Origin of the sequence: Streptomyces sp. NBC_00285, assembly GCF_036174265.1 — a bacterium.
Lineage (GTDB): Bacteria > Actinomycetota > Actinomycetes > Streptomycetales > Streptomycetaceae > Streptomyces.
In genome coordinates this window covers 9,233,695-9,343,014 of record NZ_CP108055.1, presented here as the reverse complement: position 1 = coordinate 9,343,014, position 109,320 = coordinate 9,233,695, and the positions used below count along the sequence as shown (strand labels likewise).

General features: G+C 71.3%; 112 protein-coding genes and 4 pseudogenes (1 of these 116 only partly in view). 52 read left to right on the top strand and 64 right to left on the bottom strand.

Features of this window, described 5'->3' with window-relative positions; translation table 11 throughout:
• Positions 1-1,268, bottom strand: the 5' portion of a protein-coding gene (locus OHT57_RS42815) for a glycoside hydrolase family 1 protein (RefSeq protein ID WP_328752354.1). It extends 133 nt beyond the left edge of the window; only the first 1,268 of its 1,401 coding nucleotides appear in the window; its start codon is at positions 1,266-1,268; its stop codon lies off the left edge, out of view.
• A gap of 159 nt (positions 1,269-1,427) precedes the next feature.
• A complete protein-coding gene (locus tag OHT57_RS42810) occupies positions 1,428-2,294 on the bottom strand; it encodes a crotonase/enoyl-CoA hydratase family protein (protein WP_328752353.1) in 867 nt (288 codons plus the stop codon).
• A 95-nt stretch (positions 2,295-2,389) separates the two neighbouring features.
• Between OHT57_RS42810 and OHT57_RS42805 the strand changes: the two genes are divergently transcribed.
• From OHT57_RS42805 to OHT57_RS42795, 3 genes are read left to right on the top strand one after another with little or no spacing between them, the layout of a single operon-like run.
• Complete coding sequence (locus tag OHT57_RS42805) at positions 2,390-3,157, top strand: enoyl-CoA hydratase/isomerase family protein (RefSeq protein ID WP_328752352.1); 768 nt, start codon at positions 2,390-2,392, stop codon at positions 3,155-3,157.
• Between the two features lie 58 nt (positions 3,158-3,215).
• Positions 3,216-4,352: an acyl-CoA dehydrogenase family protein gene (locus OHT57_RS42800; protein WP_328752351.1), complete on the top strand. Its 1,137-nt coding sequence runs from the start codon at positions 3,216-3,218 to the stop codon at positions 4,350-4,352.
• Positions 4,349-5,371 carry an LLM class F420-dependent oxidoreductase gene (locus tag OHT57_RS42795; protein ID WP_328752350.1) on the top strand — a complete coding sequence of 341 codons (1,023 nt, stop codon included), beginning with the start codon at positions 4,349-4,351 and terminating at the stop codon, positions 5,369-5,371. Before OHT57_RS42800 ends, OHT57_RS42795 begins: the two co-directional genes overlap by 4 nt.
• Before the next feature lie 4 nt (positions 5,372-5,375).
• On the opposite strand, the gene OHT57_RS42790 is transcribed toward OHT57_RS42795, so the two are convergent.
• The 10 genes from OHT57_RS42790 to OHT57_RS42745 all read right to left on the bottom strand — a co-directional run bounded on the left by OHT57_RS42790 (position 5,376) and on the right by OHT57_RS42745 (position 16,239).
• A complete protein-coding gene (locus tag OHT57_RS42790) occupies positions 5,376-6,158 on the bottom strand; it encodes a FadR/GntR family transcriptional regulator (RefSeq protein ID WP_328752349.1) in 783 nt (260 codons plus the stop codon).
• A gap of 85 nt (positions 6,159-6,243) precedes the next feature.
• Positions 6,244-6,837 (bottom strand): GTP-binding protein, encoded by a 594-nt coding sequence (locus OHT57_RS42785; protein ID WP_328752348.1) that lies wholly within the window; start codon positions 6,835-6,837, stop codon positions 6,244-6,246.
• Positions 6,818-7,186 (bottom strand): DUF742 domain-containing protein, encoded by a 369-nt coding sequence (locus OHT57_RS42780; protein ID WP_328753489.1) that lies wholly within the window; start codon positions 7,184-7,186, stop codon positions 6,818-6,820. The genes OHT57_RS42785 and OHT57_RS42780 overlap by 20 nt, the downstream gene beginning before the upstream one ends.
• Positions 7,187-7,203: 17 nt before the next feature.
• Entirely contained in the window at positions 7,204-7,638 is a 435-nt protein-coding gene (locus OHT57_RS42775; RefSeq protein WP_328752347.1) for a roadblock/LC7 domain-containing protein, read from the bottom strand.
• Between the two features lie 2 nt (positions 7,639-7,640).
• The gene (locus OHT57_RS42770) at positions 7,641-10,172 is read right to left on the bottom strand and encodes a sensor histidine kinase (protein ID WP_328752346.1); all 2,532 of its coding nucleotides are present in this window, start codon (positions 10,170-10,172) and stop codon (positions 7,641-7,643) included.
• A 150-nt stretch (positions 10,173-10,322) separates the two neighbouring features.
• The gene (locus OHT57_RS42765) at positions 10,323-10,718 is read right to left on the bottom strand and encodes a Zn-ribbon domain-containing OB-fold protein (protein WP_328752345.1); all 396 of its coding nucleotides are present in this window, start codon (positions 10,716-10,718) and stop codon (positions 10,323-10,325) included.
• The gene (locus tag OHT57_RS42760) at positions 10,715-11,875 is read right to left on the bottom strand and encodes a thiolase family protein (RefSeq protein WP_328752344.1); all 1,161 of its coding nucleotides are present in this window, start codon (positions 11,873-11,875) and stop codon (positions 10,715-10,717) included. Before OHT57_RS42760 ends, OHT57_RS42765 begins: the two co-directional genes overlap by 4 nt.
• Positions 11,872-13,461, bottom strand: coding sequence for an AMP-binding protein (locus tag OHT57_RS42755; protein WP_328752343.1), 1,590 nt, complete (start codon positions 13,459-13,461; stop codon positions 11,872-11,874). The genes OHT57_RS42760 and OHT57_RS42755 overlap by 4 nt, the downstream gene beginning before the upstream one ends.
• Before the next feature lie 51 nt (positions 13,462-13,512).
• Complete coding sequence (locus OHT57_RS42750) at positions 13,513-15,003, bottom strand: aldehyde dehydrogenase family protein (protein WP_328752342.1); 1,491 nt, start codon at positions 15,001-15,003, stop codon at positions 13,513-13,515.
• A gap of 93 nt (positions 15,004-15,096) precedes the next feature.
• Positions 15,097-16,239, bottom strand: coding sequence for an acyl-CoA dehydrogenase family protein (locus OHT57_RS42745; RefSeq protein ID WP_328752341.1), 1,143 nt, complete (start codon positions 16,237-16,239; stop codon positions 15,097-15,099).
• A gap of 101 nt (positions 16,240-16,340) precedes the next feature.
• Here OHT57_RS42745 and OHT57_RS42740 point away from each other — a divergent pair, with 101 nt between their 5' ends.
• Genes OHT57_RS42740 through OHT57_RS42715 form a run of 6 tightly spaced genes read left to right on the top strand, consistent with a single transcriptional unit; the run spans position 16,341 to position 21,729 of the window.
• Entirely contained in the window at positions 16,341-17,096 is a 756-nt protein-coding gene (locus OHT57_RS42740) for an SDR family NAD(P)-dependent oxidoreductase (protein WP_328752340.1), read from the top strand.
• Position 17,097: 1 nt separating this feature from the next.
• Complete coding sequence (locus OHT57_RS42735) at positions 17,098-17,877, top strand: enoyl-CoA hydratase/isomerase family protein (RefSeq protein ID WP_328752339.1); 780 nt, start codon at positions 17,098-17,100, stop codon at positions 17,875-17,877.
• Between the two features lie 32 nt (positions 17,878-17,909).
• Positions 17,910-19,064 (top strand): CaiB/BaiF CoA transferase family protein, encoded by a 1,155-nt coding sequence (locus OHT57_RS42730; RefSeq protein ID WP_328752338.1) that lies wholly within the window; start codon positions 17,910-17,912, stop codon positions 19,062-19,064.
• Between the two features lie 26 nt (positions 19,065-19,090).
• Positions 19,091-20,002, top strand: a complete 912-nt coding sequence (locus OHT57_RS42725) for an SDR family NAD(P)-dependent oxidoreductase (protein WP_328752337.1) — start codon at positions 19,091-19,093, stop codon at positions 20,000-20,002.
• The gene (locus OHT57_RS42720) at positions 19,999-20,553 is read left to right on the top strand and encodes a DoxX family protein (RefSeq protein WP_328752336.1); all 555 of its coding nucleotides are present in this window, start codon (positions 19,999-20,001) and stop codon (positions 20,551-20,553) included. The genes OHT57_RS42725 and OHT57_RS42720 overlap by 4 nt, the downstream gene beginning before the upstream one ends.
• A gap of 18 nt (positions 20,554-20,571) precedes the next feature.
• A complete protein-coding gene (locus tag OHT57_RS42715) occupies positions 20,572-21,729 on the top strand; it encodes an acyl-CoA dehydrogenase family protein (RefSeq protein ID WP_328752335.1) in 1,158 nt (385 codons plus the stop codon).
• 69 nt (positions 21,730-21,798) lie between these two features.
• Here OHT57_RS42715 and OHT57_RS42710 read toward each other — a convergent pair whose 3' ends face one another.
• The 7 genes from OHT57_RS42710 to OHT57_RS42680 are packed head-to-tail and all read right to left on the bottom strand — an operon-like array spanning position 21,799 to position 28,765.
• On the bottom strand, positions 21,799-22,914 hold the full coding sequence (locus OHT57_RS42710) for an acyl-CoA dehydrogenase family protein (protein ID WP_328752334.1): 1,116 nt from the start codon (positions 22,912-22,914) through the stop codon (positions 21,799-21,801).
• Positions 22,911-24,155 (bottom strand): acyl-CoA dehydrogenase family protein, encoded by a 1,245-nt coding sequence (locus OHT57_RS42705; RefSeq protein WP_328752333.1) that lies wholly within the window; start codon positions 24,153-24,155, stop codon positions 22,911-22,913. Before OHT57_RS42705 ends, OHT57_RS42710 begins: the two co-directional genes overlap by 4 nt.
• A gap of 19 nt (positions 24,156-24,174) precedes the next feature.
• The gene (locus OHT57_RS42700; protein WP_328752332.1) at positions 24,175-25,323 is read right to left on the bottom strand and encodes a thiolase family protein; all 1,149 of its coding nucleotides are present in this window, start codon (positions 25,321-25,323) and stop codon (positions 24,175-24,177) included.
• The gene (locus OHT57_RS42695; protein WP_328752331.1) at positions 25,320-25,796 is read right to left on the bottom strand and encodes a Zn-ribbon domain-containing OB-fold protein; all 477 of its coding nucleotides are present in this window, start codon (positions 25,794-25,796) and stop codon (positions 25,320-25,322) included. The genes OHT57_RS42700 and OHT57_RS42695 overlap by 4 nt, the downstream gene beginning before the upstream one ends.
• A gap of 1 nt (position 25,797) precedes the next feature.
• Positions 25,798-26,709 carry an SDR family oxidoreductase gene (locus tag OHT57_RS42690; protein ID WP_328752330.1) on the bottom strand — a complete coding sequence of 304 codons (912 nt, stop codon included), beginning with the start codon at positions 26,707-26,709 and terminating at the stop codon, positions 25,798-25,800.
• A gap of 14 nt (positions 26,710-26,723) precedes the next feature.
• Complete coding sequence (locus tag OHT57_RS42685; RefSeq protein ID WP_328752329.1) at positions 26,724-27,443, bottom strand: hypothetical protein; 720 nt, start codon at positions 27,441-27,443, stop codon at positions 26,724-26,726.
• Positions 27,443-28,765, bottom strand: coding sequence for a phenylacetate--CoA ligase family protein (locus OHT57_RS42680; RefSeq protein WP_328752328.1), 1,323 nt, complete (start codon positions 28,763-28,765; stop codon positions 27,443-27,445). The genes OHT57_RS42685 and OHT57_RS42680 overlap by 1 nt, the downstream gene beginning before the upstream one ends.
• Before the next feature lie 194 nt (positions 28,766-28,959).
• On the opposite strand from OHT57_RS42680, the gene OHT57_RS42675 reads away from it, so the two are divergent.
• From OHT57_RS42675 to OHT57_RS42660, 4 genes are read left to right on the top strand one after another with little or no spacing between them, the layout of a single operon-like run.
• Positions 28,960-30,039, top strand: a complete 1,080-nt coding sequence (locus tag OHT57_RS42675; protein ID WP_328752327.1) for an amidohydrolase family protein — start codon at positions 28,960-28,962, stop codon at positions 30,037-30,039.
• Between the two features lie 16 nt (positions 30,040-30,055).
• Positions 30,056-32,485: a bifunctional acetate--CoA ligase family protein/GNAT family N-acetyltransferase gene (locus OHT57_RS42670; protein ID WP_328752326.1), complete on the top strand. Its 2,430-nt coding sequence runs from the start codon at positions 30,056-30,058 to the stop codon at positions 32,483-32,485.
• Positions 32,482-33,456: an LLM class flavin-dependent oxidoreductase gene (locus tag OHT57_RS42665; RefSeq protein WP_328752325.1), complete on the top strand. Its 975-nt coding sequence runs from the start codon at positions 32,482-32,484 to the stop codon at positions 33,454-33,456. Before OHT57_RS42670 ends, OHT57_RS42665 begins: the two co-directional genes overlap by 4 nt.
• Before the next feature lie 16 nt (positions 33,457-33,472).
• Positions 33,473-33,997: a PaaI family thioesterase gene (locus OHT57_RS42660; protein WP_328752324.1), complete on the top strand. Its 525-nt coding sequence runs from the start codon at positions 33,473-33,475 to the stop codon at positions 33,995-33,997.
• On the opposite strand, the gene OHT57_RS42655 is transcribed toward OHT57_RS42660, so the two are convergent.
• Positions 33,991-35,142 (bottom strand): acyl-CoA dehydrogenase family protein, encoded by a 1,152-nt coding sequence (locus tag OHT57_RS42655; RefSeq protein ID WP_328752323.1) that lies wholly within the window; start codon positions 35,140-35,142, stop codon positions 33,991-33,993. The genes OHT57_RS42660 and OHT57_RS42655 overlap by 7 nt on opposite strands.
• Positions 35,143-35,272: 130 nt before the next feature.
• Positions 35,273-36,238: a pirin family protein gene (locus OHT57_RS42650; protein ID WP_328752322.1), complete on the bottom strand. Its 966-nt coding sequence runs from the start codon at positions 36,236-36,238 to the stop codon at positions 35,273-35,275.
• Between the two features lie 191 nt (positions 36,239-36,429).
• Here OHT57_RS42650 and OHT57_RS42645 point away from each other — a divergent pair, with 191 nt between their 5' ends.
• Genes OHT57_RS42645 through OHT57_RS42635 form a run of 3 tightly spaced genes read left to right on the top strand, consistent with a single transcriptional unit; the run spans position 36,430 to position 37,752 of the window.
• Complete coding sequence (locus OHT57_RS42645; RefSeq protein ID WP_328752321.1) at positions 36,430-36,912, top strand: MarR family winged helix-turn-helix transcriptional regulator; 483 nt, start codon at positions 36,430-36,432, stop codon at positions 36,910-36,912.
• The gene (locus OHT57_RS42640; protein WP_328752320.1) at positions 36,909-37,355 is read left to right on the top strand and encodes a MarR family transcriptional regulator; all 447 of its coding nucleotides are present in this window, start codon (positions 36,909-36,911) and stop codon (positions 37,353-37,355) included. The genes OHT57_RS42645 and OHT57_RS42640 overlap by 4 nt, the downstream gene beginning before the upstream one ends.
• 55 nt (positions 37,356-37,410) lie before the next feature.
• The gene (locus OHT57_RS42635) at positions 37,411-37,752 is read left to right on the top strand and encodes a tetratricopeptide repeat protein (RefSeq protein ID WP_328752319.1); all 342 of its coding nucleotides are present in this window, start codon (positions 37,411-37,413) and stop codon (positions 37,750-37,752) included.
• 54 nt (positions 37,753-37,806) lie between these two features.
• On the opposite strand, the gene OHT57_RS42630 is transcribed toward OHT57_RS42635, so the two are convergent.
• Positions 37,807-39,237, bottom strand: coding sequence for a PepSY-associated TM helix domain-containing protein (locus tag OHT57_RS42630; protein ID WP_328752318.1), 1,431 nt, complete (start codon positions 39,235-39,237; stop codon positions 37,807-37,809).
• Positions 39,238-39,356: 119 nt separating this feature from the next.
• Between OHT57_RS42630 and OHT57_RS42625 the strand changes: the two genes are divergently transcribed.
• On the top strand, positions 39,357-40,004 hold the full coding sequence (locus tag OHT57_RS42625; RefSeq protein ID WP_328752317.1) for a peptide deformylase: 648 nt from the start codon (positions 39,357-39,359) through the stop codon (positions 40,002-40,004).
• Positions 40,005-40,090: 86 nt separating this feature from the next.
• On the opposite strand, the gene OHT57_RS42620 is transcribed toward OHT57_RS42625, so the two are convergent.
• Entirely contained in the window at positions 40,091-41,530 is a 1,440-nt protein-coding gene (locus OHT57_RS42620) for a dihydrolipoyl dehydrogenase family protein (protein WP_328752316.1), read from the bottom strand.
• A 144-nt stretch (positions 41,531-41,674) separates the two neighbouring features.
• Here OHT57_RS42620 and trxA point away from each other — a divergent pair, with 144 nt between their 5' ends.
• Complete coding sequence (trxA, locus tag OHT57_RS42615) at positions 41,675-42,061, top strand: thioredoxin (protein WP_328752315.1); 387 nt, start codon at positions 41,675-41,677, stop codon at positions 42,059-42,061.
• 31 nt (positions 42,062-42,092) lie between these two features.
• Here trxA and OHT57_RS42610 read toward each other — a convergent pair whose 3' ends face one another.
• From OHT57_RS42610 to OHT57_RS42595, 4 genes are read right to left on the bottom strand one after another with little or no spacing between them, the layout of a single operon-like run.
• A complete protein-coding gene (locus OHT57_RS42610; protein ID WP_328752314.1) occupies positions 42,093-43,529 on the bottom strand; it encodes a benzaldehyde dehydrogenase in 1,437 nt (478 codons plus the stop codon).
• A 30-nt stretch (positions 43,530-43,559) separates the two neighbouring features.
• A complete protein-coding gene (locus tag OHT57_RS42605; protein ID WP_328752313.1) occupies positions 43,560-44,738 on the bottom strand; it encodes a 4-hydroxybenzoate 3-monooxygenase in 1,179 nt (392 codons plus the stop codon).
• A gap of 16 nt (positions 44,739-44,754) precedes the next feature.
• Positions 44,755-45,804 (bottom strand): LacI family DNA-binding transcriptional regulator, encoded by a 1,050-nt coding sequence (locus OHT57_RS42600; protein ID WP_328752312.1) that lies wholly within the window; start codon positions 45,802-45,804, stop codon positions 44,755-44,757.
• A 47-nt stretch (positions 45,805-45,851) separates the two neighbouring features.
• On the bottom strand, positions 45,852-46,523 hold the full coding sequence (locus OHT57_RS42595) for a TetR/AcrR family transcriptional regulator (RefSeq protein ID WP_328752311.1): 672 nt from the start codon (positions 46,521-46,523) through the stop codon (positions 45,852-45,854).
• Between the two features lie 118 nt (positions 46,524-46,641).
• Between OHT57_RS42595 and OHT57_RS42590 the strand changes: the two genes are divergently transcribed.
• Positions 46,642-47,205 (top strand): NADPH-dependent FMN reductase, encoded by a 564-nt coding sequence (locus OHT57_RS42590; RefSeq protein ID WP_328752310.1) that lies wholly within the window; start codon positions 46,642-46,644, stop codon positions 47,203-47,205.
• A gap of 206 nt (positions 47,206-47,411) precedes the next feature.
• Here OHT57_RS42590 and OHT57_RS42585 read toward each other — a convergent pair whose 3' ends face one another.
• Together OHT57_RS42585 and OHT57_RS42580 are read right to left on the bottom strand one after the other, a co-directional pair.
• Positions 47,412-48,302: an LLM class F420-dependent oxidoreductase gene (locus OHT57_RS42585; protein WP_328752309.1), complete on the bottom strand. Its 891-nt coding sequence runs from the start codon at positions 48,300-48,302 to the stop codon at positions 47,412-47,414.
• A gap of 96 nt (positions 48,303-48,398) precedes the next feature.
• A complete protein-coding gene (locus OHT57_RS42580; RefSeq protein ID WP_328752308.1) occupies positions 48,399-49,421 on the bottom strand; it encodes a TerC/Alx family metal homeostasis membrane protein in 1,023 nt (340 codons plus the stop codon).
• A gap of 246 nt (positions 49,422-49,667) precedes the next feature.
• Between OHT57_RS42580 and OHT57_RS42575 the strand changes: the two genes are divergently transcribed.
• From OHT57_RS42575 to OHT57_RS42565, 3 genes are all read left to right on the top strand, one after another.
• On the top strand, positions 49,668-50,645 hold the full coding sequence (locus tag OHT57_RS42575; RefSeq protein ID WP_328752307.1) for an alpha/beta hydrolase: 978 nt from the start codon (positions 49,668-49,670) through the stop codon (positions 50,643-50,645).
• Between the two features lie 181 nt (positions 50,646-50,826).
• The gene (locus OHT57_RS42570) at positions 50,827-51,816 is read left to right on the top strand and encodes a helix-turn-helix domain-containing protein (RefSeq protein ID WP_328752306.1); all 990 of its coding nucleotides are present in this window, start codon (positions 50,827-50,829) and stop codon (positions 51,814-51,816) included.
• A gap of 193 nt (positions 51,817-52,009) precedes the next feature.
• Entirely contained in the window at positions 52,010-52,468 is a 459-nt protein-coding gene (locus OHT57_RS42565; RefSeq protein WP_328752305.1) for a MarR family winged helix-turn-helix transcriptional regulator, read from the top strand.
• Between the two features lies 1 nt (position 52,469).
• Here OHT57_RS42565 and OHT57_RS42560 read toward each other — a convergent pair whose 3' ends face one another.
• From OHT57_RS42560 to OHT57_RS42550, 3 genes and pseudogenes are all read right to left on the bottom strand, one after another.
• A complete protein-coding gene (locus OHT57_RS42560) occupies positions 52,470-52,742 on the bottom strand; it encodes a hypothetical protein (RefSeq protein ID WP_328752304.1) in 273 nt (90 codons plus the stop codon).
• 34 nt (positions 52,743-52,776) lie between these two features.
• Positions 52,777-52,950 (bottom strand): annotated as a pseudogene (locus OHT57_RS42555) (cytochrome P450); the annotation flags it as partial.
• Between the two features lie 34 nt (positions 52,951-52,984).
• Positions 52,985-53,110, bottom strand: a complete 126-nt coding sequence (locus OHT57_RS42550) for a hypothetical protein (RefSeq protein ID WP_328752303.1) — start codon at positions 53,108-53,110, stop codon at positions 52,985-52,987.
• Between the two features lie 24 nt (positions 53,111-53,134).
• On the opposite strand from OHT57_RS42550, the gene OHT57_RS42545 reads away from it, so the two are divergent.
• The 6 genes and pseudogenes from OHT57_RS42545 to OHT57_RS42520 all read left to right on the top strand — a co-directional run bounded on the left by OHT57_RS42545 (position 53,135) and on the right by OHT57_RS42520 (position 57,564).
• A complete protein-coding gene (locus tag OHT57_RS42545) occupies positions 53,135-53,401 on the top strand; it encodes a hypothetical protein (protein ID WP_328752302.1) in 267 nt (88 codons plus the stop codon).
• A gap of 141 nt (positions 53,402-53,542) precedes the next feature.
• Positions 53,543-54,736, top strand: a complete 1,194-nt coding sequence (locus OHT57_RS42540) for a CaiB/BaiF CoA transferase family protein (protein WP_328752301.1) — start codon at positions 53,543-53,545, stop codon at positions 54,734-54,736.
• Positions 54,737-54,803: 67 nt separating this feature from the next.
• Positions 54,804-54,959: pseudogene (locus OHT57_RS42535) on the top strand (acyl-CoA dehydrogenase family protein); the annotation flags it as partial.
• Positions 54,952-55,698, top strand: coding sequence for a GntR family transcriptional regulator (locus tag OHT57_RS42530; protein ID WP_328752299.1), 747 nt, complete (start codon positions 54,952-54,954; stop codon positions 55,696-55,698). The pseudogene OHT57_RS42535 and the gene OHT57_RS42530, both read left to right, overlap by 8 nt.
• A gap of 39 nt (positions 55,699-55,737) precedes the next feature.
• Complete coding sequence (locus OHT57_RS42525; protein ID WP_328752298.1) at positions 55,738-56,526, top strand: electron transfer flavoprotein subunit beta/FixA family protein; 789 nt, start codon at positions 55,738-55,740, stop codon at positions 56,524-56,526.
• A 75-nt stretch (positions 56,527-56,601) separates the two neighbouring features.
• Positions 56,602-57,564 carry an electron transfer flavoprotein subunit alpha/FixB family protein gene (locus tag OHT57_RS42520; RefSeq protein ID WP_328752297.1) on the top strand — a complete coding sequence of 321 codons (963 nt, stop codon included), beginning with the start codon at positions 56,602-56,604 and terminating at the stop codon, positions 57,562-57,564.
• 91 nt (positions 57,565-57,655) lie between these two features.
• Here the strand turns inward: OHT57_RS42520 and OHT57_RS42515 are convergent, their stop codons facing one another.
• Positions 57,656-58,363, bottom strand: a complete 708-nt coding sequence (locus tag OHT57_RS42515) for an SDR family oxidoreductase (RefSeq protein WP_328752296.1) — start codon at positions 58,361-58,363, stop codon at positions 57,656-57,658.
• A gap of 103 nt (positions 58,364-58,466) precedes the next feature.
• Here OHT57_RS42515 and OHT57_RS42510 point away from each other — a divergent pair, with 103 nt between their 5' ends.
• Complete coding sequence (locus tag OHT57_RS42510) at positions 58,467-59,342, top strand: helix-turn-helix transcriptional regulator (RefSeq protein ID WP_328752295.1); 876 nt, start codon at positions 58,467-58,469, stop codon at positions 59,340-59,342.
• On the opposite strand, the gene OHT57_RS42505 is transcribed toward OHT57_RS42510, so the two are convergent.
• The 3 genes from OHT57_RS42505 to OHT57_RS42495 form a co-directional block, all read right to left on the bottom strand.
• On the bottom strand, positions 59,311-61,371 hold the full coding sequence (locus tag OHT57_RS42505) for a beta-galactosidase (RefSeq protein WP_328752294.1): 2,061 nt from the start codon (positions 61,369-61,371) through the stop codon (positions 59,311-59,313). The genes OHT57_RS42510 and OHT57_RS42505 overlap by 32 nt on opposite strands.
• Before the next feature lie 293 nt (positions 61,372-61,664).
• Positions 61,665-62,711, bottom strand: a complete 1,047-nt coding sequence (locus tag OHT57_RS42500) for a LacI family DNA-binding transcriptional regulator (protein WP_328752293.1) — start codon at positions 62,709-62,711, stop codon at positions 61,665-61,667.
• A 199-nt stretch (positions 62,712-62,910) separates the two neighbouring features.
• Positions 62,911-63,762: a hypothetical protein gene (locus OHT57_RS42495; protein WP_328752292.1), complete on the bottom strand. Its 852-nt coding sequence runs from the start codon at positions 63,760-63,762 to the stop codon at positions 62,911-62,913.
• A 276-nt stretch (positions 63,763-64,038) separates the two neighbouring features.
• On the opposite strand from OHT57_RS42495, the gene OHT57_RS42490 reads away from it, so the two are divergent.
• Both OHT57_RS42490 and OHT57_RS42485 read left to right on the top strand, forming a co-directional pair.
• Positions 64,039-64,716 (top strand): response regulator transcription factor, encoded by a 678-nt coding sequence (locus OHT57_RS42490; RefSeq protein WP_328752291.1) that lies wholly within the window; start codon positions 64,039-64,041, stop codon positions 64,714-64,716.
• 358 nt (positions 64,717-65,074) lie between these two features.
• Positions 65,075-65,239: a hypothetical protein gene (locus OHT57_RS42485; protein WP_328752290.1), complete on the top strand. Its 165-nt coding sequence runs from the start codon at positions 65,075-65,077 to the stop codon at positions 65,237-65,239.
• Here the strand turns inward: OHT57_RS42485 and OHT57_RS42480 are convergent.
• The 6 genes from OHT57_RS42480 to OHT57_RS42455 all read right to left on the bottom strand — a co-directional run bounded on the left by OHT57_RS42480 (position 65,224) and on the right by OHT57_RS42455 (position 69,236).
• Positions 65,224-66,330: an NAD(P)/FAD-dependent oxidoreductase gene (locus tag OHT57_RS42480; RefSeq protein WP_328752289.1), complete on the bottom strand. Its 1,107-nt coding sequence runs from the start codon at positions 66,328-66,330 to the stop codon at positions 65,224-65,226. The genes OHT57_RS42485 and OHT57_RS42480 overlap by 16 nt on opposite strands.
• Positions 66,331-66,482: 152 nt before the next feature.
• On the bottom strand, positions 66,483-66,890 hold the full coding sequence (locus OHT57_RS42475; RefSeq protein WP_328752288.1) for a DUF3224 domain-containing protein: 408 nt from the start codon (positions 66,888-66,890) through the stop codon (positions 66,483-66,485).
• Positions 66,887-67,054 (bottom strand): hypothetical protein, encoded by a 168-nt coding sequence (locus OHT57_RS42470; protein WP_328752287.1) that lies wholly within the window; start codon positions 67,052-67,054, stop codon positions 66,887-66,889. Before OHT57_RS42470 ends, OHT57_RS42475 begins: the two co-directional genes overlap by 4 nt.
• Complete coding sequence (locus tag OHT57_RS42465; protein WP_328752286.1) at positions 67,051-68,133, bottom strand: maleylacetate reductase; 1,083 nt, start codon at positions 68,131-68,133, stop codon at positions 67,051-67,053. The genes OHT57_RS42470 and OHT57_RS42465 overlap by 4 nt, the downstream gene beginning before the upstream one ends.
• On the bottom strand, positions 68,130-68,999 hold the full coding sequence (locus OHT57_RS42460) for a dioxygenase family protein (protein WP_328752285.1): 870 nt from the start codon (positions 68,997-68,999) through the stop codon (positions 68,130-68,132). The genes OHT57_RS42465 and OHT57_RS42460 overlap by 4 nt, the downstream gene beginning before the upstream one ends.
• A 69-nt stretch (positions 69,000-69,068) precedes the next feature.
• Positions 69,069-69,236, bottom strand: a complete 168-nt coding sequence (locus tag OHT57_RS42455; protein ID WP_443053549.1) for a hypothetical protein — start codon at positions 69,234-69,236, stop codon at positions 69,069-69,071.
• A 176-nt stretch (positions 69,237-69,412) separates the two neighbouring features.
• Between OHT57_RS42455 and OHT57_RS42450 the strand changes: the two genes are divergently transcribed.
• Both OHT57_RS42450 and OHT57_RS42445 read left to right on the top strand, forming a co-directional pair.
• A complete protein-coding gene (locus OHT57_RS42450; protein WP_328752284.1) occupies positions 69,413-70,534 on the top strand; it encodes a PP2C family protein-serine/threonine phosphatase in 1,122 nt (373 codons plus the stop codon).
• 436 nt (positions 70,535-70,970) lie between these two features.
• On the top strand, positions 70,971-73,022 hold the full coding sequence (locus tag OHT57_RS42445; protein WP_328752282.1) for a sensor histidine kinase: 2,052 nt from the start codon (positions 70,971-70,973) through the stop codon (positions 73,020-73,022).
• Between the two features lie 37 nt (positions 73,023-73,059).
• Here OHT57_RS42445 and OHT57_RS42440 read toward each other — a convergent pair whose 3' ends face one another.
• Positions 73,060-73,656, bottom strand: coding sequence for a thiamine pyrophosphate-dependent enzyme (locus OHT57_RS42440; protein ID WP_328752281.1), 597 nt, complete (start codon positions 73,654-73,656; stop codon positions 73,060-73,062).
• A gap of 200 nt (positions 73,657-73,856) precedes the next feature.
• Between OHT57_RS42440 and OHT57_RS42435 the strand changes: the two genes are divergently transcribed.
• Positions 73,857-74,564, top strand: coding sequence for a TetR/AcrR family transcriptional regulator (locus OHT57_RS42435; RefSeq protein ID WP_328752279.1), 708 nt, complete (start codon positions 73,857-73,859; stop codon positions 74,562-74,564).
• On the opposite strand, the gene OHT57_RS42430 is transcribed toward OHT57_RS42435, so the two are convergent.
• From OHT57_RS42430 to OHT57_RS42410, 5 genes are all read right to left on the bottom strand, one after another.
• Positions 74,494-74,838 carry an acyl-CoA dehydrogenase family protein gene (locus tag OHT57_RS42430; protein ID WP_328752278.1) on the bottom strand — a complete coding sequence of 115 codons (345 nt, stop codon included), beginning with the start codon at positions 74,836-74,838 and terminating at the stop codon, positions 74,494-74,496. The genes OHT57_RS42435 and OHT57_RS42430 overlap by 71 nt on opposite strands.
• A complete protein-coding gene (locus tag OHT57_RS42425) occupies positions 74,835-75,602 on the bottom strand; it encodes an SDR family NAD(P)-dependent oxidoreductase (RefSeq protein WP_328752277.1) in 768 nt (255 codons plus the stop codon). Before OHT57_RS42425 ends, OHT57_RS42430 begins: the two co-directional genes overlap by 4 nt.
• Before the next feature lie 191 nt (positions 75,603-75,793).
• Positions 75,794-77,260 (bottom strand): FadR/GntR family transcriptional regulator, encoded by a 1,467-nt coding sequence (locus OHT57_RS42420; RefSeq protein WP_328752276.1) that lies wholly within the window; start codon positions 77,258-77,260, stop codon positions 75,794-75,796.
• Between the two features lie 271 nt (positions 77,261-77,531).
• Complete coding sequence (locus OHT57_RS42415) at positions 77,532-77,720, bottom strand: hypothetical protein (protein WP_328752275.1); 189 nt, start codon at positions 77,718-77,720, stop codon at positions 77,532-77,534.
• A 30-nt stretch (positions 77,721-77,750) separates the two neighbouring features.
• Positions 77,751-78,146: a GNAT family N-acetyltransferase gene (locus tag OHT57_RS42410; protein ID WP_328752274.1), complete on the bottom strand. Its 396-nt coding sequence runs from the start codon at positions 78,144-78,146 to the stop codon at positions 77,751-77,753.
• A gap of 93 nt (positions 78,147-78,239) precedes the next feature.
• Between OHT57_RS42410 and OHT57_RS42405 the strand changes: the two genes are divergently transcribed.
• Positions 78,240-78,593 (top strand): VOC family protein, encoded by a 354-nt coding sequence (locus OHT57_RS42405; RefSeq protein WP_328752273.1) that lies wholly within the window; start codon positions 78,240-78,242, stop codon positions 78,591-78,593.
• Between the two features lie 250 nt (positions 78,594-78,843).
• On the opposite strand, the gene OHT57_RS42400 is transcribed toward OHT57_RS42405, so the two are convergent.
• Both OHT57_RS42400 and OHT57_RS42395 read right to left on the bottom strand, forming a co-directional pair.
• Positions 78,844-80,496 (bottom strand): amidohydrolase, encoded by a 1,653-nt coding sequence (locus OHT57_RS42400; RefSeq protein WP_328752272.1) that lies wholly within the window; start codon positions 80,494-80,496, stop codon positions 78,844-78,846.
• A gap of 21 nt (positions 80,497-80,517) precedes the next feature.
• Positions 80,518-82,023, bottom strand: a complete 1,506-nt coding sequence (locus tag OHT57_RS42395) for an APC family permease (RefSeq protein ID WP_328752271.1) — start codon at positions 82,021-82,023, stop codon at positions 80,518-80,520.
• A 142-nt stretch (positions 82,024-82,165) separates the two neighbouring features.
• Here OHT57_RS42395 and OHT57_RS42390 point away from each other — a divergent pair, with 142 nt between their 5' ends.
• Both OHT57_RS42390 and OHT57_RS42385 read left to right on the top strand, forming a co-directional pair.
• Positions 82,166-82,888, top strand: coding sequence for a TetR family transcriptional regulator (locus OHT57_RS42390; RefSeq protein ID WP_328752270.1), 723 nt, complete (start codon positions 82,166-82,168; stop codon positions 82,886-82,888).
• A 402-nt stretch (positions 82,889-83,290) separates the two neighbouring features.
• On the top strand, positions 83,291-84,142 hold the full coding sequence (locus OHT57_RS42385) for an SCO2400 family protein (protein WP_328752269.1): 852 nt from the start codon (positions 83,291-83,293) through the stop codon (positions 84,140-84,142).
• Positions 84,143-84,181: 39 nt separating this feature from the next.
• Here the strand turns inward: OHT57_RS42385 and OHT57_RS42380 are convergent, their stop codons facing one another.
• From OHT57_RS42380 to OHT57_RS42370, 3 genes are all read right to left on the bottom strand, one after another.
• A complete protein-coding gene (locus OHT57_RS42380; RefSeq protein WP_328752268.1) occupies positions 84,182-85,300 on the bottom strand; it encodes an SGNH/GDSL hydrolase family protein in 1,119 nt (372 codons plus the stop codon).
• 161 nt (positions 85,301-85,461) lie between these two features.
• Entirely contained in the window at positions 85,462-86,322 is an 861-nt protein-coding gene (locus OHT57_RS42375) for an acyl-CoA thioester hydrolase/BAAT C-terminal domain-containing protein (protein WP_328752267.1), read from the bottom strand.
• Positions 86,323-86,328: 6 nt separating this feature from the next.
• Positions 86,329-87,717 carry a glycoside hydrolase family 43 protein gene (locus tag OHT57_RS42370; protein WP_328752266.1) on the bottom strand — a complete coding sequence of 463 codons (1,389 nt, stop codon included), beginning with the start codon at positions 87,715-87,717 and terminating at the stop codon, positions 86,329-86,331.
• 274 nt (positions 87,718-87,991) lie between these two features.
• Between OHT57_RS42370 and OHT57_RS42365 the strand changes: the two genes are divergently transcribed.
• The 4 genes from OHT57_RS42365 (at position 87,992) to OHT57_RS42350 (ending at position 91,803) form a co-directional block, all read left to right on the top strand.
• On the top strand, positions 87,992-89,416 hold the full coding sequence (locus OHT57_RS42365; RefSeq protein ID WP_328752265.1) for an amidase: 1,425 nt from the start codon (positions 87,992-87,994) through the stop codon (positions 89,414-89,416).
• Between the two features lie 27 nt (positions 89,417-89,443).
• Complete coding sequence (locus OHT57_RS42360) at positions 89,444-89,662, top strand: hypothetical protein (protein ID WP_328752264.1); 219 nt, start codon at positions 89,444-89,446, stop codon at positions 89,660-89,662.
• Between the two features lie 132 nt (positions 89,663-89,794).
• Entirely contained in the window at positions 89,795-91,309 is a 1,515-nt protein-coding gene (locus OHT57_RS42355) for a flotillin family protein (protein ID WP_328752263.1), read from the top strand.
• A gap of 38 nt (positions 91,310-91,347) precedes the next feature.
• Positions 91,348-91,803, top strand: a complete 456-nt coding sequence (locus OHT57_RS42350) for a type II toxin-antitoxin system PemK/MazF family toxin (protein ID WP_328752262.1) — start codon at positions 91,348-91,350, stop codon at positions 91,801-91,803.
• Here the strand turns inward: OHT57_RS42350 and OHT57_RS42345 are convergent, their stop codons facing one another.
• Positions 91,804-92,634, bottom strand: coding sequence for a TIGR02452 family protein (locus tag OHT57_RS42345; protein ID WP_328752261.1), 831 nt, complete (start codon positions 92,632-92,634; stop codon positions 91,804-91,806).
• 289 nt (positions 92,635-92,923) lie between these two features.
• On the opposite strand from OHT57_RS42345, the gene egtA reads away from it, so the two are divergent.
• Genes egtA through egtD form a run of 4 tightly spaced genes read left to right on the top strand, consistent with a single transcriptional unit; the run spans position 92,924 to position 97,411 of the window.
• A complete protein-coding gene (egtA, locus tag OHT57_RS42340) occupies positions 92,924-94,228 on the top strand; it encodes an ergothioneine biosynthesis glutamate--cysteine ligase EgtA (RefSeq protein WP_328752260.1) in 1,305 nt (434 codons plus the stop codon).
• The gene (gene egtB / locus OHT57_RS42335) at positions 94,225-95,562 is read left to right on the top strand and encodes an ergothioneine biosynthesis protein EgtB (protein ID WP_328752259.1); all 1,338 of its coding nucleotides are present in this window, start codon (positions 94,225-94,227) and stop codon (positions 95,560-95,562) included. Before egtA ends, egtB begins: the two co-directional genes overlap by 4 nt.
• Positions 95,562-96,341: an ergothioneine biosynthesis protein EgtC gene (gene egtC / locus OHT57_RS42330; protein ID WP_328752258.1), complete on the top strand. Its 780-nt coding sequence runs from the start codon at positions 95,562-95,564 to the stop codon at positions 96,339-96,341. The genes egtB and egtC overlap by 1 nt, the downstream gene beginning before the upstream one ends.
• Entirely contained in the window at positions 96,338-97,411 is a 1,074-nt protein-coding gene (gene egtD / locus OHT57_RS42325; RefSeq protein ID WP_328752257.1) for an L-histidine N(alpha)-methyltransferase, read from the top strand. The genes egtC and egtD overlap by 4 nt, the downstream gene beginning before the upstream one ends.
• On the opposite strand, the pseudogene OHT57_RS42320 reads toward egtD, so the two are convergent.
• The 6 genes and pseudogenes from OHT57_RS42320 to OHT57_RS42295 form a co-directional block, all read right to left on the bottom strand.
• A pseudogene (locus OHT57_RS42320) lies at positions 97,401-97,751 on the bottom strand (isocitrate/isopropylmalate family dehydrogenase); the annotation flags it as partial. The gene egtD and the pseudogene OHT57_RS42320 sit on opposite strands and share 11 nt — an antisense overlap.
• 152 nt (positions 97,752-97,903) lie before the next feature.
• On the bottom strand, positions 97,904-98,284 hold the full coding sequence (locus tag OHT57_RS42315; protein ID WP_328752256.1) for a nuclear transport factor 2 family protein: 381 nt from the start codon (positions 98,282-98,284) through the stop codon (positions 97,904-97,906).
• Between the two features lie 61 nt (positions 98,285-98,345).
• Positions 98,346-98,762 (bottom strand): nuclear transport factor 2 family protein, encoded by a 417-nt coding sequence (locus OHT57_RS42310; protein WP_328752255.1) that lies wholly within the window; start codon positions 98,760-98,762, stop codon positions 98,346-98,348.
• A gap of 2 nt (positions 98,763-98,764) precedes the next feature.
• Positions 98,765-99,571 carry an MBL fold metallo-hydrolase gene (locus tag OHT57_RS42305; RefSeq protein ID WP_328752254.1) on the bottom strand — a complete coding sequence of 269 codons (807 nt, stop codon included), beginning with the start codon at positions 99,569-99,571 and terminating at the stop codon, positions 98,765-98,767.
• 43 nt (positions 99,572-99,614) lie between these two features.
• Entirely contained in the window at positions 99,615-100,226 is a 612-nt protein-coding gene (locus tag OHT57_RS42300) for a DsbA family protein (RefSeq protein WP_328753488.1), read from the bottom strand.
• 153 nt (positions 100,227-100,379) lie between these two features.
• Positions 100,380-100,874, bottom strand: coding sequence for a MarR family winged helix-turn-helix transcriptional regulator (locus OHT57_RS42295; protein WP_328752253.1), 495 nt, complete (start codon positions 100,872-100,874; stop codon positions 100,380-100,382).
• 276 nt (positions 100,875-101,150) lie between these two features.
• On the opposite strand from OHT57_RS42295, the pseudogene OHT57_RS42290 reads away from it, so the two are divergent.
• A pseudogene (locus tag OHT57_RS42290) lies at positions 101,151-101,294 on the top strand (beta-galactosidase); the annotation flags it as partial.
• A 31-nt stretch (positions 101,295-101,325) separates the two neighbouring features.
• On the opposite strand, the gene OHT57_RS42285 reads toward OHT57_RS42290, so the two are convergent.
• Both OHT57_RS42285 and OHT57_RS42280 read right to left on the bottom strand, forming a co-directional pair.
• Positions 101,326-101,823, bottom strand: a complete 498-nt coding sequence (locus OHT57_RS42285) for a hypothetical protein (protein ID WP_328752252.1) — start codon at positions 101,821-101,823, stop codon at positions 101,326-101,328.
• 228 nt (positions 101,824-102,051) lie between these two features.
• Complete coding sequence (locus tag OHT57_RS42280) at positions 102,052-103,236, bottom strand: MalY/PatB family protein (RefSeq protein WP_443053647.1); 1,185 nt, start codon at positions 103,234-103,236, stop codon at positions 102,052-102,054.
• Between the two features lie 223 nt (positions 103,237-103,459).
• Between OHT57_RS42280 and OHT57_RS42275 the strand changes: the two genes are divergently transcribed.
• On the top strand, positions 103,460-103,675 hold the full coding sequence (locus tag OHT57_RS42275; protein ID WP_328752249.1) for a dodecin: 216 nt from the start codon (positions 103,460-103,462) through the stop codon (positions 103,673-103,675).
• A gap of 55 nt (positions 103,676-103,730) precedes the next feature.
• On the opposite strand, the gene OHT57_RS42270 is transcribed toward OHT57_RS42275, so the two are convergent.
• Positions 103,731-104,222 carry a phosphatase domain-containing protein gene (locus tag OHT57_RS42270; RefSeq protein WP_328752248.1) on the bottom strand — a complete coding sequence of 164 codons (492 nt, stop codon included), beginning with the start codon at positions 104,220-104,222 and terminating at the stop codon, positions 103,731-103,733.
• Positions 104,223-104,356: 134 nt separating this feature from the next.
• Between OHT57_RS42270 and OHT57_RS42265 the strand changes: the two genes are divergently transcribed.
• From OHT57_RS42265 to OHT57_RS42250, 4 genes are all read left to right on the top strand, one after another.
• The gene (locus OHT57_RS42265) at positions 104,357-105,562 is read left to right on the top strand and encodes a right-handed parallel beta-helix repeat-containing protein (protein WP_328752247.1); all 1,206 of its coding nucleotides are present in this window, start codon (positions 104,357-104,359) and stop codon (positions 105,560-105,562) included.
• A gap of 53 nt (positions 105,563-105,615) precedes the next feature.
• Complete coding sequence (locus OHT57_RS42260; protein WP_328752246.1) at positions 105,616-106,026, top strand: (2Fe-2S) ferredoxin domain-containing protein; 411 nt, start codon at positions 105,616-105,618, stop codon at positions 106,024-106,026.
• A gap of 72 nt (positions 106,027-106,098) precedes the next feature.
• Positions 106,099-106,269 carry a 50S ribosomal protein L32 gene (gene rpmF / locus OHT57_RS42255; protein ID WP_328752245.1) on the top strand — a complete coding sequence of 57 codons (171 nt, stop codon included), beginning with the start codon at positions 106,099-106,101 and terminating at the stop codon, positions 106,267-106,269.
• A gap of 12 nt (positions 106,270-106,281) precedes the next feature.
• Positions 106,282-107,463, top strand: coding sequence for a GTP-binding protein (locus tag OHT57_RS42250; protein ID WP_328752244.1), 1,182 nt, complete (start codon positions 106,282-106,284; stop codon positions 107,461-107,463).
• On the opposite strand, the gene OHT57_RS42245 is transcribed toward OHT57_RS42250, so the two are convergent.
• Entirely contained in the window at positions 107,445-108,116 is a 672-nt protein-coding gene (locus tag OHT57_RS42245; protein WP_328752243.1) for a nucleotidyltransferase domain-containing protein, read from the bottom strand. The two genes, OHT57_RS42250 and OHT57_RS42245, sit on opposite strands and share 19 nt — an antisense overlap.
• A 95-nt stretch (positions 108,117-108,211) precedes the next feature.
• Here OHT57_RS42245 and OHT57_RS42240 point away from each other — a divergent pair, with 95 nt between their 5' ends.
• Positions 108,212-109,210 carry an LLM class flavin-dependent oxidoreductase gene (locus OHT57_RS42240; protein WP_328752242.1) on the top strand — a complete coding sequence of 333 codons (999 nt, stop codon included), beginning with the start codon at positions 108,212-108,214 and terminating at the stop codon, positions 109,208-109,210.
• Positions 109,211-109,320 lie beyond the last annotated feature (110 nt).

The window sequence follows — 109,320 nt, the reverse complement described above, 5'->3', positions numbered from 1 at the left end:
TCCGGGACCGCCATCGCGTACAGGCGGGTGTAGCGGAACTTCGCTTCCAGGTTGTCGAGGACCGACCAGTACTCGTAGCCGCACACCTCCACCCCGGCGGCGACGATGCCCGCCAGCCAGGACAGACGGGCGCGGAGCAGGGCGCGGCGCCGGGTGTCGTCGCTGTGGCCGGTGTCGTCGACGAGGTCCAGGTCGCCCATGCCGTTGTCGACGACGGACAGCGGGGGCAGCTCGTCGCCGTACAGCTCGTACAGGCCCGCGACGGCGTCGGCGAGGCCCTCGGGGATGATGGGCCAGCCGTAGGCGGTCGTCTCGACGTCGTCGAAGGGGACGATGGCGAAGCCGAGACCCACGAGCAGGCGGTTGACCTCGTTGAGGGCGCTGCGGCACTTGGTGGTCGGCAGCACGCGGGGCAGGTTCTCCGGCGCGGTGACCCGGAACGGGGTATGCCAGGACAGTCCCAGCAGGTCCTGGGGGGTCGCGATGACCTCCAGGTCGCCGGGGCGTACGCAGCCGGTTTCCGGTACGGGCGCGACGTCGTCCTCCGTCACCATGTGTGCGCCGAGCAGCAGGGGGTCGAGGAACAGCCGGTTGGTCCAGCTCTCCAGGCGTTCCAGCGCGAGCCGGTCGTAGGGGTCGTCGGTGGCCGCGTAGCCGCCGACGAGGGTGATCGTCGTGCCGATCCGCCCCCTGACGCCCGCCGACCGAAGGGCCCGGGTGGCGAGTCCGTTGGCGAGCAGAATGTGGTGGACGGCGGGCAGTCCGGCGCGGCCCGCGCCCCGGCCCGGTGAGTACATTCCGGCCACATGGTCCGCAAGAGTGGGGCCGGCCAGGTCGGTGGAGGTGATCCAGCGCTCCACCCGGTCACCGAAGCGACGGCCCAGTTCGGCCGCGTACCCGGCGAAGTGTTCGGCGGTGTCGCGGGTGAGCCAGCCGCCGGCGGCGTCCAGCCAGGGCGGCAGCGTGCGGTCGAACAGGGTGAGCGCGGGCCGTGTCCCCTGGGCGAGCAGGGCGTCCAGTGCGCGGTCGCAGCGGTCCAGCGCGGCCAGGTCCCAGCTGCCGGGGCCGTCGGGCTGGAGCCGTGGCCATCCGGCGACCATGCGGTGGGTGTCCGCGGTGACGCCGAGCAGCTGGCGGATGTCGTCGGTCCACTGCCGGAAGTGTCCGCCACGCTCGGGCGGGGGCGGCAGCGGGGCCGCGATGGTGTCCGCGGTGGCGACCCCCCAGTCGACACCGCGAAGGGATTCGTGCAGGAAACCATCGCTCATGGTTTACCGTCCAGGCGGTCAAATGGTTCAGCGCATTCAACTGAATGCCCGCCGTCGGGACGCTAACACTTCGAGCAAACTACGACAATGTTTCAGCCAGATCTCGTCAGACCGCGAGGTCCTGACCTCTGAAGGCCGGGCCCTCGTGGGTGCAGGTGTCTACTCCCCCAGTGGACGGAAGTCCTCCTCCTGCCACCAGGGGTAGAGGGCCGGCATGTCCTTGCTGACCAGGGCGGGAAACTCCGGCGGCCGCTTGGCGAGGAAGGACTCGACCCCCTCGACGGGGTCCGGGCCGCCGCCGATCTGGCTCATGATCCGCGAGTCGAGCCGGTGCGCCGCCATGGGGTGGGGTTCGCCGAGCATCCGCCACATCATCTGGCGGGACAGGGCCACCGAGATCGCGGAGGTGTTCTCGGCGATCTCCCGGGCGAGTGCGTACGCCGCCGGCAGCAGCTCCTCGGGAGGGTGGACGGAGCGGACCAGCCCGGCGGCCAGCGCCTCCTCGGGACCGAAGACGCGGCCCGTGGCCACCCACTCCATGGCCCGCTGCATTCCGACCGCCCGCGGCAGGAACCAGCTCGCCGCCGACTCCGGCACGATGCCGCGGCGCGCGAAGACGAAGCCGAACTTCGCCGAGGTCGACGCCAGGCGGATGTCCATGGGCAGGGTCATGCTGGCCCCGACACCGGCAGCCGGGCCGTTGATCGCCGCGATGACCGGTTTGGTGCTGGAGAAGATCCGCAGCGCGACCCGGCCACCGGTGTCCCGGTGCCAGGCGCCCGCCTTGCGGTGGTCGAAGGAGGAGCCGCCCGAGCTGACGTCCGCGCCCGCGCAGAAGCCGCGTCCGGCGCCCGTCACCACGGTCACCCGTATCCCGTCGTCCGCGTCGGCCGCGTCCAGGACGTCGAGCAGGTCCTGCATCATCTGCGGGTTGAAGGCGTTGAGCCGCTCGGGCCGGTTCAGGGTGACGGTGAGGATCCGGTCCGCCACCTCGGCCCGCACGGTCTCGTACTCCTGCTCCGCCATGCGCGTCCTCCGTCACTCCGCGGGCCAGTTCCCAGAAAGCTTAATTAGTTATAGCATTCAACTCTCATAACTGATCCTGGACGATGGCGGTGGAGATGACGGATCTGGTGGTGACGGCCGTCGGGCCGGTCCGGCTGGTCGAGTTGAACCGGCCCGAGCAGCTGAACGCGATGAGCGAGGAACTGCACACCGCCCTCGCGTCAGTGTGGGAGGAGCTCGCAGCCGACCCCGAGGCGCGGGTGATCGTGCTCACCGGGCGCGGCCGGGCGTTCAGCGCCGGCGGCAACTTCGACATCATGACCCGGGTCCAGCGCGAGAGCGCCTTCCGGGAGCAGAACGTCGACGAGGCCCGGCGGATCGTCACCGGCCTGGTTCGCTGCCCCCTCCCGGTGATCGCGGCGGTCAACGGCCCGGCCGTCGGCCTCGGTTGCAGCCTCGCCCTGCTGAGCGACCTCGTACTGATCGCCGACGACACCTACGTCGCCGACCCGCACGTCCAGGTCGGCCTCGTCGCAGGCGACGGCGGTGCCTACGTCCTGCCGCTGCTCGTGGGACTGACCCGGGCGAAGGAACTGCTGTTCCTGGGCGACCGAGTGAGCGCCGAGGACGCCGTCCGGCTGGGTATCGCCAACCGGGCCGTGCCCAGGGACAAGCTCATGGACGAGGCCATGGACCTGGCCGTACGCCTGGCCGCCCTGCCCGCGCAGGCGCTGCGCGAGACCAAGCGCGCGGTCAACCGGCACCTGGAGCAGGCCCTCGACACCGTGATGGAACCGGCCCTGCTCGCCGAGCGGGACACCATGCACGCACCTGACCACATCGCCGCGGTCGAGCGGATCATCGCCTCGCGCGGCCGACGCTGAACCCGAGCGCCGAACCAGAGCGCCGAGCAGGCGAGTCGAGCCTGAGAGGAGTACCCGGATGGACTTCGCGTTCAGCGAGGAGCAGGAGGAACTCGGGCGCACGGTACGGGCGTTCCTCGCGGACACCTCACCCGAGACGGAGGTGCGGCGCCTGATGGAGACCCCGGAGGGCTTCGACCGGGCGCTGTGGCGCCGGATGGGATCGGAGCTGGGGCTTCAGGGGCTGGCCGTACCCGAGGAGTACGGCGGGGCCGGGTGCGGGCCGGTCGAAGTGGGCGTGGTCATGGAGGAGATGGGCCGTGCGCTGCTGTGCGCGCCCTTCCTGTCCTCGGCCGTGCTCGCGACGACCACGCTGCTGCGGTGCGCCGACGAGGAGGCCCGTAAGCGCCTGCTGCCGGGGCTGGCCTCCGGCGAGCTCGTGGGGACGCTCGCCCTGACCGAGGACTCCGCCTGCTGGGACGCGACGGGAGTGCGGCTCACCGCCCGCGAGTCCGAGGGGAGTTGGGTGCTCACCGGACACAAGACGTTCGTCCTCGACGGCGCCGCCGCCGATGTCGTCCTCACCGTGGGCCGTACCGAGGACGGCATCGGCGTCTTCCTCGTGGACGGCGACGCGCCCGGTCTGACCCGGGCGCCGCTGCCCACCATGGATCCCACGCGTCGGCAGGCACGCCTCGACTACAACGGCGTACCCGCGACCCGTCTGCGGACCCACGGCGACGGCTGGGAGCTGGTCGCGGAGGTCCTGGACCGGGCCGCGGTGGCGCTGGCCGCCGAACAGGTCGGCGTGGCCTCCCGCGCGCTCGACATGGCGGTGGAGTACGCCAAGGTGCGCCACCAGTTCGGGCGGGCGATCGGCTCCTTCCAGGCCGTCAAGCACCTGCTGGCCGACGTGCTCCTGGAGGTGGAGTCGGCGCGTGCAGCCGCCCACTACGCCCTGCTCGCCGCCGAGGACCAGACCCCGGACCTGCCCGCCGTGGCGAGCCTGGCCAAGGCCTTCTGCTCCGACGCCTGTCTGCAGGCGACGGCGGAGAACATCCAGGTCCACGGCGGTATCGGCTTCACCTGGGAGCACCCGGCCCATCTGTATCTCAAGCGGGCCAAGACCTCACAACTGCTGTTCGGCGACCCGGCGTACCACCGGGAACTGCTCGCACGGCGCATCGGGCTGGACACGGTCGAAGGAGCGGCATGAAGGTCGACGGCAAACTCAACGTGTGGAGCACCGGCGAGGTGGTCGAGGAGGCGCGGCACCACGAGAAAGCCGGTTACGACGGGCTGTGGGCGTCCGAGTCCAAGCACGACCCCTTCCTGCCGCTCCTGCTCGCGGCCGAACACACCGACCGTCTGGAGATCGGTACCGCCATCGCGGTCGCCTTCGCCCGCTCCCCCATGCAACTCGCGTACACCGCACATGACTTGCAGACGTATTCCGGTGGGCGCCTCTCCCTCGGCCTCGGCAGCCAGATCAAGCCGCACATCGAGCGGCGGTTCTCGATGCCGTGGAGCCGCCCCGCGGCCCGTATGCGGGAGTACGTGAGCGCGTTGCACGCCATCTGGGCGGCCTGGAACGAGGGCGAGAAGCTCGACTTCCGCGGCGACTTCTACACGCACACCCTCATGGCCCCCTTCTTCTCCCCGCCACCCGCCACCGGCGGTGCGCCCAAGGTCTTCGTGGCGGCCGTCGGGGAGGCGATGACGCGAGTGGCGGGCGAGGTCGCGGACGGGCTCCTCGCGCACGGGTTCACCACCGAGCGCTATCTGCGGGAGGTCACGCTGCCGACCGTCAAGGCCGGCCTCGCGGCCGGCGGCCGTACCCGCGGCGACTTCTCCGTCTCCCATCTGCTGCTGACGGCGACCGGCCGCACCGAGGAGGAGATGGCCCGCGCGGTGGACGGCACCCGCCGGCAGATCGCCTTCTACGGCAGCACGCCCGCCTATCGCGGCGTCCTCGAACTGCACGGCTGGGGCGAACTCGGCGACGAGCTCAACGCGCTCTCGAAGTCGGCCCGCGAGGACAAGTGGGAGGCGATGGGCCGGCTCGTCGACGACGACGTCCTGCACACCTTCGCGGTGGTGGCGGAACCGGACCGGGTGGCGGACGAGATCCGGCGCCGGTACGGGGCACTCGTCGACCGCGTCTCCTTCTACACCGCGTACGAGATCGACGCCGAGGTGTGGGAGCCGATCGTGCAGGACCTGCGGGAGAGCTGAGCGGTCAGCCGAGCAGGTCCAGGACCGTCGTCATGGACCTGCTCCGCAACAGATAGTCCTCGGCCTCCTGGAGGTGGACGCGCCACAGTTCCTCGGCGTCCTCGGTCCGGCGCGCGGCGACCAGGTCCACGAGTGCGCCGTGGGCGCGGAAGCCCCGGCGGTTGGCCCGGATGTTCTCGGGGCTGCCGGCGTCGAGGTCGACATGGGACCAGTTCGCCTGGTCGATGATGTGGCGGACCATGCCGTTGAGCACGCCGAGCGTCTCGTTGCCGGCCAGCTCGACGACGAGGGCGTGGAACTCCATATGGGCGCGGATGAACGCCGAGGGGTCGTCCATGAGCCGCTCCGCCTCGGCGACCGCGGCCCGCAGCCGCTCCAGGTCCTCGTCCGTGCGCCGCTCGGCCAGCAGCCCGGCGCACGGCGCCTCGATGACCGTACGGGCGTCGTACACGTCCTTGAGGGTCGTTCCCCGGTACTCCAGCACCACGCCCGCGTAGCGGGCGGCCACCGTGCCCTCCGGGATCTGCACCCGGGCCCCGCCACGGGCGCCCCGGCGCACATTGATCAGCGACTCCGACTCCAGCACCCGGAACGCCTCGCGCAGGGTGGGCCGGGAGACGGCGAACTCCTCCATGAGGGCCGTCTCGGACGGCAGCGCGTCCCCCTCGGCGAGTTCGCCGCGCACGATCATCCGGCGCAGCCGTGCCGCCACCAGCTCGGCCATCTTGGGAACCCGCACCTGGACGCCGTTGATCCCGCCTCCGCCCCGTCTTCCGGTCTCACTCATCGCGGGACCACCTCCGTTTGACCGGCAGGCGCGCAGCGCGGCCCGAACCGGGTGATCCCACTGTACAACTAGATAACTATTTGAACTAGGTAATCGAGTTAGTTCGGATGAGATGGTCGGCCAGGGACAGCAACAGGTCGCGGCCGACCGACCGTTCGCGCATGTCACCCATCATCAGCGGGACGTCGGGGTCGAGATCGAGCGCCTCACGCACCTCGCCCTCGTCCCGGTCCCGGCGCCCGTGGAAGCAGTTGACTCCCACCACGAAGGGAATGCGCCGGCTCTCGAAGAAGTCGATGGACGCGAAGCTGCTCTCCAGTCTGCGGGTGTCGGCGAGGACGACCGCACCCAGCGCGCCGTGCACGAGGTCGTTCCACATGAACCAGAAGCGCTCCTGCCCGGGCGTGCCGAAGAGATAGACCACCAGGCGGGGGCTGACCATGATGCGGCCGAAGTCCATGGCGACGGTGGTGGTGGACTTGCGTTCGACGCCCTCGACGTCGTCGACGCCGACACTGGCGACGGTGAGGTACTCCTCGGTGCGCAGGGGCGCCACCTCGCTCACCGCGCCGACGAGGGTCGTCTTGCCGACGCCGAAGCCACCGGCCACAAGGATCTTGACGGCCGCGGGAGCCGCGCCGACGGCGCGTGGGGTGAGGTCAGAGTCTACGAAGGCCATCCCTCACCGCCCGAAGTAGGTTCATGTCCACGGTGCTTCCTGCCGCGACTGCGAGCGGCGGACGGGTGGTCGCCCTGCCCAGGGCTACCAGGTCGTCGATCAGTATCTTCGCCACCGAGATCGGCAGGTCCAGTCCTGCGGCGATCTCGGCGACCGCCGCCGGTGCACGGCACTGCCGCAGGATGGCGCGGTGCTCGGGTTGCAGACCGCGTGAGGACCGGCCCGGAACGTCCGGCTCGACGGTCGTGACCAGGGTGATCAAGGTGAGGTCGTCGCGGCCCGGGGCGGTGCGGCCCTGGGTGATCGTGTAGGGCCGCACCGACTGGGCATCCGCGTCGTCCGGCTCCATGCGGTCCGTCCAGTGGCTCACTCACGTACACCGCCCTCGACGGCGGGCATCACGACGCGTGTCTCCGCGCCGAGACGCCGGCCGACCTGCTGCATGAGCGTGTGCATGGCCACGGCCATCAGTTCGGCGTCCACCTCCTGGGAGGCCACGACCGCCAGGTGTGTGCCACGGCCGGCGGCGGAGATGAACAGCCACAGGTCGGCCAGCTCGACGATCACCTGGTGGACCGGCCCCCCGTCGAAGAGCGTCCCCACCCCGCGGGCCAGACTCTGCTGGCCGGTGGCCACGGCGGCGAGACGCTCGGCGTCGCCCCGGGCGATGGTGCCGGACTGGCTCACCACCAGACCGTCGTCGGACAGCACGATGGCGTGCCGGGTGCCGGGGACCTGTTCGACCAGGCCGTCCAGCAGCCAGTCGAGATCCTGATGAGTGGCGGTCGTTCGCAGCGTCATGGTCAGTCTTCCGTCGGGAAACTTCTGCGGGTCGGCAGGGCGCCGGCGGGGCCGTGGTCTGCCGTGGGGGTCGTACGCCGGGCCATCCGGGACTGCCGTTGGAAGGCACCGACGGTGGCGCCGGAACGGGCCGGCGTGGGCCGGGGGCCGGCCTCCCGCTCGTCCGAGGCGGCCCGTACGGCCGCGTCGGGGTCGCGCAGTTCGTCGGCCAGGCTGGCCTGACGCACGCGTTTGGGCAGCGGTTGCACGACATCCGGGGCGGCGGGCCGGGACGGTGCGCCGAGGGCGGCCGGTGCCAGGTGGACCGGCGGTGGGCCGAAAGGCTGGGACGGCAGAGGCCGGCGCGGTGCGCGGACCTGGTCCGCACCCGTGCCCGGCGGGCCGGACTGCTGCGGTACGGGACGCGGCGGGCCGTTCTGCAGCCTCTCCCGCAGGGCGGCCGCACCGGGCGGTGCACCACCGGTGGCAGGGCGCCGGGCGTGCGGGGCCGGACCGTGAGCCGCGCCCGGTGCCACCTCGACGGCCGACGCCACCAGGTCGGGCGCGGGCGGCCAGGAACCCACGGTCTCCTCGACGGGCTGTCCGGAGTCCTCGATGACGACCAGTTCGTCCGGGATGAGGACGACCACCCGCGTCCCGCCGAACGCCGAGGGCCGCAACTCCACCTGGATGCCCAGGCCCTGCGCGAGGCGGGCGACGACGTACAGCCCGAGCCTGACGTCGTCGGCCCGCGACATCACGTCCATGCGGGGCGGGTCGGCCATCAGCCGGTTGACCGCCTCGTACTGCCCGGCGTCCATGCCCACGCCGCGGTCCTCGATCTCCACGGCGAGACCGCGCCCCACCTGGGCGGCGTACACCTCCACGGGAGTCGGCGGCCGGGAGAAGCCGACCGCGTTCTCCATCAGCTCGGCCAGGACGTGGATGACGAGGCCGACGGCACGCTCGGACAGCCAGACGCGGCCCTGCACCTCGATCTGGATCCGCCGGTAGTCCTGCACCTCGCTCTGCGCGGAGCGCAGCACATCCAGCACCAACACCGGCTTGCGCCAGCGCCGTTGGGGCTGACCGCCACCGAGGATGACCAGGTTCTCCTCATAGCGGCGCAGCCTCGCGGTGAGGTGGTCGAGGTCGAAGAGGTCCTCCAGGATCTCGGGGTCCTCGTGCTTGCGCTCCAGTTCGCTCAGCTTCTTCATCTGCAGGCCGATGAGCAGCTGGGTGCGGCGGGCGATGCGCTGCAGGAGTTTTTCGAAACCGTGGAGCTGGCCCACCTGGGCCACCGTGGTGTCGAGGGCGGTGTGGCGGGCGAGGTTGAGGGCCCGGCCCAGCTGTCCGAGTTCGTCGCCGCCGTGCTGGATCGCCGGGAGTTCGGCGTCCGGATCGACGACCTCGCCCCGGCGCAGGCGGGCCACCACGTCCGGCAGCCGGGTCTGCAGGTCCAGTGCCGCGGTGCGCAGTGCGGAGATCCTCCGGCGCAGCATGCGGGTGAACAGGACGGTGATCAGGGCGACCACGAGCACGCCGACGGCGTTGGTGGCGCTGGTGACGATCAGCCGGGTCTCCATCGCCCGCAACTGCTTGTCGGTGGCGGCCGTCAGGGTCTTCGCGTAGGCGGCGTTGCGTACCTGGAGTTGTGTGGTGACCTGCTGGACGCTGTCGCGCCAGTTCCGCGCGGGCCCCTTGGAGAAGCGTTCCGTGTCGCCGCCGGCGGAGCCCGCAAGCGCGGCCTGTTCGACGGCGGTCTTCTTCTTCCACGCGCTGCCCGCCATGAGCGTGCGGAACTGCCGCGCCTCGTCGTCGGACAGCAGCGGCACGACCTTGTCGTCGTAGATGAACTGCTGGGCGCCGATCAAGGCGGCGAGCTGCGCCCGCTCGTCACCGGAGAGCTTGCCGCTCGCCGAGGCGTGGGTGAGCAGCGCGTCCTCGCGCGAGATCATCTCCGCGCCCCACTCCTCGTCGATGACCGGGCGCACCAGGTGGTCGATGCCGGGCAGGCCGACGGTGCTGAGTGTGTTGAACACCTTCAGGTGGCGGGAGATCAGACCCGTGTAGTTGTCGAACGTCCGCTGCGGCGAGGCGGTCCGCCCGTCGACGCCCGCGCGGTAGTCCGCCAGGTTGTGCAGGGCCCTGCCCAGGTCGACGACGTCGGCGCGGATGTCGGCCGGCGCGTTCCAACCCCTGTCGGGCAGCGCCTCCACGGCCTTGACGGCGGCGTCGGTGCGGGTCCGCTGTGCGCTCAACTGCTTCTGGTACGCGGCGGGGTCGGCCAGGGCCGCCTCGCTGAGCCGGCGTTCCTCCTGCAGGCTGAAGAAGGCGCCCAGTACCGGCCGGGCGGCCTGCGTGGACACGTCGTTGCGGTCCTGCTGGCGCCTCCAGTCGGAGTAGAGCTGCGCGGAGTCGACCGCCCACAGCGCCACCAGGGTCACGATGGGCACCAGGGCCAGGACGAGCAGGACCGTGCGCAGCGCCGGCTGCCGTCCGGCTCGGGGTTCCCGTCGGCCCGCTCTGTTCGACGCTCGCGCATGCACTGCCACTTCAGGACCTCAGCGATGCTCACAGGGGCGGGCCGCCCCATCGGGGCCCGCGCTGCGGGAGATGCTATCGCTGGAAACCGCTAACTCAATACACTTAGAGTAATCGGTGTTTAAATTATGGTGAGGTTGTGGAGCGGCCCGAGGGGCCGTTCACCTCTCCGGTACGAAGTACGGCAGCGCGATGTCGTCGGTGAGGGCGCGGAAGTCCACGCGTACGCGCATCCCGATGACCACGTCGTCCGGGTCTCCGGCATCGACGTGCGACAGGAGGGTGCCCCCGTCGTCGAGGTCGATCACGGCCAGCGCGAACGGGGTGTCGAAGCCGGGGCCGGGCGCGCGGTGCACGACGGTCACCGAGTAGACGGTCCCCCGGCCCGCGCTGGGCGCGTACCGCCAGTCCCGCGCCATGCATCCGGGGCAGGCGGGCTCGGGAACGAAGAAGCGCAGACCGCAGGCGGAGCACTGCGGGACGACCAGCTCGCCGCGCCGGGCCGCGTCCCAGAACGGCCGGGACAGGTCGGTGGGGACGGGGACGGGCCTGCTCATCGCATCCTCCCGAGGACGCTCATCTCGTAGTGCTGGGCTCCCGAGCCGGCGTTCCCGACCACCGCCAGCTCCGCGCGCTCGACCTGGTGCACCGCGGTGCCGCGCAACTGCCGTACGGCTTCCACGACTTTGAGGGTCATCTGCTGTGTCCCGTTCCAGGCGTACGAAAGGCAGCCGCCGTCCGGGTTGACGGGATGCTTTCCGCCGACGGCGATGGCTCCGCTCGCGGCGAGAGGGCCGCCCTCCCCCTCCCCGCACAGTCCGAGGATCTCCAACTGTCGGATGATCTCGAATGAGTTGGGGTCGTAGAGGGAGAAGACGTCCACGTCGTGCGGGCCGACCCCGGCCATCGCGTAGGCGCGGGTGGCGGCGTCCCGGCCGAGCTGTCCGACCTCCCGGTGCAGCGCCGGGTTGGCGTAGGCGGCCTGGTGGTACTCCATGCCGCCGCCGAGCACGGCGACGGGCGGGTGCGGCAGGTCGCGGGCGCGTTCGGCGGTGGTCACGACGAGTGCGGCGCCGCCCTCGCCGACGATGCAGCAGTCCAGCAGATGGAAGGGGGTGGCCACCATGCGGGAGGCGAGGACGTCGTCGGCGGTGTACGGGCCGCGGCCGTACATCATCGCCTCCGGGTTGGTGCTGCCGTTGTTGCGGATGGTGGCGGCGACCTCCGCGAGCTGGCGGGAGGTCGTTCCGTACTCGTGCATGTGCCGTGCGGCCACCAGTGCGAACTGGGCCACGACATAACTGCCCCACACATCGGCGAACTCCAGCGGCGTCCCGGCCCCGACCGGGCCCGCCCCGCGCGCGACCAGCTTGCAGCCGCCGACCACCACGGTGTCCGCGAACCCGGCCCGGACGGCTGCCGCCGCCTTCAGCAGGCCCCGCGAGCCCGCGTTGTCGAGCATCGAGTCGCTGGTCCAGCGCAGGTCCCGGCCCAGCATCCGCGCCCAGGAGCTGCCCTCGCCGGGCACGCCGCCCGGGCCGGGCCAGTCGACCTGGGCGCCGTCGACGTCGGCCGGGGTCAGTCCGGCGTCGTCGAGCGCCCCGCGTACGGCGTCGAGAGCCAGGTCCATGGCGTCCCGGTCCGGGAGGGACAGGGCCTGCTCGGTGGCGTACACGCCCACGATGACCGGCAGACGGCCGTCCGCCGGGTTCATCGTCCGGCGCCGAGCGTGTCGCCGCCGGGGTAGCCGCCCCCGCCGAAGCGCTCGTCGAGCGCCTCGTAGTCCTTCGCGTAGTCCTTGGTGCGCGGCAGCGCCTCGACGAACTCCACCGTCTTCGGTTTCTTGTACGAGGCGATCCGCGCCCGGCAGTGCTCGATGACGTCCGCCGCGGTGACCGGCTCGGCGCCCGGGGTCAGTACGACGACCGCCTTGACGTCCTGTGCCCAGCGCTCGTTGGGCACACCGATCACGGCGGCCTCCCTGACCCCGGGGTGCGCCTCGATGCAGTTCTCGACCTCGGCGGGGAAGATGTTCTCGGCCGCCGACTTGAGCATGCGGGTGGTCGTCCCGAGGAAGCTGATCGTGCCGTCCGCCTCACGTCGTCCGAGGTCGGTGGTGTGCCACCAGCCGAAGCGGAAGCGTTCCTCGTTGATCTGCGGCCGGTTCCAGTAGCCGAGGTGCACGAGGTCGCCGCGGACGCAGATCTCGCCGGCCACCCCGACCGCACACTCCTCACCGGTGCCGTCCAGGACGCGTACGGCGGTGAAGGGGCCGGGGCGTCCCGCGTTGCCGGTGCCCGAGCCGCCGTAGGCACCGGTCACGGCGAAGCCGGTCACCTCGGTCTGCCCGTAGCCGCGGCCCTCGCCGCCGCCGTTGCGGGTGAAGCGGCTGGTGTCGGTGGGCACGGTGCCCTGCCACAGCGGTGCGGCGACACTCGCCCGCAGATGGGAGAGGTCGTGTCCGGCCTCGCGGTTCAGTGCGACGAGCTGGGCGATGGTCGGCGGCATCAGATACGCGTGGGTGCACTGTTCCGCCGCCAGCAGCGGGAGCAGTTCCTCGGCGACGACGCGACGGACGATGACGTTCTTGCCGCCGTGGACGAAGGCCGGGACGCCCCAGAACTGGTAGTTGCCGATGTGGAACATGGGTCCGGCGCCGAGGAAGGCGGTCTCGGTGCCGATGTCCCCCATCCAGGCGGCGCTCGCGCCCATGGCGAGGAGGTTGCGGTGCGAGAGCATCGAGCCGGACTGCCGTCCGGAGATCGCCGCCGTGTAGATGACCAGCAGCGCGGAGTCAGGATCCACCTCGTTGCCGGCGGCCGGGCCCTCGGGGGAGCCGGCGGCGAGGAACGACTCGTAGGAGCCGTCTTCCGTCGCGCTCTGCGTGTCGTGCCGCAGCCACAACGCCCGGTGGTCGGTGCCCAGTTCGGCTCGTGCCTTGCGTACGGTGTCGCCGATCTCCTCGTCCTGCCAGACCACGACCCGGGGGTCGAAGTCCTCGACGGCGAACGCCATTTCGGGGGCCGCCCAGCGCCAGTAGCCGGGGCAGACCATGGCGCCGATCTTCGCGGCGGCGCCGAGCAGCTCCCAGATACGGAAGGAGTTCTGGCCCAGCCACAGGATGCGGTCGCCGGAGCCGACGCCCGCTTCCGTGAGGGCGTCGGCGAGTCGGTTGGTGCGTTCGTCGAGCTGCGGCCAGGTCAGCCGGATGTCACCGTCGACGAGGGCGACACCGTCGGGGTAGGACCTGCGGTGCTCGCGGATGAGGTCGCCGAACGTCAGGCGGCGGGCGGAGTGCATGCTGTGGGCTCCAGAGGCTTCTTGAAGAACGCTCGAAGATGTGAGGCTCCGTCAGGCCCGGCCGACGCCGACGCCCTTGACGTGGATGAACTCCTCCAGTCCGGCCCGGCCGCCTTCCCGTCCGAAGCCACTGATGCCGACGCCCCCGAAGGGCGTGGCCGGCGAAGTGATCGGGTTGGGGCCGGGGTTGACGTAGACCGTCCCGGCCTTCAGTCGCGGCACCAGACGGTTGACGCGGCCGATGTCGCGGGACTGGATGTACGCGGACAGTCCGTACTCGGTGTCGTTGGCGAGGGCGACGGCCTCGTCCTCCGTATCGAAGGGGGTGAGGGCGAGGACCGGGCCGAAGATCTCCTGCTGGGCGAGGTCGCTGCGGTTGTCGACGTCGGCGAAGACGGTCGGGGTGACGAACCAGCCGTCGGAGCCGATGCGTTCACCGCCGTGCACGAGGCGGCCCGCCCCGTCCTGCACGGCCTTGTCGATCATGGTCTGGACCCGGTCGCGGGCGGCTTCGCTGATCAGAGGCCCCACATAGGTCGTCGGGTCGAGGGGGTCGCCCACGGGCAGGTGGGCGACCACGGCGGCGACGCGCGCGACGACCTCGTCGTAGACCGGGCGCTCGACCAGCAGCCGGGTGGGCAGTGCGCAGCCCTGGCCGGTGTTGCTCATGGCGAAGGCCGCGCAGTACGGCACCACGGTGTCGAGGTCGGTGTCGGCGAAGAGGAGGTTGGCGGACTTGCCGCCCAGCTCGAACAGGACGGGCTTGAGGCTCTGGGCGGCACTCGCCATGATGCGGCGCGCGGTGGCCGGACCGCCCGTGAAGGAGATCTTGTCGACACCGGGGTGCGAGACCAGCGCCTCGCCCGCGTCCCCGAGCCCGGTGACGACATTGATCACCCCGTCGGGTATGCCCGCCTCCCGGGCCAGGTCGGCGAAGAGCAGCGCGGAGAACGGGGTGGACTCGGCCGGTTTGATGACCACGGTGTTGCCTGCCGCGAGGGAGGGCGGGACCTTCATCGCCAGGGACAGGGCGGGCGAGTTCCAGGTGATGATGTGGCCGATGACGCCGTACGGCTCGGCGAGTGTGTACTCGACGTTCTCGTGCGGGCTGTAGGCCGCGCCGACCATGCCCTCGATCTTGTCCGCCCAGCCGGCGTAGTACTCGGTCCACTCGGCGACGTGGGGTCCGACGTTGTCGGCCCAGCCGCCGATGCAGACACCGTTCTCCAGGGGACAGATCGCCGCGAAGTCGGGGATGTGGTCGCGCAGCAGTCCGGCGAAGCGGGTGAGCAGGCGGCGGCGCTCGGCGGGCCGCATGGTGCCCCACACCTCGAAGGCCTGGCGGGCGGCGGCCACGGCCTGGTCCACCTCGGTGGGCCCGGCGAGCGGGATCAAAGCCTGGACGAGGCCGGTCGCGGGGTTGACGTGCTCGTACAGCCCGCCGCTCGGGTCGTGGAGATCCTTGCCCCCGATGACGAGCCGGGGGCGCGGCAGGTCCCGCTCGGCCCGATCCTGGTGCAGCTTCACGTCGACCGTGACCACGGTGCCTCCTGGAGCCCGGTACCCTCACATCCGTACAGCTTAAATAGATAACCTATTTAGCCGAACCAATCAATGGCGAAGGATCGTCGTCCTTCACAGACCCAGCGACCGTCCGACGATCTCCTGCATGATCTCCGAGGTGCCGCCGAACACCCGCTGCACCCGGCTGTCCCGCCAGATCCGGGCGATCTCGTACTCGTTGACGTAGCCGTAGCCGCCGAAGAGCTGCATGCAGCGGTCGATGACCGCCCAGCCGGTCTCCGTGGTCCAGTACTTGGCGGCGGCGGCCTCCTCGGGCGTCAGCTCGCCCTCGAACAGGGCCATGATGCAGCCGTCCAGATAGACCCGGGCGACGCCCAGCTTGGCCTTGATGTCGGCGAGGGCGAACCTGTTGGCCTGGAACCCGCCGATGGCGCGGCCGAAGGCGGTGCGGTCCTTGGCGTACTCCAGCGCGCACTCGAAGGCCCGCTCGGCGGAGGCGAGCGCGGCGACCGCGATGGCGAGCCGCTCGGTCGGGAGGTTGCCCATCATGTGGTAGAAACCGCGCCCCTCCTGGCCGAGGAGGTTGTCGGCGGGGACCCGGACCTCGCGGAAGAAGAGTTCGGCGGTGTCCTGGGCCTTCATGCCGACCTTGTCGAGCTTGCGGCCGCGCTCGAAGCCCTCGGCACCGCGTTCGACGACGATCAGACTGATGCCCTTGTGCCCGGCGTCGGGGTCGGTCTTGCAGGCGACGATGACCAGGTCGGCCAGGATGCCGTTGGTGATGAAGGTCTTGGAGCCGTCGATCACCCACTCGTCACCGTCCCTGCGGGCGGTGGTGCGGATGCCCTTGAGATCGGATCCGGCGGACGGCTCGGACAGCGCGAGCGCGCAGATCGTCTCGCCGCTGATCACGCCCGGCAGCCAACGGGCCTTCTGCTGCGGGGTGGTGAGGTTCATCAGATAGGGCGGGATGACGTCGTTCTGCAGACCGAGGCCGATGCCCACCGCGCCCGTGGCCGCCATCTCCTCGGCCATGATCGCGTTGTAGCGGAAGTCCCGGATCCCCTGACCGCCGTACTCCTCGGGGAACTGCCAGCCGATGAGTCCGGCCTTGCCCGCGGCCGCCCACGCGGCACGGCTGACCTGCCCCTCGCGCTCCCACTCCTCGGTGTGCGGGACGCATTCCCGCAGGTAGTAGGCACGGGCGGTCTCACGGAACAGGTCGTGCTCCTCGGTGAAGATCGTACGGCGCATCCTCGGCTCCACTCCTGCATCCCACACGGTCTGCATCTCGCTTATTCAGCTGAAGTAGTTATACGATAGCGCTGTTTCTGGACCTGGGCGAGGGAGGACGCGTGAGCGTACGGGACAAGGTGGCACTGGTCACCGGAGCGGGACGGGGCATCGGCGAGGCGATCGCCGACGCCCTGGCCGCCGCCGGAGCCTCGGTCGCCGTCTGTGACGTGGACGCGGAGGCCGCCGGGAAGGTCGCGGCCGGACTCGCCGAGCGGCACGGGGCGCGGGTGCTGGCGGTCGGCGCGGACATCCGTGACGGGGCGGCCGTACGCGCGACCGTCGAGCGGGTGGGCGCCGAACTCGGTCCGGTGGACGTGCTGGTCAACAACGCGGCCGTCGACGTCATCGGCCGGTTCGTCGACAGCGACGAGGAGACCTGGGACCGGATCATCGCCGTCAACCTGCGGGGGACGATCACGATGACGCGGGCGGTGCTCGACCCGATGATCGAGCGCGGCGGCGGCCGGATCGTCCACATCGCCTCGGACGCGGGCCGGGTCGGCTCGTCCGGCGAGGTCGTGTACTCCGCGACGAAGGGCGGCGTCATCGCCTTCGGCAAGGCCCTCGCCCGTGAGGTCGCCCGGTACGGGATCACCGTGAACAGCGTCTGCCCCGGCCCGACCGACACCGCGTTGCTCGGGCAGGTCGCCGAGTACAGCCAGAAGATGTACGACGCGACCGTGCGGGCCATCCCGCTGCGCCGCGTCGCCCGGCCCACCGAGATCGCCGACATGGTGGCCTTCCTCGCCTCCGACAGCGCCGCCTACGTGACCGGGCAGACGCTCTCGGTCAGCGGCGGCCTGACGATGGTGTGAGGTGAGTGACGTGTTGCGTGTCGAACTCCGCGACCAGATAGCCGTGTTGACCCTCGACCGGCCCGAACGGCTCAATGCCGTCGGGACCGAGACCGTGAACCGGCTCACGCAGGCCCTGAACGACATCCGCGACAACGACGACGTACGTGCCGTGGTGCTGGCGGGGGCGGGCCGGGCCTTCTCGGCCGGCGCCGACATCGGGGAGATCGAGTCGTGCACGGCACCCGGACAGTTCCGGGCGTTCGTGGGGCGCCTGACGGACGCGTACGCGCTCCTGGAGGACTTCCCGAAGCCCTCGGTCGCCGCCGTCCACGGGTTCGCCTTCGGAGGCGGTCTGGAGCTGGCGCTCGCCTGTGACCTGCGGGTCGCGGAGCGCGGCACGCGGCTCGGCCTGCCCGAGATGAAGCTGGGCGTCCTGCCGGGCGCGGGCGGTACCCAGCGGCTCCCGCGCCTGCTGCCACCGGCGATCGCCAAGCAGATGATCCTCACCGGCGAGCCGATCGACGCGGAACGCGCCTGGCAGCTCGGCCTGGTCAACGAACTGGCCGAGCCCGGCGGGGCGCTCGCCGCCGCCGAGAAGCTGGCCGCAGGCCTGGCCGCCGGGGCACCGCTCGCGCTCGCGGCGGGCAAGCGGCTGATCGACCACGGACTCGGCATGGACCTCACGACGGCTATCGCCTACGAGCGGGAGACCGTCACGGTGCTGTTCTCCACCGAGGACCGGGCCGAGGGTCTCAAGGCCTTCCGGGACCGCCGCCCCGGCGAGTTCCGCGGCGTGTAGCGAACCGTCCCTGACAGATGTGGAGGTGGGCCGTGCGGCCTTTGGAAGGCGTTTCCGTCGTGGAGCTGGGCATGTGGGTGGCGGCTCCCGCCGCGGCCACCATGCTGGCCGACTGGGGTGCGGACGTGATCAAGGTGGAGGCGCCGGCCGGCGACCCGAACCGGTACACGCTCAAGCACGTCGGCCAGGAGGTGGACAGCGAGCCGCCGTTCGAGACGGACAACCGCGGCAAGCGCGGAATCGTCCTCGACCTGCGCTCGCCGGACGGCAAGGACGTACTGGAACGGCTGCTGGAACGCGCCGACGTCTTCGTCACCAACCTCCGCCCCGGCGCGCTGGAGCGGCTGGGGCTGGCCCCCGACGACCTGCGCGTCCGCCATCCCCGCCTGGTCGTCGGCACGTTGACGGGCTACGGCTGGACAGGGGAGGAACGCGACCGGGCCGGGTACGACGTCTCGGCCTTCTGGGCCCGGCCCGGCATCGCCGGCATGCTCAACCCGGCCGGTGAGCCACCACCCGGAATCCGCCCGGGACTCGGTGACCGCACCGCCGCCTCCAACCTGGTGGCGGGCGTACTGGCCGCGTTGCTGCGCCGCGAACGCACGGGCGAGGGCGGCGTGGTGGACGTGTCGCTGCTGCGGTCCGGCACCTACGCCAACGGCAACGACCTCGCCCTGCAGAACTTCTTCGGCAAGCGCGGCCGTACCCGGCACCGCAGCGAGCACGAGTCCCCCCTCTACAACTCCTACCGGGCCGCCGACGACCGCTGGTTCTGGCTGGTCGGTCTGGAGGGCAACCGGCACTGGCCGGGTGTGATCAAGGCGCTGGGCCGCCCGGAACTGGCGACGGACGAGCGGTTCGCGACCGGCAGGGCCCGGCGTGGCCACGTACGCGAGCTGATCGCCGTGTTCGACGAGGAGTTCGGACGGCTGCCGCTGGCCGAGTGGGCGGTCCGGTTCGATGCCGAGGGCGTGTGGTGGGCGCCCGTGCAGACCCTGGCGGAGGTGTCCGCCGATCCACAGGCGATCGCCGTCGGGGCGTTCGTCGAGCAGCCCGGTATGGGCGAGGGGCCGCCGCTGCGGACGGTGGCCACGCCGGTGAGCTTCTGGGGCGTGGACGACAAGCCACGCTCCGGCGCGCCGACGCTCGGCGAACACACCGACGACGTGCTCCGCGAACTCAACTGACCGACACATCTGCTTGGAGGTACGGCGTGGGCATCCTCGACGACAAGGTCGCCATCGTGACCGGCGGCGGCAGGGGGCTCGGCCGGGCACACTGCCTGGCCCTGGCCGAGGCCGGCGCGACCGTGGTCGTGAACGACCTCGGTGCGGGCGTGCACGGCGAGCGGACCGGGGACTCCCCCGCCGACGACGTGGTCGCGGAGATCACCAAGCTCGGCGGCCGGGCGGTCGCCAACCATGCGTCCGTGACGGACTGGACGGCGACCGAGACCATGGTCGCGGACACGGTCGCCGAGTTCGGCAGGCTGGACGTCATCGTCAACAACGCCGGCATCGTGCGCGACCGCATGCTGTTCTCGATGACCGAGGCCGAGTTCGACGCCGTGATCGCGGTGCATCTCAAGGGCACCTTCGCGCTCACCCGGCACGCGTGCGCGTACTGGCGGGAGGCGTCGAAGCGGGGTGAGCGGGTCAGCGGCCGCGTCATCAACACCACGTCCGGGACAGGGCTGTTCGGCAACCAGGGCCAGTCCAACTACGGTGCCGCGAAAGCCGGGATCGCCGGGCTCACCGTCCTCACCGCGCTGGAGATGCGCAAGTACGGCGTCACCGCGAACGCCGTCTCACCGATCGCGGCCACCCGGATGACGGACGGACTGTCCGTCGGCGAGTCCCTCCGGGCCACCGGGGACTTCGACCCGCGCGATCCCGCCAACGCCTCCGGTGTCGTCGTCTACCTGGCCTCCGACAGCGCGGCCTGGCTCACCGGTCAGGTCCTGCGCATCGAGGGCAACCGGCTGAACCGGCTCCAGGGCTGGACGGTCGCCGCGGTCCACCCCAGCGAGTCCGGTAAGGCACTCACCTACGACGAACTCGTCGACGCGGTACCGCAGTTGTACGGAGCGGCTCCCGCGGGCCGGGCCACCGGAGCGGGCCAGTGACGGGGCGCGGACATGAGGGGCGGGGGCACGACGCCGCCGCCCTGGTCCTGCGGGCGACGCTCGGCCCGATGCTCTTCGCCCACGGCTGGAACAAGGTCGCCGGGCCGGGCGGACTCAAAGGGACCACGGGCTGGTTCGAGGCTCTCGGCCTGAGGCCCGCCGAGGTGCACGCCCGTATGGCGGCCGGGACCGAGATGGCGGCCGGCGCGGGGATCGCCCTGGGGGCGGCGGGCCCTCTCCCGGCAGCGGCGGCCGTCGGTCTCATGGCCGTGGCCGCCCGGACCGACCACCGGGGCAAGGGGTTCTTCGTCTTCAAGGGCGGCTGGGAGTACGCCGGTGTCGTGGGCGGAGCGGCCGTCGCCCTGGCCGCACTGGGCCACGGCCGCTACTCGCTCGACGGACTGCTGCGACGCCAACACACGGGCGTGCGGCCCGCGTTGCTGGCCGCGGGACTCGGCACGGCGAGCGCGGCGGCACTGCTGGCCGTGTGCTACCGGCCCTCGCCGAAGCAGTCGGGCGAGGCAGGGACAGAAACTGAGACAGGTCAATGAAGGCGACAGGGAGTCGACATGGACGCGGCTGACTTCAGCGCGGTGCTGTCCGAGGTCCGGCGTTTCGTCCGGGAACGCGTCGTGCCGCTCGAAGCGGAGATCGACGAGAAGGACGAGATGCCCGCGGACATCCGCGAGGCGGCGAAGAAGATGGGCCTGTTCGGCTTCGCGCTGCCGGAGGAGTACGGCGGTCTGGGTCTGTCGATGTACGAAGAGGCCCAGTTGATGTTCGAGCTGGGGTACACCACCCCGTCGTTGCGTTCCATGTTCGGGACGAACAACGGCATCGCCGGGCATGTCCTGATGGTCGGCGGCACCGAGGAGCAGAAGGCGCAGTGGCTGCCGAGGATCGCCTCGGGCGACGTCCTGGCGTCCTTCGCGCTCACCGAGCCCGACGCCGGGTCCGACCCGTCGACCCTCACCACACGTGCCCGGCTCGACGGCGACACGTGGGTGATCAACGGTGCCAAGCGGTACATCACCAACGCTCCGCTCGCCGATGTCTTCATGGTCTTCGCCCGCACCGACCCCGACGCCCCCCGCACCCGGGGCATCTCCACCTTCCTGGTCCCGGCGGGCACCCCTGGCCTGACCGTGGCCCCCAAGGACCACAAGATGGGCCAGTTCGGCGCCTGGACGGCGGACGTGTACTTCGACGACGTACGCGTACCGGCCACCGCACTGGTCGGCGGCGAGGCCGGGCTCAACCGGGGGTTCTCCACGGCGATGGGCTGCATCGCGCACGGACGTGTCCACATCTCCGCGCTGATGGTCGGCATGGCCGAGCGCCTGGTCGACGAGTCGGTGGCGTACGCGAGCACCCGCAAGCAGTCCGGGAAGCTCATCGGCTCCTTCCAGCTCGTGCAGGGCCTCATCGCCGACTCGCAGACCGACTACTACGCCGGCCGCGCCACGGTCCTGGAGGCCGCACGCGCCTTCGACGCCGGGACCGACACCAAGATCGGCCCGTCCTGTACGAAGTACTTCGCCAGCGAGATGGTCTGGCGGGTCGCGGACCGCGCGGTGCAGGTCCACGGCGGGGCGGGCTACATGCGTGGGGTCGCCGTCGAACGCTTCTACCGCGACGCCCGGCTGTTCCGCATCTACGAGGGCACCAGCCAGGTCCAGCAGGTCATCATCGCGAAGGCACTGCTGGGCGAGGCGGCACGCGGCTGACGGACACGCACACCGCACGGAGGAAGGCCCCGGGCGAACCCGGGGCCTTCTCGTCGTCGCGGCCGACCGTCAGATGCCGAGCCGGTCCAGCAGCCGCTCGTGATAGACGGCCGGTCCCCCGAACAGTAGCTGCGAGGACTTGGCGCGCCGGAAGTACAGGTGGGCCGGGTGTTCCCAGGTGAAGCCGATGCCGCCATGGACCTGGATGTTCTCCATCGCCGCGAACATGTACGCCCGTGAGCAGCACGCGTGGGCCACGGCCGCGGCGACCGGGAAGTCAGCGGCCCCCTCGTCGGCCAGCCGTGCCGCCTCCCTGGCGGACGCCTCCGCGAGTTCCACCTGGACGAGCATGTCGGCGCACTTGTGCTTGACGGCCTGGAAGGAGCCGATGGGCCGGCCGAACTGGTGCCGGGTGCGGGCGTACTCGGCGCTCATCTCCAGGCACCTGCGGGCCCCGCCCGCCTGTTCGGCGGCCAGCCCGACCGAGGCCATGTCCAGGACCCTGGCCATGATGCGGCCGCCCGACCCCTCCGCGCCCACGGGCGTCGCGGCCACCGAGTCGAACGTCAGCCGGGCCATCGCCCTGGTGGCGTCCAGGGTCTCCATCGCCACGGCCGTCACGCCCGGGGCCGTCCGGTCCACCGCGAAGAACGAAGGACCGGCGACGGTTCGCGCGACGACGAGAATCAGGTCGGCCGTCGTTCCGTCGATGACGAAGCACTTGCGGCCGTTCAGCCTCCAGCCGCCGTCCCCGTCCGGCACGGCGCGCGCGGAGATCAGGGCGGGGTCCCAGGAGCCGCTGTCCTCGGCGACGGCGAGGGTGGCCGTGGTGCGCCCGGACGCGATGCCGGGCAGATGGCGGGCGCATGCGTCGCTGTCCCCGGAGGCCAGCAGGGCCTGGGCCGCGAGCACGACCGTCGCGAAGAAGGGCGAGCACAGCAGGGCGCGGCCCATCTCCTCCATGACGACGCCGAGTTCGACCGGGCCGAAGCCGTCGCCTCCGTACTCCTCCGGGATCGCCAGACCCGGCAGCCTCAGTTGGTCGGCGGCCTGCGCCCACACGTCGAGGTCGAAGCGCGGCTCGCTCTCCATGAGCTTGCGCACGGCCTCCTCGGGCGACTTGGCCTCCAGGAACTCCCGCACGGACGCGCGCAGTTCCCGCAGCTCGCTGACTTCGGCGGTCACGACCGCACCTCCTTGGCCGCGGTGGTCACCGGTTCCTTGGGCAGGCCCAGGACGCGTTCCGCGAGGATGTTCTTCATGATCTCCTCGGTGCCGCCGAGGATGCGCAACGCCGGTGTGGCCAGGAGGAGTTCGGACCAGGCGTAGGTGCCCCACTGCCCGGTGTCGGCGATGATCCGCGGGCCGAGGCAGTCGGACACGAAGTGCGCGGCCCGAGTGAGGTTCTGGCCGTACATCAGCTTGGACACGGACCTCTCGGGGCCCGGTGCGATTCCGGCCCGCAGGGTGCGCTGGGCGCGGTCGTTGAGGTAGCCGGTGGCCATGGCGTCCACCAGGAGTTCGGCGAGCCGGCCGCGCAGGGCCCGGTCGTCCCAGGTCCAGGTGGCCCGCATGAGCGCCGAGAGGTGTTCCGGGGACAGGGCGGCTGCCACCGGTCCCGCTCCCTCGCTGCCGACGGTGTTGCGCTCGTTCATCAGGGTGGTCAGGGCGACCGTCCAGCCGCCGTCGACCTCGCCGAGGCGGTGGTCGTCGGGGATGCGGACGTCGGTGAGGAAGACCTCGTTGAAGTCGGCGCCGCCGGTCATCTGCCGCAGTGGCCGGACCTCGACGCCGGGGGCGTCCATGGGGACCAGGAAGGCGGTGATCCCGCGGTGCTTGGGCGCGTCGGGGTCGGTGCGGGTCAGCGCGATGCCGATCTCGCTGTGCTGGGCGACCGACGTCCACACCTTCTGCCCGTCGAGCACCCACTCCGCGCCCTCGCGGACGGCCCTGGTCGCCACGCTCGCCAGGTCGGATCCGGCGCCGGGCTCGCTGAACAGCTGGCAGGCGATGGCATCCCCGCGGTACATCGCGGGCAGCCAGCATTCCTTGATGTGGGGCTGGGCGTGGGCGAGGATCGTCGGTCCGATCATGCCGAGGCCGACCACGCCGAGCACTCCGGTGTCGGGGACGGCGTACTCGGACTCGACGGCGTCGTAGAGCAGGTCGTGGACGGGGGTCAGGCCCCGGCCGCCGTACTCGGGCGGGCCGGTGATCCAGCCGAAGCCGTTCTCGTGGCGGGTCCGCTGCCATGCACGCGCACGGCGTACCTCCTCGGCCTCCTCCTCGGGCGGGAGGCTGCTGAAGTAGGCCATCGAGTCGTCGCCCACGCCCCAGGTGACGGCGGCACGGTCGGGGGCCTTCGTCGCGTGTGCGTCGAGGAAGCGGCGCGCTTCGGCGGCGAAGTCCTGCATTTCCTGGTCCATCGCGGGGTCCCCTGTGCTTTCAGGTGGAGAGGATCGTCACCGCCGACGCGCCGGGCGCGCCGTACAGGTGGGTGTAGCCGACGCGGGGCGTGCCGGGGATCTGCCGGGCCCCGGCCGTCCCGCGCAGTTGCAGGACGATCTCGTGGATCTGGCGCAGCCCGGAGGCGCCGATCGGTTCGCCGTTGCCGAGCAGTCCACCGTCGGTGTTGACCGGGAGCCGGCCGCCGATCTCGGTGGCACCCTCGGCGATGAGACGTTCCTGTTCGCCGTCCTTGCAGAGGCCGTTCTCGGCCATGTGGATGATCTCGGATCCGGCGTCGGTGTCTTGGAGCTGAGCGACGTCGACGTCCTCGGGCCCGATGCCGGCCAGCTCGTAGGCGGCCCTGGAGGCGTCCACGGTCGGGCTCTCGACGACCTCCCCGACGGGGAACGAGGGGCTCTGCACCTCGAAGGCGCCGAGCTTGCGGCTGCGCAGGGCGGTGGAGCGGACGCGTACCGGCGTGGGGGTGTACTTGTGGGCCTGGTCGGCGCGGCACAGCACGATCGCGGCGGCGCCCTCGTCCGGGCCGCAGTACATGTACTGCCGCAAGGGGTAGTTGAGGACCGGCGAGGCCAGAACCTCCTCCGGGGTCAGGGGAGTTCGGCGCCAGGCCTTCTCGTTCATGGCCGCGTTGCCGAAGTTCTTCGAGGCCACGCGGGCCAGCGTCTCGTGGGAGATGCCGTGTTCGTGCATATAGCGGTTGATCTTCATGCCGAAGAAGTGGGTGGTGAGGAACAGCCCGGTCTGCCCATACCAGGACGGGATGCCCGCCACGGACGGGTCGGCGGCGAAGGCTCCGCGCGGGTGCTTGTCCAGGCCGATCGCGATGGTGAGGTCGTGTTCGCCGGTCTCGATGGCGCGGGCGGCGAGCGCGATCGCCGTACCGGCCGTGGCGCAGCCGTTGAAGACCCCGCGCAGCGGGATGCCCGTCAGGCCGAGCCGGCCCACGATCGCGTCCGGGTTGGCGACCTCGTAGCTGCCGATGTAACCGCCCTGGATCTGCGGCCACTTCACGCCCGCGTCGGCGAGTGCGAGCCGTACCGCGTCCGCGCCCATGTCCAGTGCCGGCTTCCCGGGGAACCGCCCGAAGGGGTGGAGTCCCACGCCGATGATGACGGCCTCGGTCATGTTGTCGCCTCCTGAGAACCGACGGTCTCGTCGTCCGGGGTGAACGCGAACGTGACGACTTCGGTGCCGTCGTCCCGCACGGTGTAGGGCACGAGCGTCAGCCGCATGGCCTGGCCGATGCGCAGCCTGCGCGGGTCGGGCTCGGTGAGGCGGGCCTCGACGAGCAGCTCGCCGGGGAGTTCGATGTAGCCGACCGCGTAGGGCTCGAAGGTCTCGGGGCCGTCGTAGGGCGGGGACGGCGGGCGGAAGTCCTGGGTCGTGTACGTCCACAGCGTCCCGCGGTCCGCGAGCAGCCGTTGCCTGGACTCGGCGCTCGCGCACCGGACGCAGTCGGGGGCGGCCGGGAAGCTCACCAGGCCGCAGTCCGCGCACTCGGAGCCGATGAGCCGGGTGGGCCGGTCCGCGGTGGGCGGCCAGGTGAACAGGCCGTCGGCGACCGGCTGTTGGGCCCTTGTCGCGTCTGTCGTCGTCATCTCAGGCCCCGTTCCGGTTGCCGAGGGCGTCGGCGTTCGGGGCCGCCTTGGCCACCAGGTTGGGGACGACGGAGGTCAGCTCCTCCGGAGTCCACCGGGTCTCGGCACTCGCGCCGGGGCCGTTGACCCAGCCCTCCAGCACGGTGATCCGGTTCCCGACCACGCCGAAGACCCGGCCGGTGACCTCGCGGGACGCCGCCGAACCCAGCCACACCACGAGGGGGGAGATGGCCTCCGGGGTGAGGTCCTGGCTCTCCGCGGCCCGCCGCATCATCTCGATGTCCTCGGTCAGCCGGGTGAGCGCGGTGGGCGCGATCGCGTTCACCGTCACGCCGTAGCGGGCGAGTTCGGCCGCCGCGATGACGGTGAGGCTCGCGATGCCGGCCTTGGCGGAACCGTAGTTGGACTGTCCCGGGTTGCCGAAGATGCCGGACGGGGAGGTCGTGTTGATCACCCGGGCGTCGCGGGCGTGGCCGGCTTTGGCGCACTCGCGCCAGTACGCGGCCGCGTGGTGCAGGGTGGCGAAGCTGCCCTTGAGGTGGACGCCGAGCACGCTGTCCCAGTCCTGCTCGGTCATCGACACGATCATCCGGTCGCGCAGGATGCCGGCGTTGTTGACCAGCACGTCGAGGCCGCCGTAGGTGTCCACGGCCTGCCGGACGAGCCGGCCCGCGCCGTCCCAGGTGGAAATGTCGTCCGTGTTGGCCACGGCCTCGCCGCCGGCCGCGACGATCTCGTCCACCACGGCCTGGGCGGGCCCGGTCGAGCCGCCCCCGCCGTCACGGGCGCCGCCCAGGTCGTTGACCACGACCTTGGCCCCGTGCGCGGCGAACGCCAGGGCGTGCGCCCTGCCGATGCCGTTGCCTGCACCGGTGACGACCACGACACGGCCGTCGACCACTCCTTCGGACATCCTCGACTCCTCGCTCATGAAAGCTGGTCGGCCTCGCCGAACAGGACCCTCGGGTCGTCGCTGCCGCAGCCGCACCGCCCGGTGACGACGCGCCCGGCGACACCGAGGGGTGTCTCGGGGAGCGGCGAGGCACGCCCCTCCCCCGCCGCGACGGACAGCTGCCCGTCGCGCTCCGCGACCCGCCATTCGGCGGCGTTGACGTGCGCGCCGCTGCGCTCGGGGCACTCCACGGCGAGAGCCGGTCCCAAAGGCGAGAGCACACAGGCGGGCACGCCCACGGCGCGCAGACCCGGTACGGCGGCGGGGCGGGCCAGGACGACGGACATCGGCCGGAGCATCTCGCCGACGTCGGTGGTGCCGGCGAGCCCCTCCAGGGTCTCGGCGGACAGGCCGATCACGGCGTGCGGGCGCAGTTCGCGGTGGAAGACCGAGGTGCGGCGGTGGTCCCAGCCCATCGCCTCGGCGATGCCGTACGTCACCTTCAGCTCGCGCAGGGCGCCGATCGCCGCGCGTCCCCAGAAGCCCTCGAAGCCGGACATGGTCAGCAGCGCCCGCTGCCCGGCGGTGAGGCCGTGCTCGCGCAGGCGTGCGGCGAACCAGTCGGTGTCCCGGGTGAGTTCGGCCCACGTCAGTTCGGTGTCCCGGGTGCCGGTGGCGGTGGGGAAGCGCACGAGGTAGGCGAGTTCGGGGCGGTCGAGTGTCCTGGCCCGGGCCAGGGTGTCGGCGCGGGCCATCAGCTCTTCACCACCCGGGGGAACTTGGCGACGCTGGTCATGGTCTTCAACAGGTCCTCCTCGGTGCGCAGGTCGAGCACCGGATCGACTCCGGTGCGGGTGCGCACGGCCTCGCCCAGCCGGCCGGCGAGTGCGCCGACGTCACCGGTGAGTGCGGGGTCGTAGCCGACGCGCAGCCGCAGTTCGTCGACCTCGCGGCGGTCCCGGACGATCTGGAACACCCCGGCCACCGTCTCGGGCTGCTCCTCCACGGCCTGCCAGATGTCGCGCAGGACCACGGAACGCCCCTGGACCAGCGTGTCGTCGCCGCGTCGTCCCGCCACCCACATACGGGCGTGGGTACGGCCGCAGCCGCAGGTCCGGCCGGACAGGCGCACCAGGTCCTCGCTGCGGTAGCGGATCAGCGGTGCGGCCCGGTTGTCCAGGTCGGTGGCGACCAGTTCGCCGAGATCGCCCTCGGCGACGTCACGCCAGCCGTCGTCGCTCACCTCCACGCACTCCGCGAAGACGGTGTCCTCCCACAGGTGGAAGCCGTCGTGCTCCCGGCACTCCCAGGCGGTGCCGGTGTCGGCGGCGCTGGTGTACTCGTAGACGTCGATGCCCCAGTCGTCGCGGATCCGCTCGCGCATCTTCCGGCTGAGGGGCTGCCCGGCGCAGGAGGCACCCTTGAGGGAGGAGAAGGCCTCCTTGAGGTCCGTCTTCTCCGCCAGGTGCTCCAGCTCCACCATCTGCGGATACATCATCTGCAGATAGGCCGGCCGGTAGGTGCGCAGCGCCTCGACGACCTCGTGCATCTTCCCCATCCAGGTGTCGACCTCGATCACCACGGCGCCCAGCGCCTGGTAGCCGGGGTCCATCAGGTTGCGGAAGGTGCCGGGCGGGCTCAGGACCCGGTCGCCGGGCCTGAGGCCCAGCTCCCACAGGTCCCGTACCTGCGCGGTCACCAGCGGCGGTGCGTCCTGCCAGATCTCGGCGAAGAACTCCGGGTCGCCCGTGGTGCCCGAACTGGAGGAGACCGAGGTCAGCTCCTCGACCGGGACGCAGAGCAGACCGCCGAAGGGGTCACCGGTGCGGGCCCGGTAGGCGCGCACCAGGTCCTTGGTCATGAACGGCACGCGCTCCCGGAAGTCCTCCAGCGAGCGGATGTCTCGCGGACGGACCCCGTGCTCGTCCCACAGTTCACGGTAGAAGGCCGAGTTGGCGTAGGCGTACTCGACGAGCTCCAGGACCTGTTTCTCCTGCCCCGCCCGCAGTTGCTCGCGGGGCATGGTCTCCACGTCGGGCTCGAAGTACCTGTCAGCGGTGTCCCTGTCACCGACCATGGCGCCTCCTCGCGGCTCAGTGCCCAGATCTTCCAGCTATCAGCGCAATCAGTCAACCAATTCTACGGATTAAGGCAAGTCCGCCCCTGCCGCCGACCCTCCCGGGCCGATCTTCCGCCCGTACGGCCTTCCCTTCGGCCGCTCATACAACTAAAATCGCTTACTGATTACATCCATTGACCCGAAGGAGCGTCATGTCGAAGATCTGGGTCAACTCGGGGGACTCCCACGTGATGGAGCCCGCCGACGTGTGGACCGAGAGGCTGCCGGCCCGGCTCGGCGCCCGGGCTCCGCGCAGTGAGCGCGGCGAGAAGTACGAGATGCTCTACATCGACGGCGAGCGCATCGACCGCCAGCTCGGCGACTTCATGGACGCCATGCGCCCGCCGGGTGCCTGGGATCTGAAGGTCCGGCTCAAGGACCTCGACCAGGAGGGTGTGTGGAGCCAGCTGGCCTTCCCCTCCATGGGGTTCTGGCTCGTGTCGATCACCGACCGGGAGCTCGCCCGCGAGACCGTCCGGGCGTGGAACGACTGGGCGTACGACGAGATCCTCAGCAAGAACAAGCGGGTCATCACCACCGCCTGCGTCTCGACCGCCGACATCGACGACGCGGTCGCCGAGGTGGAGCGGGCCGCCGAGATGGGCTTCCAGGCGGTCTTCCTGCCGTGTTCGACCCGGGCGGGCGAGGAGTACGCCCTCGACCGCTGGGAGCCGCTGTGGACCGCCGCCGAGCGGGCGGGCGTGGTGCTCGCCTTCCACATCGGCACCGGCGGCGAGAACGTCGTCTTCCGCGGACCCGGCGGCGCGGTCGTCAACTACATGGAGACGACCTACCCGGGCATGCGTGTGGTCTCCCACATGGTCGCGGGCGGTGCCCTGGACCGCCACCCGGACCTGAAGATCCTGATCGCGGAGGGCGGCGCGGGCTGGGTGCCGGCCATCGGCGACCGGATGGACGAGGCGTACCGCCAGCACGGCATGTTCGTCCGGCCCAAGCTGAGCCGGCTGCCCAGCGAGATCATCCGCCAGCAGGTGTACGCGTCCTTCCAGCACGACAAGAGCTCGGTGGAGATCGTCGAGTCGACCGGCTACCGCAATGTGATGTGGGGCGACGACTACCCCCACCTGGAAGGCACGTACGGCCACACCCAGTCCACGCTGCACGACCTGTTCGACGGCGTGCCCGAGGACATCCGCGAGCGCGTCACGCGCGGCACCTTCAACGAACTGTTCGAGCTGCCCGAACAGACTCCCCAGGAGGCGGCCGTCTGAGCGGCGGCGGAACACCGTGACCACTCCTCCCTACCCCGAGGACCTGGAGCGGCCCGGGCTCGTCAGGACCGGGCGGTCGACCTTCCTCAGGCCCATCCGGCCCGAGGACGCCGACCGCCTGGTCGCCTTCGTGGGCAGCCTGTCGCGAGCCACCCTGGCCTACCGCTCCCTCGGCCCGGTGGTCCGGCTGCGCGACGACGTCATCCGACGCGGCGCACACGTGGACTACCTCAACGAGCTGGCGCTCGTCGCCCTGGCCGGCGAGGAGATCGCGGGCGTGGTCCGCTACGTCCGCGACCCCGACGAACCGGAGCACGCCGAGGTCACGTTCACCATCCGGGACGACCACCAGAGCGAGGGGTTCGGCCGGCTGCTGCTCGAGCACATCGCCGCCGCCGCGCGCGCCCGGGGCATCCGGGTGCTGGAGGCCGACGTCCTCGCCGACAACACCCGGATGATCAACGTGTTCCTCGGTTCCGGCTACCGCGTCGAGAGCGGTCCGCCGGGCCAGATCATCCACTTCGAGATCGCCGTCGATCCGCAGACCCTGGCCGTCGCGCGGGCCGAGCGCCGCGAGCACACGGCGGTACGGCGCTCCCTGCGGCCCCTGCTCGAACCCCGGTCGGTCGCCGTGATCGGCGCCAACCGCGGCCCGCTGACGATCGGGCACGAGATCGTGGCCAACCTGCTGCGGGGCGGCTTCGGCGGCAGCATCTTCCCGGTCAACCCGCGGGCCGGCCGGATCGCGGGACTGCGGGCGTATGGAAACGTCCGGGACCTTCCCGAGCCGCCGGACCTGGCGCTCGTGGCGGTGCGGGCCGAGTCCGTGCCCGAGGCCGTGCGCGAGTGTGCCGAGGCCGGGGTCAAGGCGGTGGTCGTGGTCTCCACCGGCTTCGGGGAGACCGGGGCCGACGGCCGGGCGACCGAGCTGGAGCTGGCCCGCTTCGCGCGCGCCTCCGGCATGCGGCTGGTGGGCCCGAACTGCATGGGCGTCGTCAACACGACCCCCCAGGCGCGGCTGGCGGCGACCTTCTCGCCCGCCCTGCCGACGCCCGGCCGGGTCGCCATGTCCAGTCAGTCCGGGCCGCTCGGCCTCGCCGTGGTCGACTACGCCCGGCGGCTGCGGCTCGGCTTCTCCGGCTTCGTGTCCGTGGGGCACGCCGTGGACGTGTCCACCAACGACCTCCTGCAGTGGTGGGAGGAGGACCCGGGAACCTCCGTGATCCTGCTGCACGTCGAGACCTTCGGCAATCCACGCCGGTTCGCCCGCGTCGCCCGCCGGATCGCGCCGCGCAAGCCGATCGTCGCGGTCCACCCGGGCCCCGCCGACTCGGCGGTGAGTTCGCTGTTCGCCCAGTCAGGGGTGATCCGTACCCGCAGCCTGCAGGAACTGTTCGACGTGGCTCTGCTGCTGGCCCACCAGCCTCCCCCGCCCGGCGACCGGGTCGCCGTGATCACCAACGCGGGGGGTCCCGCGGCCCTGACGGTCGGGGCCTGCGCGGCGAGCGGACTGCGCGTACCCGCACTCGGCGAGCACACCCGCCGGGCACTGGGTTCGGCGCTCGCACCCCGGGCGGAGGTCTCCAACCCGATCGACCTGACCCCGACGGCCACCGCCGCCCACTACCGGCAGGCACTGGACGCGGTCCTGGCCGACGACGGCATCGACGCGGCCATCGTCCTGTTCATGCCGCCGCTGGCGGACAAGGCCGACGAGGTGGCGTCGGCGATCCTCGACGCGGCCGCGGCCCGGCCCGAGAAGCCGGTGGTGGCCAGCTTCCTGGGCGGCGCGGGCGTCGCCGACCTCCTGCACCGGGGCGACCTGGTGGTGCCGACGTACACGTTCCCGGAGGCGGCGGCAGGCTCGCTCGGACAGGCCGCGGCCTACCAGGCCTGGCGCAGCACCCCTGCGGGTGTCGTGCCCGACCTCCCGGGAATCGACGCCGAGCGCGCCCGCTCACTGCTGGCCGGACGCTCTCCCGGCCCGGTTTCCGCCCGGATCGCCGCCGAGTTGCTCGCCGCGTACGGAATCGCCGTACGGGACACGGAGCCGGGCCCCGGCCCGGACGCGTTCCTCTCCGTCAGCGCCGACCCGGTGTTCGGGCCGGTGGTCGCCTTCGGCCTGACCGGGGACTACGCCGACCTCATGGCGGACGTCGCGTACCGGGTCACCCCGCTCACCGACCGCGACGCGCGGGAGATGGTCCGCTCGCTGCGGGCGACGCCGCTGCTGGAGAGCCGGGGTGTGGAGTTCGCGGCTCTGGAGGAGACCGTCCTGCGGCTCTCGGCGATGGTCGAGGACCTTCCCGAGATCGAGGCACTGGAACTGCGGCCGGTACGACTGCTGCCGGCCGGGAACGACATGGCAGTCGCCGGGGCCGGCGTGGCCGTCGCACACGCGACGATCCGGCTCACGGCGGATGGAACAGGAGGAGGAGTCTCATGAAGGTGGGCATCTATTTCGACATGCGCAACCCGCCGCCATGGCGGCAGAGTTGGTCGCGCCTGTACGGATTCACCCTGGAGATGTGCGAGGAGGCGGACCGGCTGGGCCTGGACTCGGTCTGGTTCTCCGAACACCACGGTTTCGAGGACGGGTACCTTCCCCAGCCGCTCACCCTGGCGGCCGCGGCAGCCGCCCGCACCCGCCGGGTGCGCCTGGGCACGGCGGTCGTCCCGGCCCCGCTCCACGCGGCCCCCGAACTCGCCGAACAGGCCGCGATCGTGGACATCATCAGCGACGGCCGACTCGACCTCGGCCTCGGCACCGGCTATCGCGTGCCCGAGTACCGGCTCTTCGGCGCCGACCTCGCCAAGCGCTACACCACGACCGATCAGCGGGTACGGGAGATCCGCGGCCTGTGGGCCGAGTCCCTGGTCACCCCCGGCCCGGTCCAGGACCCGCTGCCGATCTGGCTCGGCTACCAGGGCCCGCAGGGCGCCCGGCGGGCCGGCCGGCTCGGCACCGGGCTGCTCTCGCTCAACCCGGCGCTGCTGACGCCGTACCGGGACGGGCTCGCCGAGAGCGGGCACGACGTGTCGACGGCCCGGATGCAGGGCTCGTTCACCACGTTCGTCACCGAGGACCCCGACGGCGACTGGCCGGAGGTGCGCAAGCATCTGGCGTACCAGTGGGACAGCTACCGCCGCTATATGGTCGAGGGCACCGATCAGCCCCTCCCCCGCCCCATCGATCCCGACAAGTGGCGGGGGACGGGCCTGAACGCCACCGGCGTCGGCCAGTTCCTGTACGGCACACCGCAGGACACGGCCGAGGCCATCAAGGAGTACGTGGCGGGTCTGCCGGTGGAGGGTGTGTTCCTGTGGGCGTCGCTGGCCGGGATGCCCGAGGAGATGGTCGCCCGCCAGGTCCAGCTCATCGCCGGGAAGCTGCGTCCGCTGCTTGCCGATGTCTGACACGAGGAGTTCCAGCATGTCGAGCACGGTGCCCGGGTCCGGGCCATGGGCCGGGGCGGACTTCCAGGAGCCGCCCCGCACAGCGGGCGGGGTGGCGCTGTGCGGCGCGTGCCGAGTCGCCGGTTCCTGCCGGCTCGGCGTGCGGCACGAGCGGCTCGACGACGACGGCACCGCGTGCTTCGAACTGACCTGCCCGCGGGACCAGGAGGGTGGGCCCGAGGTGGCGCACGGCGGCTGGACGGCGGCCGTGCTGGACGACTGCCTCGGCCATCTTCCGCTGCTGCACCGGGTGTTGAGCGTGACGGCCGAACTGACCGTGAGCTTCGTCAAGCCGGTGCCGGTGGAACATCCGCTGGAGGTCCGGGCCCGGGTCGAGCGGCGCGAGGGGTCCCGCTGGTACATCGCGGGCGAGATGGTGCTGCTGCCGACGCGCGCCGTGCTGGCCCGCGCGTCGGGGATCTGGGTGACCCGCGACCGGGGCCACTTCGCCCGGCACGAGGAGTGGCTCGCCGGTCAACGCGCCGACGCGGAGGGTCAGTAGGAGCGCAGCCCCATGCTGCGGGCGATGCCGTTGCGCTGGATCTGGCTGGTGCCCCCGGAGATGGTCGCCACGATCGACTCCCGGTACCGGAAGCTCATCACGCTCTCCGTGGAGAAGCCGTGTCCCGCGAGGACCTGCATCCCGAGCCGGGCGGCCGCCACATAGGTCTCCGAGCCCTTCAGCTTGGCCATCGACCCCTCCCGCGTGCACGGCTTGCCCTGGGCGAGCAGCCAGGCGGCACGGTAGGCGAGCAGCCGGGCGGAGTCGATCTCGGTCTGGAGGTCGGCCATGGCGTGGGCGAGCGCCTGGAAGTTGCCGATGGGGCGGCCGAAGGCGTGCCGGGTGCGGGCGTACTCCAGCATCTCGTCCAGGGTGGACTGGGCGGCCCCGAGGTACCCGCCGCTGATGATGACCTTCTCCAGTTCGATGTTGGAGAGCATGACCTTCCAGCCCTCGTCGCGTGGGCCGACCAGGTTCTCCTTGGGGACCAGGGCGTTGTTGAAGAAGACCTCGTTGGTGCCGAGGATGTGCCGGGCCAGCGTCGGCGTCCGGCGCACCTCGACGCCCTCCGTCGTCGGGTCGACGAGCAGCAGACTGATGCCTCCGTGCTTGGGCTCGCGGGGCCCGGTGCGCACATATGTGGCGATGGTCGTGTCGGGCAGACCGCCGCCCGTGCACCACGCCTTCTGACCGCGCACGAGGAAGTGGTCCCCGTGGTCCTCGGCGGTGGTGCGCAGCGCGGCGGCGTCGGACCCGCTGTCCGGCTCGCTGAGGCCGACGGCGAGCCGGTGGCGCCCGGTCATCACCTCGCGGCGGATGAAGTCGCGCTGTGCCTCGGTGCCCCACCGGAACACCGTGATCCCGGGGATGAGCACGCCGATGTAGCACATGGCGACGTCGAAACTGGCCCGCCCCAGTTCCTCGGCGATCAGGATGAGTTCGAGCGGTCCGCCGCCGTCACCGCCCTCGTCCTCACCGAACGGGAGGGAGAACCAGCCCAGCTGGGCCATGCCCCGGAACAGCTCGGGCGGTACGACCCCGTCCTCGTCCCACTGTTTGGCCTTCTCCGCCGGACACACGTCGGCCACGAACTGCCGTGCCGTCGCGCGCAACAGGTCCTGCTCGTCACTCAGCCCGAAGTCCACGACCGCTCCTCGCCACCACTAGGCTATTCATCTATCTAATTATTCTATGTTAGCTGATAGATGGAGAGTGAGTCGTGTTCACGACGGTGGCGATTTACGTCCCGCTCCCGAGCCGCGCCCGGATCGCGGGTCAGCGCACCCTCCCCCGGGGCTTCAACGGCAGGGGCGGCAGCTCCGGCGCGGGCAGCGGGGCACCGTCGTACCCCTTCACCTCGCCGAAGCGGGAACCCGTCATCCAGTCCGCACGGGCCTGTTCGATCTCCGCCTGGGAGCGCCCGATCCAGTTCCAGAACATGACGAGCTCCTCCTCGAACGGCTCGCCGCCCAGGAGCATCAGGCTCGCGTCCGACTCGGCGCGCAGCGGGAGTTCGGCGCGGCCGCAGCCGAGGTAGAGCATCGAGCCGGGCAGGACCGGCACCCCGTCCACGTGGGCCTCGCCGGACATGGACAGGACGGCGTACTCGAAGTCCGGTTCCAGCGGGAGGCGCAGGTCCGCGCCGCGGGCGAGGGTCAGGTCGGCGCCGACGATGGGGGTGTACGCCGTTCCCGGCGACCGCGCGCCGTCCAGGTCGCCGAGGATGAGCGTGGCCGTCAGGCCCGGGGCCGTGATCTGCGGCAGTTCGGCGTGGTGCTCGAAGTGCGGTTCGGTGTGCCGGTCGGTGTCGGGCAGGGCGACCCAGAGCTGCGCGCCGTGCAGGTATCGGGCGTGGGACTGCGGGCTCTCCTCGGAGTGGCTGATGGCACGGCCGGAGGTCATCAGGCCCAGCTCGCGGGGGCGGATCGTCTGGAGGCCGCCGGTGGAGTCGCGGTGCAGCACCTCGCCCTGGTGCAGCCAGCTCACCGTCTGCAGCCCCATGTGCGGGTGCGGGGGCACTTGCATGCCCGGCTCGTCGGCGATGTCGTCGGGACCGTAGTGATCGACGAAACACCAGGCGCCGACCATGCGGCGGCCCAGGTTGGGCAGCAGTCGGCGCACCTCGCTGGATTCGCCGAGCTTGACGCGGCGAGGGCTGAGAAGTTCACGCACGGGTTCCGCCACCACGAAGCCGCGGCCGCCGCACAGAGCGGGAACCGCCTGACGATCAAGATTGCTCATACCGCCCAACCTAGACCCGTGCGGCGACTCCCGTCAGGCCGTCCCCGGGCCCTTAAGGCGGATGCTCCGCGGACGCCCCGCAGGCCTTGCGCAGGCCTTCCGCCAACGATCCGCACGGCGTCCGCTGACAGTGCGCAGCCGGTCCGGGAAAACAGTAGCCATAGACATAGTAGCTATGTACTGTATCCGTCATGAGTACAGCACCCGAGGGCGCGACGCCCGGTTTCCTGGTCTGGCGACTGTCGATGAAGTGGCGGGTCGCGGTCGACCGCGCGGTGGCACCGCTCGGCCTGACCCACGCCCAGTACTCGCTGGTGGCCTCGCTGTACGGCATGCAGCGCGCCGGCGAACGCCCCAGCCAGCGACGCCTCGCCGACCGGACGGGCCTCGAACCGCTCTACGTCTCCAAACTGGCGCGCGCCCTGGAGAGCTCCGGCCTCGTGGAGCGCACCCGGGACCCGCGCGACCCGCGCGCGATGCAGCTGGCGCTCACCGAGGAGGGCCGTGAGCGGACCCGGCAGGCCATCGAGGTCATCCATGGCCTCCTGGAGCAACTGCTGGCGCCGCTCGGGGGCCTGGGCGGCGCACGCACACAGGAGTTCACGCGCGAGCTGACGACCCTGCTCGACGTACCGCTCGACCCGACGAACGAGAACCTCAAGGAGCAGTCATGACCACCGCCACTCCCCTGCTGGATCCTCGCGTCATCGCCCTGGCCCACTACGCGGGGCGCGCCCTGCTCGAGAACGTGCTGGCCCGGCACGGCGCCACCTTTCAGCAGTCCGTCACACTCCGCCTGGTCGCCGTCGCCGAGGGGCCGGTCGAGCGGGACGGTGTCGCCGGGGCCGTCGTCGGAGCCCTCAAGATCGACGCTACGGAGGCGCACTCCGTCCTCGACGGGCTGATCGCCGCACACCTGCTGGCCCCCGAAGGGCCGTCCCTGGTACGGATCACGGACGCCGGTCGCGAGCTGTACGCCCGGACGTCCGCCGAGACCGCCCCCATCTCCGCCCGGGTCTACGCCGGTATCCCCACGGAGGACCTCGCCGTCGCCGGTCGTGTGCTGAGCCTCATCACCGAGCGCGCCGACAAGGAGCTCGCCGGCCTGGCCAAGTAGTGGAATATTGAACCACCTGGGCCCGTTGTGGCGTCGTGACCGAGGGAGGCCACCAGTGGAGACGACGTACTACGACCACGGAACACCGGCGGAGCGCTGGGAGCGCGCGCAGATGTTCTTCGACGCCAAGGAGTACTCCACGGCAGCCCGGGTCCTGGGCGGGTTGGTCGAGGAGGTGCCGGAGCAGACCGGACCCCGGCTGCTGCTGGCGCGCGCCTACTACCACTCGGCCCAACTGCGTCGCGCCGAGCGCGAGTTGTGGGTGATCGTCGAGCGCGACCCGGTCGAGCAGTACGCCCGGCTGATGCTCGGGCGCACGCTGGAGCGCCAGGGCCGGCACGAAGAGGCCGAGCCGCACCTGCGCCTGGCGTCGGCACTGGCGGGCGACTTCGAGTGACCCCCACGCACACATGGGCCCGGTTTCCGCTCGGAAACCGGGCCCGTCCGCGCCTCAGACCGCCGCCGGGCCCTTCCCCCGCCGGTGCGCGATCTCACCGAGGATCACGTCGGCGACGATGAAGCCGGCCAGCGGTATGCCGAGCAGCGGTACGAAGTAGCCGACGAGGGCGACGACGACCACGCCCGGAACCAGGATCTGTGGCGGTACCTGCTGCCAGGCGCCGCGCGGGATGGGCCGGCCGAAGGAGGAGCCCCGGCCGCGCTGCCACCACATGCGGTAGCCCCACACGATCAGCAAGGCCAGCGACAGCGCGAGGAGCATCAGGGCGATCTGGTTGGCCAGGCCGAACAGGAGGCCGGTGTGCAGGTCGATGCCCCACCGGGTGAGCTTGGCGAGGAACGGGTGGTCGGCGAACCGCAGCACGTCGGTGACCTCGCCGCTGGTCGGGTCGACCGCGACCGCGTCCTGCTTCTCGGGCCAGCTGCGCTGCACCTGCCGTACGACATAGGCGGACGACTCGTCGGCGGGCGGAACGATCTCGACGGGGTCGCCGAGTCCCTCCGTGCGGGCGGCGGCCAGCACCTTGTCGAGTCCGACGCCGTGCTCGGCGTCCCCGGCCGAGGTGGACGCGCCGTGTCCCGAGTGGTCGCCGCCCGCCGCCGAGGAGACCGACGGGGTGGACTGCCCCAGCGAGGTGCGCAGTTCGTCGATGTTCGCGCCGGCGTACGTCGACCAGGTCAGTCCGGTCGCCGACAGGAAGAAGAAACCGGCCGCGGCCCACACGCCGATGTTGCCGTGCAGCCCGAGGGTGCGGCGCCGCCCGCTGGTGCCGCGGACCTTGCGCAGGGCACGGCGGCGGGTGAACCACAGCACGATGCCGCCGCCGGCGATCACCCACAGCCAGCTCGCGGCGAACTCGCTGTAGAGGCGGCCGGTTTCGCCGAGGTGCAGATTGCGGTGCAGTTCGCTGATCCAGGTCCGCAGCGGAAGCGCTCCGCTGGAACCGTACTGCTCCAGCGCGCCCTGGACCTTCCCGGTGTACGGGTCGACGAACACCGCGAGGGTGTGGGTCGGGTCGACTCCCTTGACGCCCGACAGCATCACCCGGGTCGTCGCGTCGTCCTCGGGAGAGGGCCGCACGGCAGAGACGGTGCCTTCGGGGTGGGCCTTGCGTGCGGCGGTGACCTGCTCGGAGATGGGCAGCTTGCTGTCGCCGACGGCGGAGACGGTCATCTCGTCACGGTAGGCGATCTTCTCGGCCTGGAAGGAGCCGGCGTACAGGAAGCCGGTGACGGCGGCGATGAGCAGGAAGGGTGCGACGAACACGCCGGCGTAGAAGTGCAGACGCAGCACGAGCGGGCGCAGCGGGGCCCAACTGCCGCGGGCAGGTACCGGAGCGGCCGGTTGCGGGGTCTCGTCCGTCGGGGGTTCCCCGGTGGGAGCGGAGCCGGAAGGGGGGGACGTCGGGGGAACGATGGACATCGGCGACTTCTCCGGGGGCTGGGGACGGTAGCGGTCCAGTAGTCGGAGGAAGCCGGCGCCGAGTTCCCGGGAGGTGCAGTGACCTGCGTCACACAGATGTGTCGTGGCATCCTGGCGCGATGGCAACTCCGAGTCACCGCAGGCCCCTTGCCGAACTGGTCGAGGAACTCCTCACCACGGACGGCCCGCTACCGATCGTCGCGGCCGGCGATCCGGTGCTGCGACAAGGCATCCAGCCGTACGACGGTCAGCTGGACGACACCCTCTTTCCCCGCTTCGTCGAGGCCCTGCGCGTCACGATGCACGCGGCGCCCGGCGTCGGGCTCGCCGCCCCTCAGGTCGGGGTGCCCTTGCGGATCGCGGTGATCGAGGATCCCGCGCCGGTACCGGAGGAGGTGCGCCTGGCGCGCGGACGCGTCCCTCAGCCCTTCCGGGTGCTCGTCAATCCGTCGTACGAACCGGTCGGCACCGAGCGGGTCGGATTCTTCGAGGGCTGTCTGAGCGTGCCGGGCTGGCAGGCGGTGGTGGCGCGGCCCGCCGAGGTGCGGCTGACCGGTGAGGACGAGAACGGGCGCCCGCTGGACGAGGTGTTCACCGGCTGGCCCGCCCGCATCGTCCAGCACGAGACGGACCACCTGGACGGCATGCTCTACCTCGACCGCGCGGAGCTGCGCTCACTGTCCTCGAACGAGGCGATGGCCGAGCGCTGGACGCAGCCGACGCCGGAGCAGGCGGCCGCGTCCCTGGGCTTCGACCTGCCCCGATAGAGCGTGCCGCGAACGTCCCGACTGCGCACGCGCGCCGCGTAGTCGGGCCCGCCCCACGTCGGACGACACCACATTCGAAGCACGTCCTAGTTGTCCCGGTAGGCCTCCAGCAGGCGCAGCCACACCTCGCTGATGGTCGGGTAGGACGGGACCGCGTGCCACAGCCTGCTGATCGGGACCTGGGCCGCGACCGCGATCGTCGCGGAGTGGATCAGTTCGCCGACGCCGGGGCCGACGAAGGTGACGCCGAGCAGGATCTCGCGTTCCAGGTCGACGACCATGCGGGCCCGGCCGCGGTAGCCCTCGCCGTACAGGCTCGCGCCGGAGACGTTCGCCAGGTCGTAGTCGACGGCGCGCACGCGGTGGCCCGCCTGTTCGGCCTCGGCCAGGGAGAGGCCCACGGAGGCCGCCTCGGGGTCGGTGAAGACGACCTGGGGTACGGCGTCGTGGTCGGCGGTCGCGGCGTGGGCGCCCCAGGGGTCCGTCTGGACCGAGGCGCCCGAGGCGCGGGTGGCGATGGCGGCGCCCGCGATACGGGCCTGGTACTTGCCCTGGTGGGTGAGGAGCGCGCGGTGGTTGACGTCGCCGACCGCGTAGAGCCAGTCGCTGCCGGTGACGCGGAGGCTGTCGTCGACCTCCAGCCAGGCGCCGGGATCCCGGCCGATCGTGTCCAGGCCGATGTCGTCGGTGCGCGGTGCGCGGCCGGTGGCGAAGAGGATTTCGTCGGCCTCGATGCGGTCGCCGGTGCCGGTGACGACCACGACGGTGCCGTTCTCGCGGGTGACCGACCCGACCGAGGTGCCGGTGCGGACGTCGATGCCCGCCTCGGTGAGCGCCTCTGCGATGAGTTCGCCCGCGAACGGCTCCATGCGGTTGAGCAGGCCCTTGCCGCGCACCAGGAGCGTGACCCGGGAGCCGAGGGCCTGCCAGGCCGTGGCCATCTCGGTGGCGACCACTCCCCCGCCGACCACGACGAGGCGTCCGGGCGCCGACTGGGCGCTGGTGGCCTCGCGGCTGGTCCACGGCTTGATCTCGTCCAGGCCCGGCAGGTCGGGCAGGACGGCCCGGGTGCCGGTGCAGACGGCCACGGCGTGCCGGGCGGTCAGTACCTTGCGCACGCCGTCGGGGCCGGTGACCGTCACCGTGCGCTCGCCGGTGAGGCGGCCGTGGCCGCGGTGGAGATCCGCGCCGATGCTGTCCAGCCAGCCGACCTGGCCGTCGTCCTTCCAGTTCGAGGTGAAGTAGTCCCGGCGCGCGAGGACCGCTGCCGCGTCGAGGGGGGCTTGCACCGAGGCGCTCAGACCCGGCAGGCGGCGCGCGTCCGCCTGTGCGATCACCGGCCGCAGCAGGGCCTTGCTGGGCATACAGGCCCAGTAGGAGCACTCTCCGCCGACCAGTTCGCTCTCCACGACCGCGGTGGAGAGGCCGGCCGCGCGGGTCCGGTCGGCCACGTTCTCCCCCACGGGTCCGGCGCCGAGCACCACTACGTCGTAGGTGGTGTGGGCGATGTTTTCCGTTTCCGTCATGGGACCAGTCTGGTGGGTGGTGTGCGCGCGGGCCACCACGGGTACGCGCGCCGCACACCGAGTGGTGACAGCTGTGGAATACCCGGCCCGGCGGCCGTGTTGTGCCGACGGCTTCGCTCCGAGACCAGGAAGAGGGATCACGTCATGAGCAGCACCGTGGAGCTCACCAAGGAGAACTTCGACCAGACGGTCACGGAGAACGAATTCGTCCTGATCGACTTCTGGGCGGCCTGGTGCGGGCCATGCCGCCAGTTCGCACCGGTCTACGAGAAGGCCGCCGGAGACAACCCCGACCTGGTGTTCGGCAAGGTGGACACCGAGGCGCAGCCGGAGCTGGCCGCGGCCTTCGGCATCCAGTCGATCCCGACGCTGATGATCGTCCGCGACCAGGTGGCCGTGTTCGCCCAGCCGGGCGCGCTGCCCGAGTCCGCCCTGACGGACGTCATCGGGCAGGCGCGCAAGCTGGACATGGCCGAGGTCCGCAAGTCGGTGGCCGAGCAGCAGGCCCAGGCAGAGCAGAACGGCGAGTAGCCCGCCGCACTCCGACGGGCTCGCGTACTTACTAGAAGGGGTACGTCGCCACGTCAGCGCGGACCGTCGTCCAGCGCACGTCGGTGAAGGCCTCCAGGTTGGCCTCGCCGCCGAAGCGGGCGCCGGTGCCGGAGGCGGCGATGCCGCCGAAGGGCGCTACGGCCTCGTCGTTCACCGTCTGGTCGTTGATGTGCACGATGCCGGTCGGGATGCGCTGCGCGAGGTCGAGACCGCGGGCCGCGTCGCCGGTGACGATGCCGAGCGAGAGACCGTACGGCCCGGCCGCGGCCAGGGCGACGGCCTCGTCGACCGTGCTGAAGGACCGGACCGGCGCGACGGGGCCGAAGACCTCCTCCGCGTAGGCGGGTGTGCTGTCGTCGATGCCCGCCAGGACCGTGGGGCGGTAGAAGAGCTTGTCGTGGGTGCCGCCGGCGGCCAGTTTGGCGCCTTGTGCGGTGCTGGCCTCGACCAGGCCGCGAATCTTGGCGAGCTGGTTGTCGTCGATGATCGGGCCGAGGTGGACCTGCTCCAGGTTCGGGTCGCCGACGGCGAGCGAGTCGGCCTTGGCGGCCAGCCGCTCGACGTACTCCTCGTACAGCGAGGCGTGGACGAGGTGGCGGCCCGTGGTCATGCAGATCTGGCCCTGGTGGAAGAACGACCCCCAGGCGGCCGTGGAGATCACGGCTTCGAGGTCGGCGTCCTCCAGGACGATCAGGGCGGAGTTGCCGCCGAGTTCCAGGTGGGCGCGCTTGAGATGGCGGCCGGCGGCCTCTCCCACCGCGCGGCCCGCGGCGGTCGATCCCGTGAAGGAGATGACCGGCACGCGCGGGTCGGCGACCAGGGCCTGGCCGACGTCCGGGCCGCCGGGCAGGACGTGCAGCAGGCCCTCGGGCAGCCCGGCCTCGGCGAAGACCGCGGCGAGCGCGAGGCCGCCGCAGACCGCGGTGCGCGGGTCCGGCTTCAGGATCACCGCGTTGCCCAGCGCGAGGGCCGGGGCGACGGAACGGATCGAGAGGATCAGCGGGGCGTTGAAGGGCGCGATGACGCCCACGACGCCGACCGGGACGCGGCGGGTGTAGGACAGCCTGGGCGCCTCGCTGGGCAGGACCTGGCCCGCGGGGCGGGAGGCGAGGGCGGCGGCCTCGTAGCACTCCTGGGCGGCCACGTGCAGTTCGAAGTCGGCCTTGCCGGGGATGGACCCGGACTCGCGGACGATCCAGCCGCGCAGTTCCTCGGCATGCGCGGAGAACAGGTCTCCGGCCTTGCGCAGCACCCCGGCCCGGACGAAGTGCGGGAGCCGGGCCCACTCGCTCTGGGCCGCGCGGGCGGCCTCGGCGGAGCGTTCCACGTCCTCGGCGGTGGCGAGGTCGACGGTGGCGAGGGTGTCGCCGGTGGCGGGCTCGGTGACTGCGTACCCGGGTCCCGAAAGGGGGTGGGGCTGCCAGCTCTTGGGGTCGAGCAACGACATGACGGCTCTCCGTTCGATCACCGGTGGGACTCACACGGGGAGCGGTAGTCCCGTGTAGTTCGCGGCCAGTTCTGCGGCTGCATGGCGGGATGCGGTGATGCGGCGCAGCCGCGCGAGCTGCAGCCTGTTCTCGAACGCATCCCCATTTTGTTGAGTGTGCAACATCCTAGTCATGTCATACGAGAACCGTGTGGCCTGCCACACCCGAGAAAGACACAACTCCGAATATCTGTCGAGTGATTGTGTCGATCCCGTGCGGTGCAGATCCGTCAGGGCCCGGGCGAGGACGGATACGTCCGACACGGCGAGGTTGAGCCCTTTGGCCCCGGTCGGCGGCACAATGTGCGCCGCGTCGCCCGCGAGCAGGAGGCGGCCGTGGCGCATCGGTTCGTGAACGTAACTGCGCATGGGGGTAACGGACTTGGCGGTGATCGGGCCGCGCTCCAGCGTCCAGTCGGCGTCGACGGCGAAGCGGTCGGCGAGCTCGTCCCAGATCCGGTCGTCGGACCAGTCGTCCGGGTCGGTGTCGCCCGGGACCTGGAGATAGAGCCGGGAGACGGCGGGCGAGCGCATGCTGTGCAGGGCGAAGCCGCGCTCCCCGCGCGCGTAGATCAACTCCTCGCAGGACGGCGGGACATCGGCCAGGATCCCGAGCCAGGCGTACGGGTAGCCGTGCTCGTACGTCCGGCTCGTCGCCGCCGGGAAGGCCGCGCGGGCGATGCCGTGGAAGCCGTCGCAGCCGGCCACCCAGTCGCAGGTCAGCGACTGCTCTCGGCCCTCGTGCAGGAACCGCACGACGGGTGCGTCGCTCTCCGGCTTCTCGACCGCCAGAGCCTGCGCCTCGAACAACAGAGGTGGCCCGTCGGCGAGTTGGAGCGCGACGAGGTCCTTCACGATCTCGGTCTGGGCGTAGATCGTGACCGTGCGCCCGCCGGCGAGGGCGGGGAAGTCGATGTGGTGCCGCTCCCCCGCGAACCGCAGCTCGATGCCCTGGTGGACCAGGCCCTCGCTCTCCAGGCGCCCGGCGGCACCGCACGCGCGCAGGGCGTCGACCGTGCCCTGCTCCAGCATGCCCGCGCGCTGTCGCTGTTCGACGTGGTCCCGCGTCCTGCTCTCCAGGACCACGCAGTCGATGCCCGCGCGGTGCAGCAGACGGGCGAGGAGCAGTCCGGCGGGGCCGCCGCCGATGATCCCGACCGTGGTGCGCATGGCAGGCCTCCCTGCGTCAGCTGGAGTCGCGGTGCACCACCGTGGCGCCCAGCACCGTGTGCGTCTCGGGCGCGGTACCCGGCTCGCGCACCGCGCGGTCGACCAGTTCGGCGAGGTCGCGGCCGGACGGCAGCTCGATGTGGACCGTGCTCAGCCGGGGCCTCAGCAACCGGCCCAGCAGCAGGTCGTCGGCGCCGATCACCGCGGTGTCCGCCGGGATGCGCACGCCCTCGTCCTGAAGTGCGCGCATTAACAGCATGGCGTACTCGTCGTTGTACGCGAACACGGCGTCGAGCCCGAGTTCCCGCCAGCGCACGGCGAGCTTGGCCGCGGCCTGCTCCTCGTAGGCGAGCGGCAGTTCGACGAGGGTGGCGTCCTCCTTGTCGTGCAGAGCCCGGCGCACGCCTGCCAGGCGGGGCAGCGAGAAGGCCCGCAGGCCCGGCTCCTCGGGGACCACGACACCGACGCGGCGACGGCCGCGTGCGTAGAGGTGGGCGCCCGCGCAGTGGCCGACGTTCTCGTGGTCCATGAGCAGGGTGTGGGCGCCCTCGACCTGCTCGGGGCCCATGGTGACCACGGCCCGTGCGCCGGAGCGCCGGAGCAGGGACACACCCTGCGGGCCGAGCCCCGCGCCGGGCACCAGGACGGCGACCGGGCGCAGCTCGGCCCAGGCCCGGGCGGCCTCCTCGCCCCGGAGGCCGACGCTGCCGTACTGCACGACGGTGTAGTCCAACCGGCCGAGGGCCCACTGGAGTTCACTGATGAACTGGCTGTAGAGCGGGCCGACCGGGATGGACGGGGCGGGCATCAGGACCATGCGGCTGTGGCCGGCCCGCAGACTGCGGGCGGCCGCGTGCGGGACGTACCCGAGTTCCTTGGCGGCCTCGTGGACGCGGCGGCGTGTGGGTTCGCTGATCCGGACGGCGCTGGTGTTGTTGAGGACGTAGGAGACGGTCGCTCGCGAGACGCCGGCCAGACGGGCCACATCGGCACTCGTGGGAACCGAGCGCGTCGCCGGGGGAACGGGCGCGGGCGTTTTCGGTATCTGCACCATGACGGTCGTCATCTTTGCAGAAGCTGTGACCGTGTATCGGACCGGGGCGCGGCCCGGACTCACTGTGATGAATCTGTGCAGGTGAGCCGCGCGACCAGGTGGTCCCAGCCCTTCTCCAGGCGTTCGAGCGGCATTCCGCGCCGCCGGGTGAGGTGATGGACGGTGGCGGGATCGAGGTAGCCCATCAGGGTCTGGGCGAGCAGTTCGCAGTCCTCCCCGGGGACGGCCTGGCGCAGCAGCAGGGTCACGTGGCCGTGGTGCACCTGGCGGGGTGCCGCGGTGTGACGGCGGTCCGGGCCGGGCTCGGCCGCCAGCATCAGGTCCATCTCGTCGGCGGTCCGACGCAGGAAGGCGCGGCCGAACGCGCGCAGCCGCTCGACGGGCGGCGCGCCGGGGCCGAGCGGGGCGGGGCCGCTGAGGAACGCGGCCTGGAACTTCCGCTCGGAGTGGTCCAGCAGCGCCGTCAGCAGACCCGTCCGGTCGCCGAAGCGCCGGAAGACGGTGCCCTTGCCCACCGAGGCCGCCGCGGCCACCGCCTCCATCGTCACTCCGGTCGCGCCGTGTTCCGCGACCAGGCGGGAGGCCGCCTCCAGGAGCCGGGCCCGGTTGCGCGCGGCGTCGGCCCGCAGGCAGGGCTCGTCCTCGGGGAGGCCGAGCTGGAGCAGCTCGGGCTGCCCGTCGGAGTCGGCGGAGGTCGGCAGCGGCGGCAGGGACGGCAGGGCGGCGGACATGAAATCAGCGTAAAGCAGTGGGAAGAAAACTGGACCGGGGTCCGGTTATCGATGTAGAACAATAAACGGACCCCGGTCCGCATCGTTACGGCAGTGTTTCATCCCCCTTGGAGTTCGCATGTCTGTTCGCATTCTCGCCCTTGTCGGAAGCCTCCGCGCCGGCTCGCACAACCGCCAGCTCGCCGAGGCGGCCGTCAAGCACGCTCCCGAGGGCGCGGACGTCGTGCTCTACGAGGGTCTCGCCGACATCCCGTTCTACAACGAGGACATCGACGTCGAGGGCGCCGTCCCGGCCGCCGCGGCCAAGCTCCGTGAGGCCGCCCAGGCCTCCGACGCGTTCCTGTTCTTCTCCCCCGAGTACAACGGGACCATCCCCGCCGTGCTGAAGAACGCCATCGACTGGCTGTCGCGCCCGTACGGCGCCAGCACCTTCGGCGGCAAGCCGGTCGCCGTGGTCGGCACCGCGTACGGCCAGTTCGGCGGCGTATGGGCCCAGGACGAGACCCGCAAGTCCGTGGGCATCGCCGGCGGCAAGGTGCTCGAGGACGTCAAGCTGTCCATCCCGGGCTCCGTGGTCCGCTTCGCCGAGACCCACCCCGCGGACGACGCGGAGGTCGCCGCCCAGCTCGCCGAGGTCGTCGCGCAGCTGCACGGCAGCACGGGTGAGGTCGTCGCGGCCTGAACCGCGACGCGGAACAAGGTTCTTCGTACGTCCAGGGGCGGAGTCTCTTCGAGGCCCGCCCCCGCGCCACGCGGCGACAGGCGCGTATGCAGGTGCGGAGTCCGCTCGCCCTGCGACCGGCCCGACGCCGCCGAGCCCTTCCAACGGTCTCCCGGCAGGGCAGGGCACAAGTCCGCCGTCGCTCCGGCCGGACAGACCGATTCCGCTCAGTCCAGGTCTCCCAGCCGCTGTACGGCGGGGGCGGCGAAGCCTTCGATCCACTCGGCGGGGGCTCCGGTGCGCGGGGCGAGGATGACCGTGTCGATGCCGAGCTTGCCGTACCCGGTGACGTCCCGGGTGAAAGCGTCCAGGTCGCCGTGGGTGCCCTCGTCGCCCGGGTCGACCGAGTAGGTCATGGTCTTGCGGATCTCGTCGTAGTCGCGGCCCTCGGTGTCGCAGTGGCCGCGCAGCACGTCGAGCTTGTGCGCGACCTCCTCGGGCGAGGTGGCGAAGAGGTTGCAGGCGTCGGCGTGCCGGGCGACCAGGCGCAGGGTCTTCTTCTCGCCGCTGCCGCCGATCATGATCTCGGGGTGCGGGCTGCTGACCGGCGCCGGTACGCACAGGGTCTCGGCGAGCCGGTAGTGGGCGCCCTCGAAGGGGCCGTTCGCCGCCGGGTCCCACATCTGGAGACAGATCCGCAGAACCTCCTCCAGCCGCTCGAAACGCTCCGCGAGCGGTGGGAAGGGCACGCCGAGCCCTTCGTGTTCCCGGTCGTACCAGGCGGCGCCGATGCCGAGCGTGGCCCGGCCGCCGGAGAGCACGTCGAGAGTGGTCGCGATCTTGGCGAGCAGCCCGGGGTGGCGGTACGTCACTCCGGTCACCAGCGCGCCGAGCCGGACCGTCTCGGTGTGGGCCGCGAGGAAGCCCAGCGTCGTGTAGGCCTCCAGCATGGGATCCTCGGCGCCGCCGTTGAACTCCATCTGGAAGTAGTGGTCCATCACCGAGAGCCAGCTCACTCCGCCCGCCTGCGCCGCGGCACCCGCGGCGGCGAGCTCGGAACCGAGCGCGGGACCGCCCGCCGGATGGTTGAAGCGGTTGATGTGCACGCCCACACGCATGTCCGTCTCCGTTCACAGGACCTTGGCCGACGACGGTAGGACCTGGAGTGCTCTCGAAGTCAAGTGCCGCCGCGTCGGCCGCCGGTGCCCGCCACGTCACGTCAACGGACTCGCCCCCGACTCCTCCTCTTCCTCCCGCTCTTCCTGCCTCCCCAGCGCCTCCTGCTCCTCCTGCTCCTCCTGCTTCTTCGCGGCCCGCAGGCTCGTCAGCGTGGTCACCGTCAGGACGAGGACGATGAAGCCGAGGGAGAAGGGGATGCCGATCTCGGGGACGTGGACGCCGGACTCGTGGAGCGCGTGCAGCACCAGCTTGACGCCGATGAAACCGAGGATGATCGAGAGGCCGTAGCTGAGGTGGACCAGCTTCCTCAGCAGACCGCCGATGAGGAAGTACAGCTGACGCAGGCCCATCAGAGCGAACGCGTTGGCCGTGAAGACGATGTACGGGTCCTGGGTGAGGCCGTAGATGGCGGGGATGGAGTCCAGGGCGAAGAGCACGTCGGTGGAGCCGATGGCGAGCATCACGACCAGCATCGGGGTCATGACCCGCTTGCCGTTCTCCTCGATCCACAGCTTGGTGCCGTGGTAGCGGTCGGCCACGCCGAAACGCTTCTCCACCATCTTCAGCAGCTTGTTCTCCTCGTACTCCTCGTCGTGTCCGTCCTTGCGGGCGTCCTGGACGAGCTTCCAGGCGGTCCAGATCAGGAAGGCGCCGAAGATGTAGAACACCCAGGAGAACGCGGAGATGATCGCCGCTCCGGCCGCGATGAACCCGGCACGCAGCACCAGCGCCATGACGACGCCGACCATCAGCACCCGCTGCTGGTACTTCGAGGGCACCGCGAACTTCCCCATGATCAGGACGAACACGAAGAGGTTGTCCACGCTCAGGGACTTCTCGGTGACGTATCCGGCGAAGAACTCGCCTGTGGGTTTCGTACCGCCGAAGAGCAGCAGTCCGAGCCCGAACAGACAGGCCAGCACCACCCAGACGACGGTCCAGACACCCGCCTCCTTGACCGACACGTCATGGGGTTTGCGGCCGATGAGGAAATCGGCGCCGACCAGGACGCACAGGGCGACGATGGTCAGCAGCCAGACGGTGAGTGAGACGTTCACGGGTTCTCCTGGTACATGGGGGGTATCGACAGCGTTGTCACCACCGGGAATGCCTTCCACCAACGGAAGGTGAACAACAAGTCACGCGATGGCAAGGACCCGCTGGTCACGCCAGAATGTCGCTGATTGCCGAGGTCACCACCCGCCGTGCGGCGGGCAGGTTCCGCCGTACGGCGGCGCCCCGGACGGACGCCGGTGCCCTGATCATGACGGCATGAGCCGCCGCGCCCCGCGTGAGGAGAAGTCATGACCTACGTCCCGCCCCCGTTCGATCCCGAGCTCGCCGCCACCCTCGAACTGATCAAGGAGATGATCTCGCCCGGCATGACCCTGGACGACATCGATCTCGTCCGTCAGGGGCCCGGCATCCAGATGCTGGCCGACATGGACCTGACCATGGGCGGGTTCTTCGAGGTGGAGGACCGGTCGGTACCCGGGCCCGAGGGCACCCCGGAGATATCGCTGCTGATCTGCCGGCCCACGGCCCCGGCGCCCGCGGGGACCGGACGTCCGGTGATCTACCACGTCCACGGCGGCGGCATGGTGCTCGGGAACAACCGGGTCGGCGTGGACTCTCCCCTGGCCTGGGCGAAGGAACTGGATGCGGTCGTGGTGTCGGTGGAGTACCGGCTGGCGCCCGAACATCCGCATCCCGCGCCGGTCGAGGACGTGTACGCGGGACTCGTGTGGACCGCGGAGCACGCCGGGGAGATCGGTGGCGACCCGCAGCGGATCGTCATCGCGGGCGCGAGCGCGGGTGGCGGCCTGTCGGCGGGACTGGCGCTGCTGGCCCGGGACCGCAAGGGGCCGCGGGCCATCGGGCAGCTGCTGCTGTGCCCGATGCTGGACGACCGCAACGAGAGTCCGTCGACCTTCCAGATGGCGGGCCTGGGCGTCTGGGACCGTACGGCCAACGAGACAGGCTGGACGGCGCTGCTGGGCGAGCTGCGGGGCGGTCCGGATGTTCCGGCGTACGCGGCACCCGCCCGCGCCGAGGACCTGACGGACCTGCCGCCGGCCTTCCTGGACGTGGGGTCCGCGGAGACCTTCCGGGACGAGGTGGTGGCCTACGCGTCACGGATCTGGCAGGCCGGCGGGGTGGCCGAGCTGCATGTGTGGCCGGGTGGCTTCCACGGGTTCGACGGTTTCGCCCCGCAGGCCGCGCTGTCACAGGCGGCGCGGGCGGCGCATCTGGCGTGGCTGCGGAGGCTGTTGGAGAACTAGGCGGGGTTCGGGGAGGACCCCTCCCCGGTCACCGTCCCCGGGGTGCACGTCGGTGCCGTGTCGGGCCGGTGCCCGTCCGCTGCGCCGCCGTGGCCCGCCCGGGCCAGGGTGGCAGAGCCGCACAGGCCCCCCCGCTCGCGCACAGGGGCGCTTCTCGGCCCCCATGCCGCACCATGGGCGTATGAAAGAGCTGGCCGGGCGCCTTACCGCGCTGGATCCGGATGCCGGTGCGGCCGTCCGGGTGATCGCCTACTTCGACCGGCTGTCGGAGTCCCGCGCGGGACTGGAAGCCCTGGTGCGTGGCGCCGCCGTGCTGGCCGGCGTGCCCGCGCGGCTGGTCGACGTCGAGCGGCGGGTCGCCGTGCGGGTGGAGGCCGACGGCAGCCGCCGGGACCTGACCGCGCCCCCGGATCCCGGCTGGCCGTCCGCCGCGCTCGCACCCGGCGGGGCCGCCGCCCTGTGGCTGGAGCGGGACGAGGCGGCGCCCAGTGTGGTCGACGCGGTGATCCTGGAGCGGGCCGCGGGGGTCGTACGGCTCGTTCTGGACCGTACGCGCGGACGCGCGCCCGTCGACGATCCCGCTCTGGTGGAGACGGTGCTGGACGGTACGGCTCCGCAGGCGGCCCGGCTGCACGCGGCGCGTGGACTCGGGCTGGACCCGGCGGTGCCCGTGCGGGCACTGGCCCCGCTCGACGGACGGCCCCGCATACTGCCCGACCGGCCCGGTGCCGAACTGCCGGCCGGGCGGGTCGGCGTGGGTCCCGCCGTGCCCGTCCTCGAACTGCCGCGTTCCTGGGCGGACGCCCGCACCGCACTGCGGTTCACCGCGGAGGGCACGGCCCAGGACCCCGGGCCGAAAGCGGTGTACGCCGACGAGCTGGGCGGTGTCGCGCTGCTGGCCGCCCTCGTCGCACCGGGCGCAGAGCCGCCGCCCGACGTCCGGGCCCTGGAGGCGGCGGGGGCGGCCACGCCCTGGCTGCTCGCCACGCTGCACGCCGTGGTGTCGACGACGAGCCTGCGGGCGGCCGCCGCCGAGATCAGCGTCCACCACTCCACCCTCCAGGACCGGTTGTCCCACGCGGAGCATCTACTGGGCTGGCCGCTGCGCACCCCTCAGGGACGGCTGCGGCTGCAACTGGCCTTGGCCATGCGGAACCTGGCACGGTCGTAGCGGGAGTCCGGCGGCTCAGCGGAAGATCGGCTGGTCGGGCAGCCGTGGTGGCCAGGCGCGCCAGGCGAGCTCACGGACCAGGTCCAGCTCCCCGGGGCCATTAGTTGCGGGCGCCCTATAGAAGCAGACGCTGAAATTTTCGCCGATGCAATATCCTGGGCGTACCCGTACCGAGACGGAGGAAGCAGGCCCCATGACCGCCACAGACCCCGCACTGACCGCCCTCGCCCAGGGCTGGTGCGCGCTCTCGCTGCTGCACGGCCGGATCGAGGCGCACATCGAGAAGGCCCTCCAGTCCGGGCACGACCTCAGCGTGCGGGAGTACTCGCTGCTCGACGTCCTGGGCCGTCAGCACGACGGGGAGGGCGGGCATCTGCAGATGAAGCAGGTCGCCGACGCGGTGGTGCTCAGCCAGAGCGCCACCACCCGCCTGGTCACCCGCCTCGAGGACCGCGGCCTGCTCGCCCGCTACCTGTGCCCCACCGACCGCCGCGGCATCTACACCGATGTCACCGACGCCGGCCGCACCCTCCTCGAACAGGCCCGCCCCACCAACGAGCAGGCACTGCGCGAAGCCCTCGACCAGGCCGCCCTGAACCCCGAACTCACCCCTCTCGTGAGGGCCCTGGAAGCCCACGGCGTGGCCGTCTGAGTCAGGAGCGGCGGGACCCGGTCGCCGCGTCCATCAGCGCGAGTGCCTCCTGGGCGGCCGCCGTGACCGTGCCCGGCGACGCACCGGCCGCCGCGGCCACGTCCGTCAGCAGCCGGACGTCCTTGCGCAGCAAGGGCCCCGCGTGGGCAGCGTTGCGGTCGAGGGTCCCTCCGGCAAGGACCACCCGGTCCAGGGCGAAGCTGGTGCCGCTGCCGTGGGAGAGGACGGGCGGCCTGGCGAGGTCGCGGGCGGTGTCGACGGCGGAGACGATCACGGCGACCGCTCCGTCGCAGGGGTTCCGGGTCGGCGCGTCCCGGGTCGGGGAAGACGGACGGGTCCCGGTCGGCCATCGCCCGGCACACCCACAGACGTTCGCCCTCCTCGAACCGCCGGCCGGCGATCTCGCAGTCGGCGCAGACCGTACGGCCGTCACCCGGAGCTGATGCGAAGAAGCGCAGGAACTCCTCGGTGGCCGAGTCCAGCAGAGTGTCCCGCCCACGGTTGAACCGGTCCCGGTCACCGGGATGTACGGATGGCCGGCTGCAAGGTGCCGAGGAGTGTCGAGTGCCGGGAGGAGTTGCCGATGACCGCCACGGGCAGGGTGTTGAAGGACCAGCCGTGCAAGGCCGCGCCGCGTTTCACGCAGCGGAGAAACGGAGATCGAGCGTGCCGACGAACCAGGCCACCGCCCCGGGCGAAGACATGTCACTCACTCGGATAGAGCGTCTCGACGAGGAGATCATCGCGCTGCTCGCGCGCCGTCGCCAGATGGCCCGGGAACTCCCCGCCCCGGCCCGGGCCCGCGCCGTCGACCCCGGTTTCGTGGAGACCGTACGGGAGATCACCGACCGCTACCGCCAGGAACTGGGCGGTGCCGGGGAGCTCGTCGCCCGCGCGGTCCTGGTCCTGTGCCATCCGGGCCGCCGGAACTGAGCGGCCACCGAAGGGCCGTACAAAGCTGCCGGGCGTCCGCGGAGGTGATCTGCGCGACGCCCACGAGGTGGCGAAGAGCACAGGTCATGGGGCCGCGGCGGCCGTTGACACCCTCTTGGATTTGGCCGTACAAATGGCCGCATGAGCGTGCCGCAGCATCCCCTGGCCGGGGTCACGGTGGTCAGCCTCGAGCAGGCCGTGGCCGCGCCCTACGCCACCCGTCAGCTCGCCGACCTCGGCGCCAGGGTGATCAAGGTGGAGCGGCCGGGCGAAGGTGACTTCGCCCGCCGCTACGACACGACCGTGCACGGCCACTCCAGCTACTTCGTGTGGCTCAACCGGTCCAAGGAGTCGCTCACCCTGGATCTGAAGGACCCGCGAGGCCGACAGATCCTGGGCGAACTCCTCGACGACGCCGACGTGTTCGTACAGAACCTGGCTCCGGGTGCGGCCGGCCGGCTGGGGCTGGGCGTGGACGCGCTCACCGAGCGCCGGCCACGGCTGATCCCGTGCACGATCTCCGGGTACGGCACCGACGGGCCGTGGGCCGACCGCAAGTCGTACGACCTGCTGGTGCAGTGCCAGACGGGCCTGGTGTCACTGACCGGGACCGCCGAGGAGACCGCCCGGGTCGGGATCTCCGTCGCCGACATCGCGGCCGGGATGTACGCCTACAGCGGCATCCTGACCGCCCTGTACACGCGCGCCACCACCGGCACCGCTCACCCGGTGGAGGTGTCGCTCTTCGAAGCGCTGGCCGAGTGGATGGGCCAGCCGGCCAATTACACGCGCTACGGCGGCAGCCAGCCACCGCGCCTGGGCACCCAGCACGCGACCATCGCCCCGTACGGCGCCTTCAGCGCCGCCGACGGCAGGGATGTCCTCTTCTCCATCCAGAACGAACGCGAGTGGATGATCCTCTGCACCACTTTCCTGCGAAGGCCCGAGCTGGCCGAGGACCCGCGCTTCGCCACCGGTTCCGACCGGGTCGCCCACCGCGAGGAACTCAACGTCCTCGTCGCCGAGCGGATCGCGCGCTCCGACGCCGACGAGGTGTTGAAGGACCTGGAGGACATGGGCATCGCCTGTGCCGGGGTCAATGACGTCGCCGCGTTCCTCGACCACCCGGTCCTGGCCGCCCGCGGCCGCTGGCACGAGGTGGCGGTCCCCGGCGGGGCCACGGTGGAGGCGCTGATTCCGCCGGCCGACCTCGCGGGGCTGCCCGCGCGCATGGACCCCGTCCCTGCGGTGGGCGAGCACACGACGGCGATCCTCACGGCACTCGGCCGTACCGACGACGACATCGCGGCCCTGCGTGCCGACGCGGTCGTCTGAGCCCCGGCAGGAGGAGACACGAGCGATGAGCGTCCTGGACATCCTCTCCGCCGACGAGCGTCTCGTCGTGCGGATCCACGGCGGTTACGGCTGCTCCACCGAGTTCGACGTCGAGCGGTGCTCCCCGGACGCGCCGCTGATGATCGTCGGTGCGGGCACGAACGAGATCCGACGCAACGTGATCGCGGCGCAGTCGGTGGCTCGGGGCGGACCGGATGGCTGAGCAGGCACAGCGCGAGAGCATCTATCTGCGGCTCGCCCGGGAACTGCGGGCGGCGATCCTGCGCCAGGACTTCCCGGACGGGGTGCGGCTGCCCACCGAGGCCGAACTGGCCGACCGGTTCGGAATCAGCCGACAGACCGTGCGGCGGGCCTTCCAGGACCTCGTCGCCGAGGGACTGGTGCAGCGGGTACCGGGCCGGGGCACCTTCGCCACCCCCCGGGAGGAGCAGTACCTGCGCCAGTTCGGCTCGGTGGACGACCTGATGGGCCTGTCCATCGACACCCGTATGGACGTCGTCACCCCACTGCACCGGCGGGTCGACGTCGACGCGGCGGGCCGACTGGGCCTGCACACCGACCGGGTGCACCAAGTCGCCTTTCTCCGGCTGCACGAGGGCACCGCCTTCTGCCACACCTCCGTCTCCCTGCCGCCCGAGGTCGGCCGGCTGCTGGAGTCGGCCCCGGAACTGGCAAAGCCCGGCACCGCCGGTGCCACCACCGTCATCGGACTGCTCGACGAGCGGCTGCCCGAGCCGATCGCCGAGGCCGAACAGAGCATCACGGTCGCGGCGGCCGGCGCGGAGATCGCCGGTCACCTCGGTTGTGAACCGGGCCGGTCGCTGCTGCGCATCGACCGGGTCTACCAGTCCGCCGCCGGCCGGCTCGTCGAGCTGGCCGTCAGTCACTTCCTGCCCGAGCACTACTCGTATCGCGTGCGGCTGCGGCGCAGCGGACGCTGACGCGAGTGTTTTTCCGAACGCAAGAATCAGGAGAGAACCTTGAGCTTGAGGATCGTTGTCACTGTGAAGTACGTGCCCGACGCCACCGGCGACCGGCATTTCGCCGATGACCTGACCGTCGACCGGGACGACGTGGACGGTCTGCTCTCCGAGCTGGATGAGTACGCGGTCGAGCAGGCGCTGCAGATCTCGGAGAACTCCGATGACGATGTCGAGGTCACCGTGCTGACGGTGGGTCCCGAGGATGCGAAGGACGCGCTGCGCAAGGCGCTGTCGATGGGTGCGGACAAGGCCATCCATGTCGAGGACGATGGTCTGCACGGCACGGATGTGATCGGTACCTCGCTGGTGCTGGCCGCGGCGATCGAGAAGGCCGGCTACGACCTGGTGATCTCCGGTCTGGCCTCCACCGACGGCACCATGGGCGTGGTCCCGGCGCTGCTGGCGGAGCGCCTGGGTGTCCCGCAGGTGACCCTGCTGTCCGAGGTCTCGGTCGAGGACGGCACGGTCAAGGGCCGCCGGGACGGTGACGCGGCGTCGGAGCAGCTGGAGGCTTCGCTGCCGGCGGTGGTGTCGGTGACCGACCAGTCGGGCGAGGCGCGGTACCCCTCTTTCAAGGGCATCATGGCCGCGAAGAAGAAGCCGGTGCAGGCCTGGGACCTGTCCGACCTGGACCTGGACGCTGCACAGGTGGGCCTTGAGGGCGCGTACACCACGGTCGACTCGGCCACCCAGCGCCCGGCCCGTACCGCGGGCACGATCGTCAAGGACGAGGGCGAGGGCGGCAAGCAGCTCGCCGAGTACCTCGCGAGCCAGAAGTTCATCTAAGAGGCCGCCGGCCCGCGCAGGCTCGACCCCTCGTACCGCCCCTTAAGACTTCGCAATCCGCAGGAGAGCATTCCCATGGCTGAAGTTCTCGTCTATGTCGACCACGTGGACGGTGCCGTCCGCAAGCCCACCCTGGAGCTGCTGACCCTGGCCCGCCGGATCGGCGAGCCGGTCGCCGTCGCGCTCGGTGCCGGTGCCGCCGACACCGCCGCCACCCTCGCGGAGCACGGCGCCGTCAAGGTCCTGACCCACGACGCCTCCGAGTACGCCGACTACCTGGTCGTGCCCAAGGTCGACGCCCTGCAGGCCGCCGTCCAGGCCCTCTCCCCGGCCGCCGTGCTGGTGCCGTCCTCCGCCGAGGGCAAGGAGATCGCCGCCCGCCTCGCGCTGCGCATCGGTTCCGGCCTCATCACCGACGCCACCGACCTGGAAGCCGGCGACGACGGCCCCATCGCCACCCAGTCAGTGTTCGCCGCCTCCTTCACCACCCGCTCCCGCATCTCCAAGGGCACCCCCGTCATCACCGTCAAGCCCAACTCGGCCGCCGTGGAAGCGGCTCCGGCCGACGCCGCGGTTACGGAGCTGAGCGTGTCCTTCGGATCCCTGGCCACCGGCACCAAGGTCACCGCCCGCACCCCGCGCGAGTCGACCGGCCGTCCCGAGCTGACCGAGGCCGCGATCGTGGTCTCCGGCGGCCGCGGCGTCAACGGCTCCGAGAACTTCGCCATCATCGAGGCCCTGGCCGACTCCCTCGGCGCGGCCGTGGGCGCCTCCCGGGCCGCGGTGGACGCCGGCTGGTACCCGCACACCAACCAGGTCGGCCAGACCGGCAAGAGTGTCTCCCCGCAGCTGTACATCGCCAACGGCATCTCCGGCGCCATCCAGCACCGCGCCGGCATGCAGACCTCCAAGACCATCGTCGCGGTCAACAAGGACGCCGAAGCCCCCATCTTCGACCTCGTCGACTACGGCATCGTCGGCGACCTCTTCGACGTCGTCCCCGCCCTCACCCAGGAGATCAACACCCGCAAGGGCTGAGCGTGTTGCAGGGTGCTGCCCGGTTCGGTGGGACTGGGCAGCCCCGGCACACGCGCGGCAGACGGTCGGCGGGGTCGGGTTCACTTGTGTGTCACCAGGGCAGCGGTCCGTCGACGTCGAAGTAGCCTCCGGTGGGCCCGTCGGGGGCGATCTGTGCCATCCGGACGATGATCTCGGCGCCCTCCTCGACGGTCTGCGTGCCTGTGTTGCCGTTCAGGTCGGTCTTGGTGAAGCCGGGCTCCACGGAGTTGATCCGCAGGGCCGGGAACGCCTTCGCGTACTGGACGGTGAGCATGTTGACCGCGGTCTTGGACGTCGGGTAGGCGATCCCCGGGTAGAAATGCGCGGGGTGGTCCGGGTCGGAGAGATGGGTCAGCGAGGCAAGGCCGCTGCTGACGTTGACCACGACCGGTGCGGCCGAGCGTGCCAGCAGCGGCAGGAAGGCGCCGAGGACACGGACGACGCCGAAGACGTTCGTGTCGAACGTGATGCGCATATGGTCGGCGGTCACCGTCGCGGCGACCGGCACGCTGTTGTCCGCGGTCCTGGTCTCGATGCCGGCGTTGTTGATCAGGACGTCGAGTCCGCCGTCGGCCTCGACGGTCCTGGCGGCGGCCTCGACGGAGGCGTCGTCGGTGACGTCGAGTTGGACGAACCGGGCGCCGAGTTCGGCGGCGGCGCGTCGGCCGCGCTCGTCGTTGCGGGCGCCGACGTAGACGGTGTGGCCTGCGGCGAGGAGCCTGCGGGCGGTCTCGAAGCCGAGGCCCTTGTTCGCTCCGGTGATGAGTGTTGTCGTCATGCCGCCCAGATTCCCGCGCGGCGGCGGCGTCAGCCAGGAGACCCTCTTTCCTGGGACTGCCGGTACCAGGCACATCGACGGCCGACGGTGTTCACTGAGGAGCATGGCGGCTACAGAACTGGGACGGGCGCTGCGGCGCTGGCGCGACCGGGTTCCGCCGGACGCGGCCGGACTGCCCTCGGGCGGCCGCCGGCGTGCTGCCGGACTGCGGCGCGAGGAGCTGGCCCTGCTGGCGGGCATCTCCGTCGACTACGTCACGCGCCTCGAACAGGGCCGCGCCGCCAACCCGTCCGTGCAGGTCGTCGAGGCGCTGGCCCGGGCGCTGCGGCTGTCGGGGGACGAGCGGACGTACCTCTTCGGCCTCGCGGGGCTGGTGGCGCCGGGCCCGGACGTCGTGCCCGGCCACATCACGCCCAGCGTGCAGCGGCTGCTGGACCGGCTGGTCGACACCCCCGTCGTGGTCTCCGACGCGGCCATGACACTGCTGCTGGCCAACCCGATGTACGCGGCACTCATGGGCGACCCGTCCGGCCTGCACGGCTTCGAACGCAACGCGGTCTGGCGCAACTTCACGGGTACGCCGAGCCGGGTTCGGCACACCCCGGAGGAACGGCGCCTCTTCGAGGCCGGTCTGGTCGCCGAGCTGCGCGCGGCCGCCGCCCGCTATCCGGCGGACCGCGGACTGCCGCGCCTGATCGCGGAGTTGCGTGTCCGCAGCGAGCGGTTCGCCGAGCTGTGGGACGCAGGCGCGGTGGGTCGCCTCGTCACCTCGCGCAAGACGGTCGAGCATCCGCAGGCCGGCCCGCTCACACTCGACTGCGACCTGCTGCGTGTGGAGGAGAACGACCTCCACATCCTCGTCTACTCGGCCGAGCCCGGCACCGAGGCCGCCGAGAGGCTGCGGCTGATCTCGGTGCTGGGGACCCAGAGCCTGGTCGGCGGACGCCCTACGAACTCGCCTCATCCGTCAGGACCTTGACGTCCCAGGCCCTCAGCGGCACCGCCTCGGCGTGCACCTCGTCCGTCAGCACATCCCGTAGGGGCGCCGGTACTGGTACCGACACCGCCTCCCACGACCAGTTGTGGAGGAAGCGGACCCGGCGGCCGTCGCGGGCGGTGGCGGAGGTCGCGGTGACGCTCGGGTGGGCCGGGCGCCAGGAGGTCGGGGCGGCCCACTCGAAGACGGCTCGGGCGAACGCGGGGTCGGGGACCGTCCCGACGTAGGTGATGCGGCCCGCACCGTGCCGGCGGGTGACGGCCGCCGGCCAGCGGCCGAAGTGGGGGTGGTCGTAGGCTGCCAACTCCTCGGCTCCTTGCGGCTGCAGACCGTCGGCCCAGTGGAGGGCGCGGGCCTCGGGCGGCAGCTGAAGGCTCCCGGTGCCGGTCACCGCGACCGGGGCGCCCAGGTTGCTGAACTCGTCGTACGTCACTCCGGCCGCCTCCGCCAGCCGTCCGGGCTGGGCGTCGGTGCGGGCCCTGGCCTCCGTGTCTCCGTAGCCGGTGCGGGGGCCCACGATCAGGTGGCCGCCCGCCTCGGCATAGGCCCTCAGCCGGTCGAGGGTCTCGTCGTCGGCGGCGTAGTAGGCGGGAGCCACCAGGACTTCGGGCAGTTCGGCGGCCGAGAGCTGTCCCGGGTGGAGGATGCGGCTCTGGAGCCCGGCGTCGAAGGCACCCCGGTAGAAGGCGTCGAAGATGGTCTCGTACGACCTTGCGTCCGCACCGCCGTCCGGCAGGGCGAGCGCAGGCTGCGCCTGGAGCGCCCACTTGCTGGGAGAGTCGTACAGGAAGGCGACGTCGGCGTCCGGGGTGAGGGCCGCCGTCAGGTCGCCCGCCTTCTCCAACTCGGCGCCCAACGCGGCAAGTTCGCGGTACACACGGCCGGGGCGGCCGTTGTGCGGCAGGATGCCGCCCCAGTAGGTCTCGGCGCCGAAGTGCAGGGTGTGCCAGTGCCAGTACTCGATCATGGAGGCACCGCGGGAGATCAACGCCCAGGCGGCCTGGCGCCATTGGCCGTCGTAGGCGGGCCGGTTGTTCCAAGGGTGGCCGATCGCCTGGGCGTTGGTCTCCGTGACCAGGTAGGGCTCCTGCCGTGAGGAGTACATGCGGTCGGCGCTGCGGTACAGCGCCCAGGTGCCGTTGGTCGTCCAGTTCTGCCCGTCGCCGCCCCGGTCGGGCAGCTCCAGGGCGTCCTGCATCGTGTAGTACGGGTTGCCCGCGGCGACGTCGAGCCGTTCGGTGAGCTTGTCGTCCTCGACGCCGGGGCGGTCGTAGGAGATGCAGGTGGTGACGAACTGGCCGGGGCGGGCGTACTCGCGGACGAGGTCAGCCTGCCAGGTGATGAACTCGGTGACGAGCCGGGCCTGGAAGCGCCGCCAGGCCAGGTCGTACTGGGGCTGGGCGTTACCGTCGGGGGTCCACAGGTCGGCCCAGGTGGAAAGCCGGTGCGACCAGTAGACCAGGCCCCATTCACGGTTGAGGGTCTCCACGTCGCCGTACTGGGCGCGGAGTTCGTCGGCGAAGCGCTGGAACACACCGTGGTTGTGCAGGAGTTGGAGGCCGGGTTCGTTGTCGACCTGGTAGCCGATCACCGCCGGGTGGCCGGCGTACCGGGCGACGACCTTCCGGATGACCCGTTCGGCGTGGAAGAGGAACGCCGGGTGGGTGAGGTCGACCTCCTGCCGGGCGCCCCAGCCGATGGGCTCGCCGGTGCGCGCCTCCCCCGCGATCTCCGGGTACTGCCGGGCCAGCCACGGCGGTACGGCGTACGTCGGGGTCCCGAGGATCACCGAGATGCCCCGCTCGTGGGCGCCGTCGAGGACGGGCTGGAGCCAGTCCAGGTCGAAGCGGCCGTTCTCCGGTTCCCAGGTGGACCACACGGACTCGCCGACCCGGATCACCGTGAAGCGTGCCTCGGCCATCAGGTCGAGGTCGTCCTTCAACCGCTCGTGCGGCTGGTACTCGTGGTAGTAGGCGGCACCGAACAGAACGCGGGGAGGAAGCTCGAACATCCTTCTCCAATAGGGTTGTTGTGGGATCAGCCTTTGACGGCACCGCGATACTCACCTTGGCCAGGCCAGGGTCGCCGAGCCAGTCGACGCCGCGCAGGCGGTGAGCCCGGCGGCGGCGCCGAGGCCGAGGGCGCCACGGAACAGGCGCGGCGGATCGGGGTTGCTGGTGACAGGTGACTCCTCACGTGGTGCGGCTGGGGAAAGCGCGGGTGCGGCCGTCCCGGGGGGGCACTCGCGGGCAGGGCGGACCGGGCCTGCGGCGTGGTGTGCCGCGGGCCCGTCGCGCCGACGGTTCAGCGAAGGGGTGAGGCGGGTTCGCGTACCGGCCCGCTGGAGGCCCGTACGGTCAACTCGGTGGCGATGTCGGTGCGTTCGGCATGGCCGGGGCGGCCTTCGATCATGGCGATGAGTACGTCGACGGCCCGGTCGGCCACCCCGGTGAAGTCCTGGCGGACCGTGGTCAGGGGCGGGGAGAGATAGGCGGCGGCGGGGACGTCGTCGTAGCCGACGACACTGACGTCGCCCGGGACGGACAGGCCCGCCTCGGCGAACGCCCGTAGTGCCCCGATCGCCATGTCGTCGTTGGCGGCGAACACGGCGGTGACATCCGAGAGGCCCGCCAGCTGACGTCCGGCCGCGTACCCGGAGGCGGGGCTCCAGTCGCCCGCGACCGGCAGCGGCGGCTCGGGGGCACCGGCGGTGCCGAGGGCCTCCCGCCAGCCCCGCAGCCGGTCGCGGGCGGCCCACCAGTCGTGCGGTCCCGGGATGTGCCAGACGGTGCGGTGCCCGAGCGACAGCAGGTACTCGGTGGCCGTCCGGGCGGCCACGACACCGTCGGCGCCCACGACAGCGCTCGCCGCCTGGCCCACGTCGACACCCTCGCCGAGGCTGACGACCGGGACGTCCGCGCTGAGGCGCAGCGGTGTCCCGTCGTCGATCGGCTCGGACAGGACGATGCCGTCCACGCCCTGTTCCAGCAGCGCCTCGACGGCCACCTGGACCGGCTGTCCCTCCAGGGTGCCGGCCAGGGTGAAGGAGTAGCCCGACCGCTGCATGGCCCGCTCCAGGGCGAGGAGCAGGGTGGAGGGACCGTAGAGCGAGGTGCCGAGCGAGACGACGCCGATCCGCCGGTAGCGGCCGAGGAGCAGGGCGCGCGCCGCGTTGTTCGGGCGGTATCCCAACTCCTGTACGGCCCGGAGCACGCGGTCGCGCACCTCCGGGCTGACGTGCGGTTCACCGTTGACGACCCGCGACACGGTCTTCTGCGAGACACCGGCGGCACGCGCGACCTCGGTCATCCCGGGGCCGCGCTGCGGTCGTCCGGATGCCGTGCCCGCCATGCGTGTCTCCTCACCGCGGAGTTATTTGACTACGTAGTCAGTCCTGGCCACGTTTGATGACCTGGCCTGTTTGACTACGTAGTCAAGACAGTGCCAGGCGGTCCGGGACGCGTCAATGGTTCCTACGGGATCGACACCGGACGGGCGGTCGGACGTGCCGACCGCCCGCCGACTCAGCAGGCCTTGCGACTCGCCGTGCTCAGTAGCCGTACCGGTTCTTCAGGTGGCGCCAGAAGTCGCGCAGCATCCACTTGTCGAAATCCGTGATCCGGGTCGCGCTGCCGGCGTTCATCAGGAAGCAGCACTGGCCGGTCGGGGTCCAGTCGTAGAAGTCGTCGAGACCGAAGGTGTGGCCGACTTCATGGAGATAGATATGGATGTTCTCCTGGGCGAGGGCTCCGGTGAAGTACTCCTGGCCGACACGCTGACCCCAGTCCCCGCCGGCGCCGCCCTGGAAGCCCTTGGTCAGCCAGAGCGACTGGTCGTAGTGGCGGGCCACGCCGCCGGGGCACTTCGAGTAGTTGCCGTCCTGATGGAAGAAGCGGCCACAGTCGGGGGCGCACTGCGGAGCGCCGCCGGAGTCCAGGTTTCCGGCGTAGATGTCGACCGAGTTGTTGGTCCACTGCAGGGTGGAGCGGTTCTTGACCGCCCAGCCGACGATGTTGACGGGCACCGTGGTGTACGGCCAGGCGTTGGTGCCGGTGCCGTTGTCGAGCATGGCCGCCATCCACTTGCCGAACTGCTTCTTCAGGGCGGCCTGCACCTGGTCGCGCAGGGCGGCGCTGACCGGGGCGTCGGACTCCCAGCGGACGCAGTAGTTGACGCTGCCCTTGTTGGCGACGACCTGGTCCCAGCCGTAGTTGCGGAAGCCGTAGAGGTCGGAGTAGGTCGACTCGACGTGGTTCCACACCTCGCCCAGGGGCTGGACGAGGCCTGCGGGCGGGTTCCAGTTGTCCGCCGCCTGCGCCGGTGTCGCCGTTATGGCGGGGGTGGCGAACACCGCGAGCAGGGCGACGAGGACGGTGACGAGACGCACGATACGGGTGCGCATGGAGTGAACTCCCTTCGTGGGGGCGGGATTTCACCCATAGGTCGCCGCCGCTCGCGAACGGGTTGCCCTCCTTGCCGCACCTGACCCGGGCGCGTCAGTGGCGGGATGCGGGAACGTCCGGAGGCCTCACCGGGCATCGAAACCCGGAGCGGAATGTGACCCACCCCACAATCGAAACGTTCCCGTTTCGATACCCCGCGGGCTAGTCTCATCCCACGAGAACGAAACCGTTTCGTTCAGCGGATCGTCTGCTGGGCGAGGATGGAGTACGCCGCCATGACCAGCGTCCTCATCGCCACCGGCCAGGCACTTCAGCGTGTCGGCCTCCGCATGCTCCTGGAGTCCCAGCCCGATCTGAGCGTCGTCGGCGAGGCGACGCACGGACCGGGGGCGGTCCGGCTGAGCGCCCTGCTCCGGCCGGACGTCGTCCTGCTGGACGGCCGCACCACCGGCACGGACACCATCGAGACCGTCCGCCGCATCGCCCACGCACCGGACGGACCCGTCCCGCACGTCCTGCTCCTCACCACGGGCGACGACACCTATCCCTACGGCGCCTTGCGCGCCGGGGCCGCCGGGCATCTCCCCGAGGACGCCACCGCCGACGAACTGGTCGCGGCCGTCCGGGTCGTGGCCGCCGGTGACGTCGTGGTCTCCCCCGGACTGACCCGTGCGCTCATCGACGCCGTCCGCGACGACCGTGCCGTCGACAGCGGCACGCCGGGCAACCGGCTGGACACCCTCACCGGACGCGAACGGGACGTGCTCACCGCGGTCGCCTGCGGCGACTCCAACGCCGAGATCGCCGACCGGCTCTGCATCGCCCCGACCACCGTGAAGTCCCACGTCAGCAACATCCTCACCAAGATCGGCGCCCGCGGCCGGGTCCAGGCGGTGGTCTTCGCCTACGAATCGGGCCTGGTCAGACCGACGCAGCACGTCCTGCACGCGTAAGACCCCGGCACGACCTGCACGTCTCGCCCGCGTCCGGGCCTGCCACCACCCGCGCACACCTCCACCCCGTACGGCCTGCGCGTATCCCGGCCTGCCGCCACCCGCGCGCACAGCCGCCGAGCACGTCCCACCAGCCCCGCCTGCGGCGAACCCCTGCGGCGCCCGACCGTCGCCCACTTCTGATACCTGTCGGCCGAGAACAGCGAGGAAGGCGGGCCGATGCCCCCGCCCGCCTTCCCACGTGGAGTTCTGGCACCCCTGGCCGTGACACCGAGGGCCCCCGGGCCTCGTCCTTCGCGGCCCGCCGCCGGCCCTACTGATGCCGGAGCCGGCCCGCCGCAACTCCCCCGGACGGCAGGTGAGTTCGCCGGCGTACCGGCTGCGCCGACCCGCGTTCAAGCGCAAGCGCCTCCTCGCTGGGGACCTTCTCGCCGACGGCCGGGCGCATCCTCACATCGCCACGCACCGGGAGCCCCGGCACGCGACCGCGGAGGTCACCTTCGCCAATCAGGCGGCCGTGTAGCCGAGTTGGCGCCTCATGTAGGGCGTCATGAGGGTCTTCGACTTGGCCAGCGTGGTGGTCCGGCCGCCGAGGACCGCGGTCTCGCCGCCCGGCACGGGCAGCATGGTCACCCCGTCGGCCGCGCCGAAGGGCACGATCAGCGGGGAGCGGTGGATGGGCCGGTAGAAGCGGGGCTCCTTGCGGTGCCGGCCCGAACTGTTCAGCTGGGCGCGGATGTTCCAGGCGGCGAGGTCGGCCTGGGCGAGCGCGGCAGGGGTGATCTTCAGCTCGGTGGCGTCGTTGACGTCGCCGACCGCGAAGACGTCCAGGTGCCCCTTGGCCCGCAGCGTGCGGTCGACCTTCACGTGCCCGGACGGGGTCAGCCACTCGCCGTGTCCGCCCAGGCGCAGCCAGAGGGTGTTGGGGGTGGTGCCGGTCGCCCAGAAGGAGAGGTCGGCGGTGACGACGTCGCCCTGGGCATCGCGGTAGGTGCCGAAGTCGTTGCCCGGGGCCATGAACGAGCCGAGCCGTACCTCGACGTCGTGGGACTCCAGCCAGGCACGCGCCTTGCGTCCGGCGCGTTCGCTGCCCGTGTTGTCGAGCAGCGCCGGACCGGAGTGCGCGAGCGTGACCCGGGCGTCCGGCCGGGCCAGCCGGATCTCCGCGCTGAGTTCGACTCCGGAGGGGCCGCCGCCGACGACCAGGACGTGCTCGGCGAGGGCGATCTTCTGCTGGTGCTCGGCGAAGGACTTCATCGCCTCCTCGGTGGTGGTTCCGCCGAAGCGGGCCGGAGCCGGGTAGTCGGCGCCGGTCGCGACGACCACCACGTCGTACGGCAGCCGCGTCCCGTCGGCCAGCACCACCTGCCGCTCGGTGGTGTCGATGGTGACCACCTTGCCCACGACGACCCGGCCGTGGCGCAGCAGCCTGTCGTAGGGGATGAAGGGGGTGACGGTCCACTCCTTGCGCACACCCGCGCGCAAGGAGGAGATGCGGTGGAAGAAGACTTCTTTGCGGTCCACCAACGTGACCCGCGCCGTCGCGTCCAGCCGTTTCGCCAGCCGGACGCCCGCATAGCCGCCGCCGATCACCACTACGTCGCCGTCACGCACGCCGAGACTCCTGAACCGTGGGGGGAGGGAGTGCCATGGCGGACGAGCCGCTCCCCCGAGCACTCGGATGCCGGTGAGCGTAACCCTTGAAACCTCAAGTGTCAGTCGGGTCGTGTGTGATTTTAGTGAAGCTGTCGGTCACGACGGCCGTGTCAGCCGAGCTCGTAGTCGAGCCGGATGCGGTGGGTGCCGTCGGAGTCGACCGCGAGGCCGCCGGTGCCGGAGATCCCCGTCAGGTCCCCGGTGCCGCTGGCCGGGACTATGGTGAAGAACTCCGCGGTGCGGTCGCTGCCGGAGGTCGTCGCGGAGTGCACGAAGTTGAAGGCGCCGGACCGGCCGTGCAGCGCGCCCTCGAAGGACTCCATGGCCACATAGGTGCCGACGCCCGACTCCTGGTCGTAGGCGGCGGTGAACAGGGTCGCCGAGCGGCCGGCGACCTCGCCCTCGAAGTGCTTCTCCATGGTCGCGACCCCGACCGGAAGCCCGGTGACCACGGCCGGCTCGGGCTTCAGCCCGGTCGGGACGAACGCTGTGACGCTGAAGGTTCCGTCGGCTCTCATGAGCCGACCGTACCGACCGGGACTGACAACGCCCGGCTGAACAGGCCCGGTCCCGCTTCGGCGGGGTCGGTGACGTCGGCGCCCGCCATGGGCGGGCCCATCGGGTCGCCGAACTCACGCGCCATGGCGCCCGCGCCGGAGGGGACCCCTTGTTCGGGTGTCACCGATCCGGGACGCTCGGTGGCCGTCCCTCGTACGCGGCCGCGAGGACCGCCCGCACGCCGTCCGCCGTCACGGGACGCGGATTGGCGTACGGCTGGCCCGTCACCTGTGCGGCCGCCTTCGCCACATCGCCTTCCTTGAAGCCGAGTTCGGCGAGGGAGCGCGGGGCGCCCAGGCGTCCGGCCAGCTCCCACAGGGCCTGTGCCGGGTCGTCGGTGCCAAGTGCCCGTCCCAGCACGGTCAACGCATCCGGGATCGCCGGGGAGTTGTGGGCGAGGGCGTACGGCAGGACGACGGTGTGCGTCTCGGCGTGCGGGAGCCCGAAGGTGCCGCCGAGGACATGGCACAGCTTGTGGTGCAGTCCCATCGTGGTGGCCCCGAGGCAGGAGCCGCACAGCCACGCCGCGTAGAGCGCCTGTCCGCGCGCCTCCACGTCCCCCGGGTCGGCGGCCAGTTCGGGCAGTGCCCCGGTCATCGCCCGGACGCCTTCCTCCGCCATCAGCGCGATCAGCGGGGAGGTGTCCGGGGCGTAGAGCGCCTCGACGGCGTGCGCGAGGGCGTTGACGCCGCTGGTCACGGTGAGGGGTACCGGCAGGGAGAGGGTCAGTTCGGGGTCGTAGACGACACTGCGGGGCTGGACCTTCGGGTCGCGGCCGGTGCGCTTGGCCCCGTTCTCGGTCAGGCCCCAGACGGGGGTCATCTCGGAGCCCGAGTAGGTCGACGGCACCGCGATGAGCGGCAGTCCCGTGTGCAGCGCGATCGCCTTGCAGAGGCCGATCGAGGAGCCGCCGCCGACCGCGACGACCCCGTCGGCCCCGGCCGCGCGGGCCGCCGCCACGGCCCGGTCGGCGTCCTCCACGGGCACATGCATACGGGCTTCGGCGTGCAGCCCCGCGCAGCGGTCGCCGAGTGCGTCCGCGACCGCCCGCGCGACGGCTTCACCCCGTCTGCCGCACACCACCAACAGCCTGGACAGACCAAGGTGTTCGGCTTCGCCGGGGGTCGCGCTCACGGCGGCGCCGGGCCGCAGGACGACCCGTCCGGGGCGGCTCTCGTAGGTGAAGTCGCCCGAGAACGTCATGCGTTCGGCTCCAGTACGAGATCGAAACGGGCGTGCCGGAACGGGTTCGGGATGCCGAACTCCGCCGCCAGGGACGGGTCGTCGGTCGTCGCGAAGTCCTGCACCAGGCTCTGTTTCACGGCGAAGACGGCGTCGGAGTCCAGGTAGTCGCTGCCCGCGACGAAGATGTGCGTGGTGACGGGGGTGTGTCCGTCGGCGGCGGCGATGAAGTGGATGTGCGCGGGCCGGTAGGGGTGCCGGCCGGTCGCGCGGAGCAGGTCGCCGACCGGGCCGTCGGTGGGAATCGGGTACGGCGCCGGGACGCAGGTGCGGAACCAGAAACGGCCCTCGGTGTCGGCGGTGAACAGTCCGCGGCCGTTGCCCGCGGGCTGCACGTCGGGCTGCTGGACGTCGTAGAAGCCCTGGTCGTCGGCCTGCCAGACGTCGAGGACGGCGCCGGGCAGCGGGGTGCCGTCGGCCGACAGGACCCGGCCGCTGACCACGCACGGCTCGCTGCCGCCCACCAGGTCGATGTCGTCGCCGAGTTCACGGACGGGCGACTCGGTCATGTGGAAGGGGCCGAGCACGGTGGACTCGGTGGCGCCCTGGACGCGGTCGCCGTTGATCGTCTCCAGCAGCATGGACACGCCGAGGACGTCCGAGAGAAGGATGAACTCCTGCCGGGTGTCGGTGCACTTCTGCCCGGTCGCCGTCAGGAAGGCGATCGCCTTCTCCCACTCCTGCCGGGTGAGCCGGCTCTCGCGCACGAAGTCGTGCAGATGGCCGATGAGTTCGGCGAGGAGCTCGCGCAGGCGTGGGTCGGCGGTCGCGTGGAGACCTGCGACGGCCTCCTCGGTGACACCGGCTCCGATCGCGTCGGTGGTCATCCCGGTTCTCCTCCTCGTCGGCATGGCGTTTCATCCATGATCGCGCACCCGGTGGGTTCGGACGGGACCTCAGGGCGCGTCCGGAAGAAGTGCCCCGGCGTCGGTGGCGGCGCTCGCGTGCCGCAGGGCGACGAAACCGCCGGGCCGTACGAGCAGGGCGCCCGCGTCGGCGATCTCACTCGGACGGGCCCGGTCGCCGTAGGGGTCCCCGTACTCCTGGCCCGGCCCGACGGCCACGGTGGCGATCTCGGTGTCCTGCGCCTCGGCGGCCCGTACCCGCCGGTCCGCAGGGCCGGATCACCGGGCAACTCGCCGAGCGGCGCCCCACCCGGACGGCCGGATCGGCGGGGCGCGTGTCCGGGGCGGAGCGGGCCTGCATAACGTAGGAGATCACCACCTGCCCGGGAGCGCGCATGACCCGTAGCCGTCGTAAGAGATCTGGCGACGCCTTCGACACCATCGAGCCTCCGGGCGACGTCGAGCTGGTCGCCGGGGTCGTGACCGTGACGGGCCTGGTGGAGGTCCTCGGCGCGGTGTCCGGGTCCGAGGTGTGGCTGCTCGGACTGCTGGTCTTCCTGCCCGGGGCCGCCTCGGCGCTGGGCACGGTCCGCCAGACCACGTTCGTCGCGGTGTGGACCACGCTGGTCGTCACCGCCAGCGTGCTGCTGCGGGACCGCGACGGGGGCCACTGGTCCGACCGCCTCCTGCTGATCCTCTTCACCCTGGCCCTGGCCGCGACCTCCGTCTACGGATGCCACCGGCGGATCAGACGGGAGCACGCCATGTTGCGGCTGCGCTCCACCGCCGCGGCCATGCAGCGGCACATCCTGCATCCCCTTCCCCTGCTCACCGACGACGTGCTGGTCAACGGTGTGTACGAGCCGCTCCAGGAGGACCGGCTCGTCGGCGGCGACATCTACGACGTCGTCGACTCGCCCTTCGGGACCCGGGTACTGATCGGGGACGTGCAGGGCAAGGGCCTCACCGCCGTGGGTGCCGCGTTCGCCGTGCTCGGCGCCTTCCGGGAGGCTGCGCACCGCGAGCCCACTCTCACCGCGCTGGTGGACGCCCTGGACGCGGCGGTCGTTCGGCACAACTCGTATGCCGCGCACACCGGCGACGACGAACGTTTCGTCACGGCCCTCATCGTCTGCGTCGACGCGGACACCGAGGTGCAGGCCGTCAACTGCGGACACGTCCTGCCCCATGTCCTGTACGACGGCGCGGTCAGCACGCCCGAACTGGAGCCCGGCGTCCCGCTGGGCCTGGCCGAGCTGGCCGACGAACCGACGACCGTGGGCTGGTTCGAGTTCCCCGAGGGCGCCACGCTGCTGCTGAGCACCGACGGCCTGACGGAGACCCGCTCGGCGGATGGCTCCTTCTACCCGGTCGACGAACGCCTGACGAAGTACGTCGCCCTCTCCCCCACCGAGCTGCCGCAGTTCCTCCACGACGACGCCCGTTCCTTCGCCGGCCGCGGCGGCCCGCACGACGACGTCGCCGTCCTCACCGTCCGCCGCTCCCGGCGGCTCTGAGACACGCGCCTCCGCCGCTGACCGACGGTTCACTCGACGGGGAGGCGGACGCGTTCCAGTGACTTCGGCCACGGCTGTTCGGGCCGGTGTGCGTTTCCTGGCCTGGGCGGTCAGGTCCCTCACCGGCGCGCTGAACTCGAAGGACCGCTTCTTGCAGCAGGGCAGGACAGGGCGGACTCCGTGACAGCGGCGCGCTGCAAGTGATTGCAACTTCTACATAACCTGGGCCTACGGTGAACGCAAGATGCTAAGAATTGGCCGAAGCTACTCCTGTTGCGCACGTTCGCGCGGATTCCGCAGCGAACCGGTCTGAACAAATCCCCATGCGCCCCACGTTCTTGAGTGTGCAGGACACGAGGCGACCCAGAACCGTGAGGCCATCTTGTCGAACACCTCATCCACCGCCCACAGAGGGCTATGGACCCGCAACTGGCGCGTGGCCAGAAAGCTCCAAGCCATCCTCCTCATACCGGTGATCGTGGCCCTCGTCCTCGGCGGCTTCCGTGTCAAACGTTCCGTGGACACCTGGCAGGACGCCGACGACGCGGTCCGGGTGGCCGAACTGGTCCAGGCCGCCAACAAGTACGCGAGCGACGCCATCAACGAGCGCGACGTGTCGGTCACCCCGCTGGTCAAGGGCGACCGGACGTCGAGCGTGGTCACCACGGCGCGGGCGATCACCGACGCGGACGCGAAGGCGTTCGACGAGGCGGTGGACCGGATGCCGCAGACCCCCGGCCTGCTGCGCCGCGTCGAGCTCGTCCGCGCCGGCGAGAAGCAGCTCGCCTCCGTACGCGCGAACGCCTTCACCTCCCGGCTGACCGGTGTGCAGACCGAGGAGAGCTACCACGCCGTCCAGCACCCGCTGATGGAAATCTCCAACGAGCTCGGCTACGGCAGCAGCAACGGGGCGAGCTTCGGCCGCACCCTGTACGCCGTCTCCCTCACCCAGGCCGCCGAGTCCCTGATCCGGGCCATCGGCACCCACCTCCTGGTCGAGGACCGCGGCAAGGTCACCGAGGGCGAACTCCAGGCCCAGCTCGGTTCGTTCAGTTCCTACGTCTACCTCGAACAGGTCGGGCTCCAGGAGTACGCCGGTGCCGGCACCGACGGGGACATGGCCCGGCTGCGCAAGGCGCTCTCCGACGCGCAGAAGCTCGGCGTGAAACAGACCACCGAGGCCCAGACACAGGCCGAGGCCGCCGGGAAGACCTTCGTGGCCCCGCCGAGCCTTGCGAAGATGACCAGCGCGATCGCCTCGGGCAAGTCGCCCACGCAGCTCGCCGCGCAGGGCATCACGTCCGACACCTTCTTCGCCGCCTCCACCCTCAGCTTCGACGCGTACCGCGGCGTCGAGGTCTACCTCACCGACACCGCGCTGGCGCAGGCACAGACGATCGCCGACGACGCCCGCAACGACGCGATCATCAACGCCGTCCTCGTGCTCGCCGCGGTCCTCGCCGCCTTCCTGCTCGCCGCCTGGGTGGCCCGGACGATGAGCACCAGCATGCACAGGCTCAGCACCTCCGCCCACGAGATCGCCGAGCAGCGGCTGCCCGCGCTGCTCACCCAGCTCACCCGGGCCATCCCCGGCCGGGTCGAGGCCCAGGTGGAACCCATCCCGATCACCACCACGGACGAGATCGGCGAGGTCGCCCGTGCCTTCGACCACGTCCACCGCGAGGCCGTCCGGCTGGCCGCCGAACAGGCCCTGCTGCGCGCCAACATCAACACGATCTTCAGCAACCTGGCCCGCCGCAACCAGTCCCTGATCGAGCGGCAACTCGCCCTGATCACCAGCCTGGAGGGCAAGGAGGCCGACCCCGACCAGCTGTCCAACCTGTTCAGGCTGGACCACCTCGCCACCCGTGTGCGCCGCAACGGCGAGAACCTTCTCGTGCTCGGCGGCGAGACCCCCGCCCAGCAGTGGGACCAGCCGCTGCCCCTGGTCGACGTGATCCGGGCCGCGGCCTCGGAGGTCGAGCAGTACGAGCGCGTCGAGCTGTCCGGGGTTCCGGAGGCCGAGATCCACGGCCGTGCCGTGACCGACCTGGTGCACCTGCTCGCCGAACTCCTGGAGAACGCGACGACGTTCTCGTCGCCGCACTCCATGGTCCGGGTCACCGCGGCGCGGCTGCCTGACGGCCGGATCATGATCGAGATGCACGACAGCGGCATCGGGCTGCCTCCCGAGGAGATGGCCGACATCAACCACCACCTGGCGGACCCGCCCACCGTGGACGTCGCGATCTCCCAGCGCATGGGTCTGTACGTGGTCGGACGGCTGGCGGACCGGCACGGCATCCGCGTCCAGCTGCGCCCGTCCGACGGCGGGCAGGGCATCACCGCTCTGGCCATGCTGCCGGACACGATCACCTACCGGTCGCCGGGGGCGGCGGAATCCGACGCCGACACCCTGGCGCTGGCCGCCTTCGCGGAGGCCGGCTTCCCTGACGGCCCCAACCGCGCGTACGAGGCGTGGGAGTAGCGGCAGGGCTCTGCGCAACAGCGCCCGTGCCGGAGCATCACGGGCAGGACGGCTCCGGCACGGGCACACTCTCGAGCGCCGGGCCCGGGACGTGTCTCGAAGGTCCGGCCTGCCCGGCGACGCCGACGTGCTGTCGGGCTCGCCCCAGGGCGTGTTTCGAAAGTCCCGTCTGCCCGGCGGCGTCTCCCGCCGCACGCAGCTTGGCGGCGGTGGCGACTCCGGTGGCGATGGGCAGACCGGCGCCGACGCTGCCGTTGGCGCCGTAGATGCCCAGACGGGGGTCGGCGATGTGCATGGAGCCGCCGCGGCCGTGGTTGGTGCCCGCCTCCTTGCCCATCAGCTCGGCCATCATCGACGCGGAGTCCAGGCCCTTGGCGAGGACATGGCCGTGACCGCGGTGGGTGGAGGTGATGCCGTCGCGTTCACCGAGGGGCCGGCAGGCGCCGACGGCGGTGGCCTCCTGGCCGATCGACAGATGCAGGAAGCCCGGGATCTCCGTCGCCTTGTACAGCTCGGACGCCCGCTCCTCGAAGCGGCGGATGCGCCTCATCCGCCGGTACATTTCGAGGAGTTGGTCCGCGTGGGCGGATCGGGTTCCGATGCTGGCGGCAGTGAACTGCGGTGCCTGGGTCATGCGCGTCACGTCATCGCAATGCTCGCGCAGACGGCACGCCCCGCGCCGCCGGCGTCCGTCTATTAATGTACCGTCTGGTCTAGCAAACTAGAGTGACGACGTCCCGGGACCCGCGGTCCCCCCGAACCGCCCCCGCGGCGCCCGTTTCGGGCCCGGGATGCGGTCGGTTCGACCCGTCGTCCCGTCAGGGGAGAGTTGCGATGCCACGACCGCCTGGTCATGGACCGGACTTCGAGGTCCGCCGCCAGAAGATCATCGACACGGCCGCCGAACTGTTCGCCCGCCAGGGCTACGCGGCGACCTCCGTCAACGACCTGGGCCGTGCGGTGGGACTCGCCAAAGGAGCGCTGTACTACTACATCGGCTCCAAGGAGAACCTGCTGATCGAGATCCAGGGGCGGGTGATGAGCCCGCTGCTGTCCCGTGCCCGCCAGATCGCCGAGCTCGACGTGGATCCGCTGGTCAGGCTGCGACTGCTGTCCGAGTCGCTGCTGACGATCATCTTCCACCGGCTCGACCACATCTGGGTCTACGAGCACGACTACCGCAGCCTCACCGGCCCGGAGCTGCAGACCCTGCTGGACCAGCGCTCGGAGTTCGAGCGCCTGATCACCGGGCTGCTGACGGACGCCGCCGAGCGGGGCAGCTTCCGCGTGGCGGAACCGCGCCTGGCGACCCTGCAGTTCCTCAACCTGCACAACCACACCTACCAGTGGGTGAAGCCGGGCGGCCGCTGGGATCCGGCATTTCTGTCCCGTGAGTACTGCGTGACCCTGTTCCGCGGGTTCGGCGCGAGCGACGACTCCCTCAAGGACACCGAGGAGCGGGCCGCGGCGTTCACACGCGACCGGCCGGAACTCCCGCTCGACCCCGAGGCGGTCTGGGAGCCGGCCACGGCCGGCCGCTGAGGCGGGCCCGCGCGATGATGTTGCGCTGGATCTCGTTGGTGCCCTCGCCGATCTCCAGGATCTTGGCGTCGGCGTGGAACCGGGAGATCTCCGACTCGCGCACATAGCCGTAGCCGCCGTGGATCTGCACCGCTCGGAGGCGGCGCGGTTGGCGACCTCGGAGGCCTACGGCTTGGCCCGCGGCCTCCGTGCTTGCGGGGCCCTTGGGGCGGCGGCCGGGATGCTGGTCCGCCAAGAAGGCCCGCAGGTCGGCGCGGAAGCCGTCGTCGGTCATCGCGGGGCCATACGGAGGGCGCCGTCGAGCCGGACGGTCTGACCGTTGAGGTACGGATTCTCCAGCATCTCCACGGCCAGGCGGGCGAAGTCGTCGGGGTCGCCGAGGCGTTTGGGGTGAGGCACGGACGCGGCGAGGCCCTCGCGGATGTCCTCGCGGAGGCGGCCGAGCATCGGGGTGTCCATGATGCCGGGGGCGATGGTGTTCACCCGGATGTTCCAGCCGGCGAGGTCACGGGCGGCGACGAGGGTCATGCCGTGCACGCCGGCCTTGGAGGCGGTGTAGGAGGTCTGGCCGATCTGGCCGTCGAAGGCTGCCACCGAGGCGGTGAGGACCATCGCTCCCCGGTCGCCGTCGACGATCTCGTTGCCGGCGAGGCGGGCGGCGGCCAGGCGCAGCACGTTGTAGGTGCCGAGGAGGTTGACGCGTACGACCTCGGCGAACGTGGCGAGTTCACCGGGGTTGCGGTCACGGTCGATGATCCGCGTGTGGTCGCCGCCGCGGCCCGCGCAGTGCACGACCGCCCGCAGGGTGCCCAACTCCTGTGCCGCGTCGAGGGCTTGACCGACCGCGGTCTCGTCGGTGACGTCGGCGCGGACGAACCGGGCGGCCTCACCGAGGTCGGCGACGGCCTTGCCGCCCTGCTCCTCGGAGATGTCCGCGATGACGACGCGGCCGCCGCGGCCGATGATCCGGCGGGCGGTGGCCAGGCCGAGCCCGGAGGCGCCGCCGGTGACCAGCGCCGAGGAACCGTCGATGTGCATGAACACTCCTCTTCATGACCTCGCTGGTGCCGCCGCAGAGGCGGGCGATCGGGGATTCGAGGAGTCGTGCACCAGGTGACGGAAGTCCTCGTGGGTCTCTTCGAACAGGGTCCGGCGCATCGGATCTCCTTCAATTCGACCCGATTGAGTATACGCAATTAACTATCCAAGCCATCGGCGCCGCCAGATGATCAATGCCACCAGGGAATGAGTGCATCCAAATGGCGTCGCATCCGGTGTTTGGCGAGCCCGGCGTCGCCGTCCAGGATCGCGTCGAGGATGCGCTGGTGGATGTGCTGGACATCGTCCGCGGCCGTGTCGCCGGGCAGGGGCTGGTCGTGACCTGCGGCGTGCTTGCGGAACAGCTCGGTGATGATCGCGAGGAACAGCGACAGCACGGGATTGTGGGCCAGTTCGGCCAGTTCCGTGTGGAACAGGTCGGCCTTGCGCCGGTCTTCGGCCGGCCCCTCCGTGGGCCGGCGCACCGCCCGCGCGAGCCGCTCGGCGACCTCGTCGCGCACGCCGTCCTCCGCCTGCCGGGCGGTGACCCGGGCGACGACGCCGAGTTCGATGGCGTTGCGGACGATCCTGAGGTCGTCGGCGGTGACGCCCTGGTACTCCAGGAAGAGCGCCATGGTGTCGACGCTGGCCTGCGCTTCGGGGGCGGCGACGATCAGGCCGCCGCCTGGGCCGCGGCGCATCCGGGCCACCGAGTGGTACTCCAGGAGCCGCACCGCCTCCCGCAGGACCGCGCGGCTGATGCCGTAGCGGGCGAGCAGATCGCCCTCCGAGCCGAGCACCTGGCCGACCTGCCGGCCACGTGCGGCGATGTCCTCGTGAATGCGCGCGGCGACCACCTCGGCGAGCTTGGCCCGCGGCCCCTCGGCCGGTTCGGGCTCGATCACGTTCCCCGAGATCCGCCGGCCGCGCCGCACCCGGTGCTTCTCGATCCAGGCGGCCACCGACTCCAGGTGCAAGGCCAGTTCGGTCTGCGCGCGGGCGCCGTCCCCGGCGGTCACGGCGTCCACGACGGCGCAATGGGCCTGGTGGGACGTCTCCTTCGCCGTGTACGTCTCGGCCTTGGAGATCCGGCGCGAGGTGTGCGCGTAGCGCGCGGTGAGACGGGTGAGCACATCGATGAAGAGGTGCAGGACCGGGTTGCCCGACAACTGCCCGAGCACGGGGTGCAGCGGATCCTGGGAGTGGACGCCGGGCTCGTCCCGGTGGGCGCGCTCCTCGACGAGCGTGGCGCGCAGGGCGCCGATGCCGTCCTCGGTGACGCGGTCCGCGGCGAGTCCCGCGGCGATCGGCTCCAGCAGGAGGCGGGCGTGCAGCAGGTCGGTGACGCTGGTGCCGACGTACTCCAGGTAGATCACCATGGCCCGGGTCGCGGGGCCCGCGTCGGGCGCGGTCACGAACAGACCGCCGCCCGGGCCGCGCCGCATCGTGGCGACCCGGTGGTGCTCGACGAGCCGGACCGCCTCGCGCAGCACCGCGCGGCTCACCCCGTAGCGTTCGCGCAGGTCGACCTCGGAGCCGAGCGACTCGCCGACCGGCCAGCCACGGCGGATCACGTCCGCCTCGATGCGCTGGGCGATCTGCGCGCCCAGGGTGCCGACCCGTTCGTCGGCGGGCTCCAGGTCGGCGGCGGTCGCCATGGGCGGGGCTCCTCGGGCGAAGACGGGACAGCGGGAGGTCAGTCTAGTTGTCGCCGAAGCCGCCGGTCTCGGCATTCACAGTGCACTCATTGGCGATGTTTTCCGGCAACTCACCTTACCGGGCAGCGAATCGCCGCCCTTACAGTGACCTCAAAACCGATTTTGATCTCTGCCGACGAGGAGCGGACGGCCATGCGGCTGGAGTCCGGTCCGGAGCTCGACGCGTTCCGACACAAGGTGAGGGCCTTCGTCGCGGAGCACGCTCCCGACGTCAAACGGCATGCGGGCGTGCGCGCGCCGGTGTCGCCGTCCACGGCGTGCCCGGGATCTCCTGCACGAGTTCGAGGTGCGGGGCGTCCAGGGAGTACGCGTAGCGCAGGTACCGGGCGTGATCCGGCTTGCGGCGACGAGCAGTGCCGTGCAGCGCCTGCGGGGTGGCCTCAGCGTCCGTCCTGAACAAGTCACCGGCGCCGCCCCGGTCCGCACACGATCAGAGTGCGATGAGTCCCGCGCTCGTCGCCCGAAAGCCGCAGGCGTCGAAGTAGAAGCCCGCCAGCTCCTCCTCGAAGTCGACGTGCAGCCACGCGCAGCCCTCCGCGCGGGCCCCACGGGCCGCCTCGGCGACGAGTCCGGCGCCGATCCCCGCATGCCGCAGACCGGCGCCGACCATGGTGTCGAGCAGGAAGGCGTGCACTCCCCCGTCCCAGGCCACGTTGACGAAGCCGACCAGCTCGCCGGAGCGCCGTGCGCAGACCCAGCCGACACTGTGGCGGCGGACCCGCGTCAGCCAGTCGACGTCCAGGACCGGATGGCCGAACGCCTCCGCGTGGAGGATGTTGACGTCCGTGCTCTCGAAGTCGCCCCGCCATTCGTACATGATCGTCATCCTTCGATCGTAGGGTGGCCAGCGCCGCGACTCCCCTGGCCCCGTGAAGGGTGTGGGCCGCCCGGCCAGGCGCTGTCCTGGCAGGATGGCGCCATGGAACGTGTGCTTGGAATCGGCGGACACTTCATGCGGGCAGCCGACCCTGCGGCCCTGAGCGCGTGGTACCGCGACTGCCTGGGCCTGGACGCCGACGAGAACGGTCTGTGGCGCCAGGAAACCGGGCTCACGGTGTTCGCGACGTTCGAGTCCGACACGGACTACTTCGGCTCTCGCGCCCAGCAGACCATGCTCAACTTCCGGGTCCGCGACCTTGACGCGATGCTCGCGCAACTGCGTGCCGAGGGAGCGGACGTGGCCGAGGAGACCCAGGACATGGAGGGCGTGGGTCGCTTCGGCTGGGTCACCGACCCCGAGGGCAACCGCGTCGAACTGTGGCAGCCCGCCTGACCGGATCCTCCGCGGGCGGAGCCTGACCACCGACCGCGGAAGACACACCATCTCCCGCCGTCGGGGCCGCACAGCTCAGGCGCCCGGCGCAGCAGAGCCCCTTCGACGTCAGGCGTCCTGACCTGCCGCCGTCGGGGACACACGGCCCAGGTGCCCCTGCGCCACGCGGGCCCTCGACATCAGGCACCCTGACCTGCCGCCGTCGGGAATGCACGGCTCAGGCGTCCTGCGCCGCATGGCCCCTACGACGTCAGGCGTCCTGCGCCGCGTGGACCCTTCGGCCTGCTACGAAGGTCTGCAGGGCGCGGCCGGCGGCGATCTCCTCGGGCGGTCCCGCGAACGGGTCCCGGTCGAGGACGACGAGATCGGCCGACCTGCCGACGGTGATGCTGCCGGTGAGGTCGTCGAGGTGGTTCACATGGGCGCTGCCCGCCGTGTACGCGGCGATGGCGGCGCCCAGGTCGAGCCGCTGCTCCGGAAGGAACTCCGGGGTGCCCACGGGAGCTTCGGGGGCGATCCGGTTGACGGCGACATGGATGGCCTGGAGCGGATCGGGGCTGCTGACCGGCCAGTCGCTTCCGGCGGCCAGGGTCGCACCGGCCCGCAGCAGATCACCGAACGGGTACTGCCGTGCGCCGCGTTCCGCGCCGAGGAAGGGCAGGGTCAGTTCGTCCATCTGCGGTTCGTGCGCGGCCCACAGCATCTGGAGGTTGGCGCTCGCTCCCAGGGCACGGAACCGGGGGACGTCGTGCGGGTGGACGACCTGGAGATGCGCGAGGTGGTGGCGTGTGTCGCGCCACCCGTTGGCCGTGCGGGCGGACTCCACGGCGTCGAGGGCCTCGCGCACCGCACGGTCGCCGAGCGCGTGGAAGTGGACCTGGAAGCCGGCCGCGTCGAGCTCGGTGACGTACTTCCGCAGCTCGCCCGGCTCGACGAAGCTGATGCCGCTGTTGTCCGAGGCGCAGCCGCAGCCGGTCAGATACGGGTCGAGCATCGCGGCGGTGTGGTTCTCCGCGATGCCGTCCTGCATGACCTTCACCGTGCTGGCCCGGAACAGTCCACCGCTCAACTCCTCCCGCTTGGCGATCAGTTCGGGGATCTGCTCGGCGCCGCGCGCCCGGTCCCACCACAGGGCGCCGACCACGCGGGCGGTGAGCAGACCCCGGTCGAGGGCCGTGCGGTAGGTGGGTGCCGGGTCGGTCATGTTGGCGTACCTGCCGACGATGGCGTCCTGCCAGGCGGTGACGCCGTACGAGTGCAGGACGGCCTGGGCCCGGAGCAGGGCGGCGAGTTGCTGCTGCGGCGTGGGATCCGGGACCAGTCGCCCCACCAGGTGGACGGCGCCTTCCTGGAGCATGCCGGTGGGGTTGCCGTCGGCGTCGCGTTCGATTCGGCCGTCGGCGGGGTCGGGGGTACGGGAGTCGATGCCCGCGCGTTCCAGGGCCCGGCTGTTGACCCAGGCGCCGTGGTGGTCGCGGTTGGGCAGGAACACGGGCCGGTCCGGGACGATCGCATCGAGGGTCGCGGCGGTGGGCGCGCCGCCGGGAAAGGCCTCCAGGGACCAGCCGCCGCCGGTGATCCACTCGACGTCCGGGTTCCGGTCGGCGTATGTCCTGATCCTGCGCAGGTACTCGGCCGGGTCGACGGTGTCGGCGAGGTGGCACAGGCCCAGTTCAAGGCCCGCGCCCTGGGGATGGACGTGGGCGTCCTGGAAACCGGGGAGCAGCAACTTCCCGGCCAGGTCGACGACTTCGGTGCGCGGGCCGATGAGCTCGCGCACCTCGTCGTGGCCGACGGCGGCGATCCGCCCGTCGCGCACGGCCACGGCGGTGGCCCTGCTGCGGGCGGGATCGACGGTGTGCACGGGACCGCCGGTGAGGACGAGGTCCGCGGTGTGTGACATGTGGTGGGCTCCAGGGGAGGGTCAGGCTGCCGTACGGTCCATCGGAAGGGTCAGGGACTCGGCGTCGGTGCCGCGGCCCGTCGTGAAGTACGGCGAGTGCCTGCCGTACTTGGCGACGGCTGCCATGCCGAGGCCGGCGAGGACGATCACGGCGGGCAGGGAGAACATGAACCAGCCGTTGTCGGGGCTGAGTTCGAAGTGGTCGCTCATGGTCAGGTACGAGTATCCGAGGTAGCAGCCGAGGCCCAGCAGGATGAGTCCGGACACGGCCGGCACGCCGATGGCGAGCAGTGCTTCCCGGGGCCCTTCGTGGCGCGCCGAGCGGAAGCGCACCGCGCAGGCGATCGCGGTGAGGCCGTAGTAGAGGGCGACGATCAGGCCGATGGCGTTGACTGCGGCCAGCAGCATGTCGCTCAGCTTGGGGATGGCGACGGCGAGCAGGGCGACCACTCCGGCGATGGCCATCACCACGACCGTGCCGGCGGCGGGGGTGCCGTAGCGCGGATGGATGCGGGTCCACAGCGGTCCCATGGTGCGGTCGCGGCTCATGGCGAACAGGCCGCGTGCGGTGGGGATCAGGGTGGCCTGTACGGAGGCGACCGCGGAGAACATCAGCGCGACCACGGGCAGGGTGGCCCAGGGTTCGCCGGCCAGTTTCTCGCCGAGGTACGGAAGGGCCTGGGGGCCGTTCGTGACCAGTTCGGTCAGGCTCATCTCGCGCTGGAAGGCGACCGAGGCGAAGAGGAACAGACCGAGCATCGCGAAGAGGGCGATGAGGCCGCCGCGGGCCGCCTCGCCGGGGCTCTTCGTCTCCTCGTTGACGCTGAAGGCCGCGTCCCAGCCCCAGAAGAAGAACACCGCGAGGACCATGCCCTGGGCGAAGGTCTTGCCGCTGGAGATCTCGAAGGGGTTGAACCAGGACAGGGACAAGGCGTGGTCCCCCGTGACCAGGGCCCAGCCGCAGAAGGCCAGCAGGACCGCGTACTCGAAGACCAGCAGGGCGAACTGGAAGCGGGTGGCGGCCCGGATCCCGGTGACGGCGAGGACGGTGAGGGCGACGAGGATCACGAGTCCGATCGCCGTGGTGACACCGGTGGACGTCGGGTCGAGGGCGATGCCGGCGACGCTGTGCAGCCCTGCCTTGTTGGCGAGGATCAGGACGACCGAGCCCATGATCGCGCTGGTGTAGGCGCAGAAGATGATCGAGCCGACCAGCGTGACCCAGCCGGTCAGGAACCCGGGCCAGGGGCCGAGCGATCTGCCGACCCAGACGTAGCCGTTGCCCATGTTCGGTTCGGAGCGGTTCAGGCGGGCGTAGGCGGTGGCGATGCCGAGGACCGGCAGGAAGGCCAGGAGCAGGAGGGCCGGGGCCTGGAGTCCCACGATGGTGGCGATCGTGCCCATGCCGATGGCGATGCTGGTGGTGGCCGCGGTGCTGGAGGCGGCGAGGGCGACGCCGTCGACGACGCCGAGGGAACGGCGCAGCGACGATCCGGGCGGGGAGGACGCGGGCGGTGCTGACGACATGGAGGGCTCCTCAGGGACGGGAGACGGGGAAGAGCCGCGCGGTGAGGTGATGGAACCGCCGATGTCCACATTGGGTCAACCCTGTTGACGTAAGGCGGCCGGGGTCGTTCACTGAGAGCCCCCCGGCGAGAGGAACCCGGTCATGTCCACCCGTGTCCCGCAGGAGCGCCGACGCCGGCGGCCCACCCGCTCCGGTGTCCTGCTGTCCGAGGAGCTGATCGTGGAGACCGCGCTGCGGCTGATCGGCGAGCACGGTCCCGAGGCGCTGAGCGTGCGCAGGCTGGGCGCGGCGCTGGGCTGTGACCCGACCGCCCTGTACCGCTACTTCCACGACACCGACGATCTGGTGCTCGCCATCGCCGACCGGATCATCGGCGACGCGATGGCGGGGTTCGTCCCCGGGGACGACTGGGTGGCCTCACTGCGCGAGATGGCGTTGCGGGTGCGCGCCGGGTACGTCGCCCATCCGCGGGCCGCCGCGATGGCCGCGCACCGGGTGACCCGGCGCACGAGTGAGATCCAGGCCGTGGACACCGGTATCGGCCTGCTGCTGTCCGCGGGCTTCGGCCCGGCCGACGCGACGCGGCTGTATCTGGCCTTCATCGACACCGTGCTCAGCCACGCGGCCACGGACGCGGCGTTCCAGGCGCTCCCGCGACAGCAGCGCGAGGCCGACCAGCGGGCGTGGCGGGACGTCTACCAGGACCTGGACCCACAGACGTACCCGGCGCTCACCGTGGTCCGCCGCGAGTTGCCCGGGCTGGCGGACAGCTCGTTCGAGGAGGCGGTGGACCTCCTGCTGGAGGCGCTCGCGGCCCGCGCGCCCGGCGGCGGAGCATCCACCCGGAGTTCGTCACGCGGATGAGATTTTCCGTACGTTCAGTGGGTCGGCGGTTGCCTGGAGGGGCTGGACGGCAGCAACGACAGACACGGACGATCAGGTACCCGCGCCACCGTCGTGGCACGCACGCTCGCACTCGGCCCGGGCCCGGCGCTCCCCGCACCTCGCCGCCGGCCGACTCGCCGTGACGGGGCTCACGTCGACCGCGCCGGGCCGACCGGGCACCGCATGGCGGACAAGGGGGAGCGAATGCGACGTACGGCCTTCGTGCCCACCGCACCCCTCGTACATCTGCGCAGGAGCATCACACAGGCTGCACACTGCCTTTCGAAAGCGTCGCTACTTTTACCTCCGGCTCGATCCCCCGTGCGAACGAGACCGGCCACGGCCACCGGGCCGATGGTGCAGCCGACTCAGGAAGACCAGATGGACTACTGCTCCTCGTGCCGTCGGCATCTCAACGGCGCCCTGGCGTGTCCCGGATGCGGCGCCTACGCCCCCGACATCGCTCCCCCCGTCCAGTACCGCACGACGACGGGCGTGGCGGCGACAGCGGCGTGGGACACGGCGCCCACCTGGCACGACGCGGGTCTCCACGAGGAGCCGGCGTCCGACGACTCCGCCGGGTTCCCGTCCGAGGACGTGGCGGACGCGCCGGTGGCGGCGGAGGGCCGGGCCGCACGGCGGCGTCAGCGGGCCCGCTGGCGCAAGAACCAGCGCAAGGCCGTCGTCGCGACCGCCGTCGCCCTCGTCGGGGGCGGTCTGACCGCCGCCTCGATGAGCCAGCAGTCCAACGTCCGCACCCAGGCGGCGACTTCGCCGGACAACCGGTCCATGGGCGGGGCTGAGCTGCCGACCTCGGACGACACCCGCACGGGGTCCACGCCGGCCGAGGCGTACAAGGCCTCCACGGCGACGCCCGCCGCGAGGACCGCCTCGCACCGGGGGGCGGCCGGCTCGGCGTCCACCACCACCCGCTCGTCGGTTCACGTCGACTCGGCCGACGTCCCGAAGCCCACGGCGACGACCGGCTCGGGCTCGGGGTCGCACTCCACGCTCTCGGCGTCGGTCGCGGCCGGCGTCGGCTCCGCCGCCGACACGGCGACGGAGCAGACCCCTTCGTCCACGGCCACGGACACCACGACGACCACCAGCACGGACTCGGGCACGAGCCCGAGCACCGACAACTCGCAGACGTCGCAGACCTCTACGACTCCCTCGTCGTCGGCGACCGAGCCGGCGCAGCTGTGCGTGCTCAACCTGCTCTGCATCAGCTGACCGCGGGCCCGGCCCTGGACTGGCGGCGGCCCGTTTCGGCTACCAGCACAGCGGTAGCGTGGCGAGGTGCTCTTCGAGCAGGCCGGAGATGATCCGGTGGTCCCGTGCGGAGGGGTGCCAGTCGCAGCCGAGATGGTCCAGGGCGGGATCGTCGTAGTACCAGTGGCCCACCCGGTCGTCGCCCCGCGCGTTCCGGGTCCGGGCGATCCGCTCGACGGTGTCGGCGAACGTGGTGGTGCCAAGGCTCGCGGCGCTGACGACGAGGAAGGTCCTGGGGCCGTAGCGGGCACGCAGCTTGTCGAGGAAGCCGTGGTACGCGGACTCGTAGGCGGTGACCAACTCGGCCTCGGTGGCCCAGCTCTCCCCCGGATTCAGGGGTGTTGAGAAGTCGTTGAGGCCGAGCCCGATGACGACGGCCTGCGGCCGCCAACTGGCCGGCTTGCGCCAGACGTCGCCCTCGATGTTCAGCAGGGCACGGTCGTAGTAGGTGCGGAAGTCGGTGCCGGGGCTGCCGCCGTTGTAGTTGCGGACCATGCCGCGGCCCGAGAAGGCGTTGACCTGGTAGTCGGCGCCGAGGCTCTGGGCGGCGAGGGCTCCGAAGGAGAGGTCGGCGTCGGTGTTCCGGTTCACTCCCCCGTTGTTCGAGCAGTCCCGGGTGCCGGAGACGTTGCCGTAGCCGACGGTGTAGGAGTCCCCGATGTACTCGATCTGTCTGCGTCGAGCGGGCGGCCGGGCGAGGATCACCCCGCCGGGAGCGGCGACGAACCCTCCGAACCGGCCTTCACCCCAAGGGCTTTCCGTGCGTTTGACGAGCCGCACGCGGTGTTCGGTGTCGGCGAGGCCCTTGATCCAGGCGGTGGTCCGGCCGGGGGTGACGAGGGTGGCCGTGGTCGTGCCGTCGATCTGCACGTCGTAGTCGTTGTCGGAGTCGTCGAGGACCATGCCCACGCCTCGGCCGCGGAACCGGCCCTCGAAGTGGATGCCGGGCCAGCTGTACCGCACGAACCCGTCGGCGGCCTCGACGACCCGGCCCACCGTGTGGAACCGGGGCGGGGCGGCGGAGGCCCAGGACGGGGCGGCGACTCCGGCGACCAGACCGGCGGCGGCGCCGGTCACGAGGGTTCTGCGGGATAAGGAGCGGGGCTGAGGCGTCTCCATACGTCCATCCTTCGGTGGGGGGGGGACGGTTCTGGGGGATGCGGAAGCCTGTGCGGTTGCGGGTGCACTCTTCGGTTGCGGCCACAGAGCACTCCCCACCCGTCGCGGGAGCGCTCCCACACCCCTGGCGCTGTTCAAGGTGGCCGCCTCGCACTGCCCCGTCAACCCTTCCCGCGGAGTGTGTCGAGGAGGTGGGGCCAGGCAGCGGCGCCCAAGTGGGCGTCGGCCTCGGGTGTGCCTCCGTACCGGAAGCGCGGGGAGACCGGTGCGGGACTCTCGCCGGGCAGGCGCGGGCGGTGGCCGGCGTCCTGGCGGGCGACCAGTCGCACGGTGGCCCCGGCCGAACGTCGGCGCCCGGCCAGCTGTTCGGCGAAGGGAAGGGACGGCCACATCGCGTCGTCGCCGCCCGCGACCAGCAGGAGATCGGCCCGGGCCCGCTCCACGGGGATGTCCGCCGACGCAAGCAGGTGGGCGAAGGTCCGCTCGCTGCGTTCGTACCATCCGCGGACGGCGACGGGCCCGCCGTCCGGCTCTGCGGGAGTCCAGGAATCGTCCAGCGGGACGAAGGGCAGCGCCTGCTGCCGCCAGGTCCAGGAGGATCGGTAGGGGTGCTGCGCTCCGTCGCGGCCCGGTCCGACGTTGCACCAGACCCGGGACGTGGGCGACAGCGCGACGACGGCGTCCACGCGCTGGTCGTGCGCCGCCGTCAGCAGGGCCGCCTCGGCTCCCTTGGAGACGCCGAGGATGCCGATGCGCACCGCCCCGTTCGCCTGGAGGACGTCGACCGCGGCGGTGAAGGTCTCCAGGGGGATCTCGCAGATCCCGGGAGGCTGGTCCGGCCCGCCGAACCAACGGATCGACAAGGCCGTCATGCCCTGACGGGCGAGCAGACGCGCCCGCTCCCGTTCCACGCGCCCGCTGGAACCCGCCAGGACCAGCACACCGAGGTCACTGCCATCGGCCGGGGCAGCGAGCATCCCTTCCCAGGGGTCGGTCAGCTCGCGTTCGATGACGGTGCGCACTTGTCCTCAGCCCCAGGCCGTCACCGGCACGAAGGAGCTGTCCTGGCGGAACAGATCCGTTCCGTCCGTCCGGTCCACGCGGAGTTGGTAGTTGTAGTGGCGCAGGTAGTACCCGGGATAGTTGTACGACTCCCAGCGGATCGAGCCCGCGGACGAGCCCGTGCGGGCGATGAACGTCGCGTCCTTGGCGAAGGTCGATGTGCCGTCGTTGGCGTCGAAGCGGCCACGGAAGTCCCAGTGGCGCAGGTAGGTGCCGGAGGAGTCGCGGAAGGAGTAGCCGCCCGAGTCGGCGAGGCCCGCGACGACCGTGAACGTGGACGCCGTCTTCTCGGCCGAGGTGCTGGAGCCGGTCACCACCGGGAGGTTGAGCAGCGAGGACTGTGTCTGCCAGTACCGCGTGGGGAAGTTGGCCGACTGGAAGGAGCGGGTGACGTTCTTCGCGAGCGAAGGCCCGCCGGACACGGTCTCCTTGATGACCGTGAAGTGGCGTGCCGTACCGGAGACGACCGGCAGCGCGGCCGGTGCCGACCAGGTCGCGAAGGTGTCGTAGCTGTCGCTGTAGTAGTACTTGCCGTCGCCGTAGCCGTCGAAGAAGATCCGCCAGCCACCGTTGTCCAGCTGGATCACGGACGGGCCCTCGCGGTAGCTGCCCCAGCCCGCCCAGTCGCCGGTCCTGGAGATCGTGTAGGGGCCGGTGAGCGCGGAGCCGGTCGCGTACTCGATGTACTTCGCCGTCTCGTTCTTGGTGAAGGCGTGGTAGGTCGAGCCGACCTTCACGATGTACGTGTCGATGTGGTTCGCGCCGATGCCGGACAGGGCGACCGGTGAACTCCAGGCCGTCAGCGCGGAGTTGGATGCCTTGAGCCGGTACGGCGTGAAGATCCACTCATCGCTGGTGAGCGAGCAGGACACGATGACGTTCACGCTGCCGTCGCTGTCGACGAACCACTCCGGCGCCCACGCGCGGGACAGGCCGGCGATGGGGACCGTGTAGTCGTACAGGAAGGTCCAGTTGGACCGGTCGGAGCTGCGCGCGAATCCGATGGTGGTGCTGACGTCCTGCCAGGTGTGGGTGGTGTAGGTGACGTAGTAGTAGCCGTCGGTGTGCTTGAGGACGCTCGCGTCGCGGATCCTGCCCGCGGGCGGGGTGTAGGCGGAGGACTTGAGCAGCCTGAAGTCCGTGGCGTCGTCGGACTGGTAGACGTTCACGGTGCCGTCGTTGCTGTTGAGGAACGGCACGATCGTGTAGCGGGTGGCCGAGCCGCTGGGCGGGGCGGCGGCCAGGGCCGTGCCTGCCAGACCGGGCAGTTCGCCCAGCAGGACGGCCGAGGCGGGCAGAGCCGTCATCGCGCGCAGCAGGGTGCGCCGGGACGGCATGGGGGGACGTGTGGTCACGGGCGGCTCTCCCTCGAACCAGAACAAGACGCGGCTACGACGTCCGAGGCGTCCGAAATAGCGAACGAAGTTCGGAAAGTCGATCAGAAGGTAGGGCTGAGGCATACACGAGTCAATGCTTTACGCAGGAACAGGTGAGCCCTGTGGGAGCCCTGTGGTTCACGTCGGCCCCCTGCGGCCCGGCACCGAACGGCCGCTCCCGCCAAGCCGGTTCCGGCGAAGCGCTTTCCGACGTTACTGTTCGGTAGGCAACGTCGTCCCGGAGGTGTCCCCCATGACGCACGACCGTTCCCCAGGCCTGGTGGAGACCGCCCGGGCGCTGGCCGACGGCACGATCACCTCGCGGGCGCTCGTCGAGCGGACCCTGGCACGGATCGGGACCTCCCAGGACGCCCTCAACGCCTTCCGGATCGTACGGACCGAAGCCGCCCTCGCCGAGGCCGACGCCGCGGACCAGGAGCTGGCCGCAGGGATACGCACACCACTGCTCGGGGTGCCGGTCGCCGTCAAGGACGACATGGACGTGGCCGGTGAACCCACCGCCTTCGGCTGCCGGGGTGAGTTCCCGGCGGTCGCCAGGGACGGTGAGGCGGTACGACGGCTGCGCGCGGCCGGGGCCGTGATCGTCGGCAAGACCAACACCTGCGAGTTCGGGCAGTGGCCGTTCACCGAGGGGCCGGCCTTCGGCGCCACCCGCAATCCATGGAGCCCCGAGCACACGCCGGGCGGTTCGTCCGGCGGGTCCGCCGCGGCCGTCGCCGCCGGTCTCGTGCCCGCCGCACTCGGCTCCGACGGGGCGGGATCGGTACGCATCCCCGCCTCCTGGACCCACCTCGTCGGCATCAAGCCGCAGCGCGGCCGCATCTCCACCTGGCCCCGCGGCGAGTCCTTCCAGGGCATCACCGTCAACGGCACCCTGGCCCGCACGGTCGCCGACGCGGCCCTGCTCCTCGACGCGGCGAGCGGCAACCACGCCCTGGACCCGCACCGCCCGCCCGCCGTCGACGCCCGCGCCGCGGTGGGCCGCGACCCCGGCCGGCTGCGCATCGCGCTCGCCCTGAAGCCGCCGTTCACCGCGCTGCCCGCCCGGCTCCAGCCGGAGGTACGCGCCCGGATCGTCGAACTCGCCGAGAAGCTGGCCGACTTGGGGCACACAGTCGAGGAGGCCGACCCGCCGTACGGCCAGATCGGGCTCACGTTCGTCCCGAGGGCCACCGCCGGCCTCGCCGAACGGGTCCGGGAAGCACCCTTCCCCGCGCTCCTCGACCGCCGCACCCGCGACGCGGCCCGGCTCGGCGGACTGCTCGGCGGCCTCCCGCTGCGGGCGGCACGGCGCGCGGAGGCGGTCCTGCACCGCCGTATCGGCGGGTTCTTCACGTCGTACGACGTCGTCCTCGCCCCGACCACGGCCGCTCCCCCGCCGCGCATCGGCGCGATGCTCGGCCTGGGCGGGCTGGCCACCGACCGGGCGATGATCGCCGCCTGTCCCTACGCCTGGCCGTGGAACGTGCTGGGCTGGCCCGGCGTCAACGTGCCCGCCGGATTCGTCGCCGGAGCTCTGCCCGTCGGGGCCCAGCTGCTCGGGCCGGCGAACAGCGAGCCGCTTCTGCTGTCGCTGGCCGCGCAGTTGGAGTCGGAGCTGCGCTGGCACGAGAGCCGGCCGCCCCAGCGGGCCGCCGTGGATTCCCCAGCCGTGTGACGGCACTTCCGGCCGTACCCTGTGACCATGGACGATGCGTCGATGGTCGGGCTCATGGGGCGGGTCACGGGGACGATAGGACCGGGGCTCGTCGGCGAGGTGATCGTCCGGGTCCGGGGCGGCGCCGAGCACTTCCTCGCCTACCCCGCCACCGGCACGGACCGGATGGAGCGGGGGACGGTGGTGATGGTGGTGGAGTACCTGCCGCCGAGGACGGTCTACGTGCAGGCCGCGTACGACAGTTGAGCCCGCTGACGCGCAGGTGAGAGTCGTAGTATCAAGGTTTCGACAAGGAATCGCAGGCGTCTGTATTCCGGTGTCGGACAGGCGCACACTCCCTTCGTTCGGTGCCGAAAGGGCACCATCCAAAGGGGGCGTATGCCGATGATTGTCGGCGTCGTTGCGGGGGTGGCCGTTGCTGCCATCGCCGCTCTGATCGGTCTGTTCAAACTGATGTGGCGTGTCGCGGAACCCAACGAGGCACTGATCATCTCGGGTTCCAACCACAAGACCGAGGGGCTCGAAGCGGGCATGGGATTCCGCATCGTCACCGGGCGGGGCACTCTGGTGCTGCCCGGTGTGCAGGCGGTGCGCAAGCTCTCGCTCGACCTGAACGAGACCGAACTGCACGTGGACTGCGCGACGCACCAGGGCATTCCGCTCAGAGTGCGGGGCGTGGTCATCTTCAAGGTGGGCGACGACTTCGTGTCGATCGCCAACGCGGGGCGCCGTTTCCTCGACCAGCAGAAGCTGATGTCGGAGCGCGTGCACAACGTGTTCGCCGGTCATCTCAGGTCCATCGTCGGCGGATTGACCGTCGAGGACATGATCCGCGACCGGGAGAAGCTCACCGGCCAGACCCGGGCCGCCTGCGGCACGGAGATGGAGAAGCTGGGGCTCATCGTCGACTCCCTGCAGATCCACGAGATCGAGGACCCGACCGGGTACATCAAGAACATGGCGATGCCGCACGCGGCCGCCGTCCAGCGGGACGCACGCATCGCGCAGGCGGAGGCGAACCGGCTGGCCACCGAGGCCGAGCAGCAGTCGTACGCACGGATGGCCGAAGCCACCCGGGACAGCGAGATCCTCCAGGCCGGCTACCAGGCGGAGCGGGACAAGGCAGCCGCGAAGGCGCAGCAGGCCGGCCCGCTCGCCGACGCGGCGGCCCGGCAGGAGGTCGTCATCCAGGAGACCAAGGTCGCCGAACTCGAGGCGCACCGGCGCGAACAGCAGCTCCAGGCGGACGTCCGCAAGCCGGCGGACGCCAAGGCCTACGAGAAGCGCACGCTCGCGGAGGCCGAGCGCGATGTGCGCATCTCGGCGGCCGAGGCCAAGGCCAAGGAGACGGAGCTCGCCGCGGCGGCCGAGGCCACCCGGGTCAAGACGGCCGCGGGTGCCGAGGCCGAGGCGACCAAGGCCCACGGTACGGCCCTGGCCGCGTCGACCCGGGCCACCGGTGAGGCCGAGGCCGCGGCGGCTCAGGCCAGGGGTCTCGCGGAGGCGGAAGCGGTCAGGGCGAAGGGACTCGCGGAGGCGGAGACCATCAAGGCCCGCGCCGCCGCCCTCGCCGAGAACCAGGAGGCGGTCGTCGCCCAGCAACTCGCCGAGAACTGGCCGGAGATCGTCAGGGCGGGCGCGTCCGCGTTCGGCAACGCCGACAACATGGTGATCCTCAACGGCGCCGACGGCATGGCGGACATGTTCGCCAAGGCGCTCACCATGGGCGGCACCGGGCTGGGGCTGGCACGTCAGCTGCTGTCGTCGATGAACCAGGACGGACAGGACCGGAACGGACAGGACCGGGGCGGTCCGGACCCGGCCGGGACTTCGCCGCTGAACGGGCTGGTCAAGCCGCCGCCCGCGCAGCGGGTGCCGGTCCAGGAGGACTGACCCACCGCGCTCACGGGGGCACCCCTTAAGGTGCCCCCGTGACTGCGTTTACCCATGACACCGATGAGAACGTCCCCGGCCGCCACGGCGGCACCGCCACCACCGAGGCCGACCCCCGTGAGGTCGGCACGGTACGCACCGAGTACTCCCCCGCGCACGACGGCGACCCCGACCCCGGGGAGATCGTGTGGACCTGGGTCCCCTTCGAGGAGAACGACGGACGCGGCAAGGACCGTCCCGTGCTAGTGGTCGCCCGCGAGGCGGCCGGCACCTTCCTCGCCGTACAGCTGTCGAGCAAGCGGCACGACGGGGACCGGGAGTGGGTCGCCATCGGGGACGGCCCCTGGGACAAGTCCGGGCGGGACTCCTGGGTGGACGTCGACCGCATCCTGCGGCTCCACGAGGCGGGCATGCGCCGGGAGGCATGCGCGCTGGACCGGGGACGGTTCAACCTGGTCAGGAACCGGCTGCACGAGCGGTACGGCTGGACCTGACTAACCCTGGTTCTGGAGCCGCCGCTCCGCGAACGCGGCGACGAACGCCTCGCGCACGACCGCGCCCCGCGTCCGGTCCAGCACCCCGAACACCACGTGCTCGAAGGCCCCGGCGAACCGTCCGCCGGGTCCGAGCAGCTTCCGGAACGCCCCGGCCACCTGTGCGGGGTCGTTCTGGAACACCCCGCAGCCCCAGGCGCCCAGGACCAGTCGCGGGTGGCCGTGGGCCACGGCCACCTCCAACACCCGCTCGGCGCGCACCGCGAGGGCCCGCGGCAGTTCGGTCGCGCGCTCCGGTGCCGTACGCAGCACGACGCCCGCGTTCGGGGCCGCCGCCGTCAGGAAGGCCACGAGGTGCGCCGAGTCCAGCAGTCGGCCGCGATCGTCCCGGAAGACGGGCACGTCCGGTGAGTGGATGACCCGGTCCGTGTAGAACGGGTCGCGGTGGGACCGGTGGTGGTCGTAGAACTCACGGGCCCGAAGCTGGCAGGTGTACAGCGCGGAGGCCCGGCACAGGGCCTCCTCCTGGGCCTGGGCGCCGTTCAGATAGCCGCCGCCCGGATTGCGGGCCGAGGCGAAGTCCAGCACGGCCACGCGCCCGCCGAGCCGGCGGGCCGCCTCCAGACTGCTCTCGCCCGTGACCTCGACGCAGGTGTCCACGGGTTCGAAGGGCGGGACCTCCACGGGATCCGGCCCGTACATCCGTGTCCCGGCCCGCGCCGCCTCGATCGCGGCGGCCACGGAGACCTCGCGCCCGTCCGGAGCCCGGTAGCGCCCGGCCTCGACGATCTGTTCCGTCTCGTGCGCGATACCGCGCAGCCGCGCGCTCATGGCGCTACCCCCGTAAGCGCCATGAGCGCGCGTCGCGCGGACTCCCCCGTCGTGCCCATGGAGGAATCGTGCGCGATGCTGGTGATGCGGTGCAACAGGGTTTCCGGGGCCCCTCAGACGGGGGAAACGCCCCGAAAACCCCGGGGAAACGGAGCTTCTCGGCCCCGAATGCGGAGATGTGCCCCCTTGTGCGGATCGGCATCAGGGTCTTGGGTGGGACGAGCGTTGCCGGTCCGACCCACCTGATCCCCGGACCGGTGGCATGGTGGAATCTCAGGAGGATCCCGACATGTCCGACACACCGAGCGACTGTACGCCGGCCGACTGTACGAAGCCGCGTACGTCCCTGCCCGAAGCCGAACTGGAGGCCCTGGTCCGCGGTATCTGCTTCAAGACCGGCCCGCCCCGCCGTATCGGGGTGGAAGTTGAATGGCTCGTCCACGAGCTGCGCGACCCGCGGCTCCCCGTGACACCCGAACGACTCGCGGCGGCCTACGCCGCACTGCGGACCGTGCCCCTGAAGTCGGCGCTCACCGTCGAACCGGGCGGCCAGCTGGAGCTCAGCTCGCAGCCCGCCGACTCCCTGATGGAGTGCATCGGTACCGTCTCCGACGACCTCGCCGCCGTCCGGGCGGCTCTCGCCGAGCACGGCCTCGGCCTCGTCGGTATCGGCCACGACCCCTGGCACCCGCCCCGCAGGTTCCTGCACGAACCGCGCTACGACGCCCTGGAGACCTGCCTCGACCGCACCGGCCCGGCCGGCCGCTCGATGATGTGCGCCTCGGCCTCCGTGCAGGTGTGCGTGGACGCCGGGCACGAGGAGCCCGGGCCCCTGGGCCTGGGACGCCGCTGGTTGCTGGCGCACCGGCTGGGCCCCGTCCTGGTGGCCGCCTTCGCCAACTCCCCCCTCGCCGCCTCACGGCCCACCGGCTGGCTCTCCACGCGCCAGCTGATATGGACCGAGATCGGCAAGGGCCGGGCGGGCGGGCCCGCCCTGGACACGGACCCCCGCAGCGCCTGGACCACGCACGTCCTGGACGCGCCGGTGATGTGCATACGGCAGGACAGCGGCCCCTGGGACGTCCCGGAAGGGCTCACGTTCCGGGAGTGGGCCAGGTCAGGAGTGCCCCGGCAGCCGACCCGGGACGATCTCGACTACCACGTCTCGACCCTGTTCCCGCCGGTCAGACCGCGCGGCCACCTCGAACTGCGCATGATCGACGCCCAGCCGGGCGAGAACGGCTGGATCGTGCCGCTCGCCGTGACGGCCGCGCTCTTCGACGACCCGGAGGCCGCCGAGACCGCCTACCGGGTGGTGAAGCCCCTGGCGGAGCGCACCGGCTCGCAGCCCGCCCCGCACAACCCCCTGTGGGTCGACGCGGCGCGCGACGGCCTGACCGACCCCGAGCTCCACGAGGCGGCGATCGCGTGCTTCGCGGCGGCCCTGGAGGCCCTGCCCCGGCTGGGCGCCACCGCCGAGGTCACGGACGCCGTCGAAACGTATCTGCACCGCTATGTGATCCGGGGTCGCTGCCCCGCCGACGATCTGCTGGACCGGACGCACGGTTCACTCGGGAAGGAACTCAGCACATGACCGACCCCTCCGCCGACGCCTCGGTCGACTCCTTCGACCCCGAGGCCTTCCGCGAGCGGGCCGTGGCCACCCTGGTCACCGCACGGGACCGTACGACCCTCCTGACCAGCTGCGTGGAGGACCCCGACCTGACCGCACAGCACTCCCCGCTCATGTCGCCGCTCGTGTGGGACCTCGCCCACATCGGCAACCAGGAGGAGCAGTGGCTGCTGCGGAACGTCGCCGGGCAGGAGGCGATACGGCCCGAGATAGACGGCATCTACGACGCCTTCGAGCACCCGCGCTCCGAACGCCCCACCCTGCCCCTGCTGTCGCCCGCGGAGTCCCGGCGTTACGCGGCGGAGGTCCGTGGGCGGGTCCTCGACGTCCTGGAGGGCACCGCGCTGCACGGCACCCGGCTCACCGAGGCCGGTTTCGCCTTCGGGATGGTCGCGCAGCACGAACAGCAGCACGACGAGACCATGCTGATCACCCATCAGCTCCGCAAGGGCCCGCAGGCCCTGACCGCGCCGGATCCCGGTCCGGCCCCGCTGTTCACCGGTCCGGCCGAAGTCCTCGTCCCCGGCGGCCCGTTCACCATGGGCACCTCCGACGAACCCTGGGCGCTGGACAACGAACGCCCCGCCCACCGGCGTGAGGTGGACGACTTCCACATCGACACCACTCCGGTGACGAACGCCCAGTACCAGGCGTTCATCGAGGACGGCGGCTACGACGACCAACGCTGGTGGGCCCCGGCCGGCTGGGCGCACATCCGCGAACACTCCCTCCACGCCCCGCTGTTCTGGAGCCGCGACGGCAAGCAGTGGCTGCGCAGGCGCTTCGGCGTCACCGAGGTCGTGCCGCCGAACGAGCCGGTGGTCCACGTGTGCTGGTACGAGGCCGATGCGTACGCCCGCTGGGCCGGACGGCGGCTGCCGACCGAGGCGGAGTGGGAGAAGGCCGCCCGCCACGACCCGGCGGGCGGCCGCTCCACGCGCTACCCGTGGGGGGACGCCGACCCGGCACCGGAGCACGCCAACCTGGGTCAGCGGCACCTGCGTCCCGCGCCCGCCGGAAGCTATCCGGAGGGCGAATCGCCGCTCGGTGTACGTCAGTTGATCGGTGACGTGTGGGAGTGGACGGCGAGCGACTTCGAGCCCTACCCGGGGTTCCAGGCGTTCCCGTACAAGGAGTACTCGGAGGTGTTCTTCGGCCCCGACCACAAGGTGTTGCGCGGCGGTTCGTTCGCCGTGGACGCGGTGGCCTGCCGCGGCACGTTCCGCAACTGGGACCTTCCGATCCGGCGGCAGATCTTCTCCGGCTTCCGCACGGCCCGTTCGGGAGCCGTCTGATGTGCCGTCACCTCGCATACCTGGGTCCCGAGGAACCACTCGGCCGGCTCCTCGTGGAGCCCGCGCACAGCCTGTACCGCCAGTCGTGGGCACCACGGCGACAGCGACACGGCACGGTCAACGCCGATGGTTTCGGCGTCGGTTGGTACGCCGAGGGCGACCCGGCCCCGGCGCGCTACCGGCGGGCCGGGCCCATCTGGGCGGACCTGTCGTTCGCGGACCTGGCACGGGTCGTGCGGACGGAGGCCGTCCTGGCCGCCGTCCGGGACGCGACCCTGGCGGGAGCCGACGCCGAGGCCGCGGCGGCGCCGTACGCCTCGGGGCCCTGGCTGTTCAGCCACAACGGTGCGGTCGCGGGCTGGCCTCGTTCCCTGGCCGCGCTGACCGCAGCCGTGCCCCCGGCGGACCTGCTGTCGATGGAGGCCCGCAACGACTCGGCGTTCGTGTGGGCGCTGGTCCTGAACCGGCTGCGCGGCGGCGACGAGGAGGGCCAGGCCCTCGCCGACACGGTCCTGGAGGTGGCCGAGGCCGCACCGGCCTCGCGGCTCAACCTCCTTCTGACCAACGGTGAGTCGATCGCGGCGACCGCCTGGGGCGACACCCTCTGGTACCTCTCACGCCCCGGCGGCGGCACCGTCGTGGCCTCCGAGCCGTACAACGACGACCCGCACTGGCAGGAGGTCCCCGACCGCACGCTCCTCGCGGCGAGCCGCACCGACATCCTACTCACGCCACTCAAGGAGCCGTCCGCGGAGCCACTGAAGGAGCCCCGCACATGAGCCCGTTCCCTCTGTGGGGGTCAGAACGCCCGCAGTCCGCCGCCGACCGAAGTGAGGCACCCGTGACCGGCACCCGCACCTACGGCTACACCAACACCCTGGACGCCGAGCACTACGCCAGGGCCCTGCGCGCCGACATCCGGACCGGCCTGACGAGTACTCCGAAGTCCACCGCTCCCACCTGGTTCTACGACGCCCGCGGCAGCGAACTGTTCGAGGAGATCACCCAGCTCAAGGAATACCCGCTGTGGCGTGCGGAGCTGGGGTTGTTCGTGCTCCACGCCCGCGACATCGCCGAGCGCACCGGGGCCCGCAGCCTCGTGGAACTCGGGTCGGGCAGCAGCACGAAGACGAAACTGATCCTGGAGGCCCTCGGCCCGGCGGGACTCCACTACGTCCCCGTCGACGTCAGCGAGGACGCCCTGCACCAGGCCGGCGCGCACCTCGTGCAGGAGTATCCGCAGCTCACGCTCCATGCCCTTCGTGCCGACTTCACGGCTCCTCTGACGCTGCCCGAACCGCCCGTCGGCGCGCCCCGGTTGATCGCCTTCATCGGCAGCACTCTGGGGAACTTCCGCCGGTCCGTCCGTGTCCCCTTCCTGCGGGAGATCCGAAGCCTCATGCGCCCCGAGGACTTCCTGCTGATCGGCGCCGACCTGGTCAAGGACACCCAGGAGATGATCGCGGCCTACGACGACTGTGAAGGCGTCACCGCTCAGTTCAACAAGAATCTCCTGTACGTCCTCAACCGCGAACTGGACGCCGACTTCGAGCCCGATGCCTTCGAGCACCGGGCCGTGTGGAACGACGCCGAACAGCACATCGAGATGAGGCTGCGCAGTCTCACCGAGCAGCGCGTCTCGGTCCGGCAGCTCGGTCTCACGGTGCACTTCGACCGTGGAGAGGAATGGATCACTGAACGGAGCGCGAAGTTCACCACGGACGGACTGCGGTCGGAACTGACGGCCGCGGGCCTTCAGACCGACCAGGTGTGGGCCGACTCCGAGGCGGGCTTCGCAGTCACCCTCGCCACCGCGCACCGGGCCGGACCCCGGATCGTCAGGCGCTGAGCGCGTCGATCAGCGCCTTGGTCACGTCCTCGGTCGTGGCCGTGCCTCCGACGTCGCGGGTGAGGACGCCCGCGGCGGCGGTGGCCTCGATCGCCTTGTTCAGGCGGGCCGCCTGGTCGGCCAGGCCGAAGTGCTCCAGCATCAGGGCCGCACTGCCGACCGCGCCGATCGGGTTGGCCAGGCCCTGGCCGGCGATGTCCGGGGCGGAGCCGTGCACCGGCTCGAACATGCTGGGGAAGCGGCCCTCGGGGTTGAGGTTGGCGCCGGCGGCCAGACCCAGGCTGCCAGCGAGGGCGCTGCCGAGGTCGGAGAGGATGTCGGCGTTGAGGGGGCCGATCACGTCGCCTGCGTCGAGGTGCACTACGAGGTCGACAACTGCTCCGGAAGGTCAACGCCCGTGTCTCGACGGCCCGAACGCGTCTGGAGCAGCGCATGCGTGAGCCGTGTGTCGCGACCTGTGCCGCGACACACGGCGGGGTGACGCTGCCGAACTCAGAACATGGTGTTGTCGTTGGCGCTCTTCTCGGGCACCTCCTGGATCACGTCCCAGTGCTCGACGATCCTTCCGTCGGAAAGGCGCCAGAAGTCGGCGACGGCCATGCCCCGGTCGCCGGGCTTGAGGTGCAGGTTGCTGTGGGTGACCACGAGGTCCCCTTCGGCGAGGGCCCTCTTGATGTCCAGGCGCAGATCGGGGAACTGCCCGCGCAGCCAGTGGACATAGCCCACGAACGCCTGGGGGCTGTCCTGCGCCTCGGGGTTGTGCTGGGTGTAGCTCTCCCCGAGATACGCGGCGGCGGCCTCTTCCGGCTGGTAGTCGTTGAACGACTGCTCGTAGAACGCGATGACGAGCGCCTTGTTGTCGGCAGCGGACACGTGCTTCCCCTCTCCACGGAGGTGGTACGGATGGCTGCTCTGCGGATGCCGGGTGGGCCTGTCAGGCGTTCATGGCGTCGCGGACGAGAGCGGTGTCGACGAACTGTTCGAAGCGCACGATGAGTCCGCCGCGTACGACGAAGTGGTGCGCGACCCGCACGTCGATCGCCTTGCCGGTGGCCTTGTTGGTGGCGGTGTAGCGGGCCAGGACGACGACGTTCTCCCCGTCGACGACATAGGTGTCGTCATGGGCGGCCCAGCCCTCCCACTCCTTGCCCAACTGCTCCATCACGTTGGCGGTGACCCCCTCGGGGGTGCGGTAGGTGCCGGCCAGCGGGAAGCCGGCCATCTCCGTCCACTCCACATCCGGGGCCAGCGTGGCCCGCAAGGCGTCCAGGTCCCCGGCGGCCGAGGCCAGGTACTGACGCCGTACTACATCGGCCGGCGCGGACGACGTGGCGAACGACGACTCGCTCATGGTCAGCCCCACTTCATCTCGCCCTTGGCGACCTTCGCACCGATCTGCGCGGCGATCAGCATGCCGTAGCCGGGGTAACGCTTGACCAGCGCCTCGGTCAGCGCGGCACCGTCGGCCGCCGCGGCCAGCTCCTCCTCGAACGCGACCAGGTACTCGCGGGTGGCGGAGATCGCGGAGGCGTCAGCGGGCGTGTTCGGCAGACGGTGGCCGGGGACGACCAGGTCCGGGTCGAGGGCGGCCATCTCGTCCAGCAGGTCGATCCAGGCGGCGCGGTCGGTGGGGGTGGCAGTGTCGGCGACCCAGACGTGCTCCTGCTGGAAGAGCAGCACTCCGCCCAGCAGAGCACGGGACTCGGCCTGCCACAGGTAGTGCCGGTCGGGCAGGCCGGCCGGGCCGCCCTTCAGCTCGAAGGTGTGGCCTTCCAGGGTGAGGTCGCCGGTGAGCGGGGTGAGGTCGACCAGGCGGGTGGGCAGGTTCGAGCCCAGCGCGGCCCACGCCTTCAGCTTGCCCTCGTAGGAGTCCTTGATGTGCTCGATGACCAGCGGAGTCGCCACGAACACCGCCTCGGGAAACGCGTCCGCGACGACCTCGGCGCCGAAGTAGAAGTCGGGGTCGGCGTGCGAGACGAAGACCGTGCTCAGCGTCTTGCCGGAGTCGAGGATCTCGGCGGCCAGCCGGTGGCCGTCGGCGCGGGTGAACGCGGCGTCCACCAGCAGCGCCTCGCTCTCGCCGGTGACCAGGGTGGCGGTCTTGTTCTTGGATCCGGCCGGGAAGTCCAGGTCCAGGACCTTGAAGGACAGGGTGCTCATCGTCGGTTCTCCTTGCGGGGGTGGAGAGGTGGGAAGAGGGACTTCAGGAAAGGCTCGCCAGGCGCCGGTCCACGTCATCGGCGGTGGCATGCCCGCGGGCCAGGACACTGACCTGCCGGCCGTCGACGGCGAGCAGGGTGGGAAAGCCGGTGACCCCGAGTTCGGCCGCGCGGTGGAAGTCGTCCGCCGCCGTGTAGGGCGCCTCATCGGACTCGAAAGCAGCGACCACGGCGTCGGCGTCCAGCCCGGCCCCCTCGGCGACCGCCCGGTAGGTGGCAGCCTCGGACAGGCTCGAACCGTCGACGTAGAACGCCTGCTGGAGGGCCACGACCAGCTCGGCCGCACGCTCGGGGGCCGCCTGGCGCAGGGCGGCGACACCGCGCGCGGCGGCCTCGGAGTCCATCACGAACGAGCCGTCGGCGATCAGCCGCTCGTACCCCTCACCGAACACGGCACCGGTCAGCTTGGCGATCTCCGCGTTCGCACCCTGCACATAGCCGAACTCACGGACGGGCACCCGCCTCGGGCCGGTGAACAGGCCGCCGGAGACCACCTCGACCGGCAGTTCGGGATGCCGCGCAATGACCTCGCGCAGGGTCGTGGAGAACCCGTGCGACCAGCCGCAGTAGGCGTCGAAGACATGGACGAGCTTCATCAGGGACCTCGGCAGGGTGGGGGCTCGCACCTTCCGCGAGCGATTCACCTGATCAAACAGTAACTGACTACTCAGATATTTCCGCCTTGTTGTGACCCGTGCCACACCATGGCGGGTGACGTCATTAGATCAGGGTTGTCGCCGAACCGCAGGTCAGGGCAGCCGGGGCAGTACGTCCCTGGCGGCGTGGCTGAGGATCCGCAGATCCTCGGCGAATCGCACGCGGTCCCCTGCGGGGAGAGGCTGCACGAAGTGCCGCTGGATGTTCTCCAGGTGGACCCGTGACGCGCGTACGGCCGTCTCCTCGCCCAGCGGGGTCAGGCGCACCAGTCGCCCGCGCCGGTCGCCGGGGTCCGCCGCGCGTTCGACCAGACCCGCCGCCTCCATACGGTCCACCAGACGCGTGGCGCCCCCGGTGGTCAGCACCTGTTCCTGCGCGACGGCCCGCATCGACAAGCCCGGGTCGCCCGCCCGGCCGAGGATCAGCAGGACCTCGAAGACCAGATGGCTGATGCCGCACTCCTCCTCGAGCGCCCGGCCGAGGATGTACTCCAGCCGGTTGGCCGCCCCTTGCAGGCGCCCGAACGCCAGAATGAGCTCATGCTCGGCGGCCTCCTTCGCCGTCCCGATCTCCGCTTCCTCGCTCACGGCCGCACCGCCCCCTCCACTCGTCCCGGTACCACCGTACCGATCATGCGGGGAACAGGCCGAGCGAGAGCCGCCCGGACCGGGAGAGTGGGCGAAGGTGAACGCCCGCCCTCCTGGCCGTCCGTGGCCGCTCAGTTGATGCGGACGATCTTCCGGAGCTGGTCGTCGACGTTCACGTCGGTCCCTTGGACGACGGAAGCGCCGTCGGTGGTGCCGCTCTGCCGGGTGCCTGCTCACCGCCGCTCTTGGCGTGCGGCGGCAGCGGTGCCGCGTCCGATCCGAGGACCCCCGGCGTCGACAAGGGCTGACACCTCCCGTCGCCCCCCACGTGACTACAACCCCGAGCAGGGGCCCGAGGAGGTCTGGGTCGAGGACATGCGCCTGACGGGCGAGGCCGGGGTGACCACGGTCGGCGTCGGCAGACCGACCGAGACGGTGGCCATGGGACCGGCTACGCGGAAAGTGGCCCACGTTCCTGACGCGCGCCGGGGCCAAGCAGCCGGCGGATGCGTTCGTACTCGGCGGCCATCTCCGGTGTGGCGAGGAAGTCGTCGAGGTCTGCGGATACCTCGTGGTCGATGTCCTCGATGGAACGGATGGCGAGTTCGTAGAGCTCACCGCGTCGGTTCTGATTCAGGTAGCTGTGCCAGTGCGCCAACGCCTGGACGGCGGTGAGGATTCCGGTGTCCAGATCGTCGTCGACCAGGATGCCGTCGTAGATCGTCGCGAGCTTGTCGTGCAGCTCGGGGGCACTGATCGTCAGGATGTTCGCGCAGGCGGTGACGAGTGCTGCCCGGGCTTCGTCGGTGAGTTCGTCCTCGACGGCGTCGCGGAACAGCTCTGACCGCACCAGACGAGTGACCGTCTCCTCCCCGAACGCCCGGACGTCTTCCTCGGTGGCTCCGACGATCAACTGAAGTACGTCCGTCTCGAGTTCGCTGTATCTCACGCCCGGAGCCTAGTGACCGACGGACGCGGTCCGGGAGTCAGCCGGCCGCACTGCTCACCACTGACGGCCGGTGGCGCCTCGTCGATCGGTGCCGCACGCGGAACGCCGGCCGGCCGGGGCTTCCGGCTGGACCGTATGACAGCAGCGACGCCCACCACAGAGCAGGCGCCGCAGCCCCCGACCTGATCTGCGGCCCACCCGCAGCGTCACCACGTCACATCGTCACTGTCAGTCGAGGGCCGCCGCCATACGTCGTACCGCCTCGGTGATCAGCTCGGGTGAGGTCGCCAGGTTCAGACGGGCGAAACCCGTGCCACCCGTGCCGAAGGGTTCGCCGGAGTTCAGGGCGACCCGGCCGCGTTCCAGGAAGACGGCCGCCGGATCGCCGGGCAGGTCGAGCGGGCGGCAGTCCAGCCATGCGAGGTAGGTGGCGCCGGCCGGTGCGTAGCGCACGGCGGGCAGGGATTCGGCGAGGAGCTCGGCCAGCAGCTGTCGGTTGTCGTCGAGGCCGGTGAGCAGGGCGTCGAGCCAGGCGCCGCCGTCCCGCAGCGCGGCCGTGTGCGCGATGACGCCGAGGTGGCTGGGACCGTGACCGACCTCTTCGGGCAGACGCGCGAGGTCGTCGGCCGCGTCGGGACCGGCGACAGCCACGGCGGCCTTGAGGCCGGCCAGGTTCCACGCCTTGGAGGCCGACATCAGCGAGAGCCCGTTCCCCGCGCCGGACACACTGAGGTAGGGGACGAAACTCTCGCCGACCGCCACGACGGGGGCGTGGATCTCGTCGGCCACGACCCGCACGCCGTAGGTCCGCGCCAGCGCGGCCACGGCCGTCAGCTCGTCGGCGGTGTGGACGGTGCCGGTCGGGTTGTGCGGGCTGCACAGCAGATACGCGGGCTGGCCCGCGCCCTTCGAGAGCCGCCCGAAGGTTTCCTCCAGGACACCGAGGTCGATCCGGCCGTCCGCGCCGAGCGGAGCCTCCACGGCCTGTCGGCCCATGCTCCTGACGAACTGGTAGAACGGCGGGTACACAGGGGAGTTGACGACCACAGGATCACTCGGTCCGGAGACCAGCTTGAGCATCTCGACGATGCCCAGCATCACGTCGGGGACGATCGCCGTGCGCTCCACCGCGAGCCCGTCCCAGCCCCACCGCTTGCCTGCGAAGTCGGCCAGCGCCTCCGCGTACGCCGTGCCGACCGGGTAGCCCGTGTCTCCCAGCGTCACCGCGTCCCGGATCGCCTGGGCGACGGGTTCGGCCAGGGGGACGTCCATCTCGGCCACCCACAGCGGCAGCACGTCCGCCGGGTATGTCCGCCACTTCATGCTCGTACGCCGTCGGAGCTCTTCCAGGGAGAGACGGCGCAGTGGATTCGCGGGGATGGGAGTGATGGGAGCAGGGATGTGGCGAGGCATACCGTCCATGGGCCAACGGTAGGTGATGGCGTCCGCGGCCCCCTTGGAGCCTGTGGGGCTTCGGACGGGGCATCGGTCGCGACGCCGGTGAGGGCTGCTTCCGGCCTCGACGGGTTGCCCGGTGTGTGTAAAGAGTGCATGCGGACGGCTCGCGTTCCGCCGTGGCCTGGGGCACGGTGGAGTGACGCCTGACACTGCTGTCACGGCGGAGAGGAGCACCCGCATGTCGAACCACACGTACCGGGTCACCGAGATCGTGGGCACCTCGCCCGACGGCGTGGACCAGGCGATCAACAACGGGATCCGCCGTGCCTCGCAGACCCTGCGGAACCTCGACTGGTTCGAGGTGATCCAGGTGCGGGGCCAGATCGAGGACGGGCAGGTCGCCCACTGGCAGGTGGGACTGAAGGTCGGCTTCCGCCTCGACGAGTCCGACTGACGGTCCGCACCGCCCCTCCGCAGCACCTCGGACTCAGCTCCGGCTCACGTCCGGCTCAGGTCCGCCCCTCCCGCTCCTGCGCCACTTCGAGCTCGGCGGAGGGGGCGGTCCAGCATGCCCGTACGACCTTGAAGCCGGCGCGCTGGGCGTCGTCGCAGACCAGCTCGTCGTCGTCCACCAGGACCCGGATCTTCCGACTGCCCGCGAGCCGCTTCAGGATCTCCAGCTTGGTGCGCCGGGCGGGCCGCCGGTCGTCGTTGCGCCGCATGTACACGCGCCCCTCCGGGAGCCCCTGCGCGGCGAGCCAGGCGAGCGTGTCGCGTCGGCAGCGCTCGGGGCGGCCTGTGAGGTAGACGACCTCGCACTCCTCGGCGCTCTCCAGCACCAGCGCGATGCCCTGCGGGAGCGGTGGGTCATGGGGCGCGGCCGCGAAGAAGGCGTCCCAGTCGCGCGGCTTGCGTTCCAGGAACCGCTGCCGGTGGGCCGTGTCGGCCAGGGTGTTGTCCAGGTCGAACACGGCGAGCGGACGCTTGTCACTGTCGGTCACACCGCCCACCCTAGCCGCGGCGCCCGACCCCGCCCCGCCCGCCTGTCCTGCCGACCCGGCAACCTTCCCGCCCCGGGCGGCCACTCCCCCGCGACAGAACCGGAACTGGCGGTCGGGCCGAGGCGGGAGACTCCATGCGTGTGAAGACGGCGATCTGGACGGTGGCACTGGTGGGCGGGGCACTGGCCACGGCCTTACCGGCGAGCGAGGCGTCCGCGGCGCCGACGACCCTGGTGGTGGCGACGAACGGAGCCGACACGGCCCCGGGCACGCTCGCCCGGCCGCTGCGGACGATCCAGCGGGCGGTGGATCTGGCGCGGCCCGGCGACAGCATCGCCGTACGCGGCGGGACGTACGCCCTCACCGACAACGTCACCATCACCACCTCCGGCACCGCGTCCCTGCCCATGTCCCTCGGCGCCTACCAGGGCGAGCGGGTCGTGGTCGACGGTGAGCAACTGGCCGCGAGCCACACCCCGGTCGGCGGGAGCATCCCGCGGGCCGAGCGGGGGGCGATCCACCAGGAGGCCTCGTACTGGCGGATCTCGGACCTGGAGATCGTGAACGGCCCCTACGGTGTCTATTGCGACGGCTGCAACGGCAATGTCTTCGCCCGTCTGAAGACCCACGACAACTACGAGTCGGGCTTCCAGCTGCAGGGTGCCTCCAGCAACAACCAGATCCTGAACCTGGACAGTTACGCCAACCGCGACCCGCGCAAGAACGGCGAGAGCGCGGACGGGCTCGCCGTCAAGGAGGGCAGCGGCACCGGCAACGTGGTGCGGGGCGCGAGGCTGTGGAACAACGTCGACGACGGCTTCGACGACTGGAAGTTCACCTCGCCGGTCCTGATCGAGAACACGATCTCGTACGGCAATGGCTTCAACCGCTGGAACTTCCCCGACTTCGCGGGCGACGGCAACGGCTTCAAGCTCGGCGGGGGCAGCCCGGCACCGGCGGTGGCGCACGTCGTGCGCAACTCGATCGCCTTCAAGAACGCCGCCCACGGCATCACCGACAACGGCAACACCGGTGCCCTCGCCGTGAGTCGGAACACGACCTGGGCCAACGGCGGCACCGGCTTCGACGCCGACGTATCCGGCGGCACGGCCAAGCTGACCGCGAACCTGTCCGTCGCCGACACGAAGGCGGCCGCCTTGGGTTCGGCGACCGTGTCCAGCGGCAACTCCTGGGACTTGGGCGGCACGTGGAACGCGGCCTCGGTGCTGAGCACGGATCCGGCGGCCGTCACGGGACCGCGAGCGGCCGACGGATCACTGCCGTCCGCGGCCGGTTTCCTGGTGCCGCGCAGCGGGGCGGCCGTCGGAGCCCGGTTCTAGCGGGCGGCACCCCGCCCACACGTCACGATCGGTGCAGGCCGCATGCTTCTCCCATGTCCTCGACGCCCCGTACGTTCCTGGCCGGCTCCGGCTCCTGCACCCTCGTCGTCTGCCGGGGCTGCTGCTGCGGCGACGCCCGCAAGCACCCCGGCACCGACCACAGCTGGCAGTTGGAACTCCTGCGGGCCGGCGCGGCCGAGCACGGCTTCCAGGTCCGTACGACCGACTGCCTGGGCCCCTGCGACCAGGCGAACGTCATCGTCGTGCGCCCCTCGGCCGCCGGGCGCCGTGCGGGTGGCCGGGCCGCGTGGATCGGGTTCGTCATGGACGACGAGGGCACCGAGGACGTCGTGCGGTGGGCGGCGGCGGGCGGCCCCGGCGTCGCCGAGCCGCCGCTCACACTGGTGCTGCAGTTCATCGAGCCGCCCCGGGAGGCCCGAGTGAAGTCCCGTCGCCGCCGCTGATTGTTAATGGGATCCATTTTCATGTAGCGTCCTCGATGCTCACCCACCGAGGCGACCGAAGAGGTTCCCGCCATGGCTGTCCCCAAGCGGAAGATGTCCCGCAGCAACACCCGCCACCGCCGCTCCCAATGGAAGGCCACCACCACGCAGTTGGTGCCGGTCACGATCGACGGCGTCGCACATCTCGTCCCGCAGCACCTGGTCAAGGCGTACGAGCGCGGCCTGCTGCGCCCCGAGGGCTGAGGGCCGGACCGGATGCCGTACGACCGACTCCCCGTCACCGTCCTCTCCGGCTTCCTCGGAGCGGGCAAGACGACGCTCCTCAACCATGTCCTCGCCAACCGCGAGGGCCTTCGGGTCGCCGTCATCGTCAACGACATGAGCGAGGTCAACATCGACGCGGCGCTGGTGCGCGGCGGCGGGGCCGCCCTGTCGCGCACCGAGGAACGCCTGGTCGAGATGACCAACGGCTGCATCTGCTGCACCCTGCGCGACGACCTGCTGGAGGAGGTGGACCGACTGGCCCGCGAGGGCCGCTTCGACCATCTGCTCATCGAGTCGTCGGGCATCTCCGAGCCGATGCCCGTGGCGGCGACCTTCGCCTTCGCCCGCGACGACGGCGCCACCCTCGGGGACGTGGCCCGCCTCGACACCATGGTCACGGTCGTGGACGCGGCGAACTTCCTGCCCGAGCTGGAGCGGGGCGACGAACTCGCCGAGCGCGGTCTCGCCCCCTTCGAGGACGACGAACGCACGGTCAGCGATCTGCTCGTCGACCAGATCGAGTTCGCGGACGTCCTCGTGCTCAACAAGCTCGACCTGGTCGACGTGGACACGGCGGCCCGGCTGCGGGCGGCTCTCGTCCGGCTCAACCCGGTCGCCCGGATCGTCGAGGCGGAGCACTCCCGCGTGGACCTTCACCAGGTGCTGGGCACCGGCCTGTTCGACCTCGATCGCGCCCAGCAGGCACCCGGCTGGGTCCAGGAGCTCAACGGCGAGCACGTGCCCGAGACCGAGGAGTACGGCGTCTCCTCCACCGTCTTCCGCTCCGAACTCCCCTTCCATCCGGGCCGGTTGTGGGACTTCGTCACCGAGGACCTGGACAGCGGGGCGTACGGGCGGATCCTGCGCTCGAAGGGGTTCTTCACTCTGGCCAGCCGCCCGCACGTGACGGGCCTGTGGTCACAGGCCGGTTCGGTGGCCCGGTTCGAGCCGTCCGCGGCCCGGGACACCGAGGCGGCGTACGCGCAGGAACTGGTCTTCATCGGAACGCAGTTGGAGTCGGAGCCGCTGCACACGGCCCTCGCCGCCTGTCTGGTGTCCCCGGGCGAAGGCCGTCCCCTCCCGGACCCCTTCCCCGCCTGGGAGACCTACGGCGTCGACGACACCTGCGAGCACGAGCCCGCCGAGGTCCACGCTCACGCGGCCATGTCGTAGAACCGCGCGCGGACGCGGCGCAGCCATGCCTCGGCCGGTGCTTCGTCGGGCCGGCCGGGCAGTGCGCTGCGGGTTTCGGCGAAGGCGTTCTCGTAGCGGGCGAGCAGCGACCGGGCGGTCGAGGGATCGGCGGCGACGCTGTCACCGAAGCGGTGGTACTCCTCGGGGTCCTCGACCCGCACCGTCAGCCGCCCGGTGGCGTACAGCTCCAGGCCCTGGTGGCAGAGCCGCTTCAGGTGCCGGGCGTGCTTGGCGGTGCGCCGGTCGCCGGCACGGCCCTCCAGCCGCCTGAACTGCTGGGTGGCGTAGCCGAGATAGGCGTCCCGGACCCGCTCGGCGCTCAGGAACGACCCGCGGATGCCGATGAGTTCGTCGCCGAGCGGGGTGCGCACCTCGTACAGCTCGTCCGGCAGCCACACCAGCTCCATGACGGTCGGGTTGCCGCCGAGAGCGAGCCGGCACCACTTCGCCGCCTCGTGCAGGGTGCGGTCCGGCGCCGTGGTGACATGGGACTCCTTCGGCGTGCGCAGCCCGAGCAGGGTTTCGGTGGGCGCGGCGAACATGCCGAGCCGGTCCACGTCGGATCCCTCGCGGGCGAGCCCGTACGCGGTCGAACCGACGACGCCGGAGAGCAGGATGTTCTGAACGGTCACCCGGCCCATTGTGCTGACCTGCCCGGATGCCGGTCATCTGGTTTTCGGTACCGGCCGGGCGGGAATGCCGCGCCCCGTCACGCGTTGGACCCTGTGTGAGTTCCGTGATCGCAGCCACCCGATTCTCCGTCCTGGACCGCTCCCGCACCCGCGAGGGCGGCACGAACGCGGAGGCGCTGCAGGACACCGTCCGGCTGGCGCGGGAGCTGGAGGGACTCGGCTACCACCGTTTCTGGGTCTCGGAGCACCATGGCGTGCCGGGAGTCGCGGGCTCCGCGCCGACGGTGCTGGCGGCCGCGGTGGCCTCGGCGACGGAGACGATCCGGGTCGGCACCGGCGGCGTGATGCTGCCGAATCACCAACCCCTGGTCGTGGCCGAGCAGTTCGGGGTGCTGGAGTCCCTCTTCCCCGGCCGGATCGACATGGGCCTGGGGCGCTCGGTCGGCTTCACCGACGGCGTACGCAGGGCCCTGGGACGCGGCAAGGACGACGCCGACGACTTCGCCGTACAGCTGGAGGAGCTGCTCGGCTGGTTCCGCGGGACCTCCCCGACGGGGGTGCACGCCCGTCCGGCCGAGGGCCTGACCGTGCCGCCCTTCGTACTGGCCATGGGTGAAGGCGCCGGGATCGCGGCCCGAGCGGGCCTGCCGATGGTCATCGGCGACCTCAGGAACCGTGAGCGGATGCAGCGCGGCATCGACCACTACCGCACCCACTTCCGCCCCTCCCCGTGGGCACCCGAACCGTACGTCGTCGTCTCCGGCACGATCGCGGTGGCCGCCACCCCCGAGGAGGCCCGCCGTCTGCTGGTCCCGGAGGCCTGGTCGATGGCGTACTCCCGCACCCACGGCACCTTCCCGCCCCTCCCCTCCGCCGAGCGCGTCGAGGGACTCGCGATGACGGAGAAGGAGCACGGCTTCTACGAGTCCGGCCTCACCGGACACATCGCGGGCACCGAGGACCAGGTCGCGCACGCACTGGAGACACTCCTGAAGGAGACGGGCGCCCAGGAGATCCTGGTCACCACCAGCACGTACGACCGTGGCGCCCTCGTCGACTCCTATCGGCGGCTGGCGACGATCACCTCCGGTTGAGGTCGACACGGCCGCCGGAGTGTCACGGGCCCGGCCGCGTCCACCGTACGACCGAGCAGTCGCCGACGCCCGATCCGGCGCCGCGTCGCCCGGCCGGGCAAGAACACCTG

What these genes read in the sequence shown, in the direction of transcription:
- OHT57_RS42395 (WP_328752271.1), bottom strand. Translation starts at nt 82,023, where the DNA reads ATGTCGTCAGCACCGCCCGCGTCCTCCCCGCCCGGATCGTCGCTGCGC.
- OHT57_RS42490 (WP_328752291.1), top strand. Translation starts at nt 64,039, where the DNA reads ATGACCAGCGTCCTCATCGCCACCGGCCAGGCACTTCAGCGTGTCGGC.
- OHT57_RS42385 (WP_328752269.1), top strand. Translation starts at nt 83,291, where the DNA reads ATGGACTACTGCTCCTCGTGCCGTCGGCATCTCAACGGCGCCCTGGCG.
- OHT57_RS42645 (WP_328752321.1), top strand. Translation starts at nt 36,430, where the DNA reads ATGAGTACAGCACCCGAGGGCGCGACGCCCGGTTTCCTGGTCTGGCGA.
- OHT57_RS42745 (WP_328752341.1), bottom strand. Translation starts at nt 16,239, where the DNA reads ATGCGCCGTACGATCTTCACCGAGGAGCACGACCTGTTCCGTGAGACC.
- rpmF (WP_328752245.1), top strand. Translation starts at nt 106,099, where the DNA reads ATGGCTGTCCCCAAGCGGAAGATGTCCCGCAGCAACACCCGCCACCGC.
- OHT57_RS42365 (WP_328752265.1), top strand. Translation starts at nt 87,992, where the DNA reads ATGACGCACGACCGTTCCCCAGGCCTGGTGGAGACCGCCCGGGCGCTG.
- OHT57_RS42700 (WP_328752332.1), bottom strand. Translation starts at nt 25,323, where the DNA reads ATGACCGAGGCCGTCATCATCGGCGTGGGACTCCACCCCTTCGGGCGG.
- OHT57_RS42520 (WP_328752297.1), top strand. Translation starts at nt 56,602, where the DNA reads ATGGCTGAAGTTCTCGTCTATGTCGACCACGTGGACGGTGCCGTCCGC.
- OHT57_RS42605 (WP_328752313.1), bottom strand. Translation starts at nt 44,738, where the DNA reads ATGCGCACCACGGTCGGGATCATCGGCGGCGGCCCCGCCGGACTGCTC.
- OHT57_RS42390 (WP_328752270.1), top strand. Translation starts at nt 82,166, where the DNA reads ATGTCCACCCGTGTCCCGCAGGAGCGCCGACGCCGGCGGCCCACCCGC.
- OHT57_RS42620 (WP_328752316.1), bottom strand. Translation starts at nt 41,530, where the DNA reads ATGACGGAAACGGAAAACATCGCCCACACCACCTACGACGTAGTGGTG.
- egtC (WP_328752258.1), top strand. Translation starts at nt 95,562, where the DNA reads ATGTGCCGTCACCTCGCATACCTGGGTCCCGAGGAACCACTCGGCCGG.
- OHT57_RS42400 (WP_328752272.1), bottom strand. Translation starts at nt 80,496, where the DNA reads ATGTCACACACCGCGGACCTCGTCCTCACCGGCGGTCCCGTGCACACC.
- OHT57_RS42705 (WP_328752333.1), bottom strand. Translation starts at nt 24,155, where the DNA reads ATGGACCAGGAAATGCAGGACTTCGCCGCCGAAGCGCGCCGCTTCCTC.
- OHT57_RS42440 (WP_328752281.1), bottom strand. Translation starts at nt 73,656, where the DNA reads ATGACCCAGGCACCGCAGTTCACTGCCGCCAGCATCGGAACCCGATCC.
- OHT57_RS42460 (WP_328752285.1), bottom strand. Translation starts at nt 68,999, where the DNA reads ATGACCACCGACGCGATCGGAGCCGGTGTCACCGAGGAGGCCGTCGCA.
- OHT57_RS42785 (WP_328752348.1), bottom strand. Translation starts at nt 6,837, where the DNA reads ATGGCCTTCGTAGACTCTGACCTCACCCCACGCGCCGTCGGCGCGGCT.
- OHT57_RS42565 (WP_328752305.1), top strand. Translation starts at nt 52,010, where the DNA reads ATGACCGCCACAGACCCCGCACTGACCGCCCTCGCCCAGGGCTGGTGC.
- egtB (WP_328752259.1), top strand. Translation starts at nt 94,225, where the DNA reads ATGACCGACCCCTCCGCCGACGCCTCGGTCGACTCCTTCGACCCCGAG.
- OHT57_RS42630 (WP_328752318.1), bottom strand. Translation starts at nt 39,237, where the DNA reads ATGTCCATCGTTCCCCCGACGTCCCCCCCTTCCGGCTCCGCTCCCACC.
- OHT57_RS42595 (WP_328752311.1), bottom strand. Translation starts at nt 46,523, where the DNA reads ATGTCCGCCGCCCTGCCGTCCCTGCCGCCGCTGCCGACCTCCGCCGAC.
- OHT57_RS42300 (WP_328753488.1), bottom strand. Translation starts at nt 100,226, where the DNA reads ATGAAGCTCGTCCATGTCTTCGACGCCTACTGCGGCTGGTCGCACGGG.
- OHT57_RS42425 (WP_328752277.1), bottom strand. Translation starts at nt 75,602, where the DNA reads ATGCACATCGACGGTTCCTCGGCGCTGGTCACCGGCGGCGCCTCCGGG.
- OHT57_RS42250 (WP_328752244.1), top strand. Translation starts at nt 106,282, where the DNA reads ATGCCGTACGACCGACTCCCCGTCACCGTCCTCTCCGGCTTCCTCGGA.
- OHT57_RS42450 (WP_328752284.1), top strand. Translation starts at nt 69,413, where the DNA reads ATGACCCGTAGCCGTCGTAAGAGATCTGGCGACGCCTTCGACACCATC.
- egtD (WP_328752257.1), top strand. Translation starts at nt 96,338, where the DNA reads ATGAGCCCGTTCCCTCTGTGGGGGTCAGAACGCCCGCAGTCCGCCGCC.
- OHT57_RS42540 (WP_328752301.1), top strand. Translation starts at nt 53,543, where the DNA reads ATGAGCGTGCCGCAGCATCCCCTGGCCGGGGTCACGGTGGTCAGCCTC.
- OHT57_RS42765 (WP_328752345.1), bottom strand. Translation starts at nt 10,718, where the DNA reads ATGAGCAGGCCCGTCCCCGTCCCCACCGACCTGTCCCGGCCGTTCTGG.
- OHT57_RS42715 (WP_328752335.1), top strand. Translation starts at nt 20,572, where the DNA reads ATGGACGCGGCTGACTTCAGCGCGGTGCTGTCCGAGGTCCGGCGTTTC.
- OHT57_RS42435 (WP_328752279.1), top strand. Translation starts at nt 73,857, where the DNA reads ATGCCACGACCGCCTGGTCATGGACCGGACTTCGAGGTCCGCCGCCAG.
- OHT57_RS42810 (WP_328752353.1), bottom strand. Translation starts at nt 2,294, where the DNA reads ATGGCGGAGCAGGAGTACGAGACCGTGCGGGCCGAGGTGGCGGACCGG.
- OHT57_RS42780 (WP_328753489.1), bottom strand. Translation starts at nt 7,186, where the DNA reads ATGGAGCCGGACGACGCGGATGCCCAGTCGGTGCGGCCCTACACGATC.
- OHT57_RS42265 (WP_328752247.1), top strand. Translation starts at nt 104,357, where the DNA reads ATGCGTGTGAAGACGGCGATCTGGACGGTGGCACTGGTGGGCGGGGCA.
- egtA (WP_328752260.1), top strand. Translation starts at nt 92,924, where the DNA reads ATGTCCGACACACCGAGCGACTGTACGCCGGCCGACTGTACGAAGCCG.
- OHT57_RS42775 (WP_328752347.1), bottom strand. Translation starts at nt 7,638, where the DNA reads ATGACGCTGCGAACGACCGCCACTCATCAGGATCTCGACTGGCTGCTG.
- OHT57_RS42755 (WP_328752343.1), bottom strand. Translation starts at nt 13,461, where the DNA reads ATGCACTCCGCCCGCCGCCTGACGTTCGGCGACCTCATCCGCGAGCAC.
- OHT57_RS42665 (WP_328752325.1), top strand. Translation starts at nt 32,482, where the DNA reads ATGAAGGTGGGCATCTATTTCGACATGCGCAACCCGCCGCCATGGCGG.
- OHT57_RS42675 (WP_328752327.1), top strand. Translation starts at nt 28,960, where the DNA reads ATGTCGAAGATCTGGGTCAACTCGGGGGACTCCCACGTGATGGAGCCC.
- OHT57_RS42760 (WP_328752344.1), bottom strand. Translation starts at nt 11,875, where the DNA reads ATGAACCCGGCGGACGGCCGTCTGCCGGTCATCGTGGGCGTGTACGCC.
- OHT57_RS42405 (WP_328752273.1), top strand. Translation starts at nt 78,240, where the DNA reads ATGGAACGTGTGCTTGGAATCGGCGGACACTTCATGCGGGCAGCCGAC.
- OHT57_RS42430 (WP_328752278.1), bottom strand. Translation starts at nt 74,838, where the DNA reads ATGACCGACGACGGCTTCCGCGCCGACCTGCGGGCCTTCTTGGCGGAC.
- OHT57_RS42530 (WP_328752299.1), top strand. Translation starts at nt 54,952, where the DNA reads ATGGCTGAGCAGGCACAGCGCGAGAGCATCTATCTGCGGCTCGCCCGG.
- OHT57_RS42795 (WP_328752350.1), top strand. Translation starts at nt 4,349, where the DNA reads ATGAAGGTCGACGGCAAACTCAACGTGTGGAGCACCGGCGAGGTGGTC.
- OHT57_RS42660 (WP_328752324.1), top strand. Translation starts at nt 33,473, where the DNA reads ATGTCGAGCACGGTGCCCGGGTCCGGGCCATGGGCCGGGGCGGACTTC.
- OHT57_RS42695 (WP_328752331.1), bottom strand. Translation starts at nt 25,796, where the DNA reads ATGACGACGACAGACGCGACAAGGGCCCAACAGCCGGTCGCCGACGGC.
- OHT57_RS42410 (WP_328752274.1), bottom strand. Translation starts at nt 78,146, where the DNA reads ATGACGATCATGTACGAATGGCGGGGCGACTTCGAGAGCACGGACGTC.
- OHT57_RS42510 (WP_328752295.1), top strand. Translation starts at nt 58,467, where the DNA reads ATGGCGGCTACAGAACTGGGACGGGCGCTGCGGCGCTGGCGCGACCGG.
- OHT57_RS42465 (WP_328752286.1), bottom strand. Translation starts at nt 68,133, where the DNA reads ATGACGTTCTCGGGCGACTTCACCTACGAGAGCCGCCCCGGACGGGTC.
- OHT57_RS42805 (WP_328752352.1), top strand. Translation starts at nt 2,390, where the DNA reads ATGACGGATCTGGTGGTGACGGCCGTCGGGCCGGTCCGGCTGGTCGAG.
- OHT57_RS42360 (WP_328752264.1), top strand. Translation starts at nt 89,444, where the DNA reads ATGGACGATGCGTCGATGGTCGGGCTCATGGGGCGGGTCACGGGGACG.
- OHT57_RS42420 (WP_328752276.1), bottom strand. Translation starts at nt 77,260, where the DNA reads ATGGCGACCGCCGCCGACCTGGAGCCCGCCGACGAACGGGTCGGCACC.
- trxA (WP_328752315.1), top strand. Translation starts at nt 41,675, where the DNA reads ATGAGCAGCACCGTGGAGCTCACCAAGGAGAACTTCGACCAGACGGTC.
- OHT57_RS42345 (WP_328752261.1), bottom strand. Translation starts at nt 92,634, where the DNA reads ATGAGCGCGCGGCTGCGCGGTATCGCGCACGAGACGGAACAGATCGTC.
- OHT57_RS42475 (WP_328752288.1), bottom strand. Translation starts at nt 66,890, where the DNA reads ATGAGAGCCGACGGAACCTTCAGCGTCACAGCGTTCGTCCCGACCGGG.
- OHT57_RS42650 (WP_328752322.1), bottom strand. Translation starts at nt 36,238, where the DNA reads ATGAGCAATCTTGATCGTCAGGCGGTTCCCGCTCTGTGCGGCGGCCGC.
- OHT57_RS42305 (WP_328752254.1), bottom strand. Translation starts at nt 99,571, where the DNA reads ATGAGCACCCTGTCCTTCAAGGTCCTGGACCTGGACTTCCCGGCCGGA.
- OHT57_RS42380 (WP_328752268.1), bottom strand. Translation starts at nt 85,300, where the DNA reads ATGGAGACGCCTCAGCCCCGCTCCTTATCCCGCAGAACCCTCGTGACC.
- OHT57_RS42310 (WP_328752255.1), bottom strand. Translation starts at nt 98,762, where the DNA reads ATGAGCGAGTCGTCGTTCGCCACGTCGTCCGCGCCGGCCGATGTAGTA.
- OHT57_RS42610 (WP_328752314.1), bottom strand. Translation starts at nt 43,529, where the DNA reads ATGTCGTTGCTCGACCCCAAGAGCTGGCAGCCCCACCCCCTTTCGGGA.
- OHT57_RS42600 (WP_328752312.1), bottom strand. Translation starts at nt 45,804, where the DNA reads ATGACGACCGTCATGGTGCAGATACCGAAAACGCCCGCGCCCGTTCCC.
- OHT57_RS42800 (WP_328752351.1), top strand. Translation starts at nt 3,216, where the DNA reads ATGGACTTCGCGTTCAGCGAGGAGCAGGAGGAACTCGGGCGCACGGTA.
- OHT57_RS42680 (WP_328752328.1), bottom strand. Translation starts at nt 28,765, where the DNA reads ATGGTCGGTGACAGGGACACCGCTGACAGGTACTTCGAGCCCGACGTG.
- OHT57_RS42260 (WP_328752246.1), top strand. Translation starts at nt 105,616, where the DNA reads ATGTCCTCGACGCCCCGTACGTTCCTGGCCGGCTCCGGCTCCTGCACC.
- OHT57_RS42625 (WP_328752317.1), top strand. Translation starts at nt 39,357, where the DNA reads ATGGCAACTCCGAGTCACCGCAGGCCCCTTGCCGAACTGGTCGAGGAA.
- OHT57_RS42570 (WP_328752306.1), top strand. Translation starts at nt 50,827, where the DNA reads ATGAAAGAGCTGGCCGGGCGCCTTACCGCGCTGGATCCGGATGCCGGT.
- OHT57_RS42640 (WP_328752320.1), top strand. Translation starts at nt 36,909, where the DNA reads ATGACCACCGCCACTCCCCTGCTGGATCCTCGCGTCATCGCCCTGGCC.
- OHT57_RS42280 (WP_443053647.1), bottom strand. Translation starts at nt 103,236, where the DNA reads ATGCCTCGCCACATCCCTGCTCCCATCACTCCCATCCCCGCGAATCCA.
- OHT57_RS42495 (WP_328752292.1), bottom strand. Translation starts at nt 63,762, where the DNA reads ATGCGCACCCGTATCGTGCGTCTCGTCACCGTCCTCGTCGCCCTGCTC.
- OHT57_RS42505 (WP_328752294.1), bottom strand. Translation starts at nt 61,371, where the DNA reads ATGTTCGAGCTTCCTCCCCGCGTTCTGTTCGGTGCCGCCTACTACCAC.
- OHT57_RS42690 (WP_328752330.1), bottom strand. Translation starts at nt 26,709, where the DNA reads ATGTCCGAAGGAGTGGTCGACGGCCGTGTCGTGGTCGTCACCGGTGCA.
- OHT57_RS42590 (WP_328752310.1), top strand. Translation starts at nt 46,642, where the DNA reads ATGTCTGTTCGCATTCTCGCCCTTGTCGGAAGCCTCCGCGCCGGCTCG.
- OHT57_RS42515 (WP_328752296.1), bottom strand. Translation starts at nt 58,363, where the DNA reads ATGACGACAACACTCATCACCGGAGCGAACAAGGGCCTCGGCTTCGAG.
- OHT57_RS42355 (WP_328752263.1), top strand. Translation starts at nt 89,795, where the DNA reads ATGCCGATGATTGTCGGCGTCGTTGCGGGGGTGGCCGTTGCTGCCATC.
- OHT57_RS42275 (WP_328752249.1), top strand. Translation starts at nt 103,460, where the DNA reads ATGTCGAACCACACGTACCGGGTCACCGAGATCGTGGGCACCTCGCCC.
- OHT57_RS42500 (WP_328752293.1), bottom strand. Translation starts at nt 62,711, where the DNA reads ATGGCGGGCACGGCATCCGGACGACCGCAGCGCGGCCCCGGGATGACC.
- OHT57_RS42585 (WP_328752309.1), bottom strand. Translation starts at nt 48,302, where the DNA reads ATGCGTGTGGGCGTGCACATCAACCGCTTCAACCATCCGGCGGGCGGT.
- OHT57_RS42575 (WP_328752307.1), top strand. Translation starts at nt 49,668, where the DNA reads ATGACCTACGTCCCGCCCCCGTTCGATCCCGAGCTCGCCGCCACCCTC.
- OHT57_RS42685 (WP_328752329.1), bottom strand. Translation starts at nt 27,443, where the DNA reads ATGGCCCGCGCCGACACCCTGGCCCGGGCCAGGACACTCGACCGCCCC.
- OHT57_RS42790 (WP_328752349.1), bottom strand. Translation starts at nt 6,158, where the DNA reads ATGAGTGAGACCGGAAGACGGGGCGGAGGCGGGATCAACGGCGTCCAG.